Consider the following 115,343-nt stretch of genomic DNA (forward strand, 5'->3'; position numbering starts at 1 on the left):
ACTTCAACGGTCCGGAGGATTACATGGGCGGAGATGGCGACCGATTCTTGGAGATCTGGAACCTCGTCTTCATGCAGTACGAGCGCAACGCGAAGGGCGAGCTCACTCCGCTGCCCAAGCCCTCTATTGACACGGGGATGGGGCTCGAGCGCGTCGTCGCCGTCAAGGAAGGGAAGCTCAGCAACTACGACTCTTCCCTCTTCATGCCGATCATCAACAAGGTCGTCGACCTGATCGGCAAGCCCTACGAATACGCTACCGGCGCGAGCTACCGCGTTATCGCCGACCATATCCGTACCGTCACCTTCCTGCTCTCGCAGGGGACGAACTTTTCCAACGAGGGGCGGGGTTATGTCCTGCGCCGCATCCTCCGCCGCGCGGTACGCCACGGCTACCTGCTGGGCTTTACCAAACCGTTCATGCACGAGATCGTCGATACCGTCGTGGAGCTGATGGGGCACCAGTACGCCTACCTGGCGGAGAAAGCGCCCATTGTCAAGGAGCAGATCATGCTCGAAGAGGAGCGCTTCTTCAAAACGATCGAAGACGGGATCGCCCTCTTCAGCGAAGAGCTTAAAAATACGAAAGATGTCTTCAGCGGCGAGACCGCTTTTAAACTCTACGACACCTTTGGTTTCCCCCTCGACCTGACCGAGGATATGCTGCGCGAGAAGGGGCTTGATCTCGATACGGCGACCTTCGAGCGCCTGATGACCGAGCAGCGCGAACGGGCCAAGGCGGCCTGGAAGGGGAGCGGTGATGCCCACGTTGAAGGGGACTTCAAAACGCTGCTGGAGCAGTTCGGCGAGAACAGCTTCGTCGGTTACGGTCGCATGAGAGGCGAGTCGAAGGTCCTGGCCCTGCTCAGCGAGGGCTTCGGCCGCGAAGAGAGCCTCCACGCCCGCCACGAAGGGTGGGTACTGCTGGATGAGACGCCTTTCTATGCCGAAAGCGGCGGACAGACGGGCGACACCGGTCTGCTCGAAGGGGTTGCCGAGGTCCTCGATACGAAGAAATTCTTCGGCCTCAACCTCTCCAGGATCCGCGCGACCGCGACGATCAACGTCGGGGATAGCGTCACGGCGGTCGTCGATGAAGCGCGCCGGGAGATCGAACGCCACCACTCGGCGACGCACCTGCTGCATGCGGCACTGTACGAAGAGCTGGGCGAGCACATCTCCCAGGCGGGCTCCCTGGTCGAGGCCGACCGCCTCCGTTTCGACTTCTCCCACCCCAAGGCCATGACGGCCGCCGAGATCGCCGCCGTCGAAGAGCGCGTGAACCTCGTCGTGCAGCGCGGCCTCTCCAACATGACCGAGGAGATGGACATCGAAGCGGCCAAGCAGAGCGGCGCGAAGGCACAGTTCGGCGAGAAGTACGGCGACCGTGTCCGCGTCGTCCGTTTCGGCGACGCCTCCATCGAGTTCTGCGGCGGGACCCATGTCGGCAGCACGAGCGAGATCGGGATGTTCGTCATCACCAAAGAGAGCGGTGTCAGTGCCGGTGTCAGAAGGATCGAAGCGGTCTGCTCCAAGGCGGCCTACGACTACTTCAAGCAGCAGCGCCACCTGATCGGTGAGGCGGAAGCCGCGGTCAAGAACCGTGACGTGCTTGCGGGGGTCGAACGCCTCAAAGAGCAGATCAACACGCTGAAAGTGGAGCTCCAGGACGCCCAGAACGCCGCGAAGGAGTCCCTGGACGCCGAGACGATCAACGGTGTGAGCGTCTTTGTCGAGGAGATCAAGAGCGGTGACGTCAAAGGGCGCATCGACGAGCTCAAAAATATGAACGAGAGCGTCGCGGCGATGCTCTTCCAGGTCAAAGGCGACAAGGTGATGATCGCCGCCGGTGTCAAGAACGCCGGTGCCAAAGCCGGCGACTGGATCAAAGCCATCGCACCGATTCTCGGCGGCGGCGGGGGCGGACGTCCGGACTTCGCCCAGGCCGGCGGCAAAGACGCCTCGAAACTGCCCGAAGCGCTTGAGGCGTCCAAAGCCTATATCACGGAGGCGCTGTCATGAAAGAGGCTATGGTCACCCTCTTTTGGGAATACAGCACCCTGATCGTCTTCCTGCACGTGCTCAGCGCCGTCGTCTGGGTCGGCGGGATGATCGCGATGCGCTTCGCCGCGCACCACTCCTTTATGGAGCTGGAGCCGCCGCTGCGCCTGGCACGTACCGCCCAGGCACTTAAACGCCTCTTCGCGATCGTGAGCCCCTTTGTGATCATCCTGATCATCACGGCCGTCCTGATGGCCGTCGGCTGGGGTTTCCGCGCCGCGTCGGTGGACGCGAACGGCAACGTCATTGACGAAGCGGCGTTCGCGACCTATCAGCTTGTGCATGTCAAAGAGGCGATCTGGCTCATTATGGCCCTCAACCTCGGCGCCATGATCCTGCGACGCAACAAGGCGCAGAAAAAGATCGACGCCGGCGATTTCGCCGCGGCCAAGGGACTGCTGGGATTGATCGGAAAATACATGGTCCCGCTCAATATCATCCTCGGCATCATCGCCATCTACCTCGGAGTCACGCTGCGCTACTCGCACGCGTAAGGTCATGGCCGCACCCCTCCGCCTCGCCTCCGCCTCGCAAAGCCGGGCCCTGCTGTTAGCGCAGGCCGGGATCGACTTCATCCAGACCCCGGTGGACTACGACGAGGAACAGATCGTCGCCGCTTCGCCGAAAAACTTCGTCTACCAGGCGACGGTCGGCAAATACGAGGAAGGGATGCGGACCTTCGGCATGGAGGAACATCCGCTCCTCGTTGCCGATTCCGTCGTCACGTCGCAGGGGCAGATCCTGCGCAAAGCGCGCTGCCTTGATGACGCCCGCAACATTCTTATGACACAGAGCGGGAACGTCACCTCCATCATCACCTGCATGATCTACCACTCTCCCCGCCTGAAACTGATCGACATCTCCGCAACGGATTACCTTTTTGCCCCCTTCGACCCCGAGGATCTGGAACGTTATCTCGCTTCCGGGGAGTGGCGGGGTAAAGCAGGGGGCTGCATGGTCGAAGGGTTCTGCAAGCCCTACATCCGCAGCGTCCGCGGCAACGAGAGCACCGCGATGGGGCTCAACGTCGAGGCACTGAAACCATTCCTGGAGGGCTTATGAAACGATTTGGTATTGCAGTGATGCTCATGCTGATGATCGCCGGCTGTGCGAAAACCCCGGTGACGGGGCGCACCCAGCTTATCCTGATCTCCAACGAGCAGGAGGTTGCGCTGGGGCTCAGCGAATCGGAGAAGCTTAAAAAAAGCGCCAAACTCTCCACAGACAGTGCGCAGGTGGCCCGTGTCCGCCGCATCGGGGAGCGGATCGCCGCGGTCAGCGGCAGGGACGACTTCAAGTGGGAGTTCAACGTTATCGAGTCCGACACGCTCAACGCCTTCTGCCTGCCCGGGGGGAAGGTCTACTTCTATACGGGGCTGCTCAAACTGACGGAGAACGACGACCAGATCGCGACGGTCATGGGGCACGAGATCGCCCATGCCCTTGCACGCCACGGGGCGGAACGGATGTCGATGCAGATGGTCAGCAATACCGGTGCCCAGCTGCTGGGAGCCGCCCTGGAGATCCCGGCGCAGTACCAGGGGCTCTACAACCAGGCCTACGGCCTCTCCACCCAGCTGGGTGTCCTGCTGCCCTACAGCCGCAAGCATGAATCGGAAGCGGACCAGATCGGCCTCTACCTGATGTGGAAGGCGGGGTTCGACCCGCACCAGGCTGTCCGTTTCTGGGAACGGATGCAGGCAGCTTCGGGCGGGAAGAAATCGCCGGAGTTCCTATCGACCCACCCCTCCGACCAGTCGCGCATCGATACGATCAACGCCTTTATCAAGCAACTTCCCGCACAGCGATGAACTATTACGACAAGGAGCTTGCCGCCCTGAAACGTTCGGGGCGCTACCGGGAACGCCGCCTGTTTGATCCGGAGGTCATCGACCTCGCTTCCAACGACTACCTGGGACTGGCGGAGCACCCTGAACTGTTCGAGGCGGCCGTCGAACGGTTGCGCGGGGAGAAGGTCCACGCCCCCAAGGCGTCGATGCTCGTCAACGGCTACCACCCGGTCCACCGGGAGTTTGAAACCGCGCTCTGCGAAGCCAACGGGTTTGAATCGGCCATTGTCATGGGAAGCGGGTTTAACGCGAACCTGGCGATGATCGAGGCGCTGGTGCGCCGGGGCGATGAGCTTTTTATGGACGAAAAATACCATGCCAGCGGCGTGCTCGCTTCGAAGCTTGTCGAAGGAAAGGTGACCCTGTTCGGGCACAATGACACGGCAGAACTGGAGAAGAAGCTTTCCGCTTCCGATGCACGCCGCCGCATTATCGCCGTCGAGGGGATCTACTCCATGGACGGGGACCTGATGGCGCGGGAGATCTTCGATCTGGCGGAGCGCTACGACGCCCTGCTGATCGTGGACGAAGCACACAGCAGCGGGGTGGTCGGGCCGCACCTGCTCGGCGTTTTCGACCTCTACGGCATCACACCGAAGCCCAACCACCTCAAGATGGGTACCCTGGGCAAGGCGTACGGCAGTTTCGGGGCCTACGTCCTCTCCTCAAGCCATATCACGGAATACCTCGTCAACCGGGCCAAGCCCGTTATTTACGCGACAGCGCCGTCGCTTTTTGACACGGCGCTGGCCCATGCATCGCTGAACCATATTGTGTCGCATGCGGAAACGCTCTCGGCTCAGATCGCGGAGCGCCGGTCGATGATGAATGATCTGCTGGGGACGGCAGCGGCGGGCCTGATCGCGGCAGTCCCCGTCGGGGATAACCGGAAGGTGATGGCGATCCAGGCGGCTTTGATGGAGGAGGGGATGCTCGCCGGTGCGATCCGCCAGCCGACGGTGGAGCGGGCGATCATCCGGCTGATCGGCCGCCTTGGCGTCGAAAAGGAGAGCCTGTGGCGCGGTTGCGAGATTATCGCCCGTTGGGTAAAATAGGCGCGATGATTCAGGTAAAACGTTTGCGGATCGATTATGCCGGCACTGCGCTGGTCGACATTGCCTTCGGCATCGAGAGTGCGCTGGCCCTGGTGGGGCAGAGCGGCAGCGGAAAAAGCCTGACGCTCAAGGCGCTGCTGGGGATGCTGCCGCCCGCGATGACGCCGGCGATCGAACTGGATGCCCCCTTTGCGCTCCGCCGGGGTGATACCGTTGCGTTTGTGCCCCAGAACCCCTTTACCGCCCTGTCGCCTTTGACGAAAGTGGGGCGTCACTTTGACGGTGTTTCGGCGGCGGAAGCGGCGGCGCTGATGACACGGGTCGGGCTGGATGCGGCGCTGCTGGAGCGCTTCCCGCCGGAGCTCTCGGGCGGCCAGCTGCAGCGGGCCGTCATCGCCATCGCCCTGTCGCACACACCGAAACTGCTGCTGCTTGATGAGCCGACGACGGCCCTTGACCCCGAGACACGGCGTGTCATTATCGCGTTGCTGCGGGAACTGCAGACACAGATGGGCTTTTTGATGCTCTTTGTCACCCATGATATCGTTTCGGCGCGCGCACTGTGCGACGAGGTGTGTGTTATCCGCGATGGCAGGGTGGTGGAGCAGGGGGCGATGGCGCAGGTGATGGCTGCGCCAAAAGATGCGTACACACGCACACTGATTGAATCAAGTTTCGCCGGAAGGGAGTATAGAACGTGAAAAAAATTCTGTTGTGGGGAGGCCTGGCCGGTGTGGTCGCCCTTATCCTTTTCGTCGCTTATTTCGTAGCGCAGTACGGCCATGAGACGCAGAAACTGGTCCGGTACAACCCGCCGCTGACCACCTACATCTTTGACCGAAACGGCGAGAAGATCGCCAATATTTTCGATAAACAGAACCGTGCGTACGCGACCTTCGACGAGATCCCGCCGCAGGTGATCGAGGCGCTGCTGGCCATCGAGGATACGACCTTTTTCGAACACCCCGGTGTCAACATCGATGCCATTTTCCGCGCGATCATCAAAGACATCAAGGCGGGGAAACTGGTTGAAGGGGCGAGTACCATCACCCAGCAGTTGGTCAAAAATACCTTGCTGACGCGGGAGAAGAAGTTCTCGCGCAAACTCAAAGAGCTCATTTTCTCGCTCAAACTCGAAACGGAACTGAGCAAAGAGGAGATCCTGGAGCGCTACCTCAACGCCATCTACCTCGGCCACGGCTACTACGGGATCAAAACGGCGGCAATGGGGTACTTTCACAAGCCGCTGAACCGCCTGACACTCAAAGAGACCGCCATTCTCGTCGGGCTCCCCAAGGCCCCCTCCTTTTACGCGCCGACGCGCAACTATGAACTCTCCCTGGGGCGGGCGAACCGGGTGATCTCCCGGATGCATGATCTCGGGTGGGTAGACGAGGCGAGCTATAACACGGCGCTGCAGGAGCGTCCCGGGGTGTTCGACGAGACCCTGACGCAGAACCGGGCACCCTACGTCACCGACGAGGTGTTGCGTCGGGCGGCGGAACTCTACCCCGATATCCGCACCGGCGGCTATATGATCAATACGACGGTGGATCTGCGGCTGCAGGAGGCCGGCCGGACGGCCCTCTCCTACGCCTATGACGGTATTGTCAAGCGGGCCATGGAACGGGACAAAGATACCAATGCCAGCCATTACGGACAGCTTAACGGGGCGCTGGTCAGCATCGACCCCGTGACGGGGGAGATCCTTGCACTCGTAGGCGGAGTGGATTACACCAAGAGCGCCTTCAACCGGGCGACGCAGGCACGCCGGCAGCCGGGTTCGGCCTTTAAACCCTTCATCTACCAGGTGGCGCTGGACCTGGGGTACTCGCCGGCGACGGAGCTGGTCGATATCGCCCGGACCTACGACTATGAGACGGAGGGGAGCGAGAAGAAGTGGCAGCCCAAAAACTACGAGCGTGACTATAAAGGCCTGATCACCCTGCGCGAAGCGCTGGTGCATTCACGCAACCTCGCCACGATCAATCTGGTAACGGATATCGGCCTTTCGCGCATCTACCGGGAGCTCTCCCGCTACCAGTTCGCCGGGCTGCCCAAGGACCTCTCTTTGGCCCTGGGCAGTATCACGCTCTCGCCCGTCGAACTGGCGGGTGCCTACAGCTCCTTTGCCGCGGGCGGGGTCCAGACCGATCCGTTCCTCATTACAAGCATTGACAAACGGGGGACGCATTACGAGGCCCAGCCGAAGCAGCGCGAGGTGACGAGCCCGGCCCAGGCCTTCTTGATGACGACGATCCTGCGCGATGTCGTGCTGCGGGGGACCGGGCGCGCTTCCGCGGTCGGCGGTATCGAGACCGCCGGGAAAACCGGGACGACGAACAACTCCATCGACGCCTGGTTCGCCGGTTACTCCCCGAGCGTGGAGACCATCGTCTGGTTCGGCAACGACGACAATACTCCGCTGCCCAAAAGGGAGACGGGCGGCCGTGCGGCGGCCCCGGCATTCCGTAAATACTATACACAGCTTCTGCACCTCTTCCCGCAGGTGCAACGCAGATTCGAGATGCCCGAAGGGGTGACGAAGGTCGAACGCAACGGCGAGGAGGAGTTCTTTACGAAGTCTTCGCCGCCGCCGGTGGAGAAGATGCCTTCCGAGGCCGAGGACGGCCTGCTGTTCTAGCCGCTGTGCTAGCATGCTCCAAAAGGAGAAGGTATGAAAAAGGCACTTTCGGTAATCACCGCTGCCGCAATGACACTGGCCGCAGGTGTATTTGACAGCGGCACAACCACGGTCGGGGCGAGTGTCGGCAGCGGAAGCGGTTACAACAGCACCTATACGATTGTCGGTGTCAGTGCGAGCTATTTCGTGCTTAACGGCCTCTCCGCCGGTGTGGGGTACCGCGGCTGGTTCGGCGGCACACCGACGATGAGTGAGCTGGAGCTCCCCGTCACCTATTTCATTCCTCTGAGTCCTGCACTCCATCCCTACGCCGGCGCTTTTTACCGGCATACGTATATCAGTGGCGACTATCAAGATTACGAGACCGTCGGTCTCCGCGGTGGCATCGCCTATACCGAAGGGCAAGGCTATATTGCGGCGGGATGGGTGCAGGAGTGGTATACCCGGAGCAACGGTGACGAGATCAGCCGCGGCTACCCGGAAATCAGTATCGGGATCAGTTTCTAGGCTTTACGGTGATGAGGAAAGTAGCGCACAGAGTGAAAGCATAGACTGTTGAGTGGGAAAAACTGTGTGGCCGAGTAAATAGCTATATGGGGTTTAATGGATGATAACGCCGCTGCCGATGCAGCCTGGCGGAATTCCGCGGCACGCGAGGACAAAGCAGCGGTGTGCTTTAGCACCACAGCGGCGAGCGTAGTGAGACGGGGCTTTTTGAGGAAACATCGCTACGCGAGCGGTACCCTTGTTTTGCTCCGTCTCACGTGTATTAGGAATGATACGCCCGGTTGAGCGCACTGAACATGGCCATGACACCGGCGATGGTGATGTCGTTGTCGCGGCCGACGCCGAAGAAGGAGCCGAAATCCTCCGTCTCGATCTCGATGTAGGCGACGGCCTTGGCCGAGGACTGCTCCCCGCAGGAGTGCTCGGCGTAGGAGCGCAGCACAAAGGCGTGCGGGAACTTTTCACCGAGCGCTTTGCGGCAGGCGTCAATCGGGCCGTTGCCCTGTCCCGTGCTCGTGATCTCCTCACCGTTGAACGTATAGGTCAGTTTGACGGTCACGATCCCGCTTTTCGACGTCTCCGAGTTGACGGCCATATCGACAAACTCGATGTACTTGGGCACGTCGAAATAGGTCTTTTCGAAGATGCCGAGGATCTCTTCGGCCGTCAGTTCGCGCCCCTCGACGTCGGTGACGCCCTGGACAATGCGCCCGATCTCGGGGTGCATTTTCTTGGGAAGCTGGTAGCCGAACTTATCCTCGAGGATATAAGCAACGCCCCCTTTGCCCGACTGGGAGTTGATCCGGATGATACTCTCGTAGGTCCGGCCGACGTCCGCCGGGTCGATCGGCAGGTAAGGCACCTCCCAGAACGGCTCGCTCTTCGCACGCTGGTAGGCCAGCCCCTTGTTGATGGCATCCTGGTGGGAGCCGGAAAAGGCCGTATAGACCAGTTCGCCCACATAGGGGTGGCGGACATGCGTTTCAATGTCCGTACACCGCTCGACGACGTCGACGACGGTGTTGACGTCGCCGAAATCGAGCCCGGGATCGACGCCCTGGGTGTACATGTTCAGCGCCAGGGTGATAATGTCGACGTTCCCGGTCCGCTCGCCGTTGCTGAGCAGGGTCCCCTCGACGCGGTCCGCACCCGCCAGCAGTGCCAGCTCGGTCGCTGCGACGGAGGTGCCGCGGTCGTTGTGCGTATGCGTCGAGATGAGAATGTGCTCGCGGTTGTCCAGGTGACGGCTCATCCACTCGATCTGGTCGGCATAGATGTTGGGCGTCGCCATCTCCACCGTCGCCGGCAGGTTGATGATGACCGGGCGTTCCGCACTGATGCCCCAGCGCGCCGTTACGGCGTTACAGATCTGGGCGGCAAACTCCATTTCGGTCCCGGTAAAGCTCTCCGGCGAATACTCCAGCGTGATCTCGCCGTCAAACGATGCCGCACGGCTCTTGACCATGTCGACGCCTTCGAGGGCGAGGGCGGTGATGTCGTCCTGTTCTTTTTTGAAGACGATCTTACGCTGGGCCGTCGACGTTGAGTTGTACAGGTGCACGATCGCCTTTTTGACGCCCTGGAGCGCCTCGAAGGTTTTGTCGATCAGGTGCTCCCGCGCCTGGACGAGGACCTGGATGGTCACGTCGTCCGGGATCAGTTTCCGCTCGACCAGCGTACGCAGAAAGTCGAATTCGACCTTGGACGCAGAGGGGAAGCCCACCTCGATATGTTTGAAACCGAGTTTGAGCAGGAGGTCGAAGAGTTCAAGTTTCTGGTCCAGATTCATCGGAGTCACCAGCGCCTGGTTGCCATCGCGCAGGTCGACGCTGCACCACAGGGGTGCTTTGTCGATGGTGTTATCCGGCCACTGGCGTTGTGGCAAATCAATCTTGGGGTACGGGCGGTATTTACCGCTGTGAGCATTTTTCATATGCTCCTCCTTGAACTAAAATAGTCGATCTCCTGCTAGAAATCGTGGCGCAATTATAGCGAAACTGTCAGCGGGTTCAGGTTCATGGCGGCGCGGGGGTGCGCTCGTTCAGACGGTTATAAAGTTTCGGAAGTCAGGGGAGGGGGAGTTCCAGGCGGAAGATGGCACCGCGGCTGCCGTTTTCAACGGTCAGGGAGCCCCGCATCTTCTCGGCGATCTGGGTACTCATATACAGACCGATTCCCGTCCCTTTGTCATCGCGCTTGGTCGTGAAGTTCGGCTTGAAGATCTCCTCGAGGAGTTCCGGGTCGATCCCGCCGGCGCTGTCTTCGACCTCGATGTAGTTGTGCGCCCCTTTTTTGTAAAAACGGATGAGGATCTCGCGCGCTTTGCTCTCCCGTTCGATGAAGGCATCCTTGGCATTGGCGAGCAGGTTGAGCAGCAGGTGCTTGAATTCGTTTTCGATCCCGGTGACGATGATCTCGCGCCCCTCTTCGACGGTGACGGCGATGTTGTTGCGCAGCATCTCGTCGTGCACCAGCAGGAGAACCGACTGGGTGCAGCGTTTCAGCCCGAAGGGGCCGCTCTCTTTGTCGGGACGGAAGAAGGTACGGAATTCGCTCAGCGTCGAGACCATGTGGGTGATCTGTTCCTGGATATCCTCGACGAACTTTTCGATGTATTCGAGGGTGACCTCCCCCGCTTCGAAATCCATCTTGAGCAGGTCGCCGTACATGGAGAGGGCATTAAGGGGCTGTTTCCACTGGTGGGCGACGGCGTCCATCATCTCGCCCATCGCCGCCATCTTCGCCTGGTTCTGGAGGACTTTTTCGCGTTCGAGGCGTTTGTCCATCTCTTCGATGACCCGCTGTTCCAGCATATGCTCGCGCGCAGACCCCTCGGTGGTGTAGCTTTCGATCAGGAGTTTGATCTTCTCGCGCAACCCGTTGTCACACTGCGTTGAGAGGGCAAGAATATCTTCAATAAGTGTCTGGGTCTTGGGCGCTTTCACTCGTTCCTGTCTTTGAATCAAATAATGTTTTCAATATATGATTTATTTATAGCGAAAGTAGGATAAAGGGGGGCTGATTTTAGCGGAAAAAAACAAGAGGAGTTTACCCCCGTAACAGGGGGTAGGATTAGCACATATAGGTGGATTTGAATTCGTAGGCAGTCGGGCGGCCTTCGTCCGGCCAAACGTCGCGTTCGAATTTGTAGTGCTGGTATGCTTCAACGAAATCTTCCGTGAAGACCGGCTTGAGGAAGTCGTTGTCGGAGATCAGACCTTCCAGGGCTTCGCGCAGGGTATGCGGCATTTGCGGGATACCTTTTGCACGGATCTCGTCCAGTGTCAGTTCAAAGAGGTCTTCGTCCATCGGACCGACCGGAGTGTCACCGTTTTTGATACCGTCGAGGCCGGCCATCATCATCGCAGCGAAGGCGAGGTACGGACACGCGGTAGAGTCCGGGAAGCGCATTTCGATACGGGTCGCTTTTTCGCCCGCACCGTACGGGATACGGCAGGAAGCGGAGCGGTTCTGGCTGGAGTATGTCAGGATGCTCGGTGCTTCGAAGCCCGGGATCAGACGCTTGTAGGAGTTGGTAGAGGCGTTGGTGAACGCTGCAACCGCTTTCGCGTGCTTGAAGATACCGCCGATGTAGTTGATCGCCATATCGGAGAGGTTACCGTAGTTGCCCTCTTTGTAGAAGAGGTTCTTGCCGTCTTTCCACAGGGACTGGTGCGTGTGCATACCGTTACCGTTGTCACCGAAGAGCGGCTTCGGCATGAACGTTGCCGTTTTACCGTTGAGGTGGGCAACCATTTTGACGACGTATTTGTACTTCTGGACATTGTCCGCAGCACCGATGATGTCAGAGAAGACGACACCGATCTCGCCCTGGCCCTGTGCAACTTCGTGGTGGCCCAGAACGACTTCGAGACCGACCTGCTCGAGGACCATCATCATCTCGGCACGGAGGTCGACCATGGAGTCCGTCGGCGCTACCGGGAAGTAACCGCCTTTTGTGCCCGGGCGGTGACCCGTGTTGTACGTCTCTTCGAAACGGGTGTTGGAGTTCCACTCACCCTCTTCGGTGTCGATGCGGTAACCCGCTTCGTTGATGGAGTCGACAAAGTGGACTTCGTCGAAGATGAAGAATTCATTTTCCGGTCCGAAGTAAGCCGCATCGGCGATACCAAGCTCTTCAGCATGCTTGAGCGCTTTTTTCGCGATGGAGCGCGGACATTTTTCGTAGAGTTCGCCTTTGTAGATGTCGAAGACGTCACAGAAAACGATGATGGTCGGATCGGCGGTAAAAGGGTCGAGGAATGCCGTCGGTACGTCCGGCTTGAGGATCATGTCAGAGCGGTTGATCGGCTGCCATGCTTCGATAGAAGAACCGTCGAAAGGGAATCCGTTTGCAAGATTGTCGGCGTTAACGGCGCTCATGCGGTAGGTGAGGTGGTGCCATGCCCCTTTGATGTCCGTGAAACGAAGGTCGACAAACTGGACGTCGTTCTCTTCACAGTATTTAAAGAACTCGTCAATGCTGTTAACGAATTTTCCCATTGATTTCTCCTGTGGTGATAATTTGCGGTAAGTATAGCCGAAATGCCTTTACGCTAGCGAAAGAAGTGTGGTTAAAAATTGGGCAATTTGTCGCTTTTTGTAGGGAAATGGGGTGGAAAAGCGGTGTTAGAGCGCGACGCTGTAGGCTTTTCTGTTACGGAAGTATACACATTCGCTGTACCCCGCTGCCCGGGCGAGGGCCTCTGCCTCATCTCTGAACAGGCCGATCTGCCCCGGGGCGTGCGCATCGGAACCGAAGGTGACGGGGATGCCCCGTTCATAGGCGGCCCCGAGCAGTGCCGGCGAGGGGTAGGCTTCGGCGACGGGTTTGCGGTAGCCCGCGACGTTGATCTCCATCGTCATCCCCGCCGCGGCGACGGCATCGAGGGCAGGACCCGCGATGGAGACGATATCGCGTTCGGGCATGAACTTGAACACCTTGATGAGGTCGAGGTGGCCGACGATGTCAAAGTGGCCGCTACGTGCCATCGCTTCGACCTGGTCGAAATAGCGCTCCCAGATGACATCGATATCCTCATGCTCGTACTGTCCGATGAACTCGGGGTTGTCGAAGCCCCACTCGTCGAGGAAGTGCACGGAACCGATAAGGTAGTCGACATCGGCGTCCAGCACCCTTTGGTCCATATGCCCTTCGAGGTAGTCGACCTCGTAGCCGAAAAGGATGTCGATCCTGCCCTCGTACTTCGCCCGCGCGTCCATCACCATGGCGTGGTACTGCTCCATCTCTTCGAATTGCATCCGGTACTTGGGGTCGAACGCCATCGGAGCGTGGTCGGAAAAGCCGAAAATGTCGATGCCCGCAGCAATGGCCGCTTCGACATATTCGTCGACGCTCCCTTCGGCGTGGTTGCAGAGTGTCGTATGGTTGTGCAGGTCGATTTTCATAGCTTGAATCCCATATTAATTACAGCATTATAGGATGCGTATCAAGAAGGTCGGGTAAAATACGCAAAAAGATTCAAAGAAAAAAGAATGCATAAAGTTGAACTACTCTCTCCGGCGGGCAATCTGGAGAAACTCAAGATCGCGATCGACTTCGGGGCCGACGCCGTCTACGGCGGGGTGAGCCACTTCTCGCTGCGGATCCGTTCAGGCAAAGAATTTACGATGGAGAGCTTCAAAGAGGGGATCGACTATGCCCATGCGAGGGGCAAAAAGGTCTACGCGACCATCAACGGCTTCCCCTTCAACTCCCAGCTGAACCTGCTGGAGAAGCACATTCTCGCGATGGCGGAGCTGGAACCGGACGCCTTTATCGTGGCGACCCCGGGCGTTCTGCAGCTGGCGCACAAGCTCGCGCCGCAGATCCCGCTGCACCTCTCGACCCAGGCCAACGTCATGAATGTGCTTGATGCGAAGGTCTATTACGAGATGGGGGCGCGCCGCATCATCGCCGCCCGGGAGATCTCGCTCAAGGATCTCAAGCAGATCAAAACGGAGCTGCCGGACCTCGAACTCGAGGTTTTCGTCCACGGATCGATGTGTTTTGCCTACAGCGGCCGCTGCCTCATTTCGACCGTGCAGAGCGGCCGGGTCCCCAACCGCGGCAGCTGCGCGAACGACTGCCGCTTCCCTTATGAACTCTACGCGGCGAACCCGGAGACGGGGACGCTGTTCCGGCTGGAAGAGGATCCGGGAATAGGGACCTACATTATGAACTCGAAGGACCTTAACCTCGCCTCGCATATCAAGGAGATCATCGATGCCGGTGCGGTCGATTCGCTCAAGATCGAGGGGCGGACGAAAGCAAGCTACTACGCGGCTATCACCGCCAAGGCGTACCGTATGGCCATTGATGACTACTATGCTGGCCTGGAACCGAGCGCACGCTACCAGGAGGAGCTGAACACGATGCAGAACCGCGGGTTCACCGACGCCTACCTCGTCAACCGCCCTTTTGAGAAGCACGATACGCAGAGTCTCGATTTCACGATGCAGATGGGGACCCACCAGGTGAGCGGCATGGTCACCGAAGACGGCGAACACTTCCTCTGCAAATACACGACCCGCCCCGGGGACGAGGCGGAGATCGTCGCGCCTTCGGACGCGGTCCTCTCCCCCTATACGAACGAGTACGGATCGATCTACGAGCGCGACGGCCGATGGTATGTCCGTTTTGCCAAGCTCGTGGCGGAAAACGGCCGGGAGTGGGAGGCGGTGCACAGCGGCAACGTCAACCCCATCGCCCTGCCGGGCAGACTTCCCCAATACAGCTTCCTGCGCATCCCCGCAGACGGGATCGACCAGTCGCCGCCCGTATAGCGGCACTGTTAACGCCCGCCGTGAATTCGGTATAATTCCGCATCCAAAATACAAGGGCATGAAATGAAATTCGTTTCTATCATTATCGGATCCAAGAGTGACTATGACGTCATGAAGTCGTGCGCGGATACGCTGGAAACTTTCGGCGTGCAGTATGAGCTGATCATCTCTTCGGCGCACCGTTCACCGGAGCGTACCAAAGAGTACATCCTTGAAGCGGAAGCCAAAGGGGCCCAGGTCTTTATCGCCGCGGCGGGCATGGCGGCACACCTCGCGGGCGTCCTGGCGTCCAAGACGGTCAAACCGATCATCGGCGTACCGATGAGCGCCTCTGCATTGAGCGGGATCGATGCGCTCCTCTCCACGGTTCAGATGCCGGCGGGCATGCCGGTCGCGACCGTGGCCATCGGCAAGGCGGGCGCGATCAACTCAGCCTACCTTGCGATGCAGATCATGGCCCTTGAGAACGAGGACCTGCGTATCAAGCTGCAGGAAGACCGCGTCGCCAAGGCGAAGAAGGTCGAGATGGACTCCCTCGAGATCGAGACCAAGTTGTAATTGAACGCCGTCAGGAACAAGTCCCTGACGGCTACGCTCAGCCGCTGTGGCGCTGAAGCACAAAACAAGGGTACCGCTCGCGTAGCGATGTTTCCCTGAACGCTGCTGTGTCCTCGTTCCTGCGGAATGTTCCAGTGGGAATTCCACTTCGTTACATCCGCTAGGCGACATCGGCAGCGCCGTATTTTTAAGGAATTTGTCCACGTGAAAATCGAAAATGCCTGTGTTGAATGTATTATCGGGCAGACGCAGCGGGTAGCAGACGCGATCGGTGCCGACGCGGCACTTCGCAAGAAAATCAACGATGACGTTTTGGCAATGTCGAAAGCTTTCGATTTTGCCAAGTCGCCGCCGGAAGTTGCCCGGGAGGTCTACGAACACCTGGCCGTGCTTGCCGGGAAAAAGGACCTTTACGATGAGGTCAAGCGCCACTCCTCCGAAAAAGCGAAAACCTTCATCCCTTATCTGCGCGAACAGATTGCCAAGGCGGACGATCCCTTCCTGACGGCCGTCAAAGTCGCCGTCGCGGGCAACGTCATCGACCTGGCCGCCGAGGTGAGTTTCGACCTCGATACGGAAATAGACAGACTTTTCCATACCCACTTCGCCCACGACGACGTGGATGCACTGCGGGAGCGCCTTGCCGGGGCGAAGACGCTGCTCTACATCGGCGACAACGCCGGCGAGCACCTCTTTGACGCCCTGGCCATCGAAGCCATTGCCGCGCTTTTCCCGCAGCTCGCGATCACCTACATGACCCGCGGCAAGCCGATCATCAACGACGTCACCTTCGACGAGGCGATGGCGGACGGGCTGGCGGAGGTCGCCGCTCTAGTTGACAGCGGCGTCGACACCCCGGGCTTTGTCTATGAACGTGCCAGCGAAGCGGCACAGCACCTTTTCGATGCGAGCGACGTGGTGCTCACCAAGGGGATGGGCAACTACGAATGCCTCTCCCCCGCGCCGCGCGGCGACCTCGTCTACCTGCTCAAGGTCAAATGCAACGTCGTCTCCCGCTCCATCGGGGCGGAGATCGGCAGCATTATCTGCAAAATCGCCTGACGCGTTGCCCGCTTTTCGGGCCTCCGTGCTCACTTATGGTATGGTTTTACTTAAGAAAGGAACTGTCATGACGGGTGAAATGATGATCAAGTATATTGTACTTTGCGACGGCGATCTGGAGATCAACGTGACGCTGGCGGATCTGCTCCAGAACGAAGCGGTGGCGCGGGCAATCAAAAATGCCTACGCCAAAGGCAAAAGGGATATCGAGGCCGTGGTCATGGACCCGGGCGCGCTGACGATCAAGAATAAAAAAGCGCTCCAGACGGTGACCATCCCCAAAGAGAGTTTCATGGACGCGCTGACCCTCGCCGAAGAGGATGCGAAATCCAAAAAGCTCCTCAAGAAGGGGTGCGACCGTATCGAGATCGTCGATATTGAGACGATCTGATACAGGTGTGATGCCGCTTTTGTGCTATGATGGGGGCAGCGATGCACTCCTTGGCATCCGAAGCCCACAAAATTAAGCCCCCCGATTAACTGCCTCTTATTATTCTTCTATTTAATAAAAATCATTATCATTTTATATAAAAATCCCCTTTTGGAAAGTGCTGAATGAACGTCACCAAGATCGTGTTAGACAATATCAGACGCATTGTCAGGGAAGACCGCCGCAACATCTTCTACCTGGTCTACTACTCCGCCATCGAAGCGGTGCTGGTCCTCTCGATTCCGCTGGCCTCCTCCTTTGTCATCAACAGTGTCCTGGCGCACGCCGCGATCTCCCTCGTCATGCTCGGCTTTATTGTGATCGTCATGTTTGTCCTGGTCACGATGCTGCAGGTGATCAAGGAGTACATTATCGAGAACTTCCAGCAGCGGGTGTTTTTGAAAACGGGTATCCAGGTCGCCACGATGGCGGCATCGTACCGGGGAAATGACGCCGCGCAGGAGCACGGCAAGTACATGAACTACTTTTTCGATATCGCGGCCATTCAGAAGTTCTTTCCCATTCTGCTCCTGGACGGGGTCGGACTGGCGGCCAAGATCGTCGTCAGCCTCGTATTGCTGCTGGCGTTTGACCCGGTCCTCTTCGGGGTCGGCCTCTTTTTCTTTTCCGCCTATTTCCTGCTGCTGCTTCTGCTGGGGCGCAGCGGTATTGACCGGGCCGTGAAACGTTCGGACGCGAAACACGGCGCCATCTACTACCTGCAGCATATCCATGAACAGCCGGGAACGCCCAAAGAGGTGCTCGGAACCTTCGACCGCCTGCTGCTGCACTACGCCTCGGCGCGCCAGAAGCTCTTCCGGGTGACCATAAGGCAGCTGGCGCTGACCTTTTTCACCGAGGGGTTCATCTTCAGTACTTTCCTCATCGCCGGGGGCTACCTTGTTATCAACGGCACGCTGCCGCTCGGGGAGTTCATCGCGGCTGAGATCGTCGTCGTCTCTATCACCTCGGCGCTCAAGGGCGTCGTCAAGCAGATCGACTACATCTACGATACGGTCGAGGGGTTCTACAAAGTGCATAAACTCTCCGCAAAACTTCAGGAGAACGGTCATGGCTGATTGGCAGTTCCGTTCGCTTGAAAGCACCGAAATAAACCCGGTGGTGCGCCGTATCTGGCTCTTTACCGTCATCATTGTCCTTATTCTTGTGGCCTTCCTCTTTCTGCCGTGGCAGCAGACCGTCAAGGGGAAAGGCACCCTGATCGCCTACGATCCGAGCGAACGGGTCCAGCCGGTCTCCGCGACGATAGACGGTTTCATCGAAGCGTTCCACGTCGAGGAGAACCGGCGCGTGGCCGAGGGGGACAGGCTCTTTACGATGGTCGACCTGGACACGGAGTACGCGGCGCGGGTCAAGGAGATGGAGCGGCGCCTGCGCGAACAGCTTGAAAATACCCGGCGGGAGATCGAAGCCGTGCAGGCCAACCGCGACAACGCGCGCAAACAGCGCAGCGTCGGTATCGCGCTCTTTGAGCAGCGGCGTATTCAGGCCGAAGAGAAGCTCTCCAGCCTGAAGCTCAAACGGGTCGCCCTGCAAAAAAGCGCCGAGACGGAGGCAGCGAATTACGGGCGGATCAAGCGGCTCTACGAAGAGGCGATCGAATCGCGCCGCAATTTTGAGCGCGCGGATGCGGCGTGGACCAAAGCGAAAACGGAGCTTGAAAAGATCGATGTCGATCTGCGTGTGCAGGCGCGGAGCCTGGAGATCATCGAACAGGAGAAGGTGCAGTTCGTCCATGAGGCAGACAACCGCATCCGCCGGCTGGAAAATGACGTGCTCGCCGCACAGAGCCGTTCCAGCGGGCTGGAGCGGGAGCTGCAGCGCCAGATGACGGAGATCGCGCGCTACGCCTCTTCGGAGGTGCGTGCGGAAAAAGCCGGCGAGGTGATCCGCGTCCTGACCAACGACAAGAACAAGTTCATCCGCCGGGGCGACGCCGTCTTGCAGTTCGCGCCGGAGGTGACCGAACGCACCGTGCTGCTGAAGGTCTCGGACTTCAACATGCCGCTGATCCGCGAAGGGCTGAAAGTGCGGATGATGTTCTACGGCTGGCCGGCACTGCAGATCTCCGGCTGGCCGCAGATCCGCTTCGGTACCTTCGGGGGCGTCATCAAGAAGGTGGACCCGGTCTCGTACGAGAAGGGCTTCTACTACGCCTACGTCGTGGAGGACCCCGAAGAGCCCTGGCCCGCGGAAACGATGCTGCGCCGGGGCACGCAGGCGACCGTATGGGTGGCGCTCGACACCGTGCCCGTCTGGTACCAGCTGTGGCGTTTGATGAACGCCTTTCCGCCGAAGATGGTGATCCCGCAGGAGGAGGGGGCATGAGCCTGCGAAGTGCCGTGCCCTTTCTGCTTGCCCTGCTGCTGCCGGGGAGTGCCGGGGCGAAGGAGCTGCTGACCCCCGCCGTCATCGAATCCTATCTGAATGAAAAGAACCCCTATATCTATACGGCCGTCGGGCAGCAGTACGTTTCCGAGGCCCGTGCGGAAGCGGCAGAGGGGGCCTTCGATACCCGTCTGGGCGTCAAGTACGACAACAAGCGCTACCCGGCGAGCGAGGGGGAGCTGGCGGATGTCTACGTCGAAAAAGCGACCGAGAGCGGCGTTGAACTCCTGGCGGGCTACCGCCGGGCGGAAGGGGTCCAGGAGTACAACAACATCAAGACCGGTGACGACGGCGAAGTGCGTCTGGGGGTGAAAGTACCGGTGTTCGCGGTCGCAAAGGGGATGAATCCCCGCCGCTATGCGCTGGAATCGGCCGCGATCGATGCCGCCCGTTCGACCTATGCCGCCAAAGAGAACCTGCGGCACCTCCGTTTTGATGTCTACGCCGCCTACTATACGCTGCTCTACCGCCGGTCGGTCGCGTCGCTGGAGTCCGCGCTGCTTGCGAAGGCGCGCGAGCGCGAAGGGTTCGTCCGCAGCAAGGTCGGCGTAGGCGAGCTGCCGGAGATCGCGCTGCTCGAGGTGCAGCGGCAGATCCTCAACCGCGTTCAGCGCCGTCTCGAAGCGCTGAACGGCTACAAGGTGGCCCTGGGGAGCTTCACGCGTTTTCTCGGCCTTTCGCCCGAGGCGCTCGAGGCACGCTATGCGCTGCCCTCCCTGCCCGAAGCATCGGCAGAAGAGCTCCGTTTCGAGGAGGCGCTGCAAACGGCCTGGGAACAGCGCCCCGACCTCAGAAGTCTGCAGTACGATAAGCGCCGTTTCGGCCTGCAGGAGGAGTACAACGCCCTTTCGAAGTATCCGAGCCTGAATGTGGCGCTGTACGGCGTGCATGACTTTGTCTACGATAACGGCGTCAAGGTGTCGCTGGAGATGAGTTTCCCGGTCGAACGTCGTACCTATGCCGGACGAAAAAAAGCGATCGAAAAAGGGGAGAGGGCGGTAGACGAGGCATTGCAGCGTAAGCGGATCGAGATCGAAACGGCCCTGTCAAACCGTTTTGAGACACGGCGCATGCTCCGCGAGAACCTGAAAAACGCCGGCGATGAAGTATCATTGGCGGAAAGACTGGAAGCGGCGGAGGTCAGAAAATACCGTCTGGGTGCCGGCGACCTGGTCATGGTCAACCAGCGCGAACTCACCACCCTGGAAGTCCGGCAGAAGGCGCTCTCCTACCGGCTCAGGCTGCTGCTGCAGGCGCTGGAGATCGCGCGGGAGCTGGGGAGCGCCTCTGCACCGGCGGTGCCGGGAGAGAATATGACGGTAAAAACGGAAGGAGCGGGGCAATGAAAAAATATATCCTCTTTGACAACGACGGCGTACTCGTCGAAACGGAAGCGTGGTACTTCCGGGCCAACGTCGAAATCCTGAAAACCATGGGGATCACCCTGGAAGCGGCGCGTTACCGCGAGATCATGATCAACGGGCAGAGCGCTTTTCTGCTGGCGGAGGAGGCGGGGTTCGACTCCGAAACGGTCGAAGCGGCCCGCAGCAGGCGGAACGATCTCTACCAGCACTACCTGCAGACCGAAGAGATCGCCATCCCCGGGGTGCATGAGGTTCTGGATGCCCTCAAAGCGCGGTACCGGATGGGAATAGTCACCTCGGCGCGTCGGGAGGATTTCGAACTGATCCATGCCGGCAGAGGGATCACGGATGGAATGGAGTTCGTGCTCTGCAGCGGCGAATATGCCCGGGCGAAACCCTATCCCGACCCCTATCTGAAAGGGTTGGAACTGTTCGGCGGTGCGAAGCATGAAGCGATCGTCGTTGAAGATTCGCAGCGGGGACTGCGTTCGGCGGTGAGTGCCGGCATCGATTGCGTCATCGTTGATAACGCCTTTACGGCGCAGCATGACTTCTCAAGCGCGACCCACCGCATCGGCACGATCGAGGGGCTGCTGGCGCTGCTGGATTAGCCTGCCGCCTGCGGCCGCGGTTCAAAGAGCGTTCCCAGCGTCTGTTCGCCATGGATCAGGAACTGGACCGCCGTGGAGAGTTCGAAGCCGTTGCAGAGGAACATCCGTTTCCCGCGCCGCAGCAGGAAGTCCGCGGCCATGAGCTTGGTGACGATCCCGCCGGTGGCGAAGGGGTCGTTGGGGGTCGCGTCCACCCGCAGCGCCTCCGGGGGGACGGCATAGAGCACCTCGTGGCGCTTCGCGTCGTCATGTTCGCGGGGGTTCTTGTCGTAGTAACCGTGGATATCGCTGAGGATCACGAGCAGGTCGGCGTCCGTCGCAACGGTGACGTGGGCGGAGAGCTGGTCGTTGTCCCCGAAGAGCTGTGCGGGGGTGGAGGTGATGTCGTTCTCGTTGATGATGGGGAGGATGTCGTTGGCCAGGTGCGCGTTGATGATCTCCTGGAACATCGCCGTGCGTCTGCGCGAATCGAAGTCGTCCTCCGTCAGCAGGATCTGCGCCGTATCGATACGATGGGCGTCGAACTCCCTCTTGTAGCTGCTCATCAAAATGGGCTGACCGGCGGCGGCGAGGGCTTTTTTCCCGATCCGTTCGCGTTTGTCGAGTTTCAGCGCGCTGTAGCCCGCCGCCACCGCCCCGGATGTGACGAGGATGACGTCGTAGCGTTTGCGGATGTCGGCAATCATCTGTACGAGGGCGAGCATCCGCTCCCGGGCGATCTCATTGCCCTCGGTGAGGACGGCGCTGCCGACTTTGATGACGATACGTCTGCTCACGCTTCCCCTTTCTTGCGTCTGAAATCTCCGCTTGTCTCCTCGACGCGGTGCAAGATCGATTCGGGGACCGGCGCGGTTACCTTTGAGGCGACCCTGACCGCGATCCATGCCGCGAGAAAGCCCGGCAGCAGTTCATAGAGCTCAAACAGCCCCCCTTCGAGCTGTTTCCAGACGATGACCGTAAGGGCGCCCGTCACCATACCTGCGATGGCGCCCCCTTTGGTAATGTCGTGGCGATAGAGGGAGAGGATGATCAACGGCCCGAAGGCCGCCCCGAAACCGGCCCAGGCGTAGGCGACGAGGGAGAGGACGCTGGAGTCTTGATCCGTCGAGAGGTACCAGGCGATCAGGGCGATCGCGATGACCGTGGCCCGGCCGACCCAGACGAGCTCCCTGTCCGAAGCGTTTTTGCGCAGGGTCGCGTGGTAGATGTCCCGCGTCAGGACCGACGAGGAGACCAGCAACTGCGAATCGATCGTGCTCATGATGGCCGCGAGGATGGCGGCGAGGAGGAAACCGGCGATCCAGGGGTTGAAGAGCAGCTGCGAGAGGGTGATAAAGATCTTTTCGGGGTCGGCGAGGTCTGTCCCTGATGAGACGACGTAGGCGAGGCCGAAGAAACCGACCATCAGCGAGCCGAGTATGGAGAGGCCCATCCATCCCATGCCGATCGCCTTGGCGTGGTGCATCTCGTCCTCGCTGCGGATCGACATGAAGCGCACGAGGATATGGGGCTGCCCGAAGTAGCCCAGCCCCCAGGCCATCAGGGAGAGGATGCCGATAACGCCGGTGCCGTGGACGATGTCGAGGTGTGTCGGGTCGATGGACTCTATCAGCTCCAGGGCGGCGGAGAGGCCGCCGAGGTGGCTGATGACGACCGCGGGCGTGACGATGAGGGCGAGCATCATCAGGATTCCCTGGATGAAGTCGGTCCAGCTGACGGCGTTGTAGCCGCCGAGGAAGGTGTAGGAGACGATGATGATACTGCCGACGGCGAGGGCGACGGCGTAGTCGAGGTGGAACGTCGCTTCGAAAAGCTTGGCCCCGCCGACGAGGCCCGAGGAGGTGTAGAGGGTATAAAAGAGCAGGATGACAAGGGCCGTAATGACACGCAGCTGCCCCTTGGCATCGCCGAAACGGTTGGCGAAGTAGTCGGGAATCGTGATGGCATCATCCAGGCGGTGGGTCATGATGCGCAGCGGCCGGGCGACGTAGTGCCAGTTGAGATAGGCGCCGATGAGCAGACCGACGGCGATCCAGCTGCCGGCAATCCCGTCGCTGTACATCATGCCGGGCAGCCCGAGCAGCAGCCAGCCGCTCATATCCGATGCCCCCGCGCTCAGCGCCGTGACGCCGGGGCCGAGACCCCGCCCGCCGAGCACGTAGTCGCCGAGGTCTTCGGTCTTGAAATAGAAGTAGAGGCCGATGGCCACCATCACGAGCATATAGAGGCCGAATGAGATGAGTACAGGTGTCTGCATTTAGACCTCCTCTTCCGGGTGCAGGCCGGCAATGCCGAGGTTGCCGTAGCGGTGGTAGCTGTTGGAGATGCTCTGTTCGATGAAGTAGTGCATCAGTTCGATCCGCCCGTGGGCGACGAAGGGCTCCCTGGCGATGTAGACGGCCCGGTCGGCCACGGCGTCGAAGAGGGCCGGGGAGACGTTCTGCGGTCGGAGGGAGCGGACCCGCTCGTAATGGGGGATCCGGTCGATGAACACTGCCTCGCTGTCGCGGCTGATGGCGTCGTGCTCCGCGAGCAGGCTCGCCTGTTTCGATTCGAGCCAGAGGAACTCCGCCTGCTTGGAGTGTTCGGGCAGGGAGATGTGCAGCCGTGCACCGACCATTCTGACGGCCATGATCGTGGCGAGTGACTCCTCGAGACTGTCCCCCTCCTCGAGGCGCAGCAGGACGCTCGCGACCGGCAGGTAGCGGATGACATTGGACTCCCCGCGGATATGGGCGTAGTCGTGGGGTTTCATAAACTCGGTCTCGTGCCAGTGCGCGAAGTGGCAGAGGTGGCGCAGGGCCTGCTCGCACTCGTCGTGAAAGACCGTATCGCGCTGGAGCATCACCCGCATCCGGTCGGTAAAGGGGGTGGAGCAGGACTCGTAGAGGTTGGTTTCACGGTAGGTGATCTCCATGAACTGGCTGACGTAGTTGAAGCCGCCCGCTTTCCTGCCGCTGCCGATGGCCGATTTGCGCATGCCGCCGAAGGGCTGGCGCAGGACGATCGCACCGGTCGTGCCGCGGTTGATATAGAGGTTCCCCGCGAGCAGCGCCGCTTTCCACTGCTCCTGTTCGCGGCGGTCGAGGGACTCCAGCCCGGAGGTGAGGCCGTAGCCGGTGGCGTTGACGATTGTGATGGCGTCTTCGAGATCCTCGGCGCGCATGACGCTGAGCACGGGGCCGAAAAGCTCGTTCATATGGCAGAAATCCCCCGGCGCGGTCCCCCAGCGGATCGAAGGTTTCAGCATATAGGGGTTGCCTTTGTCGGCGTAGTCCGGTGCCAGCAGCCACTCTTCGCCTTCGTCCAGGGCGTCGAGGGCCTTTTCCAGTTTGCCGGCCGGGCGGTCGACGAGGGTGCCGACGCGGTTGCCGAAGTCCCAGACGGAACCGGTCTGCATGGACTCCGCTGCCTCTTTGAGCTGCCGTTTGTACTCCGCGTCGTCGTAGAGCTCTTTTTCCAGCACGAGCAGGGAGGTCGCCGAGCACTTCTGCCCGGAGTTGTGGAAGGCCGAGGCCATGACGTGGCCGATCGCCTGGTCCCTGTCGGCCATCGCAGTGACGATGGTGGCGTCTTTGCCCCCCGTCTCCGCACTCAGGTGGATGTCGGGACGGGCCTTGATGATGCGGTAGGCGGTCTCTTCGCCGCCGGTGAAGATGGTAAAGTCGATCGCCTCGCTGGGGATCATATGTTCCCCCACCACGGCACCGCGTCCCGGGATGAACTGCAGGGTGTTCATGCTGATCCCGGCATCCCAGAAGCATTGGCAGAGCCGGTAGGCGGTGAGGATGGAGGCTTCGGCGGGTTTGAGGATGACGGTGTTGCCCGCTGCCAGGGCCGCGGCGATGCCGCCGGTGGGGATGGCAACAGGGAAGTTCCAGGGGCTGATGACGAGGCCGACCCCTTTGCCCCTGGCCTCGACACCCGTCAGTCCGTCCAGCTTGGCGACGCTGTAGGGGTAGAAGTTGACGAAGTCGATCGCCTCGCTCACCTCCACGTCGGTCTCGGTAAAGACCTTGCCCACCTCCGCCGCGGCGATGCCGATGAGGTCGCCCCGGGCAACCCGGATCTCGTGGGCGACCTCCATCATGATCTTCTGACGCGCGTGCGGTGTCAGTGCCCGCCAGCCGTCGGGGTCGGCCTTGGCCGTGGCGATGGCACTTTTCATATCTTCCGGGGTTGCTTCGACGTAGGCGCCAGCGCGTTTGCCTTCATGGTACTGGGACTTGTCGATGACCGTGACCGTTTCGTCGCGCTGTACGATCCTGCCGCCGACGACGGGGTAGGCGTGGTAGCCCCCCTCGCGCTCGCCGATATGCTGCCACTTGTCGCGGATCGCCTCCGCCCAGGCGCGGTTGGCGGGGAGGATGAAATCCGTATCGGGTTCGTTCTCAAAATGGTAGACGGCGGGATCGATGTCGCTTTTTTCGACCGGCCGGGTGCGGTCCTGGGTGCGGTTGGGGGCTTCGGAGAGCGAGGGGATGAGGGCGACGGCATCGTCGAAGGTCTTGACGAGCAGCTCCCACTCCGGGGTGTCCACCCGCAGGCCGAAACTGTGGCGCAGGAAGTTCTGTTCGGCGGTATTCTCATCGAAGCGGCGCACCAGGTAGGCGATGGCGTTGGTAAAGGTCTCTTTGGTCGCCGTCGGGGCGTAGAGGATGACACTGCGCCCCTCGGCTTTGAGGAGCCGGTAGGCCGCCTCGCTCATTCCTTCCAGCATCTCGGCGGAGACGTATTGCTCAACCCCGCGCGACTTTGCCAGCAGCATCGCCAGGGCGTGGTCGAAGAGGTTGTGCGAAGCGATGCCGGTCTGCACGTAGGGGGCGACGGCGGGGTCGAGCAGGTAGTCCATCGCCTTTTTGTAGTTGGCGTCGGATTCCGCCTTGTGCGCGTAGGTGACGTTGGGCCAGCCGCGCAGGGAAGCTTCGGTCAGTTCCATCTCCTGGTTGGCCCCCTTGACGATACGGATCTTGATGGGCGCACCCCCGGCGTCGACGCGTGTTTTGGCCCAGGCGGCCAACTCCCGGATGTAGGTGAGGGCGTCCGGCAGGTAGGTCTGGATGACGATCCCCGCAGGCAGCTGCGTGAACTCCTTTTGGGAGAGGACCTTCTTGAAGACATCAAGGGTGATGCGGACGTCGCGGTACTCCTCCATGTCAAGGTTGACGAATTTCGGCTGCGGGCTGCCTTCGCTGTCGCGGCCGGGGTGTTCGACGGCCGCCCGGTAGACCCGCTCCAACCGCTGCGAGATCTGCGCGACGTTGTTGTCGTGGGCGAGGGGGAGGATCTGGGAGAACATGTTGGAGATCTTGAGCGAGAGGTAGTCGACATCGGGGTTCTCGAGCATCGCAATATATTTTTCGACCCGGCGTTCCGCTTCGGCCTCGCTGTGGACGACTTCGCCGATGACGTTGATGTTGACCCGTGTCCCCTCAGCGCGGCGTGCCTTCATGTGCTTGGAGAGGACGGGGTCCTCGCCCTGGATAACGATACTGCTGATGTCGTTGCGCAGGTAGTTGATGAACATCGGCACAGAGAGGGAGCTGACGTAGATGCCCACGTCGCGGAAAAGCCAGATGAGGATCTGCTCGAAGTGGCTGAAGAAGTCGGTACTCTTGTATTTTTCGAAGATGTATTCGATCTGGTCGGCGACCCGGTCGGGATCTTTGGAGCGGAAGCTCTGGTCGAGCAGCTCGATAAGGAAGATCTTGTTAATGGGGTTTTTCAGCATGCGCTGCATCATCGTGTGCAGTCTCTGCTCCTCCTTGCCGATGTGGTGCGAGATCTCCTCCTGCCACCGGCGGGCAACGGTTTTGGTCTCTTCAAAAAGTTCGGGAGGAATGGGCATAGGCGGGTCCTTCATGCTGGTGTGGATTGACCCCGTACCGGTGAAACGTACGGGGGGTCGGCGTGATACGTGGCGTTTTGGCGACACGCTCCGACAGCTGATAGGCCCTACGATAACATATTAGGTTTAGTGCAAGCTAAAAGTGTGTCCGGGAATGTTTGCGCGCGGTGCATGAACGAAGAATAAAGCAAAAAAATCGTGATTGTTTTTGTAAAGAAATGGATTGGGGGAAAAGGTTGTTTCGTGGTGGCCTGTCTCGGAATCGAACCAAGGACACAGGGATTTTCAATCCCTTGCTCTACCGACTGAGCTAACAGGCCATTCATTTAAGAGGCCGAAATTATAGCAACGGCATATTGAAGCCTAGCTTAAATTGGCGACGGCTTCTTTAAACGTGTTGCCGCGCACGGCGTAGGAGGGAAACTGGTCCAGGCTGGCGCAGGCCGGGGAGAGCAGGCCGACACTCTGCTGTGTATGTACATCGGCGATCCGTTTGACGGCTTCGGTCAGGACGCCGCAGCTCTCAAAAGGGATGCCGAAACGCTCGGAGAGGGCATCGAGCTTCGCCTGGTTGCTGCCGATGGTGTAGAGCGTGACGTCGACGTCGGCGAGGGCTTCGAAGAGCGGCGCCATATCGACCCCCTTGTCGTCGCCGCCGACGATGAGGTGGATGGGGCGGTTGGCGTAGCGCCGGACGGCGGCCAGGGCCGCATCGATGTTGGTGGCCTTGGTGTCGTTGACCCAGAGGCGGTTTTGCGCGTCGCTGAACTCCTCCTGGCGGTGCGGGTCGAGGACAAAAGCGTTCATCTTGGCATAGTCGATCCGGTCAAAAAGGATGCGGTCGACGGCCATGGCCAGCAGGGCGTCGAGGAGGAAGGGCCCTTTGAAACGGATGTGGTCGGTCTCGAAACCGAAAAAGGCGGCGAGATCGTCGGCATCGTCGTAGGGGATGACGAAGGCGTCCGTCGGCGTGTCGGCATAGGCGCGCGGCAGCAGGACGGTCTCGCCTTCGCGCATCTGCGCCAGGGGTTTCAGTTTGTCGTCGATGTAGGCCTGTTCGCTGCCGTGCCAGCTCAGGTGGTCCGGGGTGATCGGCAGGACGACGTAGAGGTCCGGTTTCGCCTCGTGGGTGTAGTGCAGGGTAAAGGAGCTTGTCTCCAGGACCCAGAGCGGTGCGGCGGTGTCCAGCGCGGCCAGGGGGGTGCCGATGTTGCCGCCGGAAAGCGCCCCTTTGTCGGCGAGGAGGTGGGTGAGCATCTGCGTCGTGGTCGTTTTGCCGTTGGTGCCGGTGATCCAGACCGTGAAGGGCTTCACGGAAGGCGTATAGGGGGGACGCACCAGCGGGGAGAGGAAGAGGTCGTATTCGCTGACAAGGTGTCCCGCCTTCCGGATCAGGGGGTGTTCCGGGGGGATACCCGGCGATGGGATCTCCAGGTCGGAGTAGCGCGGATCGAACTCCGCCGTCGGGCGTACTTTGTTGCCCGCTTCGTCGGTGAAGGGCTTGTGGACGTTGTCGTCGTAAAAGGTGCAGGGGCCGAAGGCTTTGGCGATGGCCCGGGTTGTGACGCCGTAGCCGAAAAGGGAGGTGCGGTTGTGCTGCATCAGGGGGCCTTAACGGATTTTGAGGGTAATGAGCGCGGCGAGGTTCGAGAGCATGGCGATGATCCAGAAACGCACGATGATCTTGTTCTCCGCCCAGTTCTTCATCTCGAAGTGGTGGTGGATGGGGGCCATCAGGAAGACCCGCTTTTTGCGCAGTTTGAAGCTGCCGACCTGGATGATGACGGAGACGGTCTCGATAACGAAGATGAGGCCGATGAGCAGGAGCAGGAACTCGCTTTTGGCGACGATGCCGAGGTAGCCGATAAAGGCGCCGATGGCGAGGGAACCGCTGTCACCCATAAAGACCTCGGCCGGGTGGGAGTTGAACCACAAAAAGCCGATCAGCGCGCCGATGAGTGCCGCGGCGACGACGGAGGCCTCCCCGGCGGGGAAGTTCGGCATCAGCAGGTAGGCGGAGAGGCCGGCATGCCCGATGACGTAGACGAAAACGCCCAGGGTCATCAGGGCAAAGACGGAGGGCACCGTCGCCAGGCCGTCGAGGCCGTCGGTGAGGTTCACGGCGTTGGAGGCCGCAACCATGACGAGGGTCCAGAAAAAGAGGGCGAAGAGGTGCATATCAAAGAGCGGATGCTTGTAAAAGGGGACGTACAGCTCCGTATCCAGCCCCGCCGCAAAGCGCAGGAACAGGGCCCCTGCGAGGGCGGCACCGATCTGCAGCAGCAGTTTGCCGCGGGCCGTGAGGCCGGCGAGGTTGTGCTGCTTGTCGATCTTGGCGTAGTCGTCCTTGAAGCCGATCAGCATAAAGAGCGCGAGCACGAGCATCCCGCCCAGGGCGAAAAAGTTGTCGTACCGGACGGTAAGGGCCGACGCAATGAGGGTCGAAACGATGAAGACGACGCCCCCCATCGTCGGGGTCTTCGCCTTTTCACGGTGGCGGTCGGGCGCATAGTCGTTAATCGGCTGGACGCTGGAGGTCTTCTGCGCCCAGCGGATAAAACGGGGCATCAGGAAATAGGTCATGCAGAGCGCCAGGAAAAAAGCGACGCCGGCACGGACGGTAATGTATTGCAGCAGGTTGATATCCAGAAGTTCGTAAAACCAGTAAAGCATTATCAGTCCATAAAGAGTTTTCACTATGTCAAAGCAATAAAGTGAGTAAAAAGTGCTATTTTAATATAATTGCCGTCATTATATGTTTAAGGGCATCTTTGCAATCCCGACAGGTTGCACGATGGCCTTCAAAGGATTTTTTATGGGACAAAAGACAGTACTCGTGATTACGGACGGTGTCGGCTACAGCCAACGGACGGAAGCGAACGCTTTTTACCATGCCAAAAAGCCGACCTATGAGCACCTGTTCGCGGAAGTGCCTCACGCGCTGATCGATACCTTCGGCCTGAGCGTCGGCCTGCCCGAGGGGCAGATGGGGAACTCGGAAGTAGGCCATATGACCATCGGGAGCGGCCGGGTGCTCTATCAGGACCTGGTCAAGATCTCTCTGGCCGTTGCGGAAGGGACGCTGGCAAGCAACCCGGCGCTCACGGCGCTGATGGAGAGCTCCGACACCCTGCACCTCGTCGGCCTGCTCAGCGACGGCGGGGTCCACTCGCACATCGACCATACGATCGCCCTGGCGAAAATAGGCGAAGCGGCGGGCAAGAAGGTGTGGCTCCATCTCATTACCGACGGGCGCGACGTCTCGCCGACGTCCGCACCCCGCTACCTGGAGAAGCTGCAGGAGGCCCTGAGCCCGAACGTCCGGATCGCGACCATCGGCGGACGCTTCTACACGATGGACCGGGATAACCGCTGGGAACGTGTCCAGAGCGGTTACGACGCCATCGTGACGGCGCAGCCTGCCAGCGACCTGACCCCTGCGGCCTATGTCGAGGCCTCCTACGCCAGAAAAGAGACGGACGAGTTCATCGTGCCGGCGGCCTTCAACGGCTACGGGGGGATGAAAGAGGGCGACGCCGTCCTCGTGACCAATTTCCGCAGCGACCGGGTCCGCGAGATTACGACGGCACTGGGTGCGGCGGATTTTGACGCGTTCGACCGCCCCTTCGCCGTGGCGAACATCGCGACGATGACGGAGTATGACAAGAGCTTCAGCTACCCGGTCCTCTTCCGGAAAGAGACCCCGAAAAATACTCTGGCGGAAGTGATCAGCAACCAGGGGCTCCGCCAGCTCCATACGGCGGAGACGGAGAAGTACGCCCACGTCACCTTCTTCCTCAACGGCGGGATCGACGAACCCTACACGAACGAAGCGCGCGTGCTCGTACCGAGCCCGAAGGTCAAGACCTACGACCTGCAGCCGGAGATGAGTGCAGCCGCGGTCGGTGACGCCGTACTGAGCGCGATGGACGAGGGGTATGACTTCATCGTCGTCAACTTTGCCAACGGTGACATGGTCGGCCATACGGGTGTTTATGACGCCGCGATCAAGGCCGTCGAAGCCGTCGACCATGAACTCGGCCGTATCGTGGAAAAGGCAAAAGCAGACGATTACGCGATGGTCCTCACCTCCGACCACGGCAACTGCGAGGAGATGTGGGACGAGCAGGGCAATGTCCTCACCAACCACACCGTCGGCAAGGTCTGGGCCTTCGTCATGGCCGACGGGGTCGAAAAAGTCCACCCCGGCGGCCTTAACAACATCGCCCCGACGGTTCTCGAACTGATGGGCGTCGAAAAACCGGCCGAAATGGACGACAGCCTGTTGTAACACGGGCACATTACAAATCAAAGGAGTGAGATGAAATTCAGTGGTAAAAACGTATTGGTAACGGGTTCAAGCCGGGGGATCGGCGCGGAGATCGCGAAGGTGCTGGCCGGTTACGGTCTTAAAGTCTGGGTCAACTACCGCAGCGGCGCCGAGGCGGCCGAGGCGGTCAAGGCGGCGATCATCGCAGAGGGCGGCGAAGCGGAAACGATCGGTTTCGACGTGGCGGATGAAGCGGCATTCGTTGCGGCGATCAAGACGATCGTCGATGCCGACGGCGAACTGGGCTACCTGGTCAACAACGCGGGGATCACCAACGACAAACTGGCCCTGCGGATGAAAACGGAGGAGTTCCTCGCCGTCATCAACGCCAACCTCACTTCCGCCTTTATCGGCTGCCGTGAAGCGATGAAAGTGATGCGCAAGAAGAAGCAGGGCGCCATCGTCAACATCGCTTCCATCGTCGGCGAGACGGGCAATGCCGGGCAGACGAACTACGCGGCGTCCAAGGGCGGCCTGATCGCGATGACGAAGAGTTTTGCCATCGAATCGGCCTCGAGCGGGCTGCGTTACAACACGGTCACACCGGGCTTTATCGCTACCGATATGACCGATGAACTCAGCGACGATATCAAGTCCAACTTCACCTCAAAAATCCCCATGGGACGCTTCGGTGAAGCGCGTGAAGTCGCGGAAGCGACGGCCTTCCTGCTCTCCGACTCCGCCGCCTATATTACGGGCGAAACCCTCAAAGTCAACGGCGGGATGAACATGGCCTAAGGCCGGAGGGGGGACCCCCCTTCAGCGCTTTTTTTTATATTCCGTGTGCTATACTTTCGGAATTTCAAATTGGAAAGAGGAGCTATAATGGCACTTTTGGATGACATCAAAGAAGTCGTAGTTGAACAACTGAGCGTAAACCCGGACGAAGTAAAACCGGATGCGAAATTCGTTGAAGATCTCGGAGCGGACAGCCTCGACGTCGTTGAACTGGTCATGGCACTCGAAGAAAAATTCGATATTGAAATCCCGGATGATGAAGCTGAAAAAATTCAGACCGTTCAGGATGTCGTAAACTACGTCGAAAACAAGGCGTAAGTTTCCTTTGCGGGTTTCCCGCAAAATGGTTTTGTATTGCCGTCCTCGGACGGGTATATAAAGCTATACACATATTTTTCAGGAGTTGATGTGAGAAGAGTTGTCGTAACGGGTATGGGCATGATCAATGCTGTCGGTCACAATAAAGAAGAGTCGTTCAAAGCGATGTGCGACGGCGTGAGCGGCATTGACAGAATTACCCTTTTCGATGCCGAAGCCGAAGGTCAGGGCGTTCTGATCGCCGGTGAGGTTAAAGACTTCGACCCTGCAACGGTCATGGCAGCCAAAGAGGTCAAAAAAGCGGACCGCTTCATCCAGCTCGGCCTCAAAGCGGCCCAGGAAGCGATGGAAGATGCGGCGTTCAACGAGATCGAGATCGAGTACGAGCGCTTCGGCGTTGCCGCGGCATCCGGTATCGGCGGCCTGCCGGCGATCGAGAAAAACTCTATCGTCCTTGAAACCCGCGGACCGCGCCGTATCTCCCCTTTCTTTATCCCGAGCGCCCTGGTCAACATGCTCGGCGGTTTCGTCTCCATCGAGCACGGTCTGAAAGGCCCCAATGTCGCGGCGGTTACTGCCTGTGCGGCAGGAACACACTCCATCAGCGAAGCGGCGAAAACGATCATCTGTAACGGTGCGGACCGCATGCTCGTCGTTGCGGCAGAATCTGCGGTGACCGGTGTCGGTATCGGCGGTTTTGCTTCCATGAAAGCGCTCTCCACACGCAACGACGATCCGAAAACGGCTTCCCGTCCCTTTGACGCGGAACGCGACGGCTTTGTCATGGGTGAAGGTGCGGCGGCACTCGTCCTTGAAGATTACGACATGGCCGTTGCCCGCGGCGCGAAGATCTACGGCGAGCTGATCGGTTTCGGCGAAAGCGGCGATGCGAGCCACATTACGAGCCCGAGCATGGACGGCCCGCTGCGCGCGATGAAAGCGGCGATGACGATGGCCGGCAACCCGAAAGTCGACTACGTCAATGCGCACGGTACCTCTACACCGACGAACGACAAGAATGAAACGGCGGCCCTCAAAGAGCTCTTCGGCGGCAAAGAGAACTGCCCGCCGGTGACGTCCACCAAAGGCCAGACGGGTCACTGTCTCGGCGCTGCAGGCGGTATCGAAGCGGTCGTCTGTCTGATGGCGATGCAAGAGGGCATCATCCCGCCGACGATCAACCACATCAATCCGGACGAGAACTGCGACCTGGACATCGTTCCGAACGCGGCGCGCAAAGCGGAAATGAATGTTGTCATGAGCAACTCCTTCGGATTCGGCGGCACCAACGGCGTCGTTATCTTTAAGAAGCTCTAAGGTCCGGCATTGGCTACCTACCTCGATTTTGAGCAGAAGATCCAGCAGATCCAGGAAGAGATCGTCAGCGCCGAGGTGCGCCATGACCTCCACGCCGTCGAGATCCTGAAAAAGGATCTCGAAAAAGAGGTCAGTAAAACCTACAAGAACCTCTCTCCCTACCAGGAGCTGCAGCTGGCACGTCACCCCGACCGTCCCTACGCGCTCGATTACATCAACCTGCTGCTCGAAGACAAGTACGAACTGCACGGCGACCGCCACTTCCGCGACGATGCGGCGATCCTCTGTTACATGGGCTACATCGACGGCCAGCGTGTCATGGTAATAGGCGAACAGAAGGGGCGCGGGACAAAGAACAAGCTCAAGCGCAACTTCGGGATGCCGCACCCCGAAGGGTACCGCAAGGCGCTGCGCTGTGCCCAGCTGGCGGACAAGTTCAACATCCCCGTCGTTATGCTTATCGACACCCCGGGCGCCTACCCGGGTCTGGGCGCCGAAGAGCGCAACCAGAGCGAGGCGATCTCCCGCAACCTGCTGGAGCTCTCCAAACTGGAGACGATCACCATCTCCATCGTTATCGGCGAAGGGGGAAGCGGCGGCGCCCTGGCCATCGGCGTGGCCGACCGGCTGGCGATGATGCGCTACTCTGTTTTCAGTGTTATCTCACCTGAAGGCTGCTCCGCGATCCTCTGGAACGATCCGGCCAAGGCGGAAGCGGCGACGAAAGCACTCAAGATCACGAGCAGCGACCTCAAAGAGCTCGACCTGATCGATGACGTCATCGATGAACCGATGATCGGGGCGCACCGCGATAAGTCCGGTGCGGCGGAGGCGATGAAAAGCTACATCCTCGAGCGTATCAATGAGCTCTCGAACTTCAGCGGTTCCGAACGCCGCCACAAGCGCTATGACCGTCTGACGGGTATGGGCGCTTACTCCGAAAACTAATCAAACAAACTCTCTTTTTCTAATTGGAGCGGCTTGGCTGCTCCGACCTCTCTTTATTTTCATGGACTTTTTTTGTTCCCTTTCTTCTTTGCTCGTGCAAAGAAGAAACCGAACCCGAAAGAAGAAAACACGAAAGGCTGCGCCCTGGAAGAAATACTCTCGGAGTGCGCTTTCGGGACATGCCATGCATCACAGATCCGCTCGACACGCTAATGACCGTTCTCGGCCTTGACAGAAGAAGCGGATACGGACAAGCTCTACCTACTACAACGAAGGATAGTGCTTACGCTTCGGGTGTTGTCTGTTCCGGGGGCTGGGGCGGGAATTTTGGGCGTTTGAGGCGTTTGGCCTTCTTGGAGAAGGTGATGAGTTCCTCGACCGTCTGGATCTCCGTGGGGATGCATCTGAGGGTACGTTTGAAGAGCTTGGCCGTCGTCATTGCGTCGGAGAGGGCGCGGTGGTGGGTCGCCTCTTTGTAGAGTTCGAGCTGTTCGTTCAGGAAGGCCAGACCGTAGCGGTAGGAGCTGATGGTACGCTCGGCGAGGTCGATGGTGCAGAGGCTGCGGTTGAGCAGGGGCGCCATCCCGACGCGCTCCATCATCTTCGAGGTGAACTGGAAGTCGAACTTGACGTCGTGCCCGACGAAGATGTCGTTGCCGAGGAAGAGCTTGAACGCTTCGAGGACCTCTTTCATAGCGGGGGCATCCTGGGTGTCCTCTTCGGCGATACCCGTGATCTCGGTGATGTGCCCCGAGATATGGTCGCAGCGCACCAGGCTCTCAAAACGGTCGATGATGTGGAGGTTCTGCACCTTGACGGCACCGATCTCGATGATCTGGTGCTTGTCGGGTTTGGAGCCGTTGGTCTCGATGTCGACGATGCAGAAGGTCGCTGCCGAGAGGAGCTGGTCGCAGCTTTGGGGGTAGTAGCGCGTTCCGTCACGGCTGACGAGCTCGAGCCCCTGGGCCCGCATGAGCTCGACGGCGAGTTCGGCGCTTTCGCCGGTGAGCTGTTCGATCTGGTAGGTCGTCAGCCCCTCGCAGAGTTTCTGGGGAAGTTGGGACGCTTCGATCACCCTTTGGCCTTTGCGATGAACTGGCGTACTTTGACCGGATCTTTTTTCCCCTTGGAAGCTTCGACCCCGCTGCTGACATCAAGGGCATAGAAACCGAAGGGGAGGCACTCCTCGACATTGTCCGGGGAGAGCCCGCCGGCGAGGATGATCTTCGAGCAGTCGACCCCGTCGAACCACTCCAGGTTCAGCCGTTTGCCCATCCCGCCGTACGCCTCGCAGAAGGCATCGACGAGGCGGTACTCCTCAGCGTGCGATTTGACGTCTTTGGGAGTCTGTGCCCGGATTACGCGGACATAGGGACACTCCAGAGCGTCAAAGAGGGCATCGGGAGCGTCGAAATGGATCTGTGCGAGGGTGATGCCGCTCGTCTTCGCCGCCGCGTTGATGGCGGGAGCTTCCTCGTTGACGAAGAGACCGACCTTTTCAACAAAGGGGGGAAGCCTTCGGATGATCGCCGCCGCGGCATCGGGGGTGATATGGCGCGGCGAAGGGGGGTAGAAAACAAAACCGAGCGCGTCGGCCCCGGCATCGATCGCCGCCATGGCGTCTTCATAGGAGGTGATGCCGCAGATCTTGACGCGCACGGGTGGCTCAGACTTTCAGGCTGTCGATGGCGGTTTTGAGGCCGTCTGCGTGTTTGAAGACGTAGCTTCCGGCGACACAGACGTCGACGCCCGCTTCTTTAAGCGCGCCGATGTTCGCATCGTTGACACCGCCGTCGACTTCGATAAGGCAGTCGGGGTTGATGCGGTCGCGCAGGTCGCGCAGGCGGCGGACCTTTTCATAGACATCAATGAACTTCTGGCCGCCGAACCCGGGGTTGACGCTCATGACGAGTACCATATCGATGTAGGGGAGTAGGTACTCGAGGCTTTCGGCCGGCGTGTGCGGGTTGAGGACGATCGCCGGACGGATGCCGAGGCTGCGGATGTACTGCGCGAGGCGGTGGGGATGCTTCTCCTCTTCGATATGGAAGGAGATGTACTCCGGCTTCAGCGGGGCGAAGAGGTCGACGAAGAAGGTGTTGTTCTCGACCATCAGGTGGATGTCGAGGGGTTTCGTGGCCGCTGCCGCGACGGCGGAGACGACGACGGGCCCGATGGTGAGGTTCGGGACGAAGTGACCGTCCATGACGTCGACGTGTACGAGGTCGCAACCGGCGTCGCAGATCGCTTTGACGTCGCGTGCGAGGTTGCCGAAATCGGCGGAGAGAATACTGGGGGCTACAAGCATTGAGCTACCCTTTCTTGTTTTTGCCATTTTATCCAAATAGTGTGTGCATTGCGATAAAATGTCGGTACACACCGTGCTACAGTGGTTCTTTAAGGAACTCTTTTGATTTTAGAGGATATAATGCGCCACTAAATTTACGCAAGGAGCCTACAAATGGCAAGAAAATGTGCTATTAGCGGTAAGGGCCCAATGAGCGGGAACAACGTTTCTCACGCGAAAAATCGCACGAAAAGACGTTTCATGCCTAATCTTCGCACCGTCCGCGTCCAGATGGAAGACGGTACAACTAAGAAGATTAAGATCTCTGCTTCTGAGCTTCGTACTATGAAGAAAAAACAGGCGTAACTCCTTACGTCTAACACAGAGCGCCGTTTGAATCTGATCCAAAAGATTCGCGCCTTTCTTCACTGGGAGACCCCTCCCAAACCCCAATACGATCTACTTCCCGATATTTACAGCCACCTCAAACCGTTTCGTCTGCCGCTGATCTTTACGGCAATTATCATGTTCCTCGGCACCATCGGCTACATGGTGATAGACGATTTTTCGCTGATCGACGCCATCTACCAGACGGGGATCACCTTTACGACGGTCGGCTTCGGGGAGATCGCCCCCATCTCCGATGCGGGGAGGCTCTTTACGATCACGCTGATCATTACCGGTTTCGCCGTCTTTTCGATGGCGGTCGGTATTCTGGTCAACGAGATCAACCGCGGGAATATCTACAAAACCATAAAGGAGCGGGACATGCTCTACAAGATCGCGCGCTTGAAAAAGCATTTTGTCATCTGCTACCACAACGATTACACCATCGAAGTCACGAAGGAGCTGCGCCGTTCGCACATCCCCTTTGTCGTGATCGATCCCCGCGAGGAGATCGAAGCGTGGGCGAAACAGCACAAGTACCCCTATTTCCTCCGTGAAGAGCCCCACACCGAGGTGGCGATGCTCAAGGGGCACCTGAGCTCTGCGAGCGGGGTGATCACCCTCTCGCCGCTGATCGCGGACAACATCGCGATCATCGCCTCGGTGCGTCTTTTTGAGAAAGAGCATGCGCTGCCGAGGCCCTATAACCTGATCAGCTCCGCCGAGACGATGAGCGACGTGGAGAAGCTGAAAAAACTCGGGGCCGATACCGTTGTCTCGCCGACGAAACTGACGGCGCAGCGCATCACCTCCATGGCGGCGCGCCCGGATATGGAAAACCTCCTCGAGGAGTTCCTCTACCGCAGCGACACCCCGCTGGACATGGAGGAGATCTTCGTGCCCAAATACAGCTGGATGGTGCTTAACCGTCTCAAGGAGACCCACCTGCGTGAGATCGCGAACGTCTCCGTTGTCGGGGTCACGCGCAAAGACGGCAAGTTCGTCGCCATGCCCAAGGGTGACGACCTTGTTACCAGCGAGTCGAAGCTGCTGGTCGTCGGCACCGAAAAGGGCATCAAAATGACCAAAGAGCTGGTACGCCAGCGTAAAAAACCGCAGGAGTTGCGTTATGTTTGAGTTGAAAAAAGTCGGCGGCGGCGTCTGCGCGCCGGAGGGGTTCTTTGCAGGGGCGGCGAGTGCCGGCCTGCGCCCGGAGGGGGCGGACGACGTCGCCTTTATCTATGCCGACACCCCCTGTGAAATGGCGGCGGTCTTTACGACCAACAAGATGACGGCTGCGCCGATCCGCCACTACCGTGCCAAGGGAAGCTTCAAGAGCAACTTCGTGCTGATGAACGCCAAGAACGCCAACGCGATGACGGGACCGGAGGGCATCAGCGATATCGACGAGATCCTGGAGGAGCTGCAGGCGCAATACGGCGTCTTTGAAAACCCGGTCATGAGTTCCACAGGGGTCATCGGTGTGCGTCTACCCAAAGCGAAGATCACGGCGGCCGCTAAGACCTTCGACCTTGGCAGCCGGGACAGCCTGGCGGCGGCAAAAGCGATCATGACGACGGACACCTTCTACAAGATGGTCTCGACGGAGGTCGTCCTGGAGGGCGGCAAGCGTTTCCGCATCGGGGCGATCGCCAAGGGCGCGGGGATGATCAACCCCGCAATGGCGACGATGCTCTGTTTTGTGACGACCGATGCCGATGCCGGTGCCCAGGAGCTGCAGGCGTGCCTGGATGCGGTCATCCCGACGACCTTCAACGCGGCCAGCGTGGACGGCGATACCTCCACGAACGATACGGTGATGCTCCTGGCCAACCGCAAAAGCGGCGCTTTTGACGCCGAAGCGTTCAAAGCGGCCCTGCACGAGATGCTGCTGGAACTGGCGCAGATGATGGTGAGCGACGGGGAGGGGGCGACGAAGATGGTCACCTTCCACGTCACGGGTGCCGCCAGCGACGCCGAGGCGGAGACGGCCGCAAAGGCACTCTCCAACTCGCTGCTGATGAAAACGGCCATCTACGGCGAGGACCCCAACTGGGGCCGGGTCGCATCGACCATCGGTGCCAGCGGCGTTACGTGCGACGAGGCGACGCTGACGGTCAGTTTCGACGAGGTATGCGTCTACGACAAGGGGACGATCCTCTTTGATGCGGAATCGGAAAAGCTGGCGGCGGCGGTGATGAAACGCGAACGCTTTACGATCAGCTGTGACCTGGGCGTGGGCGAGGGTGCCTTTGACGCCTACGGCTGCGACCTCGGTCACGAGTACGTGAAGATCAACGCCGACTACAGAACGTAGCGGCGATTTGAAGGAGAATACGGCGGCCCGTGCGGCCGTCGTTAGAAGCGGTAGCCTACCTTAAGAAGGGTCCGCAGATTGTCGAGGCTGTATTTCTTCGTCCCGCCGAAATCGTTTTCGGTGGTCCAGGTACGGCGGATATCCACACCCGCCAGGAAACTTCCCATATAGTATTTCAGACCCGCGCCGGCCTGCAGCGTAAAGAGCCAGTCATTCTGGGTATCGGTGGATGTCGTCGGGAACAGTCCGCCTGTACTCGTGGTCACGGGGTATTCGGTATACATTGCACCGATTCCGGGTCCGACGCCGAGGACGAGGTTCTTGGTGAAATGGATGAAATAGTAGGGGTTCATTTCGATCGCAGTGATCGTCACGTCATTTTTATCGTAACGGCTCAGGCTCAGCTGCTGGCGAAGCAGGTTGTCGCCGGGCAGGGTGAATACGGGGCAGTCGAGGGAGACTTCGACACCGTAGTTGTAGTCATCCTTGACGGAACCGTTGTCAAAATCTATCGTCCCGCCTACGGCGGCGACTTCGATGTTCGCTTTCCAGTCCGGGTTGTTCAAAATGGGCAGCCATACGAACTTGTCGGCGGCGGTTGCCGCCGATGCCGACAGGATCGCGGTGCCTGCAAGGACGCTGAGCAGTTGGGTCGTTTTCTTCATTTTTACTCCTCTCTTGAAGAAAGATGGTGTGCACGATAGGCAAACTTTTTTCATTTATCATACAGACAATCACATTTTATTCACATTTTTCTGAAAAATAAAAAAAAGTTATTTGATATCTCCCGCGAAATTGCAGGTTTCAGCGCGGGGGAAGGTCGAGGTGGGGGAGGTGCCAGCCGCGGTAGTGGGCGACCAGGCGTAGCACGGTGGCAAAAAGGGCGACGGCGAGAACGGCGGTGTCGTTCAGCCAGCCGACGGCGTCAAGCAGGATGAGCAGCACGGCGACGATCACGGCGATGGTACCGTAGAAGTCGCTGGTCAGGATGGCGGGGACGGTGTTGACGAGTACGTCGCGGGTGACCCCGCCGCCGATGGCGGTGAGGAAGCTGACGATGATGACGCCGAAGAAGTTGAACTCTGCCGCAATGCCCAGCAGGGCGCCGGTGATGCTGAACGCAACGAGGCCCACGGTATCGCTGATGATAAAGAGCCATTTGCGCTCCAACGCATCACGGCGGTAGAGCCGTAGGGCGAGAGCCAGCACGACGCTGGCGATGACGGTCACTGCCGGGTAGTAGTGGGTAAAGGCGAAGGGGGTACGGTCGAGCATGAGGTCGCGGATCACCCCGCCGCCGAGTGCCGTCAGGGAGGCGACAATGATGAGCCCCAGCAGGTCGAGGCGGTGGCGTACGCCGGCAAGGAAGCCGCTCAGGGCAAAGGCGACGATACCGATGATGTCGGCGAGGATGAAAAAGTCCATCGTTCCGGTGTTTTAGGCACCCGCGATGCGGAAATCCTCTTTGAACGCGACATAGCGTTCTGCCGAGGCGTAAAGCTCTTTGACCTCTTCATCAGAGAGCTCCCGGACGACTTTGGCCGGGGAGCCCATAATGAGCGAACGGGGCGGGAAGACCTTGTTCTTCGTCACCAGCGCCCCGGCGCCGACGATGGACTCCTTGCCGATCACGGCGCCGTCGAGGATGGTCGCACTCATCCCGATCAGGCAGGCATCTTCGACCGTACAGCCGTGGAGCATGACCCGGTGGCCGATGGTGACGTCGCTGCCGATAATGGTCGGGTGGCCGTCGCTCATATCGGGTTTTTTGTAGTGGGTGACGTGGATCATAGAGAGATCCTGGATGTTGGTTCGGTCGCCGATGACGATGCGGTGGACGTCCCCGCGGATGACGCAGCCGAACCAGACGGCACACGCTTCGCCCATGGTGACATTCCCGATGACATCCGCACTCTTTGCGATCCAGGTGTTGTCACCGAGTTGAGGTTCCCATTGCTTAAATGGATAAGTCATGTTTGTCATCTCCCATGTTTTTGTTTAGTAATTTTACTCCTGAAGAGTATGCCCCCGGCATCCCTTTCAGGAGATATCATTCCCGATGACATCCGCACTCTTTGCGATCCAGGTGTTGTCACCGCGTTGGGTTCCCATTGCTTTGAAAGGGTAGGTCAATACTTTTCCTTGCCGGCCTCAGCTCTCTTTGAAGAGACGGGAGGCTAGTTTGTTGATATAGGTCGTGTCGCGTTTTTTCGACGATTTGTACATCTTGGTCGTATGCTGTTCGAGCAGGAGCTGTGAGTTGATAGGGGTCTCGCTCGTCTCGACCCGGTGGTAGCTCCCGTCGCTCTGGAGTTCGTGGGCAAGCATGTTGTCGGTGAGCTGCAGGGTGAGCAGCTGCAGGAGCTTCTCTTTGGACTCCTCGTCCTCGATGCCCGTCATCAGCTCGATACGGCGCACGAGGTTCCGCGGCATCCAGTCGGCACTGGAGATGAACATCTGCGGATGGCCGTGTTTGAAGTAGAAGATCCGGGCGTGTTCGAGGTACTTGCCGATCAGCGAGGTGACCCTGATGTTTTCGCTCACTCCTTCGATGCCCGGGACGAGGCAGCAGATCCCGCGGACGATCAGGTCGACCTTGACCCCGGCCTGCGACGCCTTGTAGAGTGCGCGGATGACATCCTCGTCGACAAGGGAGTTGACCTTGACGATGATGCGCCCCTCCGTTCCCATGCGGGTTTCGTTCTGGATCAGCGAGAGGATCTTCGGCTTCGTCTGGGTCGGCGACATGTAGAGCTTGTTGAGCTTTCCTTTCTTGCTGAACCCCGTCAGGAAGTGGAAGAAGCGGGTCATGTCGTTGGTGATCGCCTCGTTGGAGGTCATGTAGCTGACATCGGTATAGATCTTCGCCGTACCGGGGTTGTAGTTCCCCGTGCCCAGGTGGGCGTACTGCTTCAGCTTGTCGCCGACCTTGCGGGTGACGAGGGCGGCTTTGGCGTGGACCTTGAAGCCGGGGATACCGTAGATAACATGCGCCCCCGCGCTCTCCAGCGCCTTGGCCCAGATCAGGTTGTTCTCCTCGTCAAAACGCGCCTTGAGCTCGACCATGGTCGTGACCTGCTTGCCCGATTCGGCGGCCTGCATCAGGGCGTTGACGATGGGGGAGTTCGTCCCGCTGCGGTAGAGGGTCATCCGGATGGAGACGACATCGGGGTCCTTGGCCGCGGCCTGGATGAACTTGACGATGGGCTCGAAGCTCTCATAGGGGTGATACAGCAGGACGTCCTGCTTGTCCAGTACGGTGTAGATACTGTCCTCCGAATCGAGCGGGGGGAGGTTCCGCGGCTTGTACGGCGCCGCGACCAGGTGCGCGAAATCCTTGTTGCCGACGATCTGCCAGAGGCTCGCGAGGTTGAGCACGATCTTGAAGCGGTAGAGGTCGTCTTTGTAGACGTTGGTATGGCGGTTGAAGAAGTCGATCAGTTCATCATCGGCGTCGACGCCGATCTCCAGGCGGACGAGCTCCCCTTTCTTACGGAGTTTCAGCCCCTCTTCGAGCATCTCCATAAAGTCGTCGGCTTCTTCCTCCTCGATGGTGATGTCGGCGTTACGCGTGACGCGGAACGGGGTGTACTGCAGCAGGGTGTAGCCCGGGAAGAGCTCGTCGATGTGCTGGGCGACGATGCTGCCGATAGGGACGTAGATGCCGGTACCGATCTGCACGAAGCGCGGCAGGACCCGTGGGATACGGACAAGGCCGTAGCGCTGGACGCTGGGGTCGTCATTGTCCTGGAGCTTGACGATGAGGCCGAAGCTGAGGTTGTTCAGGTGCGGGAAGGGGTGGGTGCCGTCGACGGCGATCGGGACGATGACCGGGTAGATATGTTCGTGGAAATAGCGGTTGACCTCCCCCTTCTCCTGGTTGTTCAGTTCCGAATAGCGTTTGAGGAAGATCCCCTCGTTTTTGAGGCCGGACATGATCTCGATAAAGGTGTGCTCGACGACCTGCAGTTCGCGGTGGAGATACTTGCGGATCTCGCGCAGCTGCTGCAGCGGGGTGAGGCGGTCGGGGCCGGAGAGGATGATCCCGGAGGTGAAGAGCTTTTTGAGACCCGCGACGCGGATCATATAGAACTCATCGAGGTTGGTACCGTAGATGGCGAGGAACTTCAGGCGTTCAAGCAGCGGCTGCTTTTTGTCCTGGGCCTGCTGCAGCACACGGGTGTTGAACTGGAGCCAGGAGAGTTCCCGGTTGAAATAGAATTTTGGGTCTTTCAGATTAGTCATTGGCGGGCTCGGGAAATATATTGGAATGGGTTATATTATAGCGAAGAATTGTTATCGAACGGGTTACGGTCTGCGCGCACAGGGAAGAGGCCGGGTGATGAGGTAGGCGCCAAGCAGGATCGGCAGGGTGCCGAGCAGCTGCCGCGGTGTCGGGACCTCCCCGAGTGCCGGATAGGCGAAGATCAGGGTAAAAAGCGGCATAAAGGCGATCATGGCGCTGAGCTTGGTAATGCCGATGCGGTGCAGCGCCTCGATCCAGAGGATCTTGGCGAGGACATAGACCAGGAGCGCGACGGCGGCGATGGCGGGGAGGACCTTCAGGAGCGCATCAGAGGTAGGCAGGCCCTCGAAGAGCAGGGCGGCGCCGAAGAGCACGGGGAGGGCCGCCAGGTTACGGAAGGTGAGAATGGTCAGGGCGCTGACCCTCTGGCGGGCGCGCTTCTGGTAGAGGTTCGCCAGGGGGGCGGTCGCGGCGGCAAGGAGGATGAGCAGGTCGCCCGGGTTGAAGGTGAAGGTCGCGGGAAAGAGGATGATCACGGCACCCGACCCCATCAAAAAGGCGGCAAAGGTGTGCAGGGCATCGAGCTTCTCCCTGCCCGGCAGGTTAAAATAGAGGTAGGAGAAGAAGAGCTGCAGCGTCAGGATGACGGCCATGTTCCCCGCCGTGGTATAGCGCAGCCCGATAAAAACGAGGGTGAAGAGCAGGGTGATATAAAAGGAGGTCCACAACAGGTCGGGCAGGGCCTCCCGCTCGGCAAGCCCGCCGAACCCCTCCCGCACGTAGAGCAGGAACAGCAGTACGGCGGTGGCGATAACGAGGATGAAGCCGTAGGTGTTCAGCGGGCCGATGGTCTGGACGGCGACGAGGGCGAGGATGGGGAACCAGCTCTCCAGCAGCGACAAGATGACGGCGTAGAGCTCTCCCTGGCGCTGCGGGGTCACGGCCGGTGCCGTTGCAGGGCATCGCGGTGGGTCTGTACGAAATGCGTGAACGAATCGACGATATTGAAATCCTGCATGTTCTCATACCCCTGCTTCCCGAAATTTTGCCGTAGTGTAGCATTTTCAAGGAGGGCTTCCAAGGCTGCGACCCAGGCGTCGGGATCATTGCCTTTGACGATCATGCCGCCGGCCCTGCCGGTAGGGTTGACGATACCCTGGGGGCCGCCCACGTCCGAGACGAGGCAGCAGACCCGGCTGGCCTGCGCTTCCATGACGACCTGTCCCAGCGTATCGGTGACGGAGGGGAAGACGAAGAGGTCGCTGGAGGCGTAGAGAGAAGAGAGGTCGTCGCCGATCACGGGGCCGGCGAAGATGACGTCATCGAGGGCGAGGCTGGCACGTTTGTGGCGCAGCGCACCTTCGCCGACGAGGAGCAGTTCGGCCTCGCACCCGGGGTTGCAGGCTTTGTAGCGCTGCCAGACATCAAGCAGGAAGGGGACGTTCTTCTCCTTGGAGATGCGGCCGACATAGAGCACTTTCGGACCCTCTCCCGTCGCCCCGTATTTGGCAAAGACGGTGTCGCTGCGGTGCGAGGGGTGGAAGCGTTTGCGGTTGGTGCCCGGGGAGAGCAGCTCGCTGCGCGCACGCTCGATCCCGATCTCGCGTTCCATGATCTCCAGGTATTCGGTCGAACGGGTAAACACCCTTTTGAAGGGGCGGTAGAAGCGGGCCATCGTTTTGTCGGCGATCCGTTTGGCCCACTCCAGCCCCGTATTGTCACGGATATAGGCGGGGAAATCCGTATGGTAGGTTCCGAGCACGGGGAGGTGCTGTTTTGCGGCAAGCTTCTTGGCGATGATGCCGACGGGCCCCGGGGTGGAGATGTGGACGATGTCGGGGCGCAGTTCGCGCAGCATTCTCTCCAGGGCCTCGGCCGAAGGGTAGGCGAGGTCGAGTTCACGGTAAAAAGGCATCGGTACTCTCCAGCGGGGCGGGAGGTTGTGGACATTGGGAAGGTCGGGGCAGTATTTGGCCGTCGAGGCGACGATGTGGAGGTCGATACCGTGTGCGAGGGCCTGTTCCCCCATGTCCTGGATAAAACGCGAGACACCATTGAGATCACCGAGGGTGTCGGTAAAAATGCAGATGCGCATGCTTGTTGCTCCGTAGCGAAAAGTCGTCAATCGTAACGTGGGGGTGTTTCAGTGCGGTTACAGGCTGCAGTGGCCGTGTGATTGTCATAAAAATAGTAACAAAAGCAATTATTATTAATAAATAATGTTAAAGTGTGTGTATAAATTAAATAAAGTTAAACAATTTACTAACAAATCGATGAAATAGTTAGGAAACTGTTAAATTCAATTCAATTTAATAAAAAAGAAAATAATATTTTGCAGAGGACGGCTCAACGGTCTTCAATATTTTTACAGGAGTGTATATATGAAAAAGATGATGATGGGTGTCGCAGCAGCGGCAGGTATCACTTCAGTTGCATCTGCAGCGGAACTGGCAGCTACTGATGCTCAGTTTATGTTTGGTGCAAGCAATGTTGACGCGGTTGCAATGACTGGTGCTGAAATGGTCGGTACTCAGGGTCAACTGCTTGGTCTGACTATCCTGGATCCGGTTCTGAACATCGTCGGCAGCCTGCCGCTCGTCGGACCGATCGCGACTGGTCTGCTCAACACTGTTGACGGTCTGCTCGCCGGCCTGCTTGGCAACCTTCCGCTCGTCGGTGGTCTGCTCGGCGGCGGTCTCCCCCTGCTCGGCTAACACACCCCTCTTACCCTTACCCTCCCTCCGGGGAGGGGTTCTTCTTCCGATTTATCAACCTTTTCTTTTCCAAACCACACCAATTCAGCCCGATACATTGCGTATCACAAATAATTTTCTAATGATGTGAAAAGAAATAATAATGTTTCTTACTGTTTTAAATGTGATTTTGATACAAAATGTATATTTATTTGATTATTGTTAGATTTTTAACAAAACTTTAAAGTTATAAGTTATAAAGTTGAGGCAAGAACGTTGATTTAAACGCTTCAGGTATCACATCTAAAGGAGAAAAGATGAAAAAAGTGTTGGCAAGTATTGCAGTAGCAGGGATGATTACAAGCGTTAGCGCTGCTGACTTCGGTGCGGCAGATGCGCAGTTTATGTTTGGTCAGGAGAGTGTCAATGTCGTCACGATGAGTGGTGCGGAAATGGCACAGACAGAAGGCCAGCTTCTCGAAGCACTTGGTGCGCTCGGTGCGATCCCGGTTGCAGGCCCGATCCTGACCGACGTGCTCGCAAGCCTGAACCTCGGCGCACTGCTTGGACTCGTACCGGCGGCACTCGGTGCGGCATTCCCGATCACGGCTGACCTCGATGTCAATGTCGGCGGTCTGCTGAGCATCGATACCGGCAGAGATCCGCTGACAGTCGACTCTGGACTCCCGGCACTCGTCGGTGCGGTCGTTTCCTCACTGTAACCTATCCCGGTGTGCAGGTGCGAACCTGCACACACCCCTTTTTCTTCTTTTACTTTTTAAGTTGAATCCCCCTAGAATCATGACTAAATTACACAAAGGTTATTTATGTTCAACAAAAAAGCATTATTAGGCTTTTTAGGTGCGGCGACACTGCTCTCATCGCTGCTGCAAGCGGACGGGCAGACTCCGCTGAAGGTGGAGGAGCTGCTCTCGAAAAAGAACGCATTTAACGCCGACATCTCCTTCGCGTACTCCAATATCGATCAGAAAACGGCGATGAGTACGGTGGTACCGGTGTCGACGCTGCTCTCGTTCATCTATGTCCCGGCCTATGCGGGGGAACAGATCCTCGACCAGGATGTCGTCGTGGCATCCCTGAACCTCAAATACGGTCTGACCGATTGGCTCGAGCTGGTCATGTACGCCAACGGGCACAATACCGCCAGCCGCGTGCAGCTCGGCGATGCGATCGGGAACCAGTCAGATACGGATTTCGACCACGCCGGTATCGGGGCGACATTTAGGGTTAAGGACGAAGGGGTTTATCCTTCGCTGCTGGTGGGGGTATCGACCAATGTCGTCGGCCGGCTGACCTTTGCCGACCGCGATGTTGACGGCAACGTCATCGGGACGACCAAGGAGGACAAGAACTTTGAGTCGTTCAACTTCTTCGCGCTCTCCTACTACACGGTCGACCCGGTCGTCTTTGTGTTCAAGGCGCAGTACCAGTGGAGTGTGGAAGAGGATTACAAGGGGGATACCAGTGACCGCCCGGACATCCTGGCGATTTCCCCGCAGGTCTACTTCGCCATCAACCCCTATACCAACCTCAGCTGGGGCGTCACCTACCGCTACCAGACGGAGCAGCGCTACAACGGGAAGACGGAAACGATCGCGGAGTCGTCCATCGGGTATAACATCGGGGTGAGCTACGAGGTCTCCCGGGGCAACATCATCTCCCTCGATGCCAGCAACAACGAAACGGCCACCTACAGCCAGAACACGATCAACCTGATTTACTCAAAGCGGTTCTGATGAAACGGGCAGTTCAGGCACTCTTACCGGCATTGATGCTGTTGGCGGCAGCGGAAGCGGCCGGCTCGGTCCAAAGCGCCGGGGCAGAGGAGATCAAAAGCGCCCTGCCGATCATCGAGCAGGAGTACACCGTAAGGGTCCCGGTGAAAAGCTGGAGCGAACTCAAAGAGAAGCGTGTCGTGCGCCAGCGCTACGACTTCTCGTGCGGGGCGGCCTCGATGGCGACGATCATGAATTACTTCTACGACCAGAATGTGACCGAAAACGGGATCGTGCGCGCCGTCTTGGAGATGAAGGGGGTCGGGAGCGACGCCCATAAACTTGAAAAGAGCGACTTCGCCCTCTCCTTCGCGGACCTGGCAGACTACGGCCAGACCATCGGCTTCAGGGGCGTCGGCGTCGCAATGGACATCAACGCGCTGCGCAAACTGCGCATCCCGGTCATCCTCTATGTCAAGATCAGGCGTTTTGAACACTTTACCGTTTTCAAAGGGATACAGGGCGACTTTGTCTACCTCGCCGACCCTTCGTTCGGCAATATGAAAGTGAAGATGGCGAAGTTTCTGGAGATGTTCTATCAGCGCGATGACCTGAAACACCCCGGGCGGGTACTGGCCTTTATTCCGCTGGACAAAGAGACGGTCCGGCCCGACAGGGAGTTTATGACGGTTCCCGAATCCACCGACTACCTCTATCAGTACATCGAAAACAGGATCGACCACTAGCCTTTGGCGGCCGGCGCGCCCGCGTGCGCACCGTTAGAAGAGGAAGTTGATCCCGCCGTAATAGCGGACGGAGTTGTCATCCGTCGAGAGTTCCGTGTAGGCGGGATTGTAATAGGCGATATCCTGCCACGTACGCCACTGAAAATCGACCCCGCCCATCAGCTCCAGCTGCGGAGCGATACGAAAGATCAGCCCCATACCGATTTTAAGACTGACCTCGCCGATGCTGTCGTCGTGGGGGTAGTAGTAGTTGTCAAGCTGCATCGAGCCGCTGCCGATACCCGCCTGGATAAAGGGGTAGAGGTTGGAGTAGGTGTCAAAGGTCTTGATGACATCCAGCCCGAGCTCATAGAGTTCGTCGTTGGAGTCATCAAAGAGCGGCTCGTCGAAGAGTTCGCCGAGCAGATACCCCTGCAGCCGCCAGCCGTCGTAGAGAATGGCGCCGAACTTGAGGGCAAACCCTTTGCTCCCGATGGTGGGTCTTTCGTGAAAACCGTTGGCTTCAAAGTCGAATTTGTTTTCGCTGCCGAAAAGGTTCAGACCGAAATAGAGGTCGGCCCGCTGCGCCCAGGCATTGGCGGAGAGGGCCCCCAGCAGCAGCGGGGTCAACAGGAGAGACTTTCGCATGGTGATTCCTTCTTAATGGTTTAATCGCATCTACTATTATTCATAGTTTACAGTAAACAAGCCATGGAAGAAAATGAAACGGTGCCGGCCTTGCTACGGTTTTGCTACGCTAATCCGTTACAATCCACCTAAAAAAGGAGCCGCCATGGAAGCGATCAAATTCCCTTTTCTGGAACACACCGGCGCGACGCTGAAGCGTGCGGAAGCGGGGGAGGCGGAGGTGGAGCTGCACGTCCAGCCGCACCACCTGCAGCACCTGGGCTTCGTACACGGCGGGGTGATCTCGACGCTGATGGACAATACCGGCTGGTACGCCGCCGTCTCCAACCTGGACGAAGGCTTTACGGCGGTAACGATGGAGATCAAGATCAACTATCTCAAACCCGCCTCGGGCAAACACCTGCTGGCCTCGGCCGCCGTGAAAAGACAGGGGCGCAAGACGGCCTTCGTCACCATTGAACTGCACGACGAAGGCAAGCTTGTCGCCTTCGCCACGGGCACCTACGCCATCATGGAAGACCCGCAGCACGCCTGACAGCTACATAATGAGGTCCGAGTTGTAGTGGCAGGTGAAGCACTCGGGGCGTTCATCGAGGACTTCCGCCAGGATCTCGGCAAAATCGGGCAGCACGATACTCCTTAGCCCCGCTTCCTGCGCCTCGACGATCTTGATCAGCTCTTCGGGCCAGTAGACGTAGGTGGTCGTGCGCGCCGCGTTTTTATAGATGTGGATTTTATCGTCGATGATGTCGTATTCCATGTGCCGGCTCAGTCCGGGGTGTTCTGCATGGCTTCGATGACGGCGTTTCTGTATGTTTCGGCCTCCGCCATCGTCGTGTAATAGCGCGTCCAGACGATGCCCGCGATGATCTTGAAGTAGTAGAGCTTCTCATCCATCTTGGTGCTGTTCGCGACGTAGTTCTCGTTTTCGTAGATACCGGTGACCCCCGATATGTTTTTGACGGCGATGACGTTGCCGTAGCTGTCCTCAAGCAGTTGCATGCTCGCTCCTGTGTATTGGCATTGGAACAATTATATATGCAAGCGCCTCTCTTACAGAGGGGATAGTTGCCTACTATTTGGCGTCATATTGAAAAGAGGGTAACCGTTTTGAGAGCGGAAGTTCCCGGTTTTGGAAGAAAGAAGGGCTTGGAGGTTTTGAACGGCGGGGGTTGAAAAAAGAGGCCCCCAACGACGGACCCAATGCCTAGGATCGGTCCGACACAGGGGTGGTGACTTATCTGCTGCACATCGGCGAGCAGTAGTCGCATCCATCTACAGCTTCGTAATATACTTTCGCAGCGTTGACTGCGTTGAGGCAGTGTGAGAAACCGCCCAGGAAGATTCTGCTGCCTGTCGCCGGCAGTTTTGAACAATCTTCTTTATGAACCGCGTGGTGTCCTGTACTCTCTGCGTCTTTACTTACATAATATTTAGCTGCCATGTCTTGTCCTTATGTTGTCAGCATGAGTGGTGAGACGTGACACATCAGTCTGTTTATTAGGGTAATCTTAGATTTTCAGCCCTAATTTCTTGTCCACAGACTAAAATATGTTTTGCGTTATTGTCTGAAACCACTTCTACTGGTTTTTGATTCTGACCGGAGTGCCATTCCCAGTGGCACTCTAATCACACCTAAAATGTTACTTCATTCCGAAACGGACTCAGTGCCGTTCGAAAAATCATACCGGCTTTCAAAATGCAGTGCACATCGTATTTCTACTCACCACGTAAACAAGTACATTCATATCAATGACTCAAAATACGGCGTGCATAAATTATTCAAGAACGTAATATTTCCGGCCCTTTGTTTTCATTTTGTGACATAACTTTTTACACATTTTGAGCAAGCTTTACAGAGCTTTAATAATGGAGAATATTTATTATTTACAAGGGTGTGAATGTACCTGTCTGGATACGTTCCTATCAACAAGGTTAGGGAAAGCCCGTATTTAAGCGTTTAAACCAGTGCCTACTATTGAGAAGGTCTGAATAAGTTATTGCCTTCATCCTTAAAGTTGATGCACTTTACAGTAAAGAGTGGTTTTGGAAATAAACGATAATGATCTGTTTTACTGAAATTGTAAATTTTTTGAAAAGTTTCTAGTTTGGAAGTTTTGTGGGAAGTTTATGCTTGGATGGTGCGACCGGCAAGATTTGAAAAAATACACCGTATTTATGAATAACGTTGATGAAATTTTTGTAAGGACTCAACCTGTATTTGTTCAGCTTTCAGAGGTGAATTATTAATAATGTATTCTTTTAGGGTATTCACTGATGTGAGACAATAATCTGGGAGAGCTGCAAAAAATCTCAACTCATCTTCATCATTTGTTACTCCACCGTCTCTTGTAATTAGGATCGTTGACATTCGATTATCAAGAGCTACATTAATTGCATAGATATGGTCAGGAGAGTATATAACTCCATTATATGTATTCCTAGTAGCGGCACCAATGATGTTTGGAGTTGTAAACACTGTTTCATGAGTTAGTTTTTTACAATTAATCAAGCCATGATTTGTTTCTATTACTATCAGAATTTTGCTTTTAAATGATAGTTTATAGTTAGTATAGAAAGACACGGGTTGAAGACTAATATTAGAAGATTCTAGAGGTTTTAAAATTAGTGGTATATCAAATTTTTCCAATTGTATATGTATATGATTATCAACTAGTGCGTAGAGTTTAAAAATTGTAAGTGGTTTGTTTTTTTTGTTTAAAAGCAATACATTCGAAATATAGACTGGATACCCTACAGAGGTCGTGATCGTGTATTGATATTCAACTTTATTAAAAAGTTTTTGCCAGGCAAAATATAGTGAAAATCCAGTAATTGCAAAAGAAGCAGTACTTTTGACAATTTCGCTAATAATTTCTAAATATATCATCTATTATTTTTCCAACCGTCTCTTAAATGCCAAAATAAACGATCCGAGCATGAACAGCAGGACTAACCCTATCAGATTCCATAGAACAAAATACCAAGTATTTTTTTCCTTGAACCAGTCATTCGTTTTTACTTTGAGAACATCGACTTTTGAAAGCGTATAGGCAAACCCTAGTTCCAAGTAATGTAATGTTGTCAATGCTGAAGTTTCAGGAGGTGTATTCGTCCCTGGCTGCTCTTTCAGTTTATGGTTTTCATTTGTCTTTGTGCTATTGAGTGCCTGTAATGAAACGGGTGCTTTATTTTGTACATCATATGTGTCACTTTGATAAGAGAATAAAACGATCGACAGGACAAAAATCGTCACAAAGTTTGATAACGCTCTACGCCATCTACGTCCAAACCCATTGACAAGGTAATTGTAAAAATCGACACTTCGATAGTTCTCAAGAAGGTTCTTTTGTCGAAGTTTCATAACGCCTTCAGAATACAGGAACTCGTTTGCCATCTGCTTGTTTGAATCATTTTCAAAAGAGACCTTTAACTGACGATAGATGCTTTCCAGTCGTTCATATTTCTTCTTTATTTCCGGATCAACATCGTTGACGAATCCCGATCCTATTGTATCTTCGTCAATTGCTTCTATCTCATCCAACGTACGTTTATGTTTGGCATTTATGAATACAGAAATTATTGGTCTGAATAGCACATAAAGTCCAACTGTACCGATTAACAGACCAAGTGAAATTATTTGCAGTACTTCTTTTGGGAATATATTTATTTCTACAGATACAAGATATAAAACAAGAGCAACAAATAAAAAGACTGCAACAACTTCGTGGAGTCTTTGGTTCACTTTGCTAAGGGGCCAGTCTGATGTTTTTTCAGCATCGCATTCGTAGAATTTTGCTTCTGATATCAGGCTATTGTTGAATTGGCATTTTGATAAATCTACGTTTCTGAAATATGACTCGCCTAGATATATGTTTTGAAGTTCTAGTTTTTCTTGAATAGTAATATCTGTGAGGTTGAGTAGAAGATCGGCATAGAGCATTTCACCTTTGATATCTAGGTTGGTAAATTTGACTTTTGAAATATCAAGATGTGTCTGGGAAACGGAAAGTGAAGTTGTCAGAAAATCTACTGAAAGTGTCTCGTTCCCTTTCGGATAAATTTTGCATTTTTGGACATTTTTTTGAACATCTATCACGTCTATATGACAGTCACTTCCAAAAGATGAAATTTCCAAAAAGTTTTCAGTGGTAATTTTCTTGAGAATGATCATGTCTGACCTCTCACAGCCAATACTTATTTCTTGGCTTTTAACATCATCAAGTCTGATTTCCAGAATCTTTTCACCATTGATTTCTAGGGATTCACATTGAAGTTCATTTGCTTTAAAAGATTTTATATCAGTATCTTGGATAAAAATATTTTTTATTGATGATTGTGAAACGATGAAAAAATCAATTTCACATTTAATAATTCTTAGGTTCGATAGTTCCTGGGTATTATCAACATCGATACCCATTATTTTACAATTTGAAAATATGACATCTCTTACCAGAAACGAATGACCATTATGTTCAAATCTATCATCAAATTTAAATATGACATTATGATTGATTATGGCATTTGAAATAGAAATAGCTTTTTTTTGAGTAAAGACTTGTATTTGATCTTTTTCTAATAATGTAAGCAGTTTGATAAATCTAATGTCTTTTACGGCATAGTCCAATAATTCTATAGGTATTCGATTTTCACTCATTTGAGTTTGAACTTCCCTTGACAGGCTTTCTCTTTTATCTCTTCCAACCGTTTTAAATGCTCGCGTGTTGCTTCAATGCTCTCATCCAGGGCAAGACCCTGATTAATGATCAGACGCATGAGCGAGATAGAGTGTTTGTAAGAACAATAATAGTCTTTTTAGTTGAAATTATCGATTTATGGAAAAATTTTGTTTTTGTGAGTGATTGTCTTTACCCAAGAAGAGGCTTCTTGGGATGTATCGTTTATTCTTTCTCTGCGCAACGGCCCTGTCATATTGGACAGCCGTTGCCTGGGTAGACAAGCGCATCATTGTCGTCGCAGTCCCCGGTAGGATCGGTGAAAGTGGCTTCACCGTAGTCGACGCAGTCCAGGTCCATTGAGAGGACGGTGCTCGTGCTGTCGGGACGGTAGCCATCGTTGTCGGCATCCTTGTAGCAGAGTTCGCGGCCGTCGCAGTTGCTGTCGATGCCGTCATCTACCGTTTCCGTTGCGCCCGGATTGATCGCTTCATTGGCATCATCGCAGTCGCTGCCGTTGTCCGCGTAACCGTCACCTGCACTGCTGCCGCAGGCACCGGCGGTCAGACTGGTACCGTTCAAAGCCGGATAGGCTTCTGTCGTCGATGAAAAAGTGCCGTAGGTGTCGTTGTCCGCATCTATGAAACAGGCGACGAAGTCGTTGCAGTTCTCATCGATGTCGTTTCCGGCAGTGTCTGTCGCACCCGGATTGATGGATGCATCGGTGTCGGCGCAGTCACCGGTATTGGGGGCGGATCCGCCGGCGTTGGCGTTGTAGAGTGAAGCGACATAGGTGTCGCCGTCCTGGTCGTAGTCGTTCATATTGTCGCAGTTCTCATCGATACCGTCGTACCAGATTTCCGTCGCCCCGGGGTGGACGATGGCATTGGCATCATTACAGTCGCCCAGGGTGACACAGTAACCGTCGGCGTCGGCGTCGGTACAGCTGGTACCGGTATAGAGGATACGCAGCGTTACGGAGGCGCCGTCACTGGTGCCGCCCGGTATGCTCATTGCCGGAGAGCTTTCAAACGTCAAAGGGTTGGGGTCGCTGCCGTCGGCGACGGCGTCGTCATCCGTATCGGCATCGGCAGGGTTCGTCTCGGAGACATCGACAGTGCCGTTCACATTCATATCTTCACCGCTACTGCAGACTGCGGCAACCGTGGCCGCTCCGTCGCACAGGCCGTCATTGTCACTGTCCGGATCGAGCGGGTCGGTGTGTGTCGCGGGGTCATTGTCCGGCTGCCAGGATGGGTCCGTACCGCTGTAAGCAATGGCCGCTGCACCGTCACTGGTACCGCCCGGAATACCGGTAGTGTTTCCGATCTCAAGGCCGTCATTAAGGCCATCGTTGTCACTGTCATTGTCGAGCGGATTGAGGGACAAGCCGACTTCAATGCCGTCCATGATGCCGTCATCATCGGTGTCGGCGTCGAGGGCATCGGTGCTGGCAGTGAGCTCCTGACCGTCATTGAGGCCGTCATTGTCCGTGTCGGGGTCATTCGGGTCAGTGCCGTTTGTGGTTTCCGCGGCGTCCGAGACCCCATCACCGTCCGTATCGGGAGAAAGGGTACCGCTGCAGACCCCCGATCCGTCGCAGGTATCGTCGACGGTCAGCGGGTCCAGGTCGTTACAGGCCGTACCGGCAGCAAGAAGCTCGATGTTACAGCCGGTGACCGGATCAGCGCTGAGCGCTGCGGGGTTGCATGATGCGGCAGTACAGGGGTTGCTGTCATCGCAGATCGTATCATTGGGTGTATTGGTGCATGACCCTGCGGTACATCCATCCATCGTACAGGCAAAGTTGTCGTCGCACGTCGTTACCCCGTCCTCATCCGTCGCACCGTCGCAGTCGTTGTCCAGAGAGTCACACCCGTCCAGGGTACTGCTATAGTCGGCACTGTGTGCAAGGTAGACAGTTGCGTCACACTCAAGCCATCCTAAAACACCGCCGCAGGTTTTGGTGGCACCGCTGCAGACGCCGTCTTGCAGTGCACAAGGCGGTGCGATGAGGTCGGGATCGTCCATGTCGACGAGGCCGTCGCCGTCATTGTCGACGCCGTCGCACACTTCCACTTCATCGATCATGCCGTTACAGTTGTCGTCGATGCCGTTGCCTACGATTTCGGTCGCGCCCGGGTAGACGTTGGGGTTGGTGTCGTTACAGTCGGTCGTAAAGGGGTAGCCGTCCGCATCGGCATCGGCGGGAGGTGTCACGGTGTAGCTGAGCGAGAGCTGCTCCAGTGCATTGGCGCCGGTGTCATTGACGTCGATAACAAGGGTCTGGGCCCCTTCCGTCCAGTAGGTTTTGGCTGATAAGGTCAGGCGGTCATTGGCATGGACATCCAGGCTCCAGGCCCCGCCGTTACTCTGGGGACTCATCGTGCCTGAAAGCAGGAGGCTGGCCGTATCCATGCTCCGGGTAAAAACGACGGTGATGGTGTCGTTGACCTCAATGTCCGAACCGCTTTCGGGAACGGCGATCGCCTTGAGCGGGACGGTCATGCCTGCGGCCACCATCCCTTCGCCCAGGGTGTGCATCGCTTCGACCGCCCCGACCAGTGTGATGCCCAGTGCCGCTTCGACATCTGCGGCGAAAGTGGGGGAGCTGAAATCCGTCCCCGCAGGGAGGGAGGCGATCAGAGTGGTGTTGAGATCAATGAGCCCGTTGTTGGGGTCGCCGTCCCCGTCAAGCGATTGCAGCAGCCGGGCCAGGTTGACGGCGGCCACGGTGTCGGCAGGGAAGAAGCTGTAGGGGGCAACCGGGCCGCTTTCGGCCGTGACGGTCCCGATAGTGACGGCGCCGACCGAGAAGGTGACGGTGTCGCCGTCCGGGCAGGTGTATTCGCCGCCGGCACCGGTTGTACCTGCGGTGCCGGAAGAACAGGCATAGCCCAGCCCCTGGACGGGAGCGTCAATAAACTGCCCGGTCACCATCGGTGTTTCGCCACCTCCACCTCCGCCACCGCCGCAGGCAGCCAACAAGATCAACGCCGTAAAGGCGGGTAAGAGTATTCTCATCCGGATCATCATACTATCCTTTGTAAGAGCAATAATTTTATTATTAAACGATCCCTCTTAGAAGCGTATAAAAATGATGACAGAAGGGGCAGGAGCAGTAGCAAAGAATGCAGCATCGCATAGGAAGAAATATACAAAAGGTTTTTTGTTTCAGTGTTTGAAGTCAGTTTCGAATGATTTTGTGAAAAAGTAAGAAGATGGTGCGACCGGCGAGATTTGAACTCGCACACCAAGTTGGCACTACCCCCTCAAGATAGCGTGTCTACCAATTCCACCACGGTCGCGTTTTAACAGTAAGTTTTAAAAGACCAGAATTATACCGGTCAGAATGTTATAAACAGCTTAAAATTCTTTAGGCTGTCAAAAAAAACGAAGGCCGAAGCCTTCGCGGGTTTTTCGGCTGCTTAGCCGAGGTACGGGTTAGCGTACAGAGCGATCAGGGCAATAACGAGTGTATAGATGACCTGAGCTTCGATCATCGCGAGGGCGATGAACATTGTTGTCATGAGCTTACCACCCAGACCCGGGTTGCGAGCAGTACCTGCGATAGTCGCAGCAGCAGTGTGACCCATACCGATAGCGCCACCGAGAGCAGCGAGACCGAGGCCAACGCCTGCAGCGATCATAGAGTAAGCTTTGAGTGTCTGGTTTGCAACGTCAGCGTCAGCTGCGAAAGCAGCACCGGCGAAAGCAACCATCAGAAAAAGAATCTTTTTCATGGAGTTCTCCAATAAATTTTTTTGTGTCAAAGTCCGTTCGGCTTGCGTATCCCTACTTGTCACTTTGCGGGCGAATTATAGATATTGCACGCTTAAGAGGCGCTTTGTTGTCTATAAAGTGATAGGGATGACGCTCCCGAAGGGGACTTCCCGCTCCGTTTCCGGGGTGACCCAGACGGTGTCGATGAGGGGCTCTTTGTCCGGGAAACGGCCGTCGCAGTCAGTGAAGTAGAGCAGCAGCGGGGCCATGGGGGCGTGGCGTTCGGTCCATTCAAAAACAGGGCGGAAGTCGGTGCCGCCCCCGCCTTTGAGGTCGAAGCGCAGGGGTTCGCCCGGGTAGAACTGGCGGTGCGACTGCACCTTGGCATCGCTCACAAGCAGTTCGATGCGGTAGTCGGTGAAGGTCTCCAGGAGCGACTCGACCTCGGCGATGAAGCGCCCCAGCAGCACCTCGTCGACGGAGCCGGAGCTGTCGATGGCAAGAACGATGTCGAGGGTCTCCGAGGTGGACGAGGGGAGGTAGATGTGGTTGTAGAGCAGCTTTTTGGAGGGCGGGAGCATTCGGTAGTCGCTTTTGAGGTGGCGGGAGAGGGCGTGAAAGAGCTCGCTGCGCCAGTCGATGACGCTCTGCGTGGTAGGAATGAAAAAGCGCTCCAGCCCCAGGGGGGTGTCGCCCTGCTGCTCCAGCATCTCCCGGACCGCCTTTTCAAAATGCTCAAAGAGCGACTCGTCCACGCTGTTCTCCACCTCCATCTGCGGGCGTTTTTTGTCCGGGTCGTGGTCCCCCTCGGCGTTTTTCAGCTCGTCGCGTTTGCGCTGGTTGTTCTCGTTGAAGCCGGTATCGTTACTTTCGTCGTCGTTGTACTCTTCGTTTTGTATCTCGTCTTTGAGCTGGGCGTAAATCGCCTCGGCGTACATCCCCTCGAAGCGGGGATCGTAGTTGACCTGCGGGGGCAGGGCAAAGTTGTTCTGTACGAGCATGGCGTTGATGGCGTGGTCGGTGGCCAGCTGCCACAGCCAGCTCATCCGCCCGTTCTGGCGCCGCTCGTGAACAAGCGCCGCGTGCATCGCCCCGTTGGCGAGCATGAATTCGCACTCCCCGTCGTCGAGGCTTTCGACGTAGTCGGGGTTGTACTCCAGGCGGAGGCCGTTGCTGAGAAAGCCCGGGATGTCCTCGCTGGTGTCCAGCTCCAGGCGGCTGGCGAGGGTGCCGAAGTAGGGGGAGTTCAGCAGGAGGCGGGCTTTGGCTTTGCCCAGTTTTTCCAGGGCTGTTTTTTCAGACATGGGTTAGAGCCTGAGGGGTTGTTCCCCTTCTTTTTTGCTTATCCAAAAAAGAAGCCGAACCGGGAAGAAAAAAGGATAATTTAGCTGCCGCGCATGAATGGTGTTGATCGAATGTCCGATTTCTTCTATTACGTGCGCGCTCCATGCTGTTCCCTTTTTCTTGTTTATTCAAGAAGGAAGGCGAACTTGCCGACCCAGTTGCCGTAGGCGTCGAGGTGGTCCATCATGACGCCGTTTTTCTGGAGGTCCTGGATGATGAGGACGGCGAACTCCGGGGGGAGCAGGTGGGTGTAGTCGAGCAGGCGGGCCAGTACGTCGTCGTCGGGGGCTTTGAGCACTTTGGAGACGAGGGTGGAAGCAAGGGCGTAGAGGGCGCTGAGATCTTCCGGGACCTCGTGCGACTCCCCGCGCAAAACGGCGTCGGTGTCGGGCAGGAGGTGCATCACCTTGGCAAAGGCCGTGAAGGCGACGGCGCGCTCCTCGCCGACGGCCCCGGCAATGGCGTTCATTGAAAGGGCGGGGTTCATACCGGCACGCAGGATGCCGTGCACGAACTCCCAGCTGCGCGGGGTGGGGAAGCTTTTGGTATCACTGGCGGGGTCGAAACCGAAGAGGGCGTCGTTGTTGGCGGTGATGTAGCCGATGATGCGCTCGTCGATGTTTCTATGGTAAGCCCAGCGGCGCCAGTCGTCGACGTTGACGTCCATCTCCAGGTGGATGAAGCGGTTGGCCAGCGGCAGGGGCATGCGGTAGACGACGCCCCGGTCGTTCTCGCGGTTGCCCGCGGCGACGATGGCCCACCCCTCGGGCAGTTCGTACTCGCCGACCTTGCGGTCGAGGATGAGCTGGTAGGCCGAGGCCTGAACGGAGGGCGCGGCAGTGTTGAGCTCGTCGAGGAAGAGGATGCCGCTCCCCTCCCGGGGCAGGAACGAAGGCGGGGCCCAGACGGCCTGGTGCGCCTGGTTCTCATAGAAGGGGATCCCCTTGAGGTCGGTCGGGTCCATCAGGGAGAGGCGCAGGTCGATAAAGCCTATTCCCTTGGCCTCGGCGATCTGCTTGACGACGGAGGATTTGCCGATGCCCGGCGCTCCCCACAAAAAGGTCGGCAGCTTCTGCTCGACCAGGGCGTCTAATGTTTCAATGATCTCTTGGCTTCTCAAGGGCAGCTCCAATGATAATTTTCTCTGTAACGCTGGAAACGCGGAGGGGAGTTGGATGTGTTCTCATAACCATCCTATGTTTTCGCGTTGAATGAACTGCCCGAAGGCGTCGTTGGTCCGGACGGCACGTTCGAAACGGGCGTCAAGCTGCAGCTGCTGCAGGATCTCGATGGGGGTGGACGTGTTGGCAGCGAGGGCACCCAAAACGTCCGCATCCCCCTGTGAATAGAGCTGCTCGAGCAGGGCGGCGGGCGAAGCGGGGTTGGCGGCCAGCGCCGCGTCGCATCCCGAACCGGCCAGCGCCGTCAGGGCTTCTTCGGTCATGGCGGGGTTGGCCGCCAGGGCGGCGCGCACGGCGGGGAGCCCCGTTCCCATGAGCACCCCGGCGATCTGCAGCGAAGGGTTGGCGGCCAGTGCCGCCATGACCGCCTCGTCGTCCGTGCCCATGAGGCGCTGCTGCATCGTGGTGGTCAATGCGGGGTTGGCGGCCAGGGCCCGGGCGTGGTGCGCAAGTCCCTTCTCAAAACGCGCCTCGTCCAGGGCGATGTGGGCATACCCGGTTTCGGCCAGGGCGTCGTCGGCAAAGAGACGCTCCGCCAGCGCCGCGTCGAGCATCGGGTTGGAGACGAGGGCCGACGTGACCGCCGGTATGTTGAGGGCGGCCAGCTCCTGCTGAAGGGCCGGGCTGAGGGCGGGGTGGGCCGCGACGAGGGCGCGCAGGGCGTCGTCGCCCTGGCGGATGAAGTGTTTCAGGGTCGGCTCGTCTGTGTCGGGGTGCAGGGCCAGCGCCTCGAGGATCGCGCGCATCTGGCGCTCCTGGCTCCCCACGGCCTGGCGCAGCGGCGCGAGGGAACCGATAACGCGGATGAGGCGGGGACGGCGGGTCTGTCGGAGCAGGTGCATCAGTCCGAGGGTGGAGTACTGGACGTTGTGGTTGCGTTCGATGTTTTCGTAGTAGCGCCCGATCAGCGCTGCCGTGACGTCCCGGTTCTCGTCCGTATCGAAGAACCCCTCCCCCTTCCAGTCATACAGCTGCAGCAGTTTCAGGAAAAAGTCGTTCGAGATATAGGGGTTTTGCAAAAAGGCGTGGAGCCGCTCGTTGTCGCGGGTGAGCTTGAGGCTCATCATGATCCGCTCGGGCTCGATCTGGGTACAGAGCGTTTTTTCAAAGGCATCGATGGAGAGGGGCACGACCTTGTCGCTGTCGTAGAGACGGTCAAGCTCCTCCTGCTCGAGGGGATTGATGAGCCGCCCCTCGACCACGGCATCGACATCGGCATCGTAACGGTCGGCCAGGGTGATGTCCGCGGCACGCAGAAGACGGTCGAACTCCTCGCGGTTCAGCGCGCGCGGGGCGCCGAAAAGCAGGATGCGTTTATGGGTGAATGTTCGCAGTTGCATGGACGTATTATAACGCTTCGGTCTTGACGCATTTGGAATAATATCTGCATTTAAGCTTGGCATCTGCCAAAATACACATGATAACATAGTGGAATACTGTGGATTGCAGACAAATTCTCATTGCTTCGTCTATAATAGCAGCGAAGCAACACTAAAGGGCACCTCTGAGAACCGTACAGGGTGTTTAGAGGTGCCCCCTGATAAGGATAAGGAATGATAGCGTCAAACATCACCGAACTGATCGGCAATACACCGCTGATTCGTCTCAATGCCCCCTCCGAACAGACCGGAGCGACGATCCTCGGCAAGTGCGAGTTCATGAACCCGACGAGCTCCGTCAAGGACCGGATCGGTTTCAACATGATCAAAACGGCGATGGATGACGGCATCATCAATTCGCAGACGACGATTATCGAGCCGACCAGCGGCAACACGGGGATCGCCCTCGCCTCCATCTGCGCGGCGCTGGGGCTGAAACTGACCCTGACCATGCCCGAGTCCATGAGTATCGAACGCCGCAATATCCTGAAAGCCCTCGGCGCGGAGCTGGTACTGACCCCGGCGATGGCCGGTATGAAGGGGGCGATCGAGAAGGCGGAGGAGCTCAAAGAGAACCTGGGCAACGCCATCATTTTGCAGCAGTTCCAGAACCCGGCCAACCCGGCGGTCCATATCAAAACGACGGCCGAAGAGATCCTGCGGGACACGGACGGCAACCTTGACATCTTCGTGGCCGCCGTCGGGACGGGGGGAACGCTGACGGGGACGGGCACGCGCCTCAAAGAGGTGATCCCCGCCATCGAGATCATCGCCGTCGAACCGACGGACTCGGCGGTCCTCTCCGGCGGCAAACCGGGGCCGCACAAGATCCAGGGGATCGGCGCGGGCTTCGTGCCGGATGTCCTCAACACGCAGATCTACGGCGAGGTCATCACCGTCAGCAACGACGACGCGATGGCAACGGCGCGGATGCTGGCCAAAGAGGAGGGGCTGCTCGTGGGTATCTCCGCCGGGGCGAACGTCTACGCCGCGATGCAGGTCGCCGCGCGTCCGGAGAACAAGGGCAAGACCATCGTCACCATTCTCTGCGACACGGCCGAACGCTACCTCTCGACGGCACTGTTCAGCGAATAGGCATGCCGTTTCTGGAGACGATCCTGGCCGAAGAGGGACGTTTCCCCTACCTGCCATGGCATCAGCAGCGCCTGGACCGCACGCTGAAGCGCCACGGCATCCCGAACCTTTACGACCTTGAGCGTCGCCTGGAAGCCCCGGAAACAGGGCGTTGGCGCTGCCGGGTCCGGTATGATGAACAAATGTTCACATATGAACTTCTCCCCTATACCCCCCGCATTATGACCTCACTGCAGCCGGTCACGGACGAGACGATCACCTACCGCGACAAAACGACCGAACGCACACGGCTCAATCAGCTTTTTGACCTGCGGGGCGGGGCGGACGACGTCCTGATCGTGCAGGCGGGCCTCATCACCGATACGACCATCGCCAATGTCGCCTGTTTCATCGGGGGGCAGTGGCTGACCCCGAAGCAGCCCCTGCTCGAAGGCACGGCGCGGGCCCGGCTGATCGCCGAGGGGACGCTGACCTGTGCCGACATCACCCTCGATGCGGCACGGGGCGCGGAGCGGGTGGCCGTGATGAATGCCCTGTCAGGCTTTGTCGAGGTGAGCGGTGGTATACTTCCCCCGATTAATTAACTTGGAGAGATGATGCTCATCAATATTCTGAATGATGAAAAATTTGTCGATTTAATGCAGCGGCATGTCGAGGAGCTGATGCTCTACCTCTTCGAACATGACCAGTCTTTCGGCATTCTTTGCAAGATCGAGCATCTGAGCTTCGAACCGGAGCTGCCCGAGCACATCACGGAGTCGTTCCGCCCGATGACCCTCTTTTACCTGGCGGGGTACACCTTCGACAGCGCGCGCATCGACGGCAACCGGCTCATTTTCGAGGCGGGGTTCGGACCGGAGAACATCGGCAGCTTCGTCACGGTGCCGCTGCCGAGCATTATGCAGATCATCATCGACGAAACCCCCATCTTTATCAACCACGCCGTCTACAAAGAGGGCGAAGAAGAGACCGAAGCGGTCGATGACGGCGGGATCGAGAATTCGATGGCGGCGTTTTTGTCGAATCCGGAAAACGAGAAGTTTCTGAAGAAGAAGTGATGAGGTTCGTTCCCTTTCTTCTTTGCGCGCACAAAGAAGAAACCGAACCCGAAAGAAGAAAGTGCGAAAGGCTGCCGCTTGCGGCATATGCCATGCATCACAAATCTGCTCGACACGCTAATGACCGTTTCGGCCTTGACAGAAGAAGCGGATACAGACATCCTTCACGTAGCACGTAGCACGTAGCACGTAGCACGTAGCACGTAGCACCCGCCTCGGAGAAAGTCCCCCGGGGGATAGAAGAGTATGAAACGTACTTACATCCGCATGGTGAGCAGGAAGTCGACGACGTTGTTGACGAAGGCGTCGTGCTTGCGCTCTTTGGAGTAGGCGATGTAGAACTTGCGGTGAACGCGGAAGTTGCGCATGCGTGATTCGTACAGTTTGCCCTCGGCGATCTCGTCCTCGATGACGTGGCGGGAGATGACCGATACGATCGGGCGCTCGGCGTCTTTCGGGGAGCGCATGATCGTCTCTTTGACCGCCGTCGGCGACTGGACGACCCCGATGACGTTGAAGGTTGAACAGTCGATCTCAAGCTCTTCGAAGGCTTCGGAGACGAGCTTGCGGGTGTGGGAGTTCTCGTCGCGGCAGACCCAGTCGAAGGTGAAGAAGTCCTCTTTTTTCAGGTACTTGGGCAGCGGCTGGTTGGAGAAGAGCACCAGTTCGTCCTCCATCCATTCGCGGTAGATGATCCCGTCGCGGAAGACCGGGGACTCGATCAGCGCGACGTCGATCTTCTTGTCCTCGAGTTCGTCGATGATCTCGTTGGAGAGGCCGACGTGCATGTAGACTTCGTTGTTGATCTTCTCTTTGATCGCGCCGAGGTAGGTCGGGATGACGTAGTTCCCGATCGCGTAGGAGGCGCCCAGGATAAAGGTGAAATCTTTGTTGATGATTTTGAGCAGCTCTTTCTGGCTGGTGTTGATCGCCTTTTCAAGCTTGACGGCGATGCGGTAGAGATCCTCGCCCTCTTTGGTCAGCTTGATTCCGTTCTTTTTGCGCTCGACGATGCGCGTGTCAAGATACTCTTCGATAAATTTGATCTGTTGGGTGACGGCGGGCTGGGAGATGCCCAGTTTCGCAGACGCCTTGGAAAAGCTCTTCTCTTTGACAACGGTTAAAAAGGTTTGGAGTTTGGCGAAGTCTTTCAGCATTCAAATATCCTTGGCAAATGGGCCGTATTTGTCTATGTTATAAAGCGGACGCTTTTCAGTGACAGGGCACCATAAAAATAAAACATCAGAATTATAACGTACAATGATAGTCATTTCAATAAGAAGAATTAGTTTTGATTACTTTTTTTATAATTTTCCGAAGTTGTAACGCGAAAAGTGTCATCAAACAATGAGAGCTTAAAAAATTATTGATATAATAGATTAACCTAAAAACACGAAAAACGGAAGATGGAACAAATTTTCAAAAACCTCAACGAGCAGCAGGCCGAAGCCGTCAAAAAGATCGACGGTCCCTTACTGATCCTGGCGGGCGCAGGCAGCGGCAAAACGACGACGATCACCTCGCGTCTCGCCTATCTGCTGGACGTTGTCGGGATCCCGGCAAGCAACACGCTGACGCTGACCTTTACCAACAAAGCGGCCAAGGAGATGCGTGAACGCGCCCTGAAAATGATCGACGCCAAGAGCTACCCGCCGCTGCTGTGTACCTTCCACAAGTTCGGCCTGCTCTTTTTGAAGTTCCATATTCACCGGATGGGGCGGGAGAACAACTTCGTCGTCATCGATACGGACGACAAGAAGCGGATCCTTAAAAAACTTGCCGGCGATCTGCCGATGCCCCTGGTGGCCAGCGAGATCTCCCGCTATAAAAACTCCCTGATCACGCCGGAAGAGGCGCACGCCCAGGCGGAGCAGAAGAATTATGAGCAGATCGCGAAGGTGTACAAGGAGTACGAGGCGTACCTGGTCGAGAACAACCTGGTGGACTTCGACGACCTGATCGCCCTGACCTACAAACTCCTCGACGAACACCCGGAGCTGGCCGAAGAGACGAGCAAGCGCTACCAGTACATCATGATCGACGAGTACCAGGATACGAACGAACTGCAGTTCAAGCTGCTCCAGAAGCTCTGCAGCGTGCACAACAACCTCTGCGTGGTCGGGGATGACGACCAGAGCATCTACGGCTGGCGCGGGGCGCACGTGCGCAATATCCTGGAGTTCGACCAGGATTTCCAGGACGCGATGGTGGTCAAGCTCGAACACAACTACCGCTCGCGCACCCCGATCCTGACCGTCGCCAACGCGTTGATCGAGCATAACCGCTCCCGCCTGGGCAAAACGCTGCTGCCGACCCGGGGCGACGGGGACGCCGTCAAGATGCTCTCGTCGAACGACGAGAACGAGGAGGCGGGCAAGATCGCCCTGCAGATCAAGAAACTGATCGGCGAGGGGGTGCGCCCCAACGAGATCGCCGTGCTCTACCGCATCAATGCGCTCAGCCGCTCCCTCGAAGAGGGGCTCAACCGCGCCGGGATCCCCTACAAGCTCGTCGGCGGGCTGCGCTTTTACGACCGGGCCGAGATCAAAGACCTGATCAGCTACCTGCGCGTCATCACCAATCACCACGACAACTTCTCGATGAAACGCATCATCAACAAGCCCAAGCGCGGCATCGGGAAAGCTTCCATCGACAAGCTGGAACTGGCGGCGATACAGCAGGAACGCTCCCTGTACGACCTGATCCGCCTCAGCAGCAGTGCCGAGCTGGAAGCCCTGGTGCGCAAGAAAAATGCCACGACCCTGAAGCAGTTCATCAGCGAACTGGAGCAGATGCGCGCGATCGCGGACGAGTCGCTCTATACCTTTGCCGAACGGCTCGACGAGATCTTCAAGATCAAGGCCTTCTACGAGGCGATGCCCGACGGGACGGAAAGGGTACAGAATATCGACGAGTTCTTCGGGCTTTTCCGCGACTTTATCAAGCAGAACCCGGAGGCGACCCTGGACGCATTCCTGAATGAAGTCTCCCTGCAGAGCGAACAGGATCAGGTCGAAGGGGAGAGCATCTACATCATGAGCATCCACGCCTCGAAGGGGCTGGAGTTCGAGCACCTCTTCATCATCGGTCTTGAAGAGGGGTTCCTGCCCCTGGTCGGGGACGGCAGCGACCTGGAGGAGGAGCGCCGCCTGGGCTACGTCTCCTTTACGCGCGCCAAGGATACACTGACCCTGTCGCACGTGCAGAGCCGTTACTACAAGGGGCGCCGTACCGAACTGGAGAAGAGCCGTTTCTTCGGCGAAGCGGGTCTTTGCGAAAGTTCGCTGAAGATCGAGAAGAACACGGCGTTCAAAAAAGGGGACCTCGTCCGCCACAAGATCTTTGGCGCAGGACGGGTCATAGGCGTGAGCAAGGCCGGGCGCGAATTCAAGCTCAATATCAACTTCGGCGGCAACAAGCGGGAGATCCTCGCCTCCTTTGTCGAACGCCTCTGATACGTCTATGAACCGACTTTTTGTTGCTTATAAGCCCTCCGGGCTCAGCTCCAACCAGTTCCTGCGGACCCTCAAGCGCAAGTACGGGGTGAAAAAAGCGGGCTATTCGGGGACCCTGGACCCCTTTGCCAAAGGGGTGCTCATCGTCGCCTTCGGCAAATACACCTCGCTCTTCCGCTTCCTGAACAAAACCCCCAAACGCTACCGGGCAACGCTCTGGCTCGGGGCGCACTCCGACACCCTCGACATCGAAGGGGTTGAGCGCATCGACGCGGTCGCACCGCTGCCGGTAGCAGCAGTAAGGGAAGCCGTCGAATCGCTTCAGGGGGAACAGGCCTACCCGCCGCCGATCTTCAGTGCGAAGCGGATCAACGGCAAGCGGGCCTACGACCTGGCGCGGGCGGGCATTCCCTTTGAACTGGAGACGATCCGTTCGACGGTATATGATGTCAAGATGCTGCACTACTGCCACCCCTTTGTGACCTTCGAGGCCACGGTTTCCGAGGGGACCTATATCCGTTCGCTAGGACGGCTCGTGTACGAACGGCTCGGCCTGGAGGGGGGATCGCTGAGCATGCTCGAGCGTCTGTGCGAGGGGCAGTTCGTCTACGAGGGGGAGAAGCCCCTCGATATCCGCACTGCGCTGCGTGTGCCGCCCATCGAATACCGGGGGGAGTGGCGCAAGATCACCCTGGGGCAGCCGCTGACGCGTGACGAGTTCGCCCCCGGCGAGGACGGCATCTACCGCGTCGACGACGGGCAGGAGCTCTCCATCTTCTCCTTTGACGCCGAGGGCGTGCATTACGTGTTGAACAAGGTGGCACTATGAAACATTACAAGGCACCGGCCAAAGTGAATATTTTTTTGAAGATCACGGGTAAACGCGGGGAGTACCACGAGATCCTCTCACGCTTTATGGTGGTGGAGCAGCTGCACGACCTGCTCTACTTCTTCCCCAAGGAGCAGGAGGGGTTCGTCATCGACGGCGATTTCACCTGCGCCACGGAGCAGAACACGATCTACAAGGCCTACCGGGCGCTCTTGGAGGCGACGGGATCGACGGAACTCGAGCGGCTGATGCAGACCCACGGGATCGCCGTGAACAAGCATATTCCCGCCTTTGCGGGCCTGGGCGGGGGCAGTTCGGATGCGGCGACCTACCTGAAGATGTGCAACGAAGTGCTGCACCTGGGGCTTGATGTCGGCGCGCTGGCCGCGATCGGCGCAAAAGTCGGGGCGGATGTCCCCTTTTTCGTCTACGGCTATCCCAGTGCGAACGTCTCGGGTATCGGCGAGATCGTCGAACCCTTCGACGAGGCACCGCTGCAGCTCGAGACGCGCACGCCGTCGATCGAGATCAGCACCCCCGCCGTCTACCGCCGCTTCCGGGAGGGGTTTTACAAGGAGCTCTCCGCCGGGGATTATGACTACTATGCAAAACGCGATTCAAAAACGCTGCTCTCCGAACTGAGCGCCGACGACGCGAACGACCTTTTCGAGCCGGCCCTGTCGCTCTACCCGGAGCTCAAAGAGCATTTCCGCCACGGCTGGTTCTTCTCCGGCAGCGGGAGCAGTTTTTTCAGGCCTGTTCCTCCGGCGTAGGCAGCTGTGATGCGAGCCTGCAGTGTTCGGAGTAGGGGAGGAAAAGACTGAAGGTCGTTCCCGTCTTTGAGGTGTCGACGGCGATGGCGCCGGCAAAGATCTTTTCGATGATCTGGCGGCTCATGTGCAGCCCGATACCGCTCCCTTTCATCTGTTTTTTTGTCGTAAAGTAGGGGTCGAAGATCTTCGGCTTGACCGCAGGGTCGATGCCGGGGCCGTTATCCGAGACGGTGACGGTCATCCCCTCCCCGTTTTTGTTGAATGAAAGGCTGATCTGCTTGCGGTCAGTCTCGTACCCCTCCAGGGCGTCCTTGGCATTGCTGATGAGGTTCAGCAGCACCTGCGAGATGGCCGTTGCGATCTCCACCGGGGTCTCTTTAAAGGCGTCGGTATAGACGATCTGCAAGGAGATACGGGCGGTTTTGAGCAGCGGGGCGACGATCCCCTCCATCTCGGAGACGATCTGTTTCAGGGGCAGGATCTTGGTCGGTGCCCGGTTCTGGAAAAAGGAGCGGAAATCTTCGATGGTATCGGAGAGGTAGAGGGTGTTCTGTTCGATGGTCTCAAAGGCCTTCTCCAGGGTCTCGTCGTCAAGTTTCCCCGTGGCCTGGGCGAGTTTGAGCGACAGGAGGGTGAGGTTGACGGCATTGAGGGGCTGGCGCCATTGGTGGGAGATGTTGGAGAGCATCTCACCCATAAGGACGAAGCGCTCCTGTTCAAACAGCAGCATATCTTTCGCACGGTTTTTTTCGATCTCCGCTTCGAGCGCCGTTTTGTAGCGCTCCATCCGCAGCATCATGTTGAGGACGGCGGAGAGGATCGTCGGGGTCAGCAGCAGCGGCATGACAATGGAGAGAAAGGCGACAATGGGGAGCAGTTCCCCCATAAAAAGATAGAAGATCCCCCCGGCCAGCACAAAGGAGATGGTGGTGGAAACCAGGGTGGCCCAGATGATGATGGTTCGCGGACGGTACTGGCTGATTTTGTCGAAAAGACGGGCAAAAAGATTCATAAGAAATTATAGGTGCAGATTGATTAAAACAAGATCGCTTCCGGTGCGATGAGTGGCGGCAGGAGGGCGGTTTCTGCTATGATTGCATCACTGATTCAAAGGACTGCAAGTGGGCGAAACGATTGCCAAAAACAAAAAAGCCTATCATGACTACGAGATCCTCGAAAAATTCGAAGCGGGCCTCGTGCTCAAGGGAAGCGAAGTCAAGGGGATTCGGGCCGGACGGGTCAATCTCAAGGACAGTTTTGTAAAGATCGTCAGAGGCGAGGCTTTTTTGTTCAATGCCCATATCGGCCGGCTGGAGACGACGCACCACTACTACGGCCACGAGGAGCGCGGCAGCCGGAAACTTCTTCTGCATAAAAAAGAGATCGCCAAGCTGATTGCCGCCGTTGAAAAAGAGGGGCACACCATCGTCCCGCTGCAGCTCTACTTCAACCGAAAGAACATCGTCAAGATCCAGATCGCCATCGCGCGGGGTAAAAAGCTGCACGACAAACGCGCCGATATGAAAGAGAAGGATATGAAGCGCGACATCGAACGGGCGCTCAAAGATTACTAGCAGCTTTTTGCGGCTCGAACAGAGCCGTCTTCAGTGGCCATAGCGGCGAGCGAAAGTTCGCGGGGCTTTGCTCCGGGGGACGGCAATGAAAATGGTCGCACGACAAACGCGCCGATATGAAAGAGAAGGATATGAAGCGCGACATCGAACGGGCGCTCAAAGATTACTAGCAGTTTTTTATCGGCTTGTGCAGAGCGGTGTATTCCAAGATTTTTTGTGCTTTGTTCCCCTTCTTTTTTGCTTATCCAAAAAAGAAGCCGAACCGGGAAGAAAAAAGGATAAAAGGCTGCTGCTTTCGGGACATTCCATTCGCCGGCGATCCGGTCGATACGCTAATGACCGTTTTCGGCCTTGACAGCAGGAGCGGATGCTGACATCCTACTACCTACTACCTACTACCTACTACCTACTAGCACTATTGCCCCGCGGTCCTCATGACCTCTATCAGGGTGATGAGGATGGCGACGACGGCGGAGGCGATGGCGACCCTGTCGGCTTTTTTTATCGCCTTGTAGATGCGTTCGAGTTCGTCGTCGCCGAGGTCGGCGAATTTGTGGGCGCGAATGTACTTGACCGCTTCGCGGAAGCGGGGGTCGCCGAACTGGATGTTCCAGCGGGGGCGTCCCATGGCTTCATAGCGAGAAGGGTGGTGGTCGCGCAGGCGGTTGAGAAAGGCGTTTGTTTCCAGCAGCTGTTTTAAAACGGCGATGATGAAGAGGGCCGTAGCGGTAATGAATAAGAGGTTAAGCGTCATAGGGGTTCCTTGTAAAGGAAGCGGTTGGTTGTAAAAAGTGTGTGGGGAAGTGTGTTGGGTGTGAAGGGCGTCCGCAATTACTTGCGGAGCTCTTTGATACGTGCAGATTTACCGGCACGGTCGCGCAGGTAGAAGAGTTTCGCACGGCGTACACGTCCGCGGCGAAGTACTTTGATCTCGTTGATGCTGTCGCTGTAGATCGGGAAAACACGCTCGATACCGACGCCGTTGGCACCGATTTTACGAACGGTAATGGTTTTACCCGTTCCCTGACCGCGCATTGCGATACATACACCCTCGTAGTTCTGAACACGAGTTTTGTCACCCTCTTTAATGGTAACAGCGAGGCGTACGGTATCACCGGCGCGGAATTCTGGGACGTTCTTTTCAGCGACTTGAGCATTTTCGAAATTTTCGATGTATTTATTTCTCATACAATGTCCTTTTTCTATGCCTTTTAAGCTGCTCAGGCCTGAAGAATTTAGTCTTGCATTCTGACAAGGCAATTTTGAGTGCCGCAATTTTACTGTGGTTTCCCTTTAAGAATTCTGATGGCACACCCATATTTTCAAAAAGCGGCGGCTTTCCGTATGAAGGGGCTTCCAGCAGATGGGTCTCAAAGCTTTCGGTCTCCAGCGACTCGCTGTTTCCGAGGACGCCTTCGAGGTTGCGGGCAATGGCATCTGTCATCACCAGCGAGGGCAGCTCCCCGCCGGTAAGGATATAGTCGCCGATACTGAAGACCTCGTCCGCAAAGGTCTCGATGACCCTTTCGTCGATGCCTTCATAACGGCCGCTGACAAATGCAACGTGGCTTTTCTTGGCGAGGCGTTTGGCGTCATTCTGCACAAACGGCTTGCCGACCGGGGTCGCGAAAACGATATGGACGTCCGGATCGTTCTCGCGGAGTTGTTTCAGGGCGTCGAAGAGCGGCTGCGGCGTCATGACCATTCCGGCCCCGCCGCCGACGGCCGTGTCGTCGACCTTGCCGTGTTTGTTCGTCGTAAAATCGCGCGGGTTGAGATAAGCGACGCTGAAGCGCCCCTTTTCCTGTGCCCGTTTGAGGATGGAGTCCTGGAAATACCCCTCGATCAGGTTCGAGAAGAGGGTGACGTAGGTAAAGGTCACGACTCCTCCAGGATGGCCATCGCGCCGTGCGCGGTGATCAGTGCCGCAGCGGTATCGACGCTTTCGACGAAGGGTGGCTGCTTGGGCAGCAGGAACTGCTTGGGCAGCCGTTGCTTCAGCAGCGCATCGTCGGTCTTGATCTGCAGGTAGTCGACCGCGCCGATACGCTCGATCTCCACCACCTTGCCCAGCGCCACACCGTCTTCCATGACCGTACAGCCGATCAGGTCGAACCAGAAGTGCTCCCCCTCGTCGAGGTGGCACATTTCGCGGGTACGGCCGTAGGTTGTGTAGAGCATGACGTTGGTGTAGCGTTTGGCCTCTTCTGGCGTGTCGATGCCTTCAAGTTTGACCAGTTCGCGCTCCATATTGACCGTTTCAAACCGCAGCGGGGTACGCTCTTTGGTATAGAAGGTCTCGCCGGGAACAAACTGTTCGGGGAAATCGGTGAAGAGGTGCAGCTTCATCTCGCCGTGCAGGCCGACGGTGCGGCCCAGCGTGGCGATATGGAGCAGCCGGTCGCTATTCTGCCGCTTCGACATTGATGCGGTAGCTCTTGCCGTCTTTGGCTTTGCAGCCGGAGATGACGGTTTTGATGGCGCCGATCATCTTGCCCTCTTTGCCGATCAGCTTGCCGATATCGGCACCGTTGGCATAGAGGACAATTTCGGCGATCTCGTCACCTTCGAACATCTCGACGCGGATGTCCTCGGGATAGGAGGCGATGAGACGTGCGTATTCGGCGACGAAATCGGTGACCATGATTACTTGCCGGTGATCTTTTTGACGCGGTCGCTCATGGTCGCGCCGACGCTGATCCAGTAGTTCAGACGCTCTTCGTCGATCTTCTGCTCTTTGGTCATCGGGTTGTACCAGCCGATCAGTTCGATCCAGCCGCCGTCACGGCGCTTGCGGGAGTCAGTAACCGCAACGCGGTAGAAAGGCTGTTTTTTGCGTCCCATACGGGTAAGACGGATTGTTGTCATTGTTCGTTCCTTACGATAAAAATAAAGTGAATGGTTTTTCGGAACGTTGGAAAAAGAGGGCAGGGCTGCGGGACGATGAAGGAGTCACTCTCACATTGATACCGCGGCCTCTAACCGTCTTGTCGGAGACGTTCCGTGCAAACCGTTCGGGTATGCGATACGCCAATGTCACAGAGGTATTGTTCATAAGCGTAAAACGATGGCGAAATTATAGCGAATAATTCTGGATTGCACAAGGGCGGGGGTGACCCCGCCGCATTGGGCGAAGGATACGCACAACTGAACGGTGGTGCGTCCTCAGGGTCTCGGCGCTATTCTGATCTCCAGTTCGTCGGCATTGTTGTTTTCGTTACGCTCTGCGATCGCGTGCCCCGCATCGGCAATGACTTTCACATAGAGTACATCCGGTGTGTTTTTGACCCTGCCGTAGATGATGTGCTGCGTGAGGGACTCCCCCGGTTCAAGGTTTTTGGTGACCCAGATGGTCTTTTCCTTGTGCACCGGGCCGGAGTAGCCGTATCTGAACTGGACGGTGATCTTGAACTTTTTGCGGCTGTGCCCGTCATAGGCAAAGACGTTTTCGATAGTGGTGTCCAGTTCAAGGGGCTCATTGACGTAGAGCTTGCGGACATGACTCAGTATGGTGCCGCCTCTTTGGGTATAGGCCGTGATACCGGTCACCGTCAGATCCGGTTTTTCGACAGGCTGCTGGGAAGAGGAGGGGGGCACGATTTTCTGGGGCACCTTGGTCGAGACGGCGGGGCGCTGTATCTGCACCTGGGGCTCTATGGCAACTGCGGTGAGCGGCAAGAGAAACAGGGGGAGGTAAAGAAGGCGTGTACGCATGATCTCTCCTTGTGGGAAAATGCACGAAGATGTGACCATTATAACAGTTTCGCTGCAGCGGATACAATCATTGAAAAAAAGGAGGAAGGGAGCGTGCCGTATGCAAACGGCGCGGCGGGGGGATCAGCGCGGGAACTTTCCGCCCTGCATCTGGCTCATCATGTTCTGCAGATCCTGCATCCCTTTTTTGCCGGAGAACTTCTTCGCCATCTTCGCGGCATTTTTGAACTGCTTGAGGATACGGTTGACGTCCATCTGATCCATTCCGGCCCCTTTGGCCAGCCGCTGCTTGCGGCTGTTGTTGAGCAGGTCGGGGTTCTCGCGCTCTTTGGGGGTCATGGAGCTCACCAGCGCCTTGATCTGTTTGAGCTCCTGGGAGTTCTCAAGGTCGAAGTCTTTGAGCGCCTTGGACATATCGCCCATCCCCGGGATCATCCCCAGCAGGGATTTCATGGAGCCGAGCTTCTTCATGCTCTCCATCTGCTCGAGGAAGTCGTTGAAGTTGAACTGCCCCTTCTTGATCTTCTGGGTCAGCTTTTTCGCCTGCTTCTCATCGATGACGCTGGACGCTTTCTCCGCCAGCCCTTCGATGTCCCCCAGCCCCATCAGGCGGTTGACGATGCGGTCGGGGAGGAAGACTTCGAGGTCCGCCATCTTCTCGCCGGCACCGATAAAGCGCAGCGGTACCTGAACCTGAGAGGCGATGCCCAGCGCGACGCCGCCTTTGGCGTCACCGTCGTATTTGCTCAGGATCACCCCGTCGATTCCGATCTGCTCTTTGAAGCTCTGGGCGGTGCGGACTGCATCCTGGCCCGTCATGGCGTCGGCGACGTAGAAGATCTCGCTCGGATTCGCGGCGTCACGCACCTGCTTCAACTCGCTCATCAGCTCTTCGTCGATGGCCAGGCGTCCGGCGGTATCGACGAGCACGACGTCGTACAGGTTGCTTTTGGCCTTGGCCATGGCTGCGGTGACGACCTCCACCGGGTTCTTGGTTGCCTCGTCCTCGTAAAGGTCGACGCCGATCTGTGCCGTGATCTGGCGGAGCTGTTCGACGGCGGCCATACGCTGCAGGTCCGCCGCGACGATCATGACCTTTTTCTTTTTCTGCTCTTTGAGGTAGGTGGCGAGTTTCCCTGTTGTCGTCGTTTTCCCCGACCCCTGAAGGCCGGTCATGAGGATCACGGTGGGGGGATTCGCGGCAAAAACAAACCCCTGGTGCCCCTCGGTTTTCAGCAGGTCGTGCAGGGTGAAGCGCATCGCATCGAGGAACTGGTCCTTGCCGATGCCGGCTTTTTTCGTATCCAGTTCGACGCGATCGATAAGCTCTTTAACGACTTTGTGATGGACATCGGCTTTGAGGAGCGCTTTTTTCAGTTCGGTCAGCGCTTTTTTCAATGCCTTGTCGTCATCGTGGAATCGGATCTTCTTAATGGCGGACGTAAATGAATCCGTCAAGGTATCAAACACGGGTGCTCCTTATGCTCTGCATCATAACTATATAGGGTGGGTGCAAAATGAATGAAGGCGCATTATAGCGAAACAGCCTTTGCAGGACGATTGAGCGCCGTTGACATCATCCATAATATAGAACAAAGGCAGAGAGACAGACGCTATACCCTGAAATACGTTACGGACTGGTCGTGTTGGCAGGGATGACAGCTTTTTTGATATTCATGGAAAAACATGTTGAAATACACAAATACCGTTAATATAAAAAAATAGTTCAAAATAAAATGGATTGAATAAATATAATACACCAAAAAAAACTACAAAAAAACAAATATAAGAAATAGTTTTATTATGATTCCTTTTTATTTTCTTAAACGTGTAGAATAGTAACATACGGCATGTCGTGTATTGCAGATTTTTATATCTATGAAGCTGAACCCCGACTTTGCAATGGCATAATTTTCATACCACGACTCTAAAGAACAATTTGGCATCAGGTTTCACGTCAATTGCAGGAATTGAGGAAGGGTAAGAGGTGGCATCGGTAAGGGCTGATTGCTACTGGTGTTAAACATTGCACTGAGGCGAACCGTTTAGGCTGAGATTGAGCTTTCCTATCGGTTTTGGGCGGATGGAAACGATCCGTAATGCGAAATCTGCACTTGCTACTGTGCACGACAGACTTCTAGAGTAAATATAAGGAAAAAACAATGAAACAATCACTACGTGGCGTACGGGGTATTTTGATGTCAAGTGCTGTGGGGGCAGCACTTCTGTTATCAGGATGTGGTTCTTCATCCTCTTCATCTACGACATCAGGTACCGTAGTCGGTGCAGAGCAGGCGACGGCGCTCCTCGGCACGCTTGAGTGTGTTCTCAATACGACAACCGGTACACTTACCAACGCGCTGAGCGCAGCCGACCTCAGCATTCTTACTTCCATTCCGCTTGACCTTGCCGCTGTCGCGAATGCCATGGTCGAACTCGGTCTGACGACATCAGACGTCACGGTCGGTGCGATGCTGGAGACAAGCGTATCCCTGAGCCAAGTACTCGATATCATCGGTCTTGTCGGCGGTACGCCGGACGTTCTGGCGATCGTCGCTTCGCTTAAAGATGCGCTGGACCCGGCAACGCTGCTGCAGACGCTGCCGCTGGGCGATCTGCTTGCCGTAGCACCGAGCCTGCTGACGGAAGTACTGAGCACGGTCACTGCGACGACTGCCGGTGTGGCTGAAACAGGTGTCGATGCGCTGACCTTCCTGGATGATACGATCATGGGTGTCGGTTACGATGTTGCGGCCTGTATCCCGCAGCTCGAACCGGTCGTCGCAACACTCGACTGTGCGACAGACAGTGTCCTGGGCGGTGCCGCTCTGACAGCTGAAAACCTGAAAACGCTGGCCGTTGCACTCCCGCTCGGCGATCTGCTTGGTGCCGTTCAGAGTGCGACGGGCCTGCTCAGCACAGATACACTTGGCGAACTCCTGTCCGCTCCGCTCAGCGCGGGCGATCTGTTCAGTATCCTCGGTACACTGACATCCGGTGACCCGGCGGACGTCCTGTCGACACTGACAGGCGCGCTTGACCCTTCCCAACTGACAAATACCCTGAGTCTGGGTGATCTGATCGTCGTGCCGCAGGAACTGCTTGGTACGACACTCGGCAGCCTGCCGGCAACACTGCTGACAACGACGACGGGTCTGCTCGGTACGGTTGAAGGTCTGCTTGCACAGGTTGCGGGCGATCTGACATCCTGTATCGATCCTAACCTGCTGGTCGGCTCCCTGACAAGTCTGCTTGGTGTACTTCCGCTTGGCGACGGCAGCCTGCTGCTTGATCCTGCAGGACTCCTGAGCCTGGTCAGCACCGATACGACGATCAACGATATTATCGAAGCGGCGAAAACGCTTCCGGTCCTCAGCGCACTTCCGCTGGATGAGCTGATGGCAACGAAACTGAGTGTTGCGCAGCTGATCGAGATCATCAATGCCCTCCCGGTTCCTGCACCGGTCGCGGATGTGCTCACAACGGTACTCGGTGCAGTACCGGATCTGAACCTGCCGGCAATGTCCCTGAACGATATCCTGGCCATGCCGGGTGAAGTTCTTCCGTTCGGTATCGACCCGATGAATACGAGCGTCAACGGTCTTCTGCTGACTTCTGTCAATATGCTGGCGCTGATGGAATCGATGGCGCACAATATGAATGCCGCCGCGGCATCCATGCTGATCAATGGGGCGGTTGTCCTGCCAGTCGTCACAACGATCGACAAGCTTGGTGGTTTTGCCATCCTTGGTGGTCTGATGACCAACGTGCCGTACCTGACGCAGACACTGCCGCTGGGCGACCTGACAGGTCTGCTGGTAGATGGTAGCCCGCTCGGTGCCCTCGATCTGGCTAACCTGTCAAGCCTGCTCGATACGATCCTCGGCAGCGGTGATCCTACCGGTGTTCTGACAAGTATTCTTGGCTCCCTTGGTAGTGTTGATGGGGGACTGTTGACATCTCTGCTCGGTTCTCTGCTTAATCTGGGTGATGTCTTGAATCTGCTTGATGGTTCTCTCCTGGGGGACCTGCTGACGACATTGACAAGCCTGCTTGGCGGTGATCTTGCCGGCACGATCACATCTCTGCTCGGTAGTCTGACAACGGATCCGACAGCCATTCTGCAGACGCTTCTGAGCCTTCTGAATGCTCAGAACCTGGCGCTGCCGCTCTAAATACACCTTTTCTACACCTACCGCAGCATTTTGCTGTGGCGGGATCACATCAAATTCCCCACCAGAAAACATCTCTTTTAGCAAAAGATATGGCACTTTTCCAGTCTTGTATGAGATGCTGTCGACACCCATTACCAGCTGATTCCACTTTATGATAAAACTGTAATTTCCTGCCATATAATGTTTTGGTTTAATTCAGTTTGATGTGATATTATTGATGGAATTCTTCCGTCCATATTTTACGGCGGGGATGGCGGTCAGAAGCAACCTGAACCGAGACAAATGCTTCATGAATGAAGGAGTTTATAATGCAACTGTTTTTGCATACGAAGAAGGGGTTGGCACTCCTCCTCGGCATGGCAATGATGCTCATGTTGGCGGGATGCGGTGCGGACAGTGCCTTTGACAATAATGTCAAGGGTAGTGGCCTTGAGGTGACAGTGTCACCTGCCGACGGGGCAACGAACGTTTTCCTTAATACTGATATTACGGGAACGTTCAACAAGGACATCCGGCAAGATACGTTGATCGAGGGGACAACGTTCTACCTGCTGGATCCCAATAATAATATGGTGCCGGGTTCCTGGTCCTACCTGAACAAAGTACTGCGGTTCAAGCCTGACGCAAACCTGACGGAGAACACGACGTACCGTTTCGTCATCACGAACGGGATCAGAGCGACAGACTACGCCCGCCTCGGTGGAGACGTTGTCACACAGTTTACGACCGGCACGTTACTGGGTCTGACCGTCACGCTCAACCCGCAGCAGGGGGATACGAACGTATCGCTCAATCCCAATATCACGGCGACGTTCAACGAGCCGGTTGATATTGCATCAGTCGATGGCAACAGTTTCTATCTGCTGGATAAGAATGACGTAAAAGTGCCGGTAACATCTATCGAGCATACCGACGATAATACGACGCTGATCTTGAAGCTTGCCTCCAACCTTGCACCTTTTGAAACCTATACGACGGTCGTCACGACGGATGTCACGGCACCGACCGGGCATATGCTGGCAGCTGATGAGGAAGCGATGTTCGTGACGGGGGATTGGCTGCACCTGGCAGTTTCCATCAACCCGCCGGACGGTGCAACGAACGTGCCGATCAATACGATGATCACCGCCACCTTCAACAAGCCGATGGACCTTTCAACACTGAATTCGGGCAATATCTACCTGATGGATGAAAACGGCACCCATGTCCCGGGCACGCTGCATACGGCTACTGATGCGAGCGGCAATACCGTTGTGACCTTTATCCTCGATCCGGGTACGACTCTGGCACCGAACAGTGATTACACCTTCGTGGTTGAAAACGATGTGACCTCCCTTGACGGCGAGCAGCTCGGTACGGACGAGACATCGACGTTCACGACGGGAACACAGACGGAGCTTCAGGTCTATATCGTTCCAGCCGATGGAGAAACAGGCGTTGCCGTTACGGACAATATCGTTGCATACTTCAATGAAGATGTGAATGATACGACGCTTGACGGTACGACCTTCTATCTCGAAAACAATGTGACCGGTGTGATTCCGGGCGCGATCAGCTATGACGGCGCCAATTACATCGCCGTCTTCAACCCGGATGCGAACCTCACGGCGTATACGACCTATACGTTCACGGTCACAACCGGTGTTGAGGCTGTCAACGGCGATACGCTGGCAAGCGATGCAAGTTCAACCTTTACGACCGGCAACCTGATCCGGGTGATCGATGCGGCAGTCTTCACGATGAACAGTAACGCTGCGACGGTCGACACAAACGAGTCTTCAGTTCTCGGCGGCCTTACGGGTAACCTGCTTGGAACACAGCTGCAGGTCGACGCTGCCGGTGTCCAGGGGCTTGCTGAAACGGATGTCCAGTTTGTCGGGTTTGTGACTGGCCTCGCAAACGAAGTCAATGCGACAACGATCGAAGATCTGGTCGACAGTAATCTCACGGTAACACAGGCACTTCAGGTGCTCGCTGACCAGTACGGCGCGATTCCGGCCGGACCGGCACAGGATGTCATCAATCAGCTTATCGCCGCGATTGACAGCAACGGCACGGATCAGACGATCAATGTCAGTGATCTGCTGCAGTTCCCGGCCAGCATGCTGCCGATGGATGTGACGGAGCTGGTTTCCACAGAGGATCTTGCTGCGGCCACTACGGATGGCATTGCAATCCTGAGCGGTCTCAACTCTGCGCTGATGCCGGTTGCCGAAAGCATTATTGAAGTGCCGCTGGACCTGGCGGGGCTCCTTGGTGCAGACGGTACGCTGCGTGCACAACTGGTTTCGCCTGCGGCCTATGCCGTGATGGTCGAGGGGGATACGATCAAAGCGTCGCAGTCACGCATTCAGCTTCACCTGCAGGTCGACGGTGGTCTGTTGACAGGTCTGCTTGGCAGTCTGACGGACCTGCTGAATACACTGTTGCTTGGCCTGGTGACGATTGATGTGCCAACGCTCGTAGACATCCCGCTCTACATCGTGTTGGCTGAGGCAGAGGGGACGTTGGAAACACTCTCCGTAGATGAGATCGTGATGGCCGTTCAGAACGGTCTGGCCAAGATCTATCTCGGTGCGATCCCGGATGATATCTTCTTCTCTGATCAAGTCATCGGTGCAGAGGATTTCGATGCGGTCAGTCTGCTGGATCTGAATCTCACTGTCTTGGGTATCCCGACACCGATCAAAGTCGATGTCAAAGCCTTTGCCAACGGTTCACCGTCTGCCTTTACGCCGATGAATTTCATGCCAATCAATGTTGCGCAGACTGACAGTGCATTTGCACCGTTGGGAGATACGACGGATGCTCTGGTGGCTGATCTTGTAGCGAACCTTGAACTGAACGTTACGGTTGGCGCATTGACGCTTGGTACTTCAGACCCGCTTCTTGGAACGATCCTTGGCAGCGTCACGGATCTGTTGGCCAATACGATTGTCCCTGCGCTCTCTCCGGTATTGAACTCCGTGAGTGAGCTGCTCGGTACCTATACCGGCCGTGCGGACGTCACCATGCTCGGACTCATCGAGCATTATATTGTGCAGCCGTAAAACGTAGAATAGAGAATGTAAACGGGGCTTGGCCCCGTGAAATGAAGGATGATAATAATGAGAAAATATTCATTGGCCGCGGCGGCACTTTTGCTCACCACTGCGGCGTATGCTGATTTCCCGGCGAAACGCATTGCTTTCCCCGGGCTCTATATCGGGGGCAATGTCGGTTACGCGATCGGCAGGGTGAATGAGACCGATACGGCCGAAGAGGCGTGTAACGGCGACCCGGCCTGTACCGTCATCAGCTCCTCGATCGAGGAGAAAGCCTTTGGCCTCAAACTCTTCGGCGGTTACCTGTTTAACGACTACTTTGCCGTTGAAGGGGGCTATTTCAACCTCGGCGAGATCTCGTTCAAGCACAATACCAGTGCGGGCGAGACCTACAAGGGAACCGCGAAGATGCAGGGGCTTAATGCCGACGTGGTCGGGCACCTGCCTATCCTGGAACAGCTGACCGTCTTCGGCCGTCTCGGTTTCATGTACGCCGAAGTCGACAAACAGTACTCCTTTTCAGGCGGTACGCTCTACGTGAACGGCGTCCCCAAAGACATGAGTGCCAGCCAGTGGGGTGCCGGCGTGAAACTGGGCATGGGCGTGCAGTACGACTTCACACCACGCATCGGCGTCCGCGGCGAGTGGGAAGGGTACCATATGGAAGAGGATGCTTCCGATTCCGGCCTCGACATGAACCTCTGGTCCATCGGTATCGTCTACCGCTTCGGTGACGATCCGAACGCACCGGTCCCGCCGCCGGAACCGGAAAAGGTCATCGTGGTCAAAGAGGTCCCGGTACCGGCCGAACCTGTTGTCGTCGAAAAAGTCGTCGAGAAAGAGGTCATCAAAGAGGTACCGGCCGAACCTGTTGTCATCCGGAAACCGGTCGAACGTGTCGTCCTGGCGACGGATGCCCTCTTTGACTTCAACAAGGCCGTCGTCAAACCGGAAGGGAAAGCGGCGATCAGAGACCTCGTGGCCAAACTGCAAAAAGACGACAAGCTGATTGTCACGGGCCATACGGACAGTATCGGTTCGGAACTGTACAACCTCAAGCTGTCACAGCGCCGTGCCGACGCGGTCAAGAACGAACTGGTCATCAACGGTATCGAAGCCGACCGCATCGAAACGAAGGCCAAAGGCGAGAGCGACCCGGTGGCAACCAACGCAACCGACGAAGGCCGCGCACAGAACCGCCGTGTCGATATCGACATCATCGCGGCACCGAAAGAACCCGGCGAAGAGATCACACCCCCCGCGGATGAAGTGACCATGCCGGCAACGGACGCGCAGTAAGAGCGCATCCAATGAAAGGGACTCCATGGAGTCCCCTTCACCCCTGAAACACCCCGCAAAATCTATCCCCGACAAAATCGATATAACCCATCTTTCTTCTATCGGATATTTCCGGCATCTATCGACCGTGACACTATTGCGCGTCATTTGTGAGCATCGGTAAAACTCCAATGCATAAATCAAGATAATCTTTTTGATAATAATTTGATAAATAAACAGAATGTAATAAAAATATATCATTTATGATATTTATTAAGTATCATGAAGATATGATTCAAATTGTTATAAATGAGATGACGGTGGGATCGCGGAAAGGGGTCACATCCAGTCTCGGGGAAGAGGTGAATGCCGTCGTTCAGGTTGGACGGTGTTCCAGATCTATATGAAGGAGTGTTAAGTGAATACGTCTATGTTTAAGCGTGGGTTGGCAGGTCTGCTCGGTCTGGCAATGGTGATGATTCTGGCCGGGTGCGGGCGTGACAGTGCTTTTGACGATAATGTCAACGGCGGTGAACTGCAGGTGACGGTCGATCCGTCCGAGGGCGCGGTCAATGTCCCGATCAATAAGGTCATAACGGCGAAGTTCAACAAAGAGATGAACGTCTCGACCGTGAACGATTCGACCTTCTACCTGCTCGATGAGAACGGTACCAAGGTCCCCTCGGCGATCAAGTTCTACGGGACGGATACCAGACTCTTCACCCTGACGTCCGATACGGACCTGTTGAAAGATGCGAATTACACCGTCTATGTCACCCGGGGTGTCAAGGCGAGCGACGGCTACCTCCTTGCGGCCGACAATGTATTCCATTTCACAACAGGCACGCTCAAATACCTTCAGGTGACGGTGCTGCCCAATGACGGCGATACCAACGTCTCCGTCGGTGCACACATCCTCGGAAACTTCAATGAAGCGGTCAATACGGCGACACTGAATGCGACCAACGTCTATCTGCATGACAGCAACGGCAGCGCGGTCGACGGTACGATCGGTTACAGCGACGTCGGCGATGACCACCTGATGACGTTTACGCCGTCGTTGCCGCTCGATTACAATGCGACCTATACCTTTACGATCAAACAGCCCGTGACATCCCTGGGGGGCCTGCAGCTGGAGTATGACAGCGTGAACAGCTTTACGACGGGCCCGCTGAAACTGGTCAAGGCGGCCGTCTTCTCCATGGCGTCCGCCCCGGTGGCGGTTGACACGAACAACTCGGAGCTGCTCGGGGGCGTTCTCGGCGGCCTGCTGGGGACGCAGGCGTCCGTGGAGGTACTCGGTGCAGGCGGCCTGGCCGACGCCAAACTCGGATTCCCCGACCTGGTCGCGGATCTGGGTGACGTCGTGGATGCCGCGACGGTGGAGGATCTGCTCGACAGCAATATTACGCTCGATGCGATGCTGAAGCTCATTGCCGGCGAGCTCGAAGGGGTGAATGCCACCGATGCGCAGAAGCTCATTACCGACCTGCTGGCCGGGGTTGAAGCAGCAGGACTCGGCAGCACAAAGGTGACCGTCAGCAGTCTGCTGCAGTTCCCGGTCGATACCCTGCCGATGTACCTGAACGATGTGCTGTCGATGACGGGCATCTCTACGGCGCAGCTGAGCGTCCAGTCGCTGCTGGCCGGCATCAACCAGGCACTGGCACCTACCCTGGGCACGCCGATCGAAATCCCGCTTGCCCTGCCGCTGCTGACGGATGAGAGCAGCGGACTCAAGCTGCAGGTCGTCTCCCCGCCGGCGATCGCCATGATGGCAGAGGGAGATACGATCCACTCTGCATCCACGCGTCTGCAGCTCAACCTGAAAGTCGGGGGGATCCTGGGGGATCTTCTGGGCGCATTGAATACGGAACTCGACGGGGAAGGGACGGTGAGTGCGGACCTGGTCAACCTGCCGCTCTACCTGGAGCTCGGGTCCTCTGTGGGAAGCCTGACAGCGCTCAACAACGATGAGATTGCCATGAGTGTTCAGAACGGTTTGGCGACGCTGGTGATCGGGACGATCCCCGACGACCAGTTCTTTTCGAATGCCCCGCTCTCCCCGGAAGATGTCAGTGCGGCGGATCTCGTCAATCTCCTGGGGCTGGTAAAAGTGAGTGTCAAAGCCTATGCCGCCGGAGTGGCCAATAGCGGTGCGATCAATTTCGTCCCGGTCGATATGCAGCAGATGCAGAGCATTTATGCACCGACAGGGTCGACAACCGATGCCCTGCTCAACACCCTGATCAGCAATCTGGAACTGAAGATTACGCTGCTCGACATCATACCGCTTGATGTGAGCGCGCTGCTGGGGGACCTGCTCAATCCTCTGCTCTCTATCCTGCTGCCGCTGCTCTCCCCGCTTTTGGACACGGTCACAGGCCTGCTGGGTGCCAGTATCGGCAAGGCGGACGTGACGATGATGAGCCTGGTATACGGCTATTAGCCCCGGGCAGACTATACGGGGGAGCCTCCCCGGTAACGGAAGGAAGATGATGAAAATGAAACGGACGGCGGTAACGGCGGTTTTGGTGGCGGCGGCCCTGCAGGCAGAGGCGGTGGAACGCATCGCGATGCCGGGACCCTACCTCGGGCTGAACCTGGGGTATGCGACCGGGTCGGTCTCACTCTCGACGACTGAAAAAGAGGTGTGTCAGGGGGACCCGGCCTGTTATGTGACGAACGCTTCGGCGGACGAGGAGGTGTTCGGGGCCAAACTGTTCGGCGGTTACCTGCTGAACCACTATTTTGCAGTGGAAGGGGGGTATTTCAATCTGGGCGAACTCTCCTTCAAAGATGTCACCAATACGGGGGAGGTTTATAAAGGCACGCTCTCGGCACAGGGGATCAACCTGGACGGGTTGGCGCACCTGCCGCTGATGGATACTCTCTCCCTCTTTGCCCGTATCGGGGTGCTGTACGGGGGGATGAGCAAGAACTACAGCTACAGCGGCGGTGTGCTGCTTGTCAACGGCGCGCCCAAGGATATGCACGTGACCGAATGGGACGTCGGCTACAAGCTCGGCGCCGGCGTCCAGTACGATTTCACCCCCGCGCTCGGCGTGCGCGGCGAGTGGGAGGCGTACCACCTCGCCGAAGCCGGATCCCGATCGGATTATGATATCAACCTCTACTCTTTGGGAGTAGTCTACCGGTTCGGTATCCCGGAACCGGAGCCTGAAAAGATCGTCATGGTCAAAGAAGTACCGGTCCCCGGCGAGGGTACGGTCCTCGAAAAAGAGGTCGTCAAGGAGGTGGAAGTCGTTAAAGAAGTTGAGGTGGTTAAAGAGGTGGAGGTCGTTAAAGAGGTACCAAAGCCGGTCATCATCAAGAAACCGACCGAACGCGTCGTGCTCGCGTCGGATACCCTTTTCGATTTTGACAAGTCCGACGTGAAGCCGCAGGGTGATGCCGCGCTGAAACAGCTGGCGGGAAGGCTGCAGCAGAATGACCGGCTGGTCGTTGTCGGCCACACGGACAGTGTCGGGACGGAGATATACAATATGAAACTTTCGCAGCGGCGCGCCAACGCCGTTCGCAGCAGGCTGATCGGCCTCGGTATCGTGCCGGAGCAGATCGAAACCCGTGCGATGGGCGAGAGCCGGCCGGTGGCGACGAACGCGACGGACCAAGGACGGACGGCGAACCGCCGCGTCGAGATCGAGGTCTACGCGGCACCGAAAAAAGAGGAGTAGCCCTCAGGCCGAGAAGTGGGTGAAGAGCTTCGGCTCTTTCGTTTCGAAGGTCATGCCGAGGAGTTCGACCTTTTTCGCATGGAGCATGACCCGCTGGCTGCGGCGCCCGCCGTACTGCTCATCCCCGATGATCGGGTGCCCGAAAGCGCGCAGGTGGACGCGGATCTGGTGGGTACGGCCGTGGTGGATGATGAGCTTGAGCTTGCTTTTCTTGGCCGAGACCTCCAGGGGGTAGATCTCCGTGACCGCAGGTTTGCCCTTTTTGGAGATTTTCGAGTGGGCCTTGCCGTGGCGTTTCTCCGTCAGAATCGGCTCATCCATCACCGCTTCTTCCGTCACAACGCCTTCGACCCAGGCGACGTACTCTTTATAGACCTCGTCTTTTCTGAACGCCTCGATCGCTTTTTCGCGGAAGGCTTCGTTTTTGACCAGCATCAGTACCCCGCTCGTTTCCCGGTCAAGCCGGTGGAGCAGGCGGGTCCCCTTGAACTGGCGCTCCACTTCATCGGCGTTGAGGAAGGCGGGCTTGTCGACGACGATGAGGTCGTCGTTCTCGAAGATCGGACGGATGCGCTCGACTTTCTGAACTTTGAACTCCGTTTTGAGCGGCAGTTCGCCCCGGGCGATCATCACCTTCTTGTTGCCGACGTAGACCAGCCCGCGGTCGATCAGCTCCTTGGCCTTGGCGTTGGAGATCCCCTCCTGCGCCGCCAGCAGTTTATAGGCTTTGTCGGAGGGGCCGCTCGGGCGGGTCTGGACGTAGCGGCTCTCTTCGGGCTCCGCGGATTTGGCCCGCTGTGCTCCCGGTTTATTGCGGCCGGCATCTTTCTTGGCGTAGGCCTTGGATTTGATCTTGTTCTTGGCTTCGAGTTTTTTACTCTGTCCGCGGTAATCGTTCGGGGATTTTTTCATGAGGCGCTCTCCTTGGTGAGGTAGTCAAAAAATGGTTGGAGATCGACGCTGCCGTTGATCGCTGCGGGGCGCAGCTTTTCGGCGTGCAGCAGTGCTTCGGTCAGGGCATCGTTCTCGACGACGGCAACGTTGTCGACGTAGCGCATCAGTTCGCGCTGGTTGAAAAAGTGGGTCCCGGTGAGGGTCCGGCAGCCGAAGTGGGCCGGTTCCAGGGGGTTGTGGCCCCCGACGTCCGCTTTGAAGGCACCGCCGAGCACAGCGATGTCGCTGATGGCGTAGAGGTTGTTGAGCTCGCCCATGGCGTCGACGAGGACGACGGGGTGCTCCCGCAGCGCCTCGATGCCGCCGTCCCTGCTCCACCGCGCGATACGCTCGCCGTCGCACTGGCCGTGCAGCATCTCCCAGACGGCGTCAAAACGCTCGGGGTGGCGTGGCACGACCAGCAGGCGGCTGTCGGGGTGCTCGGCACGGCGGGCACGGAAGGCCTCCAGGATCAGGGCCTCCTCCCCCTCGTGGGTGCTGGCGGCGACGATGGTCTCGCCTTCGGGCTTGGGGTAGGTCTTCGTCGCAGTGATGTTCTGGGCCAGCTTGATATTGCCGATCACCTCGATATTGGAGGCGCCCAGCTGTTCAAAACGGGCCTTGTCCGCGGTGCTCTGGCAGAAGATCTTGTCGACCCGGGCAAACAGACGCCGGTAGAACCAGCGCAGCTTCAGGTACTTGGGAAAGCTGCGTTCGGAGAGGCGGGCATTGAGTAAAACAACCTTCGCCCCCCGGGCACGGGCGACGGCGAAGAGCAGGTACCAAAACTCCGCCTCGAGCACGACGAGGACGCGCTGGGGCTTGACCCACCACGGCGTAAAGAGCTCGTACGGGAGGTAGCGGTGGGCGACACCGTACCCCCGGGCGACGTCCTGGCCGGTCTGCGTGACGGTGCTGATGCGCACCTCTTCCGGGGAGAGCGGGTCGAGCAGCGGTTTCAGTGCACGGGTTTCGCCGACGGAGCAGGCGTGGAACCAGATCCCCTTCGGCGCAAAGGGCGGGTTGCCTTTGAGAAAAAAGCGCGCCGGAACGGATTCGCGGTATTTCGGACGGAGGCAGAGCAGCAGCAACAGCGGCAGTGCGGCTATGTAGAGCAGGGCGCTGAGGAGGAAATAGATGAGTGAAAACGGCTTCATGCGGGTGCCGTGCAATGGGGGGTGCGAAGCTTACGCTTCGGCAGTCGCTTCCTCTTCGAGGTAGAGGATACGTCCGCAGTGCGGACAGGTGGTGATCTCTTCGCCTTTGATGACGTCGGCGTAGACCTTGTCGCTGATGACCATGAAACAGCCCATGCACGCCTGGTTGCGTACCGGCACGGCCGTGGTGTTCTTCGCCCAGCGGCGGATCTTCTGGTAGAAAGAGAGGCCCTTCTGGTTCATCTGGGAGACGAGCTCCTGTTTGCGGGCAAAGACCAGCTGGCGTTCGCCGTCGATCTCCGCGAGTTTCGCATCGACCTCTTCCTTGACGCTGCCGAGGTTGGCTTCGAGCTCGCCCATCTGCGCTTTGAGCTCATTGACACGTTCGGTCTTGCTCTCGATGATGCGGTCGAGGCGTTCGATCTCTTCGTTGGCGAAGCTGATCTGCTCCTTGGCGATCTCCTCTTCGAGCTGGAGGGATTTCATCTCTTTCTCGGTCTTGATCTCCGCGCTTTTTTTGCGGTTCTCTTCGAGCTTCTGGGAGAGTTCGGCGAGGTGGAGCTCGTTCTTCTTATGCTTGAGCTGCTCGTCCTTGATCTCGTTTTCGAGGCCTTCGATGTTGCTTTCGAGGCCCTCTTTTTTGACAAGGGCAGATTCGTATTTGTGGTTGGCCGCCTCGATCTGCGGGTCGAATGCGTCGATCTCTTTGTCGATCTTGGAGAGGTCGATCAGTTGTTTGAGGTGCTTGTTCACAGAAGATTCCTTTATCCGTGGGAAAGTTTGAAACAGCATTGTTTGCAATGCCGCTACCCGTTGCCGTCGGGGGCTACTACGATCAATAATATGTGAACGGGTTTTTCGATGACGAAATTATAACCGTTAATCCGAAATTTTTCAAATGCGGGGCCAGGACCTCGGGGAAAAAGCGTTCGCTTTCAAAGTGGCCGATGTCGATCATGGAGAGGCCGAGGGCCTTGGCCTCCATGGCGTCGTGGTACTTGATGTCGCCGGTGAGGAGGCAGTCGGCGTTGAGGCCGCGCATCAGGGAGGCGCCGGAACCCGTCACCAGGGCGACGCGCCCCAGGCGGTCATGGCACCGGACGGTTTTGAGCTGCGCCAGCCCGAAGCGTCCGGCGACGTCGCGGGCGAAGCTGTCAAAGTCGGTATCGACGTCGAAACAGGCGAGGAAACCCTCCTGCTCGATGGCCGACTGCCCCAGGACCTCCTGCGCGACCCAGCGGTTGAGGTGGGTCTGGTCGAAATTGGTGTGCATGGCGATATTGGCAATGTTTTTTTTGACCATCGTCTGCAGCAGTTTCGCCGGGTACTGCGTGAAATCAAGCGCGCCCAGCCCGCCGAAGATCAGGGGGTGGTGGGTGATGAGGAGGGTTCCCTCTTCGAGCTCCTCCAGCAGCGCCGCGTCGACGTCGATGCTGAGCACCACGGTCGTGATCTCCTGCGCCGGGTCGCCGACGATGAGGCCGGAGTTGTCCCACTTCTCCTGCAGCTCAAAGGGGGATAGGGCGTCGAGGGCGTCGTAGATGGCTCCCAGGGTCATGCGCGGTATCTCCTTTTCTTGTGTTTGTTGCGGATAAAGAGGCCGCGGGTATTGGTGAGGGGGTCTTCGTCTTTGAAATCGAAGGCCTCCGTGGCGCGGATCAGTTCGCCGAGCTTTTTGAAACCGTAGCTCCGGGGGTCGAAGTCGGGGAGCTTGTTGGCGACGAGCTGCCCGACCATCCCGAGGTTGGCCCACCCTGAATCGTCGGCGGCGTCGTCGACGGCGTCGCGCAGAAGCTCCAGCAGCTTCTTCTCCTTCGTCACGTCGACGCTCTCTTTCGCGATGACGTCCCTGCGCAGGTTCTCGGTATAGATGAACTTGTCGCAGGCGCTGAGGAAGGGTTTGGGCGTTTTGCGTTCGCCGAAGCCGTAGACGCTGACGCCGCTCTCGCGGATGCGGCTGGCCAGGCGGGTGAAGTCGCTGTCGCTGGAGACGATGCAGAAACCTTCGAAATTCCCCGTATAGAGCAGGTCCATCGCGTCGATGATCATCGCGCTGTCGGTAGCGTTCTTGCCCGTCGTGTAGCCGAACTGCTGGATGGGCTGGATGCCGTGTTCGAGCAGGTGGGCTTTCCACCCCTTGAGCTGCGTCGAGGTCCAGTCCCCGTAGATGCGTTTGACGCTGGCGATACCGTACTGGGCGATCTCGTCGAGGAGCCCCTCGATGATGGAGGGCTGGGAGTTGTCCGCGTCGATGAGGACGGCGAGGCGCTGCTGGTTCACTTCAAACGCTCCAGGGCTTCAGTCGCCTCGGGGTAGTCCGGGCGCAGCTCCAGCGCTTTTTCAAACATCATGCGCGCCCCTTCCATGTCCCCTTTTTCGATCAGGAGGCGTCCGTAGTTGTAGTAGGTCTCTTCGAAAGCGTCGTCGATGTCGACGGCGCTCTTGTAGTGCTCCTGCGCCTCGTCAAGGCGTCCGAGCTTCCGCAACACGCCCGCGACGGCGTTGTGGGTCAGGTCGTCGTCCGGATCAAGGGAGAGGGAGCGGTTGTATTTTTGCAGGGCCTCTTCGTTCGATCCCTCTTTAAAGAGGATAAAGGCGAGTTTGTTGAGCACCTCCGGATTGTCCGGGTCCTGTTTCTCGGCCCGCTCCAGGTAGACCCGCGCTTCGGCGAGATTGCCCTCGCCGTAGGCGGTGTCGGCCTTGTCAATAAGGGTGTCGATCTCCTGGGCGCCGGGATAGGCGGGACGCGCGGGTTCGGGCCGGGACGGTGCGTCGCTGTGGGAGGGGAGTTTCGTTTCGCCGTCACCGAGGGACTGGACGAATTTATAGATCTGCCAGGCAAAGAAGGCGGAGGCGGCGAAGAGGATAATCTGGAAGAGGGTCAAGCGGGAGCCTTTTTGGTCACTATTTTAGCATAATGATACCCGCCTGTCGCCCCGTCGTGCCGCCTTCGGCACGGTAGGAGAAAAAGCGGTCGGTGTGGCAGGCGGTACAGCGGCCGAGAAGGTCGATATGTCCGGTTGTAATACCTGCGGCTTCGAGCTGATTGACGAGGATGCGGTTGACGTCAAGGTAGCGGCTCCCCTCCCGGCGGGAGAGGGCCCTGCCAAAGCCGGCCGCTTCGACCTCCGCGGCGACTTCCGGGCCGATCTCGTAGCAGCAGCTCCCGATCGAGGGGCCCAGTACCGCGATCACATCGGTCGGATCGCTGCCGTAGGTGTCGTGCATCGCGGCCACGGTCTTGCCGACGATGTTTTTCAATGCCCCGGCACGGCCGGCGTGCACGGCGGCGACGGCGCGGCGGCTCGGGTCGAACAGCAGCACGGGGGTGCAGTCGGCGACCATGACCATCAGCGGCTGCCCCGCGATGTCGGTCATCAGCGCGTCGCACTCGGGCCGGCTGTGAAAGTCCATCTCTGTGGTGCAGCGCACGATCCGGTCCGAGTGGATCTGGCGCATGTGGACGAGGCGATCCTGCGCATACCCGATCTGTCCGGCCAGCAGGGCGTGGTTCGCATCGACGGCGGCGGCATCGTCCCCGACGTGGTAGGCGAGGTTCAACGACGCATAGGGCGTAGCGCTCTTGCCACCGGGGCGTTCGGTGAAGCCGTGCGAGACTTCCTTGGCTTCGGCGAGGAGCTTTGATGTGATCACTCGATCACCCCCGTTCCCGCGGCATTGGCGACGTGGAAGATGCGGGTGTGGTGGCGTCTCGCGTAGTAGGTCATCAGCAGCCGCTGCAGCGTCGGTTCGATCGAGGGGGTGAACCAGGCGTTGTTGCTGATGGCGATCATATATTCCGGGTCCCCCGCGAAGAGCGGTTCGGTCGTCGCTTCGTAGCAGACGGCGTTGCGGAAGAGGGTTCCGCCGATCAGGAAGTCGGTGGGGTGGTCGGCGGCGAGGTAGTCCGACGCCCCGTCGAAGACGACCTCGTTGACCCAGCCGCCCAGCCACTTGGGCAGGGGGATGTATTCGCCGAAGGGGACGAGGACCATCTTCTTGGCGACCTGCATCTCTCCCTTATGGAAGAAGTAGGTGACGTTGTAGTTGTTGCCGTCCTCGAAGAGCAGGGCCCCCGTCACAATCGCGATCTTTTCCGAACGCGCTTTGAGCTCCTCGATCAACTCCGGCGCCTTGTTGAGAAAGAGGGGGAAGACCGATTCGGGGAGGATGATGAGGTCAAAGCCCTGCGCGGCGGCATCGTCGATGCGCGCAAAATTTCCCAGGATGGTCGGCACCTGATACGCCTTCTCCCACTTGAGCTCCTGGGGGACGGCGGTGGCGGCGAGTTTGACCTTCAGCGGCGGGGAGGGCGGCGGCGTGTAGGCGGGTGCGGCGGCGAAGCCGACGAGCAGCAGCGCGCCGAAGCGCAGCGGCGAGCGCAGCGAGGCTACGGCGGCAAGGGCGAAAAGGATGAGGGCGAACTGCCACTTTTCAACGCCGAGGTAGCTGTGCAGGAGCGGCAGCTCCGGGACCATCCAGTTGAAGCCCATCGGGGCGACGAAGGTGAGCCCGAAGAGCAGAACTGCACGTGTTAACGGCTGTTCACTTAGGGAGAGGACGCCGAAATAGAGGAGGTAGACGACCCCGAAAAGCAGGGTCATCAGCGGCATCGCCCAGGGCATGCCGTAGTAGCGGAAACTGAAACCGATCCAGTAGAACCAGAAGATCCCGATGAGAAATCCCGCCTGCAGCAGGGTGCGGCGGGGGGCGGCGAGCAGCCCGTAATAAGAAAAGAGGGCCAGGAGGGTCTCGGCGGCGGCAATGTGCGGCAGGGCGAAGTAGTCGACATAGATAAAGGCCGAGAACGCCAGAGCGATCGCAAAGGCGACGGCCAGCGACTGCATAAAGGGAAGGCGTTTCGCGGCGGGTCTGAAAAACGTGTTGATCCGTTCGGTGCCAAAGCTCATCAATCAGGCCCTGCCGTAAAGTGCCAGCATGTTTTTCAGCTCCTCCCAGGGGGCGGCTTCGAGCTGCTGCGGCGTCACGCGCCAGCGCCAGTTCCCCTCGGCCGTACCCGGGGTGTTCATGCGCGCGTCGGAGCCCAGCCCCAGCAGGTCCTGCAGCGGCAGCACCGCGAGGTTCGCCGTGCTGGCAAGGGCCGTGCGGTTCAGGCTCTCGTGAAACGCCTCCCAGGGGCAGTGGAGGTAGCGCATGGTGTGTGCCCGCTCGGCCTCTTCCGGCGGCGCGGCGTAGAACCAGCCGTTGGTCGTGTCGTTGTCGTGGGTGCCGGTGTAGACGACGCAGTTGCGGATGTGGTTGTGGGGCAGGTAGGGGTTGCCGGCGTCGCTGCCGAAGGCGAACTGCAGGATCTTCATCCCCGGCAGGGCGTAGTCGTCGCGCAGCGCCTCCACTTCGGGGGTGATGATGCCGAGGTCTTCGGCGATGATGGGCAGCTCCTGCCCAAGGGCGGCGCGGAAGGCGTTGAAGAGCCTGCCCCCCGGCCCGGTGATCCACGCACCGTTGATCGCCGTCTCCTCTTCTGCGGGGACGGACCAGTAGGCTTCGAAGCCGCGGAAGTGGTCGATGCGGACCCAGTCGTGAAGCTCCAGGGCGCCTTTGAGGCGGGCGACCCACCAGGCAAACCCCTCCTGTTCCAGCCGCTCCCAGTCAAAGAGCGGGTTACCCCAGCGCTGGCCGGTGGCGCTGAAGTAGTCCGGCGGCACTCCGGCTACCGCCGTGGGCTGCAGGTCGTCGTCGAGCTGAAAGTATTCGGGGTGCGCCCAGACGTCGGCGCTGTTCATGGCGACGTAAATGGGGAGATCACCGATGATCCGCACCCCTTTCGCGTTTGCGTAGGCGCGCAGCGTTTCCCACTGGGTGTAGAAGCAGTACTGCACGAAACGGTGGTAGGCGGTTTCGTCCTTGAGAATATTTGTATAGTAGGCCAGGGTCTCCGGTTCGCGCCGGCGGATGTTCTCCGGCCAGTCGTTCCAGACCCGTTCGTTGAAGTAGCTTTTGAGCGCCATGAACAGCGCGTAGTCGTCCAGCCAGGCGGCATGATCGCTACAGAAGGCGTCGAAATCCTTCGTCGGACGGAAGCGGGCATGGGCTTTTTCCAGCATTGCCGTGTGGCGGGCGATCACGGTGTCGAAATCGACGGCGGAACCCTCTGCCGAGCGGGGCGGGCGCTCGTCCGCGTTGAGGAACCCCGCGTCGACAAGGAGGTCGGGGTCGATCAGCAGGGCGTTGCCGGCAAAGGCGGAGTAGCACTGGTAGGGGGAGTGCCCGAACCCCGTCGGGCCCAGCGGCAGGATCTGCCAGTAGCCGACCCCGGCACTGCTGAGGCGGTCAACCCACCGGCGGGCGATACTGCCGAGGGTGCCGATGCCGTAGGGGCCGGGCAGGGAGGTGGGGTGGAGCAGGAGTCCGGCGGCACGGGGCATCATAAGTGGGTCCTTGAAGTATGGGCGTTCTTTACGGCGGATTATAGCAGATACGAACCCCCGAAACGTGCCGCAGGTGACCGATCGTGCATCACCGCTGCGTGGTACAGCATTCTAAGAGGTGCCCTTTAGTATAATGGCACGAATTTTGGGGCACGACCCCGTACACGTAAGGATACACCCAATGGAAATCATCGGACAGTTACTGCCCTTTATCTTTTTGATCGCGATCATGTACTTCATCATCATCCGCCCGCAGCAGCAGCAGGCGAAGAAGCACAAGGAGATGGTCGAGAACCTGAAAAAAGGGGACAAGATCGTCACCTCCGGCGGCCTGATCGCCGAAGTCAAGAAAGTGGAAGAGACGTTTTTCACCGTGACACTGGCCGATAACGTGACCGTCAAACTGACCAAAGACGCCGTCGCGCGCAAAGACGAGGACGAAGCGTAAGCTTTTTGCTTCGTAGAGGTCCCCGGCATCTGTGCCCGGAGACCGCGCTGCCGGCGTGCGCCCGGTAGCTTTTTGAGAGGATGTAAATGAAACTGAACTTTAGAGTAATCGTCTTCGCCGCAGCGATCCTGTTCGGGGTGGTCTTCTCCATCCCGTCGCTGCTGCAGACGGATAAAGGGACCAAGATCACCCTCGGGCTCGACCTGCAGGGCGGTCTGCACATGCTGCTCGGCGTCAAGACCGAAGAGGCCGTGAGCTCCCGCCTCAAGGCGATCGCTTCGGGGATCAACCACTTCAGTGAACGCGAAGAGGTCCTGATCGACGGCCTCACCGCCGACGATGAATCGGTCCGTTTCACGCTGCTCGACAGCGACGACGCGCCGGCAATGGACAAGATGCTCGCCGAGATCGAGGGGGGCAAGGTCGTCCACGACGGCGAGAACTACCACATCTCCCTGACGCCCGAAGCGGTGCAGAAGACCCAGAAGCAGGCGGTCGACCAGGCGATCGAGACGATCCGCAACCGCCTCGACCAGTTCGGCCTTGCCGAGCCGACCGTCGCGCGCCAGGGCGTCGACAACATCCTCGTCGAACTCCCGGGGATCAAGAGCGCCGAAGAGGAGCAGCGTGCACGTGAGCTGATCTCCCGCGCCGCGAAGCTCGAACTGATGGCGGTGGACGAAGAGCGCAAGATGCGCGCCTATTCGATGACGCCTGCGGAAGCGGCGCGCTTCGGCGACGTCATCCTCCCCGACGCGGAGCAGGCAGGCGGCAAGTACCTTGTCCGCGAGATCCCCATCCTCGACGGTTCCATGCTCACCGACGCCCAGGTGGCGTTCAACCAGAACAACCAGCCGGTCATCAACTTCTCGCTCAACTCCGAAGGCGCGCAGATCTTCGGCGACTTCACCGGCAAGAACGTCGGTAACCACCTCGCCATCGTCCTCGACGGCCAGGTCTACTCCGCCCCGGTCATCAACGAGCGCATCGGCGGCGGCCACGGCCAGATCAGCGGGAACTATACGGTCGAGCAGGCCCAGGACCTCGCGATCGCACTGCGTTCGGGTGCGCTACTGGCGCCGATTTTCATGCTGGAGAAACGCTCCGTCGGTCCGAGCCTCGGTGCCGACAGCATCAAGGCGAGCCTGGTCGCGCTTATCGGCGGCTTCGTGATGGTCTTCATCTTTATGATCGTCTACTACAAGATCGCGGGGATCGTCGCGAACATCGCGCTGGTGGCGAACCTCTTCCTTATTCTTGCCGTCATGGCGATGTTCGGCGCGACGCTGACCCTGCCCGGGATGGCGGGGATCGTCCTGACCGTCGGTATGGCGGTGGATGCCAACGTCATTATCTCCGAACGGATCCGCGAGCTGCTCTACCAGGGCGTCTCCATCCACAAGGCGATCGAGGAGGGGTACGCCAACGCGATGCGCGCCATCCTCGACGCGAACATCACGACCCTGATCGCGGCCGTCGTCCTCTATGTCTACGGTACGGGGGCCATCAAGGGCTTCGCGATCACGATCAGCATCGGTATCCTCGCCTCCATGCTGACGGCGATCCTGGGAACCCACGGCATCTACGAGATGCTTGAGACACGCATTGCCAAGAGCAAGAACGTCAGCCTCTGGTTCGGCATCAGTAAAAAGAAGGCGGCTGCATAATGGAATTTTTCAGACAGACGAAAACCATCAACTTTATGGGCCGGTCGAAGATCGCCATCGCGGTCTCCGTGATCCTGGTCCTCCTCTCCTGGGGCGTCCTGGCGATGAAGGGGCTCAACTACGGCATCGACTTCGCCGGCGGTACGATCGTTCAGGTCAAGTACGAAGGTGCTGCGCCTATTGACACGGTCCGTGACACGCTGGCCGCCAACCCGCTCTACGAGGGGGCGCAGATCACCGAATTCGGTTCCCCCGAAGAGATCATCATCCGCCTCAAGACCTCCAGCAAGGACGTCCAGTCCGACATGGGCGACGTGACGCGCGAGGCCCTCAAAGGCACGGGCAGCTTCGAAGTCCGCCGGGTCGACATCGTCGGGCCGAAAGTCGGGAGCGAACTGCGCGAAAAAGGGGTCATGGCGATGCTGCTGGCGATCCTGGGGATCCTGATCTACGTCGCGGTTCGCTTTGAGTGGCGCTTCGCCGTCGCCTCCATCGCGGCATTGATCCACGACGTCTCCATCGCGATGGGCGCGATCTCGCTCTTCGCCATCGACGTCAACCTTGACGTCCTGGCGGCTCTGCTGACCCTGCTGGGCTACTCGCTCAACGATACGATCATCGTTTTCGACCGTATCCGTGAAGGGGTCACGGCATCAAAGAGCATCGAGCTCGCCGACGTCATCAACGAGTCGGTCACGAAGACCCTGTCGCGTACGACGCTGACGTCATTGACGACCTTCTTCGTCGTCCTGACGCTCTTCATGTTCGGCGGGGAGATCATCCACGCCTTCGCCTTTACGCTGCTGGTGGGCATCATCGTGGGGACCTACTCCTCCATCTTTGTCGCCTCGCCGATTCTGATGTGGTTCGGCTTCAATGTCGCCAACTACCGTACGAAGCTGGCCGATGCGGCCAAGCGCCGCGCCGAAAAAGAGAAGATGCGCGCCATGTACGAACAAGGGACGGTTTAACCGTCTAAAAGGAGCTATCTATGGATTGGGGTAAAGTAATCTACGTCTTTTTTACGTTGATGAGTCTGACGTCGACGGCGGGCTTCCTCTACGAGCACGGGGCCGTCTCCCTTTTCGTCGCGGCGAGCCTGAACCTCGTATCGACGATCCTCAAGATCGGGGTGCGCAACCTCCTCTCGGCCGAACTGCTCGCCAGTTCGCTCGTGGCGGACCTGCACCTGATCCCGGCGTTCATCTACCTCGTCGTCGTCGGCAACATGGACGTCGCGGTCGCTCTGACCATCGGCGCCCTGATTGCCAACGTCTTCTCCATGGGCCTGGTCTATATCGAAAGCTCCAAAACAAGAGAAGAGTACTAAACAACAGGCGCACCGCGCCGATTTTCGAAATACAGTGAGGCGGATCGCACCGCTTCGAGGAGTTACCTTGCAATACAACCCGTCCGATATCGAAACCAAGTGGCAGGCGTTCTGGGACGCAGAGCGCAGTTTTGAACCCGCTGATGATCTTACGAAACCGAAAAAGTATGTGCTCAGCATGTTCCCCTACCCGTCGGGGCGCATCCACATGGGGCACGTGCGCAACTACACCATCGGCGACGCCTTTGCGCGCTACTACCGCCAGCAGGGCCTGAACGTCCTTCACCCCATCGGATGGGACAGTTTCGGGATGCCGGCGGAGAACGCCGCGATCAAGCACGGGGTACACCCGAAGAAGTGGACCTACGAGAACATCGACTACATGCGCAAAGAGCTCGCCACCCTGGGGCTCTCCTTCTCCAAGGAGCGCGAGTTCGCCACCTCCGACCCGCTCTATACGAAATTCGAGCAGGGCTTCATCATCGACCTCTTCGAGAAGGGGCTGCTCTACCGCAAGAAGGCCTTCCTAAACTGGTGTCCGCACGACCTTACCGTCCTGGCTAACGAGCAGGTCGTCGACGGCTGCTGCTGGCGCTGCGACACCCCGATCGTTAAAAAAGAGATGCACCAGTACTACCTCCGCATCACCGACTACGCCGACGAGCTGATCGACGACCTCGAACAGCTGGAGAAAGGGTGGCCGAAGCAGGTCCTCTCCATGCAGGAGAACTGGATCGGCCGCAGCAGCGGGCTCGAGTTTACGCTGCATCTCGAAGAGCACTCCAAGAAGCGCCTGCGTGATACGTTTGAGGGCTTCGAGGTCTACACGACCCGCCCCGATACGATCTACGGCGTCAGCTATACGGCCCTGGCGCCGGAGCACGAACTGGTCACCTACATGATCGACAACGGCCTGCTCTCCACGGAGACGGCCGCCGAGATCAACGCGATGAAGAACAGCAGCTCCATCGACCGCCAGAAAGAGAAGCACGGCGTGGCGCTGGGCATCAATGTCGTGCACCCGCTCACCGGCAAACCGGTGCCGGTCTGGGTCGCGAACTTCGTCCTGATGGATTACGGCTCCGGCGCGGTCATGGCCGTCCCGGCCCACGACGAGCGTGACTACGACTTCGCGACGAAGTACGAGCTGCCGATCACGCCGGTCATTGCCCACCCCGAGGCGGGCGTCGTCGAAGGCAAAGCGATGACGGAACCGGGCATGCTCTTCAACTCCGGCGCATTCAGCGAGATGATGAGCGACGCGGCGAAAGAGGCCATTATCGCCCACTTCGAAAACGAGGGCATCGGCAAGCGCGTGACGAACTACCGCCTCAAAGACTGGGGGATCAGCCGCCAGCGCTACTGGGGCGCCCCGATCCCGCTCATCCACTGCCCGACCTGCGGGATCGTCCCGGAGAAAAAAGAGAACCTGCCGGTCGAACTCCCCGACGACGTCGAGATCACCGGCGAGGGGAACCCGCTGGAGCACCACCCCACATGGAAGCAGTGCAGCTGTCCCAAGTGCGGCGGCGCGGCCGAGCGCGAAACGGATACGATGGACACCTTTGTCCAGTCGTCGTGGTACTTCCTGCGCTACACGGCGGGGCGCGACACCTGGGAAAAAGAGGCCTTCGACAAGGAGGAGCTCGCCTACTGGATGAACGTCGACCACTACATCGGGGGCATCGAGCACGCCATCTTGCACCTGCTCTACAGCCGCTTCTTTACCAAGGCGCTGCGCGACCTGGGCTACGTCGACGTCAAGGAGCCGTTTGAGCGGCTGCTGACCCAGGGAATGGTGCTCAAGGACGGGGCGAAGATGAGCAAGTCCAAGGGCAACACGGTCGATCCGGATGCCCTCATCGAGAAGTACGGCGCCGACACGGCCCGCCTCTTCATCCTCTTTGCCGCCCCGCCGACCCAGGAGCTGGAGTGGAACGACAGCGCCGTCGAGGGGGCCTACCGCTTCCTGCGCCGTTTCCACGACCGCAGCGAAAAAGCGGCGGCGACGGACACCCTGCCGGCAATTGACCACGCCGCTCTCTCCAAAGAGGAGAAGGCCGCGCGCAAGAAGGTGTACGAAGCGCTGGTGCGCGCCAACGACGTCTTCGGTGAGCGCTACACCTTCAACACGATGATCGCCGGGGTCATGGAGGCGATGAACGCCCTTAACGAGCAGGAGAACGAAGCGGTCTGGACGGAAGCGTACTGGGTCCTCACCTCCCTGATGGAGCCCATCGTCCCGCACGTCTGCTGGGAGATCAGCGACCGCCTCTTCGGCCGCAAGAACCTCGGCGCACAGACGCTCATCGAGGAGGTCTTCGCCCTCGATACGATCACCCTGGGCGTCTCCGTCAACGGCAAGAACCGCGGCCAGATCGACGTGGCGCCGGATGCGTCCAAAGAGGCGATGATCGAAGCCGCCAAGGCGATCATTCCGCAGTGGCTCGAGGGCAAGACGGTCGTCAAAGAGATCGTCGTGCCGAACAAGCTCGTCAACATCGTCGTCAAGTAAGGAAGAGATTATGGGTGGATTGCAGCGGTTCGGTTCGGTGCTCATCGCCGTGGCGCTGCTCGCGGGCTGCGGCTACCGGCCGACGAGCCGGGCCGTCAAGCCGGTATTGCAGGAGAGTGTGAGCACGAAGATCGTCATCTCCATGCAGGACCCGGACAACACCGTCTACATCAAAGACGCCCTCGACGAGGCCGTCGTCAACCGTTTCCGCACCCGTCTGACCGACGCGGAGCACGCCAGTACCCACCTGACCATCTCCCTGCGCAATGTCGTCTTCACCCCGGTGCAGTACGACACCAACGGCTACATCGTCGCCTACCGCGCCATCGTCACCCTCGACATCGACCGGGAGCACGGGGAGCAGACGCGCCGCTACAACGCGCGGGGAAGCTACCTCTTTACCATCGAACCCAACGCCATCATCTCCGACCTTGTCCGCTTCGAAGCGATCAAGTACGGCTCGGAGAAGGCGCTCGACAGCTTTGTCGCCCAGGTCGCGGGCGAGGGGGCCTCTGCTGAAGTACGCTGAGTTTCTCGACGCGAAACCGCTCTACTACGACAAGATCGACCTGGAGCGGATGCCGCGGGCCTGGGAACAGGTAAAAGCGAGTGTGTCGCTGCCGAAGATCATCCACCTCGTCGGCACCAACGGCAAGGGGACGACGGGGCGCTTCCTCGCCTCGGCCCTCCTGCATGCCGGTCAGAGCGTCGGCCATTACACCTCACCCCATATCCTGCGCTTCAACGAACGCCTCTGGCTGAACGGCAGCGACGCCACTGACGAACAGCTGCAAAACGCCTTTGAAAAGGTGATGGGGTGGCTGGACCCGGAGACGGCCGACGCGCTCAGCTACTTCGAGTTCACAACCCTGATGGCCGCGGCGCTCTATGAGCCCTGCGACTACGTCGTCATGGAAGCGGGCCTCGGCGGCGAGTTCGACGCGACCGCCGTCTTTCCCAAAACGCTCACCCTCGTCACCCCCATCGACCTCGACCACCAGGCCTTCCTGGGCGACACCATCGAAGCGATCGCCGCGACGAAACTGCGGGCGATGGGGCCGACGGTGATTATGGGCCTGCAGCCCCACCAGGAGGTCTACGCCATCGCCTCGGAGATCGCCGCGGAGCGGGGCGCGACCCTGCTGCGCTGTGAACGGCTGTTAGACCAAGATGCTATAATGGCGCTTCAAAAGAGGGCGGAAGCGCTGGAACTGCCGGCGTACCTCCGCGACAACCTCCTGCTTGCCGCGAGCGCGCTGCAGGTACTCGGCGTCCCCTTCGACGCAGAGAGCTTCAGCGCGCCGCTCTTCGGCCGCCTCTCGCGGATCGCCCCGAACGTCTGGCTCGACGTGGGCCACAACGTCCTCGCCGCCCGGGCCATCGCCCGCGCGCTCGGGACGCAGAAGGTCGTCCTTGTCTACAACAGCTACGGCGACAAGGACTACGCCGCCATCCTCGCCGCGCTCCGGGCGAACATCGAGCGCGTCGAGCTGATCGGGGTACAGAGCGAACGCGCCGCCGCCCGCGAAGCGCTCGTCGGGGCGCTCGAAGCGCTGGATATCCCCTACGGCAGTTTCGAAGGGGTGCAGGCACAGAAAATGTACCTGGTCTTCGGCTCGTTCAGCGTGGCGGAGGCCTTTATAAAAATGACGGGATTGAAATGAACCATACAGTGACGGCGACCCTGGGAACTGCGCCGAAAACCCTCCGCAACGATACGGCACGCTGAGTATGCAGGCCAAGCTCTACGCCTACCTGAAAAAGGGTAGCCTCCCCGACGTTCTTATCTGCGAAGATGCCGCCGAAGCGCAGCAGCTCCGCGACCTCTGCCGTTTCAAGGAGATCGAGGCGGTCGTCCTCCCCGATTTCCGCGCGACCTGGCTTGATGACCTGCGCCCTTTCAGCGAAGAGCTGAGCCAGATGGCCGAGGCGCTGCGGCACTACTACGAGGCGCCCAAAAAGCCCCTCGTCATCGCCCCCTTCAAGAGTCTCCTCTTTCCGCTGCCCAAAACGAACCTCCTGCGCACGAAGCAGATCGCCTTCGGCGACCGCCTCGACCTTGCAGCCCTCAAAACGGAGCTGCTGCACTGGGGCTACAGCTTCGTCGATCTGGTGGAGATGGAGGGGGAGGTCTCCTTCCGCGGCGACATCATCGACGTCTTCGCCCCCGGCACGGAGAGCCCCTACCGCATCTCCCTCTTCGACGACGAGATCGAGCAGATCAAGGCCTTCGAGGTAGAGACCCAGCGCACCGTCGGCGAAGAGCTGGAGGGGTTCGAGCTGCACAGCGCCCCCTACGCCTTCGACGAGGCCGGGTACGAGCGTATCGTGAGCGCCGTCGAGGCGTCTGCCAGCGACAGTTTCGTCAAAGACCTCGACTCCCTGGGCTTCTGGTACCTGGACGGCGATGCCGAGAACTTCCTGGAAGGCAAAAAGGTCGCCGCCGTCAAACGCCTCGACGCGATGATCGGCGAGGCCTACACCCTCAACACCCCGCAGGTAGAGGCAACGGATTTTGAATCCGTCGCGGTCCTCCCCGAGGACGACCGGGTCAAAGCCCTCGCGGTCACCGATGTCAAAACCCTGCTGGAGGTCCACCCGAACAAGAGGGTGACCATTATCGCCGGCAGCGATGCCCAGCTGAAGCAGGCGGGCATCTTCGACACGAAGGGCATCACTGTCAAGCGCTCCGGCGAGATCGTCAACCTTATTACCGACACCGAGCTCATCATCTCGCTGAACAAACCGGTGCGCAAAAAGCGGCGCCGCAAGAGCAGCCTGCTGCTCGACGACCTCAAGCCGGGCGACTACGTCGTCCACGAGGAGCACGGGGTCGGGATCTTCGAGGCGATCGAGCAGGCGGAGATCCTGGGAAGCGTGCGCGACTTCATCGCCATCAGGTACCAGGGCGACGAGCGCGTCCTGCTGCCGGTGGAGAACCTCGACGCCATCGACCGCTACATCGCGGGCGCCGGGGCGCCGCCGGTCCTCGACCGCCTGGGCAAGGGGAGCTTCGGCCGTCTCAAGGAGAAGGTCAAGAAGCGTCTCTTCGAGATCGCCTCGGAGATCGTCAACACCGCCGCTCAGCGCGCGCTCATCAGCGCCCCCGTCATCGAGACGGACGCCAAAAAGCTGGCGGCGTTCCAGGCGGAGGCGGGCTTCGAGTACACCGAGGACCAGGCGCGCTCCATCGCCGAGATCATCGCCGAGATCGGCAGCGGCCACGTCATGGACCGGCTGCTGAGCGGGGACGTCGGTTTCGGCAAGACCGAGGTGGCGATGAACGCGATGTTCGCCGCGGCTTCTGCGGGGTACCAGTCGGCGGTGATCGTCCCGACGACCCTGCTCAGCTCCCAGCACTTCGCCTCGCTCAAGGCCCGCTTCGCCGAGTATGATTTCCACATCGCCAAGATCGACCGCTTCGTCACCCCCAAGGTGAAAAAAGCCGTCGAGGCGGGGTTGGCCGACGGGAGCATCGACATGGTCGTCGGCACCCACGCGCTCTTCGGGACGAAGTTCGCCAAACTGGGCCTCGTCGTCATCGACGAAGAGCACAAGTTCGGGGTAAAACAGAAAGAGAAGCTCAAGACCCTCTACGAGAAGACGCACCTGCTCACCATGAGCGCCACGCCGATCCCGCGGAGCCTCAACCAGGCGCTCAGCTCCATCAAGACGCTCAGCACCCTCATGACCCCTCCGGGCGAACGGCAGGGGGTAAGGACCTTCGTCAAGGCCTACGACGAAAAGCTCGTCAAAGAGGTGATCTTGCGCGAGCTGCGCCGGGGCGGGCAGGTCTTTTACGTCTACAACTCCATCGACCACATGCCGATCAAGCTGGGCGAGCTCAAGGCGATCTTGCCCGACCTGCGCATTCTGATGCTCCACTCACAGGTTGGGGCCGTCGAAACCGAGAAGGAGCTGCTGAAGTTCCAGGACGGCGAGTACGACCTGATGCTGGCGACCTCCATCATCGAGTCGGGCATCCACATGCCGCGGGTCAACACGATGATCATCGACGGGGCCGACCGCTTCGGCATCGCCGACCTGCACCAGCTCCGCGGCCGCGTCGGCCGGGGCCACACGGAGGGGTACGCCTACTTCATCGTCGAGGACAAGGAGCTCATTACCGAGGAGGCGAAGAAGCGCCTCGTCGCCCTGGAGTCCAACTCCTTCCTCGGCAGCGGCTCGGTGCTCGCCTACCATGACCTGGAAATCCGGGGCGGGGGGAACCTCGTGGGCGACGCGCAGAGCGGGCACATCAAGAACATCGGGTACAGCCTTTACCTGCGGATGCTCGAGGACGCCATCAAGGAGCTGAGCAACAAAAAAGAGACGCCCAAGGCGAAGGTGGACCTCAAGCTCGCCGTCAGCGCCTACATCAGCGACGAGCTCGTCAGTGAGGACCGCCTGCGCCTGGAGCTCTACCGCCGCCTCAGCCTCTGCGAGAACCCGACGGAGGTCTACGAGATCGAGGAGGAGGTCACGGAGCGCTTTGGACGCCCGGACGGCCCGACGAAGCAGTTCTTCGAGCTGATGGTCATCAAGCTGATGGGGCTGGAGAAGCACATCAAGATGCTCAGCTCCTACGGCCAGAACATCACCGTGGAGTACCTGAGCGGCGCTAAAGAGTTTGTCACCGCCGACAGCAAAGACGACGACGATATCATCAAGGCGGTCCTGCACTACCTGCGCACGGCGAAGCCGAAAGTGCTGTAGCGCCGTTTGCGGCGGACGCATGTCTGTCAGAGGGCGCTGCAGTGATGCGGGAAAAATAGGGGCTGAAGGGAAAACGGAGAGCGGCAGAACGCCGGGGCCCCGGCGGCTGCGGGAGAAGCGGCAGGCTAGGCGAACTTGAGCGCACACGCCTCTTCGTAGCTTTTGGGCGCCGCGCGAAGGGTACTGCCCTTGAGCTCGTCGTAGATGGTGTCGAGCTTATCTTCGGAGCCCATGCGCTTGAGCTCTTTCTTGTCCAGGTCGGCGGATTCGACAAGCTCGTTCCAGACGGAGCTCTCGTCCAGCGAAAAGGCGTGGATACTGATGCCTTCGTAGTCGAAGACGGCATCGCCGGCGATGTCGCTGAAGAAGAACGTTGTCAGGGTTTCGGGGGTGAAGAGGCTTTTGTAGCGTTCGAAGGCCGCTTCGAAGTCGTCGAAACTTGCCAGCTCTCCGGCGAAAAAGAGCATCTTCTCCTCGTCCGATACGGCGATGGCCTGTTTGAGCATGGTCTGGGGCTTCGCCTTGCCCTCGGTGACGACGAGCGCCCCGCGGTAGCCGTAACGGCCCGGTACGCCCAGCGCGCCTTTGAATGACGGCTGCCATTCGAGTTTGTTTTCATAGATGTAATCGATCGGTGTTCCCATGGGTGTTCCTAAGTGTGAACCCATCGTAAAAAAGTCATGAATGAACGAAATATTATCTCTGCTTCCGCGTTCTGAAATCTTTGCAATGCAATTCGAGATGTGCTTCGTTCAAGTTGTGTGCGAGCACCGGAATAAGAGATAGCTGCCGTTACGCTTGTAAGAAGAACAAACCCAATGCATATACCATGCTACGGCAGGAGCAGCACGGCGGAGCCGAAAGCCGAAACGGCTTCGCGCAGGCCTATTCGTATACCCCCGCCCCGACGATGAGGGGTTCGCCCTCTACCACGACCTTTTTGACATAGGTGATCTTCTGGACAGGGATCTGCGGGGCCTGCGGGCGGGGCCAGTAGTAGGAGACCCATCCCTCTCCTTTGAGCATCGCCAGGTCGATGTACTCCCGCGCGATGGCCTTCTCTTTTATGTCCGTGATCGTCAGGACGTTGCGCCCCTCGATGCCGGGAAAGGCCGGGTTGACCAGTTCGACGCCGGAGGCGGAGGTGACGAAGACGTAGGTGTCGTGGAAATAGAAGCGGCTCTTCTTGTCGCGCAGGGTCTTGAAGGCGGCCTTTCCCTCCTTTTGCAGCAGGGCGACGGCGGCGTTGACTTCATCGACCAGGAACGCCTTTTCCATCACGCTTTTGTAGTTGCCGCTGCCGACGAGGTAGACCCTGCCCGAGGGGGCGGTGCTTCGCATGACGTAGGTGGATTTCCAGATGGGCGCACTCTCTCCCGGGCGGTTCCACTGGTAGTGGACCCACCCTCTGCCCGCTTTGCTCGCGGCCGCATCGACGATCATCCGCCCGATCGGCTTGCCGCCGACGTCTGTGAGCCCGATGAGGTTCCGCTTCTCATGCGCAAGATCGGGCGGATAGACGTAGCGGTTGCCTTTGAGGTCCCAGACGAAGATGTACCTGTCGCCCCGGAACCATTTCCCGCCTTTTTGTCTGAAAGCGGGGAAGACGGCTTCGCCCTCCTTGGCCACCGCGTCGGCCGCCGCCTGGACGAAGGCGACGAGGTCGCGGGTCTCCTTGTGCTCATACGCCACCGGCTCCGCGGCGGCAAGGTTCACCGCCGTCCAGATGAAAAGCAGCAGCGCCGCGCTTCTGATCCCCCGTAGAACTTTCATGATATCTGCCTCCGTGTTGAGGTGTGCAGCTTTTATCGTATGGCAATCCCGCTAAAAGGTATCTAAAGGCAGTGGAGCGGCGAAGGGCATGAAGATGCCCTTCGCCCTATTTAAGAGGAGCAGGTGACGTGGGAGATGCCGGCGATCTCGAAGTACTCGGTGGGCTTTTTCCGGTAGTACTTCGCCGCTGTCGCCTCGGACTGTTCGCCGTAGGGGTCTGTCATGACCGCCTGCAGCTCTTTGATAAGCGTATAGTCCCCCTCGGCGGCCTGCTGATAGGCCGGGACGAGGAACCACTCCCGCAGAGTGTACTTGGGGTTGACGGCTTTCATCCAGCGTGAGAGCTTTTCGCGGGATTCCGGCGAAGCGGCGTTGATGTCGTCGGGGTTGGTCGCCTGTACGACACCCTTCCACTTCTCCAGCCATTCGCTCCAGCGCTCCAGCAGCGCGGCATCTTTGACCCCGTCGCCGTAAAAGCTAAGTGTCAGCGGGGCGATATCTTCCGGCACCGATGAGAGCTCGCGGAAGAAGATGGTGTAATCCACCCCCGTTTCGATCATCAGCGTCACCAGTTCATTGAACAGCGCCGCGTCCAGCTTATGCAGCCCCAGCTTGGACGCCCACATGGGGATCATCTTCCCCTGCATCGCTCTTGCAAATCGAAGCGTCAGCATATCCAGCTCGTTCACTGCCTTTTCATCAGCAGCCAGCAGCGGTTTCAGCGCGCTGCAGAACATGGCAAAGTTCGTTTCCGCAGCCTGGGGCTGGTTCAGGAAGGAGAAGTGGTCTCCTCCGCCCGTCCACGGCTGGTAGCGCGGGTCGAACATCTCGATGAAGCCGAAGGGGCCGTAATCGAGGGTGAAGCCGCCGGCGGCAGTGTTGTCGCTGTTGAAGTTGCCCTGGCAGTAGCCCACGCGTATCCACTCTGCCACCAGCGTGGTGAGACGGTCGCGGAACGCCGTTGCCAGCAGGAGCACCTTGTCCCGGAGGGGCAGCGCGGCGTCGATAGTGTCGCTGTATTCCCGGTCGATGAGGTGCAGGACGATCTGCTCGAGCTCCTCCATCGCCCGCGGGTGCTCGTTCTTGCGCGCCCGACGGCCGAAAAGCTCGACCTGGCCCACCCGGATAAACGAGGGGGCGACCCGCGTGGTGATGGCCACGGCCTCCTCGAGCATGACTTCGGGGTTTCGCGAGTAGGAGCCGTTGTTGAACCACGGCCTTGCTACCGTTTCCGTCTGGGAGGTGTAGAGGCTCAGCGAGCGCGACGTCTTGACGCCCAGGGCGTGCATGTGCTCCTGCGCCAGGAATTCTCGGATGCTGGAACGCAGCACGGCGCGGCCGTCGGCACCGCGGCAGTAGGGTGTCCTGCCGCCGCCTTTGAGCTGCATCTCCCAGCGCTGCCCGTTAATGACCGCTTCGAGGATGGAAACGGCGCGCCCGTCGCCGTAGCCGTTGCCTGTACGGAAGGGGCACTGCTCGTAGTATTCTGTCCCGTAGATGGAGAGCGCGTACCCCGTCGCCCAGCCCCGGCGGCGCAGCGGCTTGGGTAGCTGCGAACTGTCGCCGGTGAACATCCGCATAAACTCCTCCGAGGTCGCCAATGCGTCGCTAAAGCCCAGTTCGCGGAAAAAGGTCTCGCTGTGCGCGATGTACACGGGGGTCTCTATGGGCGTGGGGTTCACAGGAACGTAGTGCCCGCTGAAGACCTGCCGGGGCGCGTGGTCTACGCCGTCCGCTGTCGCCTCGGGGTCGGGGGTCAACGTGTCCATGAGCGAATAATTCGCCAGCGCTGCGAGATCGTCAAGGCTCTTTACCGCTGTAGGGGTTTCAATTGCTGCTTTCATACTTGTTTCCTTTAACCTTCACGTCGGGCATGCAAAAATGGTTCGGTTATCTCAGAAGGTGAATTTTTGCAGGCAATTCTAAAAAAGGCTATTAATGAGGTTTGGTACAAAAGGTTCGGTGTTTTTTCTTTAAGGAGCGGGATCGTTGAATTTGGCTGTGGATATGGGAACAGCCGTTATTATCTCTTTGCCTAACGTTTAAAATGAGCAATCAAAAAGCCGTTGGCTTTTTTTATTGGCTCGATTGATTTGTTATACAAACATACTCCTTTAAAAACTTGTTTGCTATAATTTCTTTTAGTTGATTCATAGCAGCGTTGATGCTGGCCTCACCGAATGGTGGATTTTTTGTAGCTATCGTTTTAAGCATATTGTTGTTCTTTGGAACTTTCTTTTTTCATTTTATAAAAAAAGGAGGTGAATTTATGAGAAAAAACATAACTCTTCAAAACTTTACAACTGGAGTGTTAAGCTCTTTAGTTGCTACACAAATCCACCAAGTGTGGTTATTCAGTCTTGCTATGAGTTAACTTTTCTTCTAGACTACTTCCTTTTAATATCGCATCTTTAAAATTTGTTCCACGAATTTTTGCACCATTGAATTTTGTATTTGTCAGGTTTGCTTTATAAAAATTTGTATGAAACAAGTTTGCTCCGGTAAAGTCAGAATTACTCAAATCACAAAAAGAAAAATTTGCAAACTTTAAACTGGCAGCTCGAAAAATACAGTTTGTTAATTTTGATTGTGAAAATTTTGCTTTAAATGCTTCTATCTTTTTAAAGTTTCTATTTGATAAATCTTTTTTCCCAAAAATTACATTTGGAAATTTACAGTATGAGTAATCTTCTTTGTTTAATGTTGTCCATGATAAATCACGATTGTCAAATCTTTTCGATTTTCTATATTTTGATGTTTTTCTTTTTTTTCTACTCATTTAATTTCTTTGTATAACGTTTAAAATGAGTAATCAAAAAGCCGCCCGCAGTTTTTTGATCAGCTCCGCTGATTTGTTAGGCTTTTATGCAATATTCGCCGAGTATATTTTTTTGCAGAATATCCATGTCTACTAGATTATTTATTTTCGCCAAAATTTCTTTTTCTGAGAACTTTTTCTTTTTTAAATCAGACCATTCGTGTACCTTTTTTACTATGTCTTTTTCATTAATATTTGGATTGTTCATTACAACAAAACTTATGGTGGACAATAATTCAATTTCTGCATTAGATGCATACGAGTTTACCAACTTTGTTGCTTTGTCAATTGCATAAGAGAAATTTACTAAGTCTTTTTCTAGTTTTTTACTCGTCAAGGTTTGCTGAGCATAGTTTAATGCTTTGTCTGTAGTGAACTTGTGGTATTGCTGGAACTCTTTGATATCTCTTGATAGTATTTCTATTGAATGCGAATATGGACCGTAATGGTGTGGATCAAATTTGAAATAATTTTGATGACTAAACAGATTAATAAAAAAAGCTGTTTTTTGTAATCTGAATTTTGAAAATGAAGTTAATTCTTTTTTTATATTCATTAAGATCAAATGTGACATTGTGAGCTTTGGAGCTTTTTTTATTTCGGCTTTATAGGACAGCGAAGGTTCATATATAAAGAATTCTTTGTTAGTAGAAAGTGGAAAAATATATTTAATTATAATTTTTTTGACTTCTTCCCAATTTAATCCCCCATTACCACTTCCTAATGGAGGGATGGCAATTGATTGAATATCTTTTTCATTGATGAGTTCGACCAATGCTTTCATGCCATCATCAATATATTTGAGTTTTGATTTCTCCCTCCATTTGTCTTTGGTTGGAAAGTTGATAATTAATTTTCCATTCTCATCATAATAGTGCAGTTCACCTGGATGTAATTTGTTGTGTTTACAAGCATTTATATAAGATTTGTTTGTTTCAGGAAACATATTTTTAAATTGGTATGCCAAGCCTTTTCCCATAAAACCTTCACAGTTTACGGTGTTTACTAAACATTCAGCATCACTTTCGAGAATATTTCCTGTCATAAGTGTCAACATATTAATTACCTATAAATCTCCGTGGTTCAACATCAATATAAAAAGTTTGTCTACAGTCGGCTCCATATAATTTCTGACACAGCTGCTCTAAATAGTTTTTTGTTTCTTCGGATTTTACTATTATTGAATGGAAAGCTTTTGCAGGAACACTACGATGAACTGCAACACATTCGGCCATGCATGTCTCCTTGCATTCATTGTCTGAATAATCTCTTTTTTCCATTAATTCCCAATCAATTTTCTGAAAACCTTCTTCATAATCAAAGATTTCTAAAGGATTCATGTGTTTAGGATGTGTTGGAAAGATTTTAAAGTTATTTCTTTTACTTTTTGCAGTATCTCTGTGAACTGTAATATACACAAACTCTACACTTGGATGATCTTTCTGGACTCTCCCTGCAAATGGTGTCCCTGCAAAAAAGTGGAATGGCACAAGATTGGAAATGTTATGAGCATTCCTAAAATCGATTATATCCTGTTCTGCTACATCTTTGAAGACTTCAGTTAAGTTCGCTCTAGGCTTTAAGCCATTAGTCAAAATCGATTCAATGTTTGTTAATGCAGTCAAATGATACAAGAGTTTCCCATCTTTAATTGATGTCCCCATGAATTATGCCTTTATGTTGATCTTTGATTTTGTAGTCTGACTATTGATCGGCAAATATTTTATGGAAAAAAACCTTTAATAATTAAAAAAAATAAACTTATGATTGTGTGATAGTTGTCATGGTCACCGTAAAGAGCCAGATTAACCCGCAAAGCGATACAATGCCGATTATGAAAAATCTCACAGTAGCAATGATCGGTGACGTTGTCGGGCGGCCGGGTCGGTCGATGATCAAGCAGCACCTGCCGCGGCTCAGGAAGGAGCACGGCATCGACTTCGTCGTGGCCAACTACGAGAATGCCAGCCACGGCTTCGGGCTGACCGCCAAGAACGCCGACGAGCTCTTCGGTGCGGGCGTAGACGTCATGACCGGGGGCAACCACAGTTTCGACAAGAAAGAGATTATCCCCCTTTTTGAGAAGCTGCCGCTTTTGCGCCCGCACAACTACCCCGAGGCGATGCCGGGCAAAGGCATGGGTATTTACGAGGTGAACGGCGTCAAAGTTGGGGTACTGAACGTCATGGGCTACTACGCCATGCCGATGGTCGACAACCCTTTCATCTGCGCGCAGAAGAGCGTCGAGGCGCTGCGGCGCGAGGGGGCCGAAGTCATCCTCGTCGACATGCATGCCGAGGCGACGAGCGAGAAAAGGGCGCTGCTGATGATGCTGCGGGGCCACGTCAGCGCCATCATCGGCACCCATACCCACGTGGCGACGGACGACCTGCAGATAGACGGCGGCACGGGCTACGTCACGGACCTGGGCCTCAGCGGCTGCCGCGACAACGTTATCGGGATGGACCCCAAGATCCCGCTGCAGCGTTTCCTGACCGGGTTGCCCGGCCACTTCAATGTCCCGGAAAAGTGTAAAAAGATTTTGCAGACGGCCGTGTTCGAGCTGGATGAAAAGGGGCGCTGCGTGAGCGCAAAGAAGATCAAGACCTTCGACGACGGGCGCGAGATCGTCACCGACGCATGGGAGGTCTAGATAGACATGCGCCTTAGAGCGCCAGTTTGAGGATCGTTCTGAGAACGTCCTCGGTGTAGGTGTCGGCCAGGCCGAACATCTTGGCATTTGCCGCGGCATTTTCGACGATGGCGTCGATGTCACTCTCTTTGATGGAGAACTGCGACAGCTTCGTCGGCGTGCCGACCTTGTCGAACCACTGCTCCAGCGCTTCTATTCCCTCCATGGCAGTTGTTTTTCCGAAAAGATTCTTTGCAAACCGTTCGAACTGCGCTTCATTCTGCGTGTGGTACCACTTCATCCACGCGGGCATGATGACCGAGAGGCCGGCACCGTGGGCGACGTTGAAGAGGGCCGAGAGGCTGTGCTCTATCATGTGGTTGGGGAAGCTGTAGCCTGCGACGCCGAGGGTCGTCGTGCCGTTGAGCGCCTGCGTCGCCGCCCAGGCGAACTCGCCGCGCGCATCGTAGTCGTCCGGGTCCGCCAGAAGCGTCTCCGTCGTGCTCATGACGGTGGAGATGTTCGCCTCGATGTACTTGGCGATGATGTCGGGGTGGTAAGAGGCGGTAAAGTACCCTTCAATGGAGTGGGCAATGATGTCCGCGGCGGAGTAGACGAGGTACTCTTTGGAGATGGACTTCTGCAGCTCCGGGTTGACGACGGAGACTTTCGGGTAGACGTAGGGCGAGGCGATGGAGAACTTCTGCTGCGTCTTCTCGTTGGTGACGACGGCGTAGGTGTTCATCTCGCTCCCCGTCGCGGCGAGGGTGATGATGTCAAAGACCGGCAGCGCTTTTTCAATGACGCTTTTGCCGATAAAGAAGTCCCAGACGTCCCCGTCGTAGAGGCTGCCCGCCGCGATGGCCTTGGAACTGTCCAAAACGGAACCGCCGCCGACGCTGAGGATGGCCCCGACGCCTTCGGCTTTGGCCGTCTCGACCCCCTCGTAGACCTTCGAGAGCAGCGGGTTGCTGACGATGCCGCCCAGTTCGACGTACTCGATGCCGTTCGCTTTGAGGCTGGCGACGACGGTGTCGAAGAGGCCGTCTTTTTTAATGCGGTCGCTGCCGAAGGTGAGGAGCACCTTCTTGATGCCCGCCGCGGCGATGTGGTCGCCGATGGCTTTCTCCTTGTCTCTTCCGAATTCGATCTTGGTGGGGTTATGGTAAGTAAAATCGGTCATGTTGTTCTCCTGGATTCTTTCGAACTATTATAGGAGGATTTGCGTTTACGCGGTAGAACGATGCTATGCGGGAGTTGCCTGATTCTCCAAGCGTTTCATAAATGTGACGGATTTGTAAAAATGAAGAGGGGGAAGGGGACGGGACGCGTGGGGCGCCCGCCTCAATAATTATTTGATTTTGGCTTTGGAACTCTTGGTGTTGCCCTTGAGGTCAACCCAGGTCATAACGAGTTCGTCACCCTTTTTGAAGTCGCCTTTGAACGCGAACTTGAAAATAGGGTTCTTGGAGAGGAACTGGCTGACAGAAGCGTCAAGAACAGTCGCCGCGCCGACTTTGGCGTCGATGTGCGTGATGAAGTTCGCGTTGTTGCGGTCGCCGGTTTTCTTCTCAGCGATGTCGTATGTCCACATGTCGTGCTTCGCCATCGCTTTTACAGAAACAACATTACCTTTGAGTTTTGCTTTGATTCTCATGATATTACCTTTCTATTTTCGTTTTTGATAGGCGAAGGCGATCAGCCCTCACAACCACCGAGTGCAACGTCGAGTGTTTTGGAGCCGCTGTAGAGCTTGCCGTCGTTACCCTGTACGACTGCTGTGATCGTACCGGAAGCTTTCATCTTGATCTTGATAGAGAAGTCGATGATGCTGTACTCGTTGAGGTCGTAAACGATCACCGCAGATTCCGGGTTGACGTTCTGGACGATGATCAGGGATTTTGCAGCGATGTCAGACTTGACATCGACCGGAACCGCACCACCGTTGCTTGCAACGTCCGGAGCGACGACAGTGACGCCTTCAGCGACAGTAGCAGTCGTGCCGTACATCGCTTTGAGCGCGTCGTCAACAGTTTTAGCTGTCCAGACAGTCGGCTTGGATTTACGGAAATCTTCCGCCAGGACGCTTGCCGGT

Annotated in this window: 107 protein-coding genes and 2 tRNA genes (2 of these 109 running past the window's edge); 50 read left to right on the forward strand and 59 right to left on the reverse strand. The window is 57.5% G+C overall.

Annotated elements, in window-relative coordinates:
* The 8 genes in view from alaS to ACXWTF_RS02360 are tightly spaced (at most 33 nt apart) and all read left to right on the forward strand, a layout consistent with a single transcriptional unit that may run on beyond the window.
* On the forward strand, window positions 1-2,021 hold the 3' portion of the coding sequence (alaS, locus tag ACXWTF_RS02325) for an alanine--tRNA ligase (RefSeq protein WP_461713415.1). It extends 529 nt beyond the left edge of the window; 2,021 of the gene's 2,550 nt are visible here — the last part of the coding sequence; the start codon falls outside the window, past its left edge; the stop codon is at window positions 2,019-2,021.
* On the forward strand, window positions 2,018-2,554 hold the full coding sequence (locus ACXWTF_RS02330; protein WP_461713416.1) for a hypothetical protein: 537 nt from the start codon (window positions 2,018-2,020) through the stop codon (window positions 2,552-2,554). Before alaS ends, ACXWTF_RS02330 begins: the two co-directional genes overlap by 4 nt.
* Window positions 2,555-2,558: 4 nt before the next feature.
* Window positions 2,559-3,122, forward strand: a complete 564-nt coding sequence (gene maf, locus ACXWTF_RS02335; protein ID WP_461713417.1) for a septum formation inhibitor Maf — start codon at window positions 2,559-2,561, stop codon at window positions 3,120-3,122.
* Window positions 3,119-3,871: a M48 family metallopeptidase gene (locus tag ACXWTF_RS02340; RefSeq protein WP_461713418.1), complete on the forward strand. Its 753-nt coding sequence runs from the start codon at window positions 3,119-3,121 to the stop codon at window positions 3,869-3,871. Before maf ends, ACXWTF_RS02340 begins: the two co-directional genes overlap by 4 nt.
* Complete coding sequence (locus ACXWTF_RS02345; RefSeq protein WP_461713419.1) at window positions 3,868-4,965, forward strand: aminotransferase class I/II-fold pyridoxal phosphate-dependent enzyme; 1,098 nt, start codon at window positions 3,868-3,870, stop codon at window positions 4,963-4,965. The genes ACXWTF_RS02340 and ACXWTF_RS02345 overlap by 4 nt, the downstream gene beginning before the upstream one ends.
* Before the next feature lie 5 nt (window positions 4,966-4,970).
* Window positions 4,971-5,666, forward strand: coding sequence for an ATP-binding cassette domain-containing protein (locus tag ACXWTF_RS02350; RefSeq protein ID WP_461713420.1), 696 nt, complete (start codon window positions 4,971-4,973; stop codon window positions 5,664-5,666).
* Window positions 5,663-7,609 carry a penicillin-binding protein 1A gene (locus ACXWTF_RS02355; RefSeq protein ID WP_461713421.1) on the forward strand — a complete coding sequence of 649 codons (1,947 nt, stop codon included), beginning with the start codon at window positions 5,663-5,665 and terminating at the stop codon, window positions 7,607-7,609. The genes ACXWTF_RS02350 and ACXWTF_RS02355 overlap by 4 nt, the downstream gene beginning before the upstream one ends.
* Window positions 7,610-7,642: 33 nt before the next feature.
* Window positions 7,643-8,116 carry a hypothetical protein gene (locus tag ACXWTF_RS02360; protein WP_461713422.1) on the forward strand — a complete coding sequence of 158 codons (474 nt, stop codon included), beginning with the start codon at window positions 7,643-7,645 and terminating at the stop codon, window positions 8,114-8,116.
* 262 nt (window positions 8,117-8,378) lie between these two features.
* On the opposite strand, the gene leuA is transcribed toward ACXWTF_RS02360, so the two are convergent.
* The 4 genes from leuA to ACXWTF_RS02380 all read right to left on the reverse strand — a co-directional run bounded on the left by leuA (window position 8,379) and on the right by ACXWTF_RS02380 (window position 13,525).
* Window positions 8,379-10,049 carry a 2-isopropylmalate synthase gene (gene leuA / locus ACXWTF_RS02365; RefSeq protein WP_461713423.1) on the reverse strand — a complete coding sequence of 557 codons (1,671 nt, stop codon included), beginning with the start codon at window positions 10,047-10,049 and terminating at the stop codon, window positions 8,379-8,381.
* 133 nt (window positions 10,050-10,182) lie between these two features.
* Complete coding sequence (locus ACXWTF_RS02370) at window positions 10,183-11,061, reverse strand: sensor histidine kinase (RefSeq protein ID WP_461713424.1); 879 nt, start codon at window positions 11,059-11,061, stop codon at window positions 10,183-10,185.
* 127 nt (window positions 11,062-11,188) lie between these two features.
* Window positions 11,189-12,619, reverse strand: coding sequence for a type I glutamate--ammonia ligase (gene glnA, locus ACXWTF_RS02375; RefSeq protein ID WP_461713425.1), 1,431 nt, complete (start codon window positions 12,617-12,619; stop codon window positions 11,189-11,191).
* A gap of 126 nt (window positions 12,620-12,745) precedes the next feature.
* A complete protein-coding gene (locus ACXWTF_RS02380; protein WP_461713426.1) occupies window positions 12,746-13,525 on the reverse strand; it encodes a histidinol-phosphatase HisJ family protein in 780 nt (259 codons plus the stop codon).
* 87 nt (window positions 13,526-13,612) lie between these two features.
* Between ACXWTF_RS02380 and ACXWTF_RS02385 the strand changes: the two genes are divergently transcribed.
* The 8 genes from ACXWTF_RS02385 to ACXWTF_RS02420 all read left to right on the forward strand — a co-directional run bounded on the left by ACXWTF_RS02385 (window position 13,613) and on the right by ACXWTF_RS02420 (window position 21,336).
* A complete protein-coding gene (locus ACXWTF_RS02385) occupies window positions 13,613-14,902 on the forward strand; it encodes a peptidase U32 family protein (protein WP_461713427.1) in 1,290 nt (429 codons plus the stop codon).
* A gap of 63 nt (window positions 14,903-14,965) precedes the next feature.
* Window positions 14,966-15,460, forward strand: coding sequence for a 5-(carboxyamino)imidazole ribonucleotide mutase (purE, locus tag ACXWTF_RS02390; protein WP_461713428.1), 495 nt, complete (start codon window positions 14,966-14,968; stop codon window positions 15,458-15,460).
* A 204-nt stretch (window positions 15,461-15,664) separates the two neighbouring features.
* Window positions 15,665-16,522 carry a damage-control phosphatase ARMT1 family protein gene (locus ACXWTF_RS02395; protein WP_461713429.1) on the forward strand — a complete coding sequence of 286 codons (858 nt, stop codon included), beginning with the start codon at window positions 15,665-15,667 and terminating at the stop codon, window positions 16,520-16,522.
* Between the two features lie 67 nt (window positions 16,523-16,589).
* Complete coding sequence (locus ACXWTF_RS02400) at window positions 16,590-16,913, forward strand: hypothetical protein (protein ID WP_461713430.1); 324 nt, start codon at window positions 16,590-16,592, stop codon at window positions 16,911-16,913.
* A gap of 164 nt (window positions 16,914-17,077) precedes the next feature.
* Window positions 17,078-18,031, forward strand: coding sequence for an ATP-binding cassette domain-containing protein (locus ACXWTF_RS02405; RefSeq protein ID WP_461713431.1), 954 nt, complete (start codon window positions 17,078-17,080; stop codon window positions 18,029-18,031).
* Window positions 18,024-19,301, forward strand: coding sequence for an HlyD family secretion protein (locus ACXWTF_RS02410; protein WP_461713432.1), 1,278 nt, complete (start codon window positions 18,024-18,026; stop codon window positions 19,299-19,301). The genes ACXWTF_RS02405 and ACXWTF_RS02410 overlap by 8 nt, the downstream gene beginning before the upstream one ends.
* Window positions 19,298-20,707 carry a TolC family protein gene (locus ACXWTF_RS02415; protein ID WP_461713433.1) on the forward strand — a complete coding sequence of 470 codons (1,410 nt, stop codon included), beginning with the start codon at window positions 19,298-19,300 and terminating at the stop codon, window positions 20,705-20,707. The genes ACXWTF_RS02410 and ACXWTF_RS02415 overlap by 4 nt, the downstream gene beginning before the upstream one ends.
* Window positions 20,704-21,336, forward strand: a complete 633-nt coding sequence (locus ACXWTF_RS02420; RefSeq protein WP_461713434.1) for an HAD family hydrolase — start codon at window positions 20,704-20,706, stop codon at window positions 21,334-21,336. Before ACXWTF_RS02415 ends, ACXWTF_RS02420 begins: the two co-directional genes overlap by 4 nt.
* Here ACXWTF_RS02420 and proB read toward each other — a convergent pair.
* The 6 genes from proB to mraY form a co-directional block, all read right to left on the reverse strand.
* Complete coding sequence (gene proB, locus ACXWTF_RS02425) at window positions 21,333-22,112, reverse strand: glutamate 5-kinase (RefSeq protein WP_461713435.1); 780 nt, start codon at window positions 22,110-22,112, stop codon at window positions 21,333-21,335. The genes ACXWTF_RS02420 and proB overlap by 4 nt on opposite strands.
* On the reverse strand, window positions 22,109-23,593 hold the full coding sequence (gene putP, locus ACXWTF_RS02430; protein ID WP_461713436.1) for a sodium/proline symporter PutP: 1,485 nt from the start codon (window positions 23,591-23,593) through the stop codon (window positions 22,109-22,111). Before putP ends, proB begins: the two co-directional genes overlap by 4 nt.
* Window positions 23,594-27,184, reverse strand: a complete 3,591-nt coding sequence (locus ACXWTF_RS02435) for a proline dehydrogenase family protein (protein WP_461713437.1) — start codon at window positions 27,182-27,184, stop codon at window positions 23,594-23,596. It abuts the gene before it with no gap.
* Between the two features lie 244 nt (window positions 27,185-27,428).
* Window positions 27,429-27,504: transfer RNA gene (locus tag ACXWTF_RS02440), tRNA-Phe, on the reverse strand.
* Between the two features lie 43 nt (window positions 27,505-27,547).
* The gene (murD, locus tag ACXWTF_RS02445; RefSeq protein WP_461713438.1) at window positions 27,548-28,786 is read right to left on the reverse strand and encodes a UDP-N-acetylmuramoyl-L-alanine--D-glutamate ligase; all 1,239 of its coding nucleotides are present in this window, start codon (window positions 28,784-28,786) and stop codon (window positions 27,548-27,550) included.
* A gap of 9 nt (window positions 28,787-28,795) precedes the next feature.
* Window positions 28,796-29,857, reverse strand: a complete 1,062-nt coding sequence (gene mraY, locus ACXWTF_RS02450; protein ID WP_461713439.1) for a phospho-N-acetylmuramoyl-pentapeptide-transferase — start codon at window positions 29,855-29,857, stop codon at window positions 28,796-28,798.
* 142 nt (window positions 29,858-29,999) lie between these two features.
* Between mraY and gpmI the strand changes: the two genes are divergently transcribed.
* The 5 genes from gpmI (at window position 30,000) to accA (ending at window position 34,835) form a co-directional block, all read left to right on the forward strand.
* On the forward strand, window positions 30,000-31,475 hold the full coding sequence (gene gpmI / locus ACXWTF_RS02455) for a 2,3-bisphosphoglycerate-independent phosphoglycerate mutase (protein ID WP_461713440.1): 1,476 nt from the start codon (window positions 30,000-30,002) through the stop codon (window positions 31,473-31,475).
* A gap of 30 nt (window positions 31,476-31,505) precedes the next feature.
* Window positions 31,506-32,252, forward strand: coding sequence for a 3-oxoacyl-ACP reductase FabG (gene fabG, locus ACXWTF_RS02460; protein WP_461713441.1), 747 nt, complete (start codon window positions 31,506-31,508; stop codon window positions 32,250-32,252).
* Window positions 32,253-32,339: 87 nt separating this feature from the next.
* Window positions 32,340-32,570, forward strand: a complete 231-nt coding sequence (gene acpP, locus ACXWTF_RS02465) for an acyl carrier protein (RefSeq protein WP_231020181.1) — start codon at window positions 32,340-32,342, stop codon at window positions 32,568-32,570.
* Between the two features lie 90 nt (window positions 32,571-32,660).
* Entirely contained in the window at window positions 32,661-33,887 is a 1,227-nt protein-coding gene (locus ACXWTF_RS02470) for a beta-ketoacyl-ACP synthase II (protein WP_461713442.1), read from the forward strand.
* A gap of 9 nt (window positions 33,888-33,896) precedes the next feature.
* Window positions 33,897-34,835 (forward strand): acetyl-CoA carboxylase carboxyl transferase subunit alpha, encoded by a 939-nt coding sequence (accA, locus tag ACXWTF_RS02475; RefSeq protein WP_461713443.1) that lies wholly within the window; start codon window positions 33,897-33,899, stop codon window positions 34,833-34,835.
* A 283-nt stretch (window positions 34,836-35,118) separates the two neighbouring features.
* Here the strand turns inward: accA and ACXWTF_RS02480 are convergent, their stop codons facing one another.
* From ACXWTF_RS02480 to rpe, 3 genes are read right to left on the reverse strand one after another with little or no spacing between them, the layout of a single operon-like run.
* Window positions 35,119-35,910 carry a 3'-5' exonuclease gene (locus ACXWTF_RS02480; RefSeq protein WP_461713444.1) on the reverse strand — a complete coding sequence of 264 codons (792 nt, stop codon included), beginning with the start codon at window positions 35,908-35,910 and terminating at the stop codon, window positions 35,119-35,121.
* Window positions 35,907-36,494, reverse strand: coding sequence for a phosphoribosylanthranilate isomerase (locus ACXWTF_RS02485; RefSeq protein ID WP_461713445.1), 588 nt, complete (start codon window positions 36,492-36,494; stop codon window positions 35,907-35,909). Before ACXWTF_RS02485 ends, ACXWTF_RS02480 begins: the two co-directional genes overlap by 4 nt.
* Before the next feature lie 7 nt (window positions 36,495-36,501).
* Window positions 36,502-37,143 carry a ribulose-phosphate 3-epimerase gene (gene rpe / locus ACXWTF_RS02490; RefSeq protein WP_461713446.1) on the reverse strand — a complete coding sequence of 214 codons (642 nt, stop codon included), beginning with the start codon at window positions 37,141-37,143 and terminating at the stop codon, window positions 36,502-36,504.
* A gap of 153 nt (window positions 37,144-37,296) precedes the next feature.
* Here rpe and rpmB point away from each other — a divergent pair, with 153 nt between their 5' ends.
* The 3 genes from rpmB to argJ are packed head-to-tail and all read left to right on the forward strand — an operon-like array spanning window position 37,297 to window position 39,826.
* Entirely contained in the window at window positions 37,297-37,488 is a 192-nt protein-coding gene (gene rpmB, locus ACXWTF_RS02495) for a 50S ribosomal protein L28 (RefSeq protein WP_231020187.1), read from the forward strand.
* A 27-nt stretch (window positions 37,489-37,515) separates the two neighbouring features.
* Window positions 37,516-38,646 (forward strand): potassium channel family protein, encoded by a 1,131-nt coding sequence (locus tag ACXWTF_RS02500; RefSeq protein WP_416768735.1) that lies wholly within the window; start codon window positions 37,516-37,518, stop codon window positions 38,644-38,646.
* Window positions 38,639-39,826 (forward strand): bifunctional glutamate N-acetyltransferase/amino-acid acetyltransferase ArgJ, encoded by a 1,188-nt coding sequence (argJ, locus tag ACXWTF_RS02505; RefSeq protein ID WP_461713447.1) that lies wholly within the window; start codon window positions 38,639-38,641, stop codon window positions 39,824-39,826. Before ACXWTF_RS02500 ends, argJ begins: the two co-directional genes overlap by 8 nt.
* Before the next feature lie 41 nt (window positions 39,827-39,867).
* Here the strand turns inward: argJ and ACXWTF_RS02510 are convergent, their stop codons facing one another.
* The 6 genes from ACXWTF_RS02510 to ACXWTF_RS02535 all read right to left on the reverse strand — a co-directional run bounded on the left by ACXWTF_RS02510 (window position 39,868) and on the right by ACXWTF_RS02535 (window position 46,167).
* Complete coding sequence (locus tag ACXWTF_RS02510; RefSeq protein ID WP_461713448.1) at window positions 39,868-40,491, reverse strand: hypothetical protein; 624 nt, start codon at window positions 40,489-40,491, stop codon at window positions 39,868-39,870.
* Between the two features lie 139 nt (window positions 40,492-40,630).
* Window positions 40,631-41,251, reverse strand: a complete 621-nt coding sequence (locus ACXWTF_RS02515) for a trimeric intracellular cation channel family protein (protein ID WP_461713449.1) — start codon at window positions 41,249-41,251, stop codon at window positions 40,631-40,633.
* A gap of 12 nt (window positions 41,252-41,263) precedes the next feature.
* On the reverse strand, window positions 41,264-41,800 hold the full coding sequence (locus tag ACXWTF_RS02520; RefSeq protein ID WP_461713450.1) for a gamma carbonic anhydrase family protein: 537 nt from the start codon (window positions 41,798-41,800) through the stop codon (window positions 41,264-41,266).
* 177 nt (window positions 41,801-41,977) lie between these two features.
* A complete protein-coding gene (locus ACXWTF_RS02525) occupies window positions 41,978-44,071 on the reverse strand; it encodes an RNA degradosome polyphosphate kinase (RefSeq protein ID WP_461713451.1) in 2,094 nt (697 codons plus the stop codon).
* Window positions 44,072-44,134: 63 nt separating this feature from the next.
* Complete coding sequence (locus ACXWTF_RS02530; RefSeq protein ID WP_461713452.1) at window positions 44,135-45,013, reverse strand: DMT family transporter; 879 nt, start codon at window positions 45,011-45,013, stop codon at window positions 44,135-44,137.
* Window positions 45,010-46,167, reverse strand: a complete 1,158-nt coding sequence (locus tag ACXWTF_RS02535) for a glycosyltransferase family 4 protein (RefSeq protein ID WP_461713453.1) — start codon at window positions 46,165-46,167, stop codon at window positions 45,010-45,012. The genes ACXWTF_RS02530 and ACXWTF_RS02535 overlap by 4 nt, the downstream gene beginning before the upstream one ends.
* Before the next feature lie 286 nt (window positions 46,168-46,453).
* Here ACXWTF_RS02535 and ACXWTF_RS02540 point away from each other — a divergent pair, with 286 nt between their 5' ends.
* The 4 genes from ACXWTF_RS02540 to ACXWTF_RS02555 all read left to right on the forward strand — a co-directional run bounded on the left by ACXWTF_RS02540 (window position 46,454) and on the right by ACXWTF_RS02555 (window position 49,247).
* Window positions 46,454-46,786, forward strand: coding sequence for a hypothetical protein (locus tag ACXWTF_RS02540; RefSeq protein ID WP_461713454.1), 333 nt, complete (start codon window positions 46,454-46,456; stop codon window positions 46,784-46,786).
* A gap of 332 nt (window positions 46,787-47,118) precedes the next feature.
* Complete coding sequence (locus tag ACXWTF_RS02545; RefSeq protein WP_461713455.1) at window positions 47,119-47,487, forward strand: hypothetical protein; 369 nt, start codon at window positions 47,119-47,121, stop codon at window positions 47,485-47,487.
* Window positions 47,488-47,592: 105 nt separating this feature from the next.
* Entirely contained in the window at window positions 47,593-48,522 is a 930-nt protein-coding gene (locus ACXWTF_RS02550; protein ID WP_461713456.1) for a hypothetical protein, read from the forward strand.
* The gene (locus ACXWTF_RS02555; RefSeq protein ID WP_461713457.1) at window positions 48,522-49,247 is read left to right on the forward strand and encodes a C39 family peptidase; all 726 of its coding nucleotides are present in this window, start codon (window positions 48,522-48,524) and stop codon (window positions 49,245-49,247) included. Before ACXWTF_RS02550 ends, ACXWTF_RS02555 begins: the two co-directional genes overlap by 1 nt.
* Window positions 49,248-49,280: 33 nt before the next feature.
* On the opposite strand, the gene ACXWTF_RS02560 is transcribed toward ACXWTF_RS02555, so the two are convergent.
* Window positions 49,281-49,874, reverse strand: coding sequence for an outer membrane beta-barrel protein (locus tag ACXWTF_RS02560; protein WP_461713458.1), 594 nt, complete (start codon window positions 49,872-49,874; stop codon window positions 49,281-49,283).
* 145 nt (window positions 49,875-50,019) lie between these two features.
* Here ACXWTF_RS02560 and ACXWTF_RS02565 point away from each other — a divergent pair, with 145 nt between their 5' ends.
* A complete protein-coding gene (locus ACXWTF_RS02565) occupies window positions 50,020-50,409 on the forward strand; it encodes a PaaI family thioesterase (RefSeq protein WP_461713459.1) in 390 nt (129 codons plus the stop codon).
* A gap of 3 nt (window positions 50,410-50,412) precedes the next feature.
* Here the strand turns inward: ACXWTF_RS02565 and ACXWTF_RS02570 are convergent, their stop codons facing one another.
* The 11 genes from ACXWTF_RS02570 to ACXWTF_RS02620 all read right to left on the reverse strand — a co-directional run bounded on the left by ACXWTF_RS02570 (window position 50,413) and on the right by ACXWTF_RS02620 (window position 62,138).
* Window positions 50,413-50,634 (reverse strand): hypothetical protein, encoded by a 222-nt coding sequence (locus ACXWTF_RS02570; RefSeq protein ID WP_461713460.1) that lies wholly within the window; start codon window positions 50,632-50,634, stop codon window positions 50,413-50,415.
* Window positions 50,635-50,642: 8 nt separating this feature from the next.
* Complete coding sequence (locus ACXWTF_RS02575; protein WP_461713461.1) at window positions 50,643-50,876, reverse strand: hypothetical protein; 234 nt, start codon at window positions 50,874-50,876, stop codon at window positions 50,643-50,645.
* 1,174 nt (window positions 50,877-52,050) lie between these two features.
* Complete coding sequence (locus ACXWTF_RS02580) at window positions 52,051-52,764, reverse strand: hypothetical protein (RefSeq protein WP_461713462.1); 714 nt, start codon at window positions 52,762-52,764, stop codon at window positions 52,051-52,053.
* A gap of 3 nt (window positions 52,765-52,767) precedes the next feature.
* Entirely contained in the window at window positions 52,768-54,531 is a 1,764-nt protein-coding gene (locus tag ACXWTF_RS02585; RefSeq protein ID WP_461713463.1) for a hypothetical protein, read from the reverse strand.
* A complete protein-coding gene (locus tag ACXWTF_RS02590; protein ID WP_461713464.1) occupies window positions 54,528-54,650 on the reverse strand; it encodes a hypothetical protein in 123 nt (40 codons plus the stop codon). Before ACXWTF_RS02590 ends, ACXWTF_RS02585 begins: the two co-directional genes overlap by 4 nt.
* Window positions 54,651-54,802: 152 nt before the next feature.
* Window positions 54,803-57,574, reverse strand: coding sequence for a putative metal-binding motif-containing protein (locus ACXWTF_RS02595; RefSeq protein WP_461713465.1), 2,772 nt, complete (start codon window positions 57,572-57,574; stop codon window positions 54,803-54,805).
* Between the two features lie 198 nt (window positions 57,575-57,772).
* Window positions 57,773-57,858 (reverse strand) — tRNA-Leu (locus ACXWTF_RS02600).
* 120 nt (window positions 57,859-57,978) lie between these two features.
* On the reverse strand, window positions 57,979-58,293 hold the full coding sequence (locus ACXWTF_RS02605) for a F0F1 ATP synthase subunit C (RefSeq protein ID WP_231020210.1): 315 nt from the start codon (window positions 58,291-58,293) through the stop codon (window positions 57,979-57,981).
* 111 nt (window positions 58,294-58,404) lie between these two features.
* Complete coding sequence (locus ACXWTF_RS02610) at window positions 58,405-59,577, reverse strand: vWA domain-containing protein (RefSeq protein ID WP_461713466.1); 1,173 nt, start codon at window positions 59,575-59,577, stop codon at window positions 58,405-58,407.
* 164 nt (window positions 59,578-59,741) lie between these two features.
* The gene (locus tag ACXWTF_RS02615; RefSeq protein WP_461713467.1) at window positions 59,742-60,737 is read right to left on the reverse strand and encodes an AAA family ATPase; all 996 of its coding nucleotides are present in this window, start codon (window positions 60,735-60,737) and stop codon (window positions 59,742-59,744) included.
* Window positions 60,738-60,800: 63 nt separating this feature from the next.
* Entirely contained in the window at window positions 60,801-62,138 is a 1,338-nt protein-coding gene (locus ACXWTF_RS02620; protein WP_461713468.1) for a hypothetical protein, read from the reverse strand.
* A gap of 213 nt (window positions 62,139-62,351) precedes the next feature.
* On the opposite strand from ACXWTF_RS02620, the gene cysK reads away from it, so the two are divergent.
* Genes cysK through ACXWTF_RS02635 form a run of 3 tightly spaced genes read left to right on the forward strand, consistent with a single transcriptional unit; the run spans window position 62,352 to window position 64,330 of the window.
* Entirely contained in the window at window positions 62,352-63,272 is a 921-nt protein-coding gene (gene cysK, locus ACXWTF_RS02625; RefSeq protein WP_461713469.1) for a cysteine synthase A, read from the forward strand.
* 2 nt (window positions 63,273-63,274) lie between these two features.
* Window positions 63,275-63,856 carry an aminotransferase class IV gene (locus ACXWTF_RS02630; protein ID WP_461713470.1) on the forward strand — a complete coding sequence of 194 codons (582 nt, stop codon included), beginning with the start codon at window positions 63,275-63,277 and terminating at the stop codon, window positions 63,854-63,856.
* Window positions 63,857-63,868: 12 nt separating this feature from the next.
* On the forward strand, window positions 63,869-64,330 hold the full coding sequence (locus ACXWTF_RS02635; protein WP_461713471.1) for a hypothetical protein: 462 nt from the start codon (window positions 63,869-63,871) through the stop codon (window positions 64,328-64,330).
* Window positions 64,331-64,587: 257 nt separating this feature from the next.
* On the opposite strand, the gene ACXWTF_RS02640 is transcribed toward ACXWTF_RS02635, so the two are convergent.
* Window positions 64,588-65,487, reverse strand: a complete 900-nt coding sequence (locus ACXWTF_RS02640; protein WP_345970667.1) for a LysR family transcriptional regulator — start codon at window positions 65,485-65,487, stop codon at window positions 64,588-64,590.
* A 249-nt stretch (window positions 65,488-65,736) separates the two neighbouring features.
* Here ACXWTF_RS02640 and ACXWTF_RS02645 point away from each other — a divergent pair, with 249 nt between their 5' ends.
* The 3 genes from ACXWTF_RS02645 to ACXWTF_RS02655 are packed head-to-tail and all read left to right on the forward strand — an operon-like array spanning window position 65,737 to window position 69,387.
* The gene (locus ACXWTF_RS02645; RefSeq protein WP_461713472.1) at window positions 65,737-67,785 is read left to right on the forward strand and encodes an ATP-dependent helicase; all 2,049 of its coding nucleotides are present in this window, start codon (window positions 65,737-65,739) and stop codon (window positions 67,783-67,785) included.
* A gap of 7 nt (window positions 67,786-67,792) precedes the next feature.
* Entirely contained in the window at window positions 67,793-68,614 is an 822-nt protein-coding gene (gene truB / locus ACXWTF_RS02650; protein ID WP_461713473.1) for a tRNA pseudouridine(55) synthase TruB, read from the forward strand.
* Window positions 68,611-69,387: a 4-(cytidine 5'-diphospho)-2-C-methyl-D-erythritol kinase gene (locus ACXWTF_RS02655; RefSeq protein WP_461713474.1), complete on the forward strand. Its 777-nt coding sequence runs from the start codon at window positions 68,611-68,613 to the stop codon at window positions 69,385-69,387. Before truB ends, ACXWTF_RS02655 begins: the two co-directional genes overlap by 4 nt.
* On the opposite strand, the gene ACXWTF_RS02660 is transcribed toward ACXWTF_RS02655, so the two are convergent.
* Window positions 69,365-70,399, reverse strand: a complete 1,035-nt coding sequence (locus ACXWTF_RS02660) for a sensor histidine kinase (protein ID WP_461713475.1) — start codon at window positions 70,397-70,399, stop codon at window positions 69,365-69,367. The genes ACXWTF_RS02655 and ACXWTF_RS02660 overlap by 23 nt on opposite strands.
* 109 nt (window positions 70,400-70,508) lie before the next feature.
* On the opposite strand from ACXWTF_RS02660, the gene smpB reads away from it, so the two are divergent.
* Window positions 70,509-70,961, forward strand: a complete 453-nt coding sequence (smpB, locus tag ACXWTF_RS02665; RefSeq protein ID WP_231020222.1) for an SsrA-binding protein SmpB — start codon at window positions 70,509-70,511, stop codon at window positions 70,959-70,961.
* A 415-nt stretch (window positions 70,962-71,376) separates the two neighbouring features.
* On the opposite strand, the gene ACXWTF_RS02670 is transcribed toward smpB, so the two are convergent.
* The 8 genes from ACXWTF_RS02670 to ffh form a co-directional block, all read right to left on the reverse strand.
* Entirely contained in the window at window positions 71,377-71,715 is a 339-nt protein-coding gene (locus ACXWTF_RS02670) for a hypothetical protein (RefSeq protein WP_461713476.1), read from the reverse strand.
* 77 nt (window positions 71,716-71,792) lie between these two features.
* Window positions 71,793-72,149 carry a 50S ribosomal protein L19 gene (gene rplS / locus ACXWTF_RS02675; RefSeq protein ID WP_345970674.1) on the reverse strand — a complete coding sequence of 119 codons (357 nt, stop codon included), beginning with the start codon at window positions 72,147-72,149 and terminating at the stop codon, window positions 71,793-71,795.
* On the reverse strand, window positions 72,139-72,843 hold the full coding sequence (gene trmD / locus ACXWTF_RS02680; RefSeq protein WP_461713477.1) for a tRNA (guanosine(37)-N1)-methyltransferase TrmD: 705 nt from the start codon (window positions 72,841-72,843) through the stop codon (window positions 72,139-72,141). The genes rplS and trmD overlap by 11 nt, the downstream gene beginning before the upstream one ends.
* Complete coding sequence (gene rimM / locus ACXWTF_RS02685) at window positions 72,840-73,385, reverse strand: ribosome maturation factor RimM (RefSeq protein ID WP_461713478.1); 546 nt, start codon at window positions 73,383-73,385, stop codon at window positions 72,840-72,842. Before rimM ends, trmD begins: the two co-directional genes overlap by 4 nt.
* Complete coding sequence (locus tag ACXWTF_RS02690; RefSeq protein WP_345970677.1) at window positions 73,366-73,605, reverse strand: KH domain-containing protein; 240 nt, start codon at window positions 73,603-73,605, stop codon at window positions 73,366-73,368. The genes rimM and ACXWTF_RS02690 overlap by 20 nt, the downstream gene beginning before the upstream one ends.
* Window positions 73,606-73,607: 2 nt before the next feature.
* Entirely contained in the window at window positions 73,608-73,829 is a 222-nt protein-coding gene (rpsP, locus tag ACXWTF_RS02695; RefSeq protein WP_345970678.1) for a 30S ribosomal protein S16, read from the reverse strand.
* A gap of 297 nt (window positions 73,830-74,126) precedes the next feature.
* The gene (locus ACXWTF_RS02700; RefSeq protein WP_461713479.1) at window positions 74,127-74,675 is read right to left on the reverse strand and encodes a CARDB domain-containing protein; all 549 of its coding nucleotides are present in this window, start codon (window positions 74,673-74,675) and stop codon (window positions 74,127-74,129) included.
* A gap of 123 nt (window positions 74,676-74,798) precedes the next feature.
* Window positions 74,799-76,145, reverse strand: a complete 1,347-nt coding sequence (gene ffh / locus ACXWTF_RS02705) for a signal recognition particle protein (protein ID WP_461713480.1) — start codon at window positions 76,143-76,145, stop codon at window positions 74,799-74,801.
* Between the two features lie 728 nt (window positions 76,146-76,873).
* Between ffh and ACXWTF_RS02710 the strand changes: the two genes are divergently transcribed.
* The 5 genes from ACXWTF_RS02710 to ACXWTF_RS02730 all read left to right on the forward strand — a co-directional run bounded on the left by ACXWTF_RS02710 (window position 76,874) and on the right by ACXWTF_RS02730 (window position 86,870).
* Window positions 76,874-78,850: a hypothetical protein gene (locus ACXWTF_RS02710; RefSeq protein ID WP_461713481.1), complete on the forward strand. Its 1,977-nt coding sequence runs from the start codon at window positions 76,874-76,876 to the stop codon at window positions 78,848-78,850.
* A gap of 308 nt (window positions 78,851-79,158) precedes the next feature.
* The gene (locus ACXWTF_RS02715) at window positions 79,159-81,900 is read left to right on the forward strand and encodes an Ig-like domain-containing protein (RefSeq protein WP_461713482.1); all 2,742 of its coding nucleotides are present in this window, start codon (window positions 79,159-79,161) and stop codon (window positions 81,898-81,900) included.
* Between the two features lie 57 nt (window positions 81,901-81,957).
* Window positions 81,958-83,193 carry an OmpA family protein gene (locus tag ACXWTF_RS02720; protein WP_461713483.1) on the forward strand — a complete coding sequence of 412 codons (1,236 nt, stop codon included), beginning with the start codon at window positions 81,958-81,960 and terminating at the stop codon, window positions 83,191-83,193.
* Between the two features lie 397 nt (window positions 83,194-83,590).
* Window positions 83,591-85,621 (forward strand): Ig-like domain-containing protein, encoded by a 2,031-nt coding sequence (locus tag ACXWTF_RS02725; protein ID WP_461713484.1) that lies wholly within the window; start codon window positions 83,591-83,593, stop codon window positions 85,619-85,621.
* A 49-nt stretch (window positions 85,622-85,670) separates the two neighbouring features.
* Window positions 85,671-86,870, forward strand: coding sequence for an OmpA family protein (locus ACXWTF_RS02730; RefSeq protein WP_461713485.1), 1,200 nt, complete (start codon window positions 85,671-85,673; stop codon window positions 86,868-86,870).
* 3 nt (window positions 86,871-86,873) lie between these two features.
* On the opposite strand, the gene ACXWTF_RS02735 is transcribed toward ACXWTF_RS02730, so the two are convergent.
* The 9 genes from ACXWTF_RS02735 to malQ form a co-directional block, all read right to left on the reverse strand.
* The gene (locus ACXWTF_RS02735) at window positions 86,874-87,782 is read right to left on the reverse strand and encodes a pseudouridine synthase family protein (RefSeq protein WP_461713486.1); all 909 of its coding nucleotides are present in this window, start codon (window positions 87,780-87,782) and stop codon (window positions 86,874-86,876) included.
* The gene (waaA, locus tag ACXWTF_RS02740; protein ID WP_461713487.1) at window positions 87,779-88,960 is read right to left on the reverse strand and encodes a lipid IV(A) 3-deoxy-D-manno-octulosonic acid transferase; all 1,182 of its coding nucleotides are present in this window, start codon (window positions 88,958-88,960) and stop codon (window positions 87,779-87,781) included. The genes ACXWTF_RS02735 and waaA overlap by 4 nt, the downstream gene beginning before the upstream one ends.
* Window positions 88,961-88,990: 30 nt before the next feature.
* Entirely contained in the window at window positions 88,991-89,713 is a 723-nt protein-coding gene (locus tag ACXWTF_RS02745) for a zinc ribbon domain-containing protein (protein ID WP_461713488.1), read from the reverse strand.
* Window positions 89,714-89,795: 82 nt separating this feature from the next.
* Window positions 89,796-90,518: a Nif3-like dinuclear metal center hexameric protein gene (locus ACXWTF_RS02750; RefSeq protein WP_461713489.1), complete on the reverse strand. Its 723-nt coding sequence runs from the start codon at window positions 90,516-90,518 to the stop codon at window positions 89,796-89,798.
* Window positions 90,515-91,240 carry an NYN domain-containing protein gene (locus ACXWTF_RS02755; RefSeq protein WP_345989276.1) on the reverse strand — a complete coding sequence of 242 codons (726 nt, stop codon included), beginning with the start codon at window positions 91,238-91,240 and terminating at the stop codon, window positions 90,515-90,517. The genes ACXWTF_RS02750 and ACXWTF_RS02755 overlap by 4 nt, the downstream gene beginning before the upstream one ends.
* A complete protein-coding gene (locus ACXWTF_RS02760; protein ID WP_461713490.1) occupies window positions 91,237-91,845 on the reverse strand; it encodes a tetratricopeptide repeat protein in 609 nt (202 codons plus the stop codon). The genes ACXWTF_RS02755 and ACXWTF_RS02760 overlap by 4 nt, the downstream gene beginning before the upstream one ends.
* Window positions 91,846-91,864: 19 nt before the next feature.
* On the reverse strand, window positions 91,865-92,614 hold the full coding sequence (pgeF, locus tag ACXWTF_RS02765) for a peptidoglycan editing factor PgeF (RefSeq protein ID WP_461713491.1): 750 nt from the start codon (window positions 92,612-92,614) through the stop codon (window positions 91,865-91,867).
* Complete coding sequence (locus ACXWTF_RS02770) at window positions 92,611-93,870, reverse strand: apolipoprotein N-acyltransferase (RefSeq protein ID WP_461713492.1); 1,260 nt, start codon at window positions 93,868-93,870, stop codon at window positions 92,611-92,613. Before ACXWTF_RS02770 ends, pgeF begins: the two co-directional genes overlap by 4 nt.
* 3 nt (window positions 93,871-93,873) lie before the next feature.
* Window positions 93,874-95,391, reverse strand: a complete 1,518-nt coding sequence (gene malQ, locus ACXWTF_RS02775; RefSeq protein ID WP_461714562.1) for a 4-alpha-glucanotransferase — start codon at window positions 95,389-95,391, stop codon at window positions 93,874-93,876.
* A 139-nt stretch (window positions 95,392-95,530) separates the two neighbouring features.
* Between malQ and yajC the strand changes: the two genes are divergently transcribed.
* From yajC to ACXWTF_RS02815, 8 genes are all read left to right on the forward strand, one after another.
* Entirely contained in the window at window positions 95,531-95,797 is a 267-nt protein-coding gene (gene yajC, locus ACXWTF_RS02780; RefSeq protein ID WP_461713493.1) for a preprotein translocase subunit YajC, read from the forward strand.
* 86 nt (window positions 95,798-95,883) lie between these two features.
* Window positions 95,884-97,464 carry a protein translocase subunit SecD gene (secD, locus tag ACXWTF_RS02785; RefSeq protein ID WP_461713494.1) on the forward strand — a complete coding sequence of 527 codons (1,581 nt, stop codon included), beginning with the start codon at window positions 95,884-95,886 and terminating at the stop codon, window positions 97,462-97,464.
* On the forward strand, window positions 97,464-98,435 hold the full coding sequence (gene secF, locus ACXWTF_RS02790; protein ID WP_461713495.1) for a protein translocase subunit SecF: 972 nt from the start codon (window positions 97,464-97,466) through the stop codon (window positions 98,433-98,435). The genes secD and secF overlap by 1 nt, the downstream gene beginning before the upstream one ends.
* A 20-nt stretch (window positions 98,436-98,455) precedes the next feature.
* Window positions 98,456-98,794 (forward strand): DUF6394 family protein, encoded by a 339-nt coding sequence (locus ACXWTF_RS02795; RefSeq protein ID WP_461713496.1) that lies wholly within the window; start codon window positions 98,456-98,458, stop codon window positions 98,792-98,794.
* A gap of 67 nt (window positions 98,795-98,861) precedes the next feature.
* A complete protein-coding gene (gene leuS, locus ACXWTF_RS02800) occupies window positions 98,862-101,309 on the forward strand; it encodes a leucine--tRNA ligase (RefSeq protein WP_461713497.1) in 2,448 nt (815 codons plus the stop codon).
* 10 nt (window positions 101,310-101,319) lie between these two features.
* A complete protein-coding gene (locus ACXWTF_RS02805) occupies window positions 101,320-101,838 on the forward strand; it encodes a hypothetical protein (RefSeq protein WP_461713498.1) in 519 nt (172 codons plus the stop codon).
* Window positions 101,792-102,973: a bifunctional folylpolyglutamate synthase/dihydrofolate synthase gene (locus tag ACXWTF_RS02810; protein WP_461713499.1), complete on the forward strand. Its 1,182-nt coding sequence runs from the start codon at window positions 101,792-101,794 to the stop codon at window positions 102,971-102,973. The genes ACXWTF_RS02805 and ACXWTF_RS02810 overlap by 47 nt, the downstream gene beginning before the upstream one ends.
* A 67-nt stretch (window positions 102,974-103,040) precedes the next feature.
* A complete protein-coding gene (locus tag ACXWTF_RS02815; RefSeq protein WP_461713500.1) occupies window positions 103,041-106,025 on the forward strand; it encodes a DEAD/DEAH box helicase in 2,985 nt (994 codons plus the stop codon).
* 125 nt (window positions 106,026-106,150) lie between these two features.
* Here the strand turns inward: ACXWTF_RS02815 and ACXWTF_RS02820 are convergent, their stop codons facing one another.
* The 6 genes from ACXWTF_RS02820 to ACXWTF_RS02845 form a co-directional block, all read right to left on the reverse strand.
* A complete protein-coding gene (locus tag ACXWTF_RS02820) occupies window positions 106,151-106,669 on the reverse strand; it encodes a hypothetical protein (protein ID WP_461713501.1) in 519 nt (172 codons plus the stop codon).
* 241 nt (window positions 106,670-106,910) lie between these two features.
* A complete protein-coding gene (locus ACXWTF_RS02825; RefSeq protein ID WP_461713502.1) occupies window positions 106,911-107,798 on the reverse strand; it encodes a cache domain-containing protein in 888 nt (295 codons plus the stop codon).
* A 110-nt stretch (window positions 107,799-107,908) separates the two neighbouring features.
* Complete coding sequence (locus ACXWTF_RS02830; protein WP_461713503.1) at window positions 107,909-109,642, reverse strand: protein adenylyltransferase SelO family protein; 1,734 nt, start codon at window positions 109,640-109,642, stop codon at window positions 107,909-107,911.
* 506 nt (window positions 109,643-110,148) lie between these two features.
* On the reverse strand, window positions 110,149-110,577 hold the full coding sequence (locus ACXWTF_RS02835) for a pentapeptide repeat-containing protein (RefSeq protein ID WP_461713504.1): 429 nt from the start codon (window positions 110,575-110,577) through the stop codon (window positions 110,149-110,151).
* A gap of 76 nt (window positions 110,578-110,653) precedes the next feature.
* Window positions 110,654-111,673, reverse strand: coding sequence for a type II toxin-antitoxin system antitoxin DNA ADP-ribosyl glycohydrolase DarG (gene darG / locus ACXWTF_RS02840; protein ID WP_461713505.1), 1,020 nt, complete (start codon window positions 111,671-111,673; stop codon window positions 110,654-110,656).
* Window position 111,674: 1 nt separating this feature from the next.
* Window positions 111,675-112,280, reverse strand: coding sequence for a DarT ssDNA thymidine ADP-ribosyltransferase family protein (locus ACXWTF_RS02845; RefSeq protein WP_461713506.1), 606 nt, complete (start codon window positions 112,278-112,280; stop codon window positions 111,675-111,677).
* A 170-nt stretch (window positions 112,281-112,450) separates the two neighbouring features.
* Between ACXWTF_RS02845 and ACXWTF_RS02850 the strand changes: the two genes are divergently transcribed.
* Window positions 112,451-113,269 (forward strand): TIGR00282 family metallophosphoesterase, encoded by an 819-nt coding sequence (locus tag ACXWTF_RS02850; protein WP_461713507.1) that lies wholly within the window; start codon window positions 112,451-112,453, stop codon window positions 113,267-113,269.
* 13 nt (window positions 113,270-113,282) lie between these two features.
* On the opposite strand, the gene ACXWTF_RS02855 is transcribed toward ACXWTF_RS02850, so the two are convergent.
* From ACXWTF_RS02855 to ACXWTF_RS02865, 3 genes are all read right to left on the reverse strand, one after another.
* Window positions 113,283-114,431: an iron-containing alcohol dehydrogenase gene (locus ACXWTF_RS02855; protein WP_461713508.1), complete on the reverse strand. Its 1,149-nt coding sequence runs from the start codon at window positions 114,429-114,431 to the stop codon at window positions 113,283-113,285.
* A gap of 168 nt (window positions 114,432-114,599) precedes the next feature.
* Window positions 114,600-114,905 (reverse strand): thiosulfate oxidation carrier complex protein SoxZ, encoded by a 306-nt coding sequence (soxZ, locus tag ACXWTF_RS02860; protein ID WP_345970097.1) that lies wholly within the window; start codon window positions 114,903-114,905, stop codon window positions 114,600-114,602.
* Between the two features lie 41 nt (window positions 114,906-114,946).
* Window positions 114,947-115,343 carry the 3' portion of a thiosulfate oxidation carrier protein SoxY gene (locus ACXWTF_RS02865; RefSeq protein WP_461713509.1) on the reverse strand. Its footprint extends 56 nt past the window's final position, so 397 of the gene's 453 nt are visible here — the last part of the coding sequence; its start codon lies off the right edge, out of view; it ends in the stop codon at window positions 114,947-114,949.

The sequence above is a fragment of the Thiomicrolovo sp. ZZH C-3 genome, from assembly GCF_054862725.1.

Coding starts and splice junctions, on each gene's coding strand:
- ACXWTF_RS02330 (WP_461713416.1), top strand. CDS start 2,018: ATGAAAGAGGCTATGGTCACCCTCTTTTGGGAATACAGCACCCTGATC.
- maf (WP_461713417.1), top strand. CDS start 2,559: ATGGCCGCACCCCTCCGCCTCGCCTCCGCCTCGCAAAGCCGGGCCCTG.
- ACXWTF_RS02340 (WP_461713418.1), top strand. CDS start 3,119: ATGAAACGATTTGGTATTGCAGTGATGCTCATGCTGATGATCGCCGGC.
- ACXWTF_RS02345 (WP_461713419.1), top strand. CDS start 3,868: ATGAACTATTACGACAAGGAGCTTGCCGCCCTGAAACGTTCGGGGCGC.
- ACXWTF_RS02350 (WP_461713420.1), top strand. CDS start 4,971: ATGATTCAGGTAAAACGTTTGCGGATCGATTATGCCGGCACTGCGCTG.
- ACXWTF_RS02360 (WP_461713422.1), top strand. CDS start 7,643: ATGAAAAAGGCACTTTCGGTAATCACCGCTGCCGCAATGACACTGGCC.
- leuA (WP_461713423.1), bottom strand. CDS start 10,049: ATGAAAAATGCTCACAGCGGTAAATACCGCCCGTACCCCAAGATTGAT.
- glnA (WP_461713425.1), bottom strand. CDS start 12,619: ATGGGAAAATTCGTTAACAGCATTGACGAGTTCTTTAAATACTGTGAA.
- ACXWTF_RS02380 (WP_461713426.1), bottom strand. CDS start 13,525: ATGAAAATCGACCTGCACAACCATACGACACTCTGCAACCACGCCGAA.
- ACXWTF_RS02385 (WP_461713427.1), top strand. CDS start 13,613: ATGCATAAAGTTGAACTACTCTCTCCGGCGGGCAATCTGGAGAAACTC.
- purE (WP_461713428.1), top strand. CDS start 14,966: ATGAAATTCGTTTCTATCATTATCGGATCCAAGAGTGACTATGACGTC.
- ACXWTF_RS02400 (WP_461713430.1), top strand. CDS start 16,590: ATGACGGGTGAAATGATGATCAAGTATATTGTACTTTGCGACGGCGAT.
- ACXWTF_RS02405 (WP_461713431.1), top strand. CDS start 17,078: ATGAACGTCACCAAGATCGTGTTAGACAATATCAGACGCATTGTCAGG.
- ACXWTF_RS02410 (WP_461713432.1), top strand. CDS start 18,024: ATGGCTGATTGGCAGTTCCGTTCGCTTGAAAGCACCGAAATAAACCCG.
- ACXWTF_RS02415 (WP_461713433.1), top strand. CDS start 19,298: ATGAGCCTGCGAAGTGCCGTGCCCTTTCTGCTTGCCCTGCTGCTGCCG.
- ACXWTF_RS02420 (WP_461713434.1), top strand. CDS start 20,704: ATGAAAAAATATATCCTCTTTGACAACGACGGCGTACTCGTCGAAACG.
- putP (WP_461713436.1), bottom strand. CDS start 23,593: ATGCAGACACCTGTACTCATCTCATTCGGCCTCTATATGCTCGTGATG.
- ACXWTF_RS02435 (WP_461713437.1), bottom strand. CDS start 27,184: ATGCCCATTCCTCCCGAACTTTTTGAAGAGACCAAAACCGTTGCCCGC.
- murD (WP_461713438.1), bottom strand. CDS start 28,786: ATGCAGCACAACCGCACCTCCCTTTTCGGCTACGGCGTCACAACCCGG.
- mraY (WP_461713439.1), bottom strand. CDS start 29,857: ATGCTTTACTGGTTTTACGAACTTCTGGATATCAACCTGCTGCAATAC.
- gpmI (WP_461713440.1), top strand. CDS start 30,000: ATGGGACAAAAGACAGTACTCGTGATTACGGACGGTGTCGGCTACAGC.
- fabG (WP_461713441.1), top strand. CDS start 31,506: ATGAAATTCAGTGGTAAAAACGTATTGGTAACGGGTTCAAGCCGGGGG.
- acpP (WP_231020181.1), top strand. CDS start 32,340: ATGGCACTTTTGGATGACATCAAAGAAGTCGTAGTTGAACAACTGAGC.
- rpe (WP_461713446.1), bottom strand. CDS start 37,143: ATGCTTGTAGCCCCCAGTATTCTCTCCGCCGATTTCGGCAACCTCGCA.
- rpmB (WP_231020187.1), top strand. CDS start 37,297: ATGGCAAGAAAATGTGCTATTAGCGGTAAGGGCCCAATGAGCGGGAAC.
- argJ (WP_461713447.1), top strand. CDS start 38,639: ATGTTTGAGTTGAAAAAAGTCGGCGGCGGCGTCTGCGCGCCGGAGGGG.
- ACXWTF_RS02510 (WP_461713448.1), bottom strand. CDS start 40,491: ATGAAGAAAACGACCCAACTGCTCAGCGTCCTTGCAGGCACCGCGATC.
- ACXWTF_RS02515 (WP_461713449.1), bottom strand. CDS start 41,251: ATGGACTTTTTCATCCTCGCCGACATCATCGGTATCGTCGCCTTTGCC.
- ACXWTF_RS02520 (WP_461713450.1), bottom strand. CDS start 41,800: ATGACTTATCCATTTAAGCAATGGGAACCTCAACTCGGTGACAACACC.
- ACXWTF_RS02525 (WP_461713451.1), bottom strand. CDS start 44,071: ATGACTAATCTGAAAGACCCAAAATTCTATTTCAACCGGGAACTCTCC.
- ACXWTF_RS02535 (WP_461713453.1), bottom strand. CDS start 46,167: ATGCGCATCTGCATTTTTACCGACACCCTCGGTGATCTCAATGGTGTC.
- ACXWTF_RS02540 (WP_461713454.1), top strand. CDS start 46,454: ATGAAAAAGATGATGATGGGTGTCGCAGCAGCGGCAGGTATCACTTCA.
- ACXWTF_RS02545 (WP_461713455.1), top strand. CDS start 47,119: ATGATTACAAGCGTTAGCGCTGCTGACTTCGGTGCGGCAGATGCGCAG.
- ACXWTF_RS02550 (WP_461713456.1), top strand. CDS start 47,593: ATGTTCAACAAAAAAGCATTATTAGGCTTTTTAGGTGCGGCGACACTG.
- ACXWTF_RS02555 (WP_461713457.1), top strand. CDS start 48,522: ATGAAACGGGCAGTTCAGGCACTCTTACCGGCATTGATGCTGTTGGCG.
- ACXWTF_RS02560 (WP_461713458.1), bottom strand. CDS start 49,874: ATGCGAAAGTCTCTCCTGTTGACCCCGCTGCTGCTGGGGGCCCTCTCC.
- ACXWTF_RS02565 (WP_461713459.1), top strand. CDS start 50,020: ATGGAAGCGATCAAATTCCCTTTTCTGGAACACACCGGCGCGACGCTG.
- ACXWTF_RS02570 (WP_461713460.1), bottom strand. CDS start 50,634: ATGGAATACGACATCATCGACGATAAAATCCACATCTATAAAAACGCG.
- ACXWTF_RS02575 (WP_461713461.1), bottom strand. CDS start 50,876: ATGCAACTGCTTGAGGACAGCTACGGCAACGTCATCGCCGTCAAAAAC.
- ACXWTF_RS02580 (WP_461713462.1), bottom strand. CDS start 52,764: ATGATATATTTAGAAATTATTAGCGAAATTGTCAAAAGTACTGCTTCT.
- ACXWTF_RS02585 (WP_461713463.1), bottom strand. CDS start 54,531: ATGAGTGAAAATCGAATACCTATAGAATTATTGGACTATGCCGTAAAA.
- ACXWTF_RS02590 (WP_461713464.1), bottom strand. CDS start 54,650: ATGCGTCTGATCATTAATCAGGGTCTTGCCCTGGATGAGAGCATTGAA.
- ACXWTF_RS02595 (WP_461713465.1), bottom strand. CDS start 57,574: ATGAGAATACTCTTACCCGCCTTTACGGCGTTGATCTTGTTGGCTGCC.
- ACXWTF_RS02605 (WP_231020210.1), bottom strand. CDS start 58,293: ATGAAAAAGATTCTTTTTCTGATGGTTGCTTTCGCCGGTGCTGCTTTC.
- ACXWTF_RS02610 (WP_461713466.1), bottom strand. CDS start 59,577: ATGTCTGAAAAAACAGCCCTGGAAAAACTGGGCAAAGCCAAAGCCCGC.
- ACXWTF_RS02620 (WP_461713468.1), bottom strand. CDS start 62,138: ATGCAACTGCGAACATTCACCCATAAACGCATCCTGCTTTTCGGCGCC.
- cysK (WP_461713469.1), top strand. CDS start 62,352: ATGATAGCGTCAAACATCACCGAACTGATCGGCAATACACCGCTGATT.
- ACXWTF_RS02630 (WP_461713470.1), top strand. CDS start 63,275: ATGCCGTTTCTGGAGACGATCCTGGCCGAAGAGGGACGTTTCCCCTAC.
- ACXWTF_RS02635 (WP_461713471.1), top strand. CDS start 63,869: ATGCTCATCAATATTCTGAATGATGAAAAATTTGTCGATTTAATGCAG.
- ACXWTF_RS02640 (WP_345970667.1), bottom strand. CDS start 65,487: ATGCTGAAAGACTTCGCCAAACTCCAAACCTTTTTAACCGTTGTCAAA.
- ACXWTF_RS02645 (WP_461713472.1), top strand. CDS start 65,737: ATGGAACAAATTTTCAAAAACCTCAACGAGCAGCAGGCCGAAGCCGTC.
- truB (WP_461713473.1), top strand. CDS start 67,793: ATGAACCGACTTTTTGTTGCTTATAAGCCCTCCGGGCTCAGCTCCAAC.
- ACXWTF_RS02655 (WP_461713474.1), top strand. CDS start 68,611: ATGAAACATTACAAGGCACCGGCCAAAGTGAATATTTTTTTGAAGATC.
- ACXWTF_RS02660 (WP_461713475.1), bottom strand. CDS start 70,399: ATGAATCTTTTTGCCCGTCTTTTCGACAAAATCAGCCAGTACCGTCCG.
- ACXWTF_RS02670 (WP_461713476.1), bottom strand. CDS start 71,715: ATGACGCTTAACCTCTTATTCATTACCGCTACGGCCCTCTTCATCATC.
- rplS (WP_345970674.1), bottom strand. CDS start 72,149: ATGAGAAATAAATACATCGAAAATTTCGAAAATGCTCAAGTCGCTGAA.
- rimM (WP_461713478.1), bottom strand. CDS start 73,385: ATGTCGAAGCGGCAGAATAGCGACCGGCTGCTCCATATCGCCACGCTG.
- ACXWTF_RS02690 (WP_345970677.1), bottom strand. CDS start 73,605: ATGGTCACCGATTTCGTCGCCGAATACGCACGTCTCATCGCCTCCTAT.
- rpsP (WP_345970678.1), bottom strand. CDS start 73,829: ATGACAACAATCCGTCTTACCCGTATGGGACGCAAAAAACAGCCTTTC.
- ACXWTF_RS02700 (WP_461713479.1), bottom strand. CDS start 74,675: ATGCGTACACGCCTTCTTTACCTCCCCCTGTTTCTCTTGCCGCTCACC.
- ACXWTF_RS02710 (WP_461713481.1), top strand. CDS start 76,874: ATGTCAAGTGCTGTGGGGGCAGCACTTCTGTTATCAGGATGTGGTTCT.
- ACXWTF_RS02715 (WP_461713482.1), top strand. CDS start 79,159: ATGCAACTGTTTTTGCATACGAAGAAGGGGTTGGCACTCCTCCTCGGC.
- ACXWTF_RS02720 (WP_461713483.1), top strand. CDS start 81,958: ATGAGAAAATATTCATTGGCCGCGGCGGCACTTTTGCTCACCACTGCG.
- ACXWTF_RS02730 (WP_461713485.1), top strand. CDS start 85,671: ATGAAAATGAAACGGACGGCGGTAACGGCGGTTTTGGTGGCGGCGGCC.
- ACXWTF_RS02735 (WP_461713486.1), bottom strand. CDS start 87,782: ATGAAAAAATCCCCGAACGATTACCGCGGACAGAGTAAAAAACTCGAA.
- waaA (WP_461713487.1), bottom strand. CDS start 88,960: ATGAAGCCGTTTTCACTCATCTATTTCCTCCTCAGCGCCCTGCTCTAC.
- ACXWTF_RS02750 (WP_461713489.1), bottom strand. CDS start 90,518: ATGACCCTGGGAGCCATCTACGACGCCCTCGACGCCCTATCCCCCTTT.
- ACXWTF_RS02770 (WP_461713492.1), bottom strand. CDS start 93,870: ATGAGCTTTGGCACCGAACGGATCAACACGTTTTTCAGACCCGCCGCG.
- yajC (WP_461713493.1), top strand. CDS start 95,531: ATGGAAATCATCGGACAGTTACTGCCCTTTATCTTTTTGATCGCGATC.
- secD (WP_461713494.1), top strand. CDS start 95,884: ATGAAACTGAACTTTAGAGTAATCGTCTTCGCCGCAGCGATCCTGTTC.
- secF (WP_461713495.1), top strand. CDS start 97,464: ATGGAATTTTTCAGACAGACGAAAACCATCAACTTTATGGGCCGGTCG.
- ACXWTF_RS02795 (WP_461713496.1), top strand. CDS start 98,456: ATGGATTGGGGTAAAGTAATCTACGTCTTTTTTACGTTGATGAGTCTG.
- ACXWTF_RS02805 (WP_461713498.1), top strand. CDS start 101,320: ATGGGTGGATTGCAGCGGTTCGGTTCGGTGCTCATCGCCGTGGCGCTG.
- ACXWTF_RS02815 (WP_461713500.1), top strand. CDS start 103,041: ATGCAGGCCAAGCTCTACGCCTACCTGAAAAAGGGTAGCCTCCCCGAC.
- ACXWTF_RS02820 (WP_461713501.1), bottom strand. CDS start 106,669: ATGGGAACACCGATCGATTACATCTATGAAAACAAACTCGAATGGCAG.
- ACXWTF_RS02825 (WP_461713502.1), bottom strand. CDS start 107,798: ATGAAAGTTCTACGGGGGATCAGAAGCGCGGCGCTGCTGCTTTTCATC.
- ACXWTF_RS02830 (WP_461713503.1), bottom strand. CDS start 109,642: ATGAAAGCAGCAATTGAAACCCCTACAGCGGTAAAGAGCCTTGACGAT.
- ACXWTF_RS02835 (WP_461713504.1), bottom strand. CDS start 110,577: ATGAGTAGAAAAAAAAGAAAAACATCAAAATATAGAAAATCGAAAAGA.
- darG (WP_461713505.1), bottom strand. CDS start 111,673: ATGTTGACACTTATGACAGGAAATATTCTCGAAAGTGATGCTGAATGT.
- ACXWTF_RS02845 (WP_461713506.1), bottom strand. CDS start 112,280: ATGGGGACATCAATTAAAGATGGGAAACTCTTGTATCATTTGACTGCA.
- ACXWTF_RS02850 (WP_461713507.1), top strand. CDS start 112,451: ATGAAAAATCTCACAGTAGCAATGATCGGTGACGTTGTCGGGCGGCCG.
- ACXWTF_RS02855 (WP_461713508.1), bottom strand. CDS start 114,431: ATGACCGATTTTACTTACCATAACCCCACCAAGATCGAATTCGGAAGA.
- soxZ (WP_345970097.1), bottom strand. CDS start 114,905: ATGAGAATCAAAGCAAAACTCAAAGGTAATGTTGTTTCTGTAAAAGCG.